The sequence below is a fragment of the Pseudoalteromonas sp. CO342X genome (assembly GCF_004208915.1).
GTDB lineage: Bacteria > Pseudomonadota > Gammaproteobacteria > Enterobacterales > Alteromonadaceae > Pseudoalteromonas > Pseudoalteromonas maricaloris.
The window spans coordinates 288,178-376,664 of record NZ_SGPH01000010.1 but is presented as its reverse complement, the minus strand read 5'-3'; the positions used below and the strand labels follow the sequence as shown (position 1 = coordinate 376,664).

Below are 88,487 nucleotides of genomic sequence, written 5' to 3'. Positions count from 1 at the left end.
GCGGACGCAGGAGGATTCGAACCTCCGACCGCCTGGTTCGTAGCCAGGTACTCTATCCAGCTGAGCTATGCGTCCGTACAAGACAACCATTAAAAATGGCGGAGAGGGAGGGATTCGAACCCTCGATAGGGCTACAAACCCTATACTCCCTTAGCAGGGGAGCGCCTTCGGCCACTCGGCCACCTCTCCGTCTTGTGGGGCGTATAATATAGGTTAGAAAAAATATGTCAAATACTTTTCTTGTAAAAAAGCACTGAATGGTGATAGATTGTGCAGTCTGCTTAGTTACTCGGCACTAACGCCAATTTTTACTCATTTTGTAGAGGGTTAGGATCGCTGCAGGTATTTCTTAATGCACGTTGTTGACGCAAAACTTCGTCCAAAAATGCTTCTTGATAACCAAGCTGCTGAAACTCAGCGATACAAGCCCGATAATATAAAATTCTCGCTTGCTCGTGCTCATCGACATTTTCAAACTCATAATTGCTCATCTTATTGGATTCCCTATTTGTTATTTTTAACGCAGCATTAGAACTTGAAAAAGACTAGTTAGGAAATTGGGATAATCTAGTTTCAAAAGAGAAACAACTTTTATGATGAGTAGGAGTTGGCAATAACTACATAATAAAACTAAGTATTTAAAAATACTGTGAGATTTATCTTACGCAAATAACAGAAAAGCGCCATAAGGCGCTTTTCTAGATATACTTTCAGATTACGTGAAAATACTTACTGTTCAGCTTGCACTTCAGGACGCATGTGTGGGAACAAGATAACGTCTTTAATAGTCGGTGAGTCTGTGAATAACATCACAAGGCGATCGATACCAATCCCCTCACCTGCTGTTGGTGGTAAACCATGCTCTAGCGCACGAATATAATCCGCATCGTAGTGCATTGCTTCATCGTCACCTGCATCTTTTTCTTCCACTTGGCGAGCAAAGCGCGCAGCTTGGTCTTCAGCGTCATTAAGCTCAGAGAAACCATTTGCAAGCTCACGGCCACCCACGAAGAACTCGAAACGGTCTGTGATAAATGGATTTTCATCGTTACGACGCGCCAGCGGAGACACTTCCCAAGGATATTCAGTGATGAACGTCGGTTGGATAAGTCTGTGCTCAGCGACTTCTTCGAAGATTTCACATAGGAACTTACCTGGGCCCCATACACAGTTTTCAGGGATCTTAACGTGAACTTTCTTAGCGTATGCTTTTAGTGCTTCAAAGTGGTTTTCTGGATCTTTAAAGATTTCAGCTTGTGCTTCAGCATCTGGGCCGTATCGTAAAATAGCATCAGCCATAGACAAACGCTGGAACGCACTACCAAAGTCATACTCAATCGTCTCTGTCACTTCGCCTTCAGCATTTTTCACAGTATTAACAACTGTAGTAGTGCCTAACACGTCTTGTGCCACGGTGCGTAACATGTCTTCAGTCAAGTTCATCAAATCATTGTAATCCGCGTATGCTTGATAGAACTCAATCATAGTGAACTCTGGATTATGACGCGTAGATAAACCTTCGTTACGGAAGTTACGGTTGATTTCGAACACACGATCAAAACCACCAACCACTAAACGCTTAAGATATAGCTCAGGCGCGATACGTAGATACATATCAATATCTAGTGCATTGTGATGCGTTACAAAAGGACGTGCAGACGCACCGCCCGGAATAACCTGTAGCATCGGCGTTTCCACTTCCATAAAGTCACGTTCAGCTAAGAAGCGGCGAATACCTTCAATCACTTTTGAACGAATACGGAATGTTTCACGCGTGTCCATGTTAGTGATCAAATCAACATAACGCTGACGGTATTTTGCTTCTTGGTCAGTCAGACCGTGGAACTTTTCTGGTAGTGGACGTAGCGACTTAGTCAGTAGTTCATACTCAACCATGTCGACGTATAAATCGCCTTTACCGGATTTATGAAGCGGACCTTTAACACCAACGATATCGCCGATATCTAATTGACCATACTTCTCTTTTAGGTCTTTTTGTACGTCTTTTGAAGCATAAGCCTGAATACGACCTTTCATGTCTTGCAACACTAAGAAAGGACCACGTTTCGCAAGCAAACGACCCGCAACAGAAACATGATGATCAAGTTCTACTAGCTCTTCCTTCGATTTATCACCAAACTTAGCTTGTAGATCTTGTGTGTAGTCTTCGCGGCGGAATGAGTTCGGGTGGCCATTCGCAGGGCAATTTTCCCGGATCGCATCTAGCTTGCCACGACGCTCAGCAATAAGTTTATTTTCGTCTTGATTGTGATCTGTCATTGTTTAGCTCTTAGTTTAGCTTGTGGATTAAAGGCCTGATTTCAGGCTTGCTTCGATAAATTTGTCTAAATCGCCGTCTAGTACGGCTTGGGTATTGCGATTTTCAATACCTGTACGCAAATCTTTAATACGTGAATCATCTAGCACGTATGAACGGATTTGGCTGCCCCAGCCGATGTCAGATTTTGCATCTTCTTGGGCTTGCTTTTCAGCGTTTTGCTTTTGCAGTTCAAGTTCAAACAATTTCGCCTTTAACTGCTTCATCGCTTGATCTTTGTTCTTGTGCTGCGAACGGTCATTCTGACACTGCACTACCGTATTGGTTGGTAAGTGCGTAATACGTACCGCTGATTCTGTACGGTTAACGTGCTGACCACCTGCGCCCGATGCACGATATACATCGATACGAAGATCTGCAGGATTAATATCGATTTCGATATTGTCGTCAATTTCTGGGTAAACGAATACAGAAGCAAACGAAGTATGACGACGGCCGCCTGAATCAAAAGGACTCTTACGTACTAAGCGGTGTACGCCCGTTTCTGTACGAAGCCAACCATAAGCATATTCGCCCGTGACTTTAACTGTTGCGCCCTTAATACCAGCAACATCGCCATCGGTCGCTTCAACGATTTCGGCTTTAAAACCTTTCGCCTCAGCCCAGCGCAAATACATACGCAGCAACATATTACACCAGTCTTGGGCTTCAGTACCGCCAGAACCTGACTGTAAGTCGATGTACGCATCGTTGGCATCTTGCTCGCCTGAGAACATACGACGAAACTCTAGCTTTTCCAGCTGCTCAACAAGGCCGTTGACCTCTTGCTCTGCTTCAGTGAAAGTTTCTTCATCTTCGGCTTCTACGGCAAGCTCAACCAGACCTTCTGCATCATCGGCACCAGACACGAGATTATCGATGGTTTCAACAATCACTTCTAAATTCGATTTTTCTTTGCCCAGTGCTTGGGCTCTTTCCGGCTCATTCCATACAGCGGGATCTTCTAATTCGGCATTAACTTCTTCTAAACGCTCTTGCTTTAGAGCGTAGTCAAAGATACCCCCTAAGAAGCTCTGTACGTTCGCGAATTTCCTTGATTTGGTTAATCACAGGATTCACTTCAAACATTTACCATTACTCCAGAACTAAATTTGTCGGTTTGTGAATTCACACAAACAGGTCTGACAACGGGTCAGACCATAGATTTAAGCGACCAATAGTATCAAATAATAACCGCGCTTAGCATCCCTTAAAGTAAGAATTTTGGGAGTTTTTTAACAAACTCAGTACGCACATCTCTATAAATTCGGTTGCGCCTGAAGTTCACGCACAATGAGCTGCAAATTATATTTACCACGAAACTCATTAATATCTAATTGATAGGCAAACAAAGCATGGGTTGCCTGGAGATTTGGCCAAGCCCGAACGTCAACGTTAAATGCTATCGCATCAACCAATCGACCTGAACGATGCTTAAGCACAAGTTTTAGATGTTTGTCGCCAACAATACGTTGCTGCACTAACTCAAATACATCCTGAAATACCGGCTCACTAAATTGCTGCCCCCACGGACCTGCCTGCTGTAGTTCAAAAGCAAAATCCATGGTGAAGCAATCGCCCGGCAGTTCACCGTCCGTCAAGAGAATGCTTTGCTTTGCTTCTTCGCTCAGCGTCGCACTGACGTTTTGTTCGAATACCTGTTTAAACCGCGCAAATTCAGACTCTAAAATGGTCAGTCCTGCTGCCATCGCATGGCCACCGAATTTTACAATTAACTCTGGATGCTGGGTATTGATTGACTCCAGCAGGTCGCGCATGTGTAGACCTTCAATAGAACGACATGAGCCCTTTATCTCGCCGTTGTCGCCTTGTGCAAAGATAATGCACGGACGGTGATATTTTTCTTTTAAGCGTCCCGCCAGAATACCTATCACACCTTGATGCCAATCATCTTGATACAAACACAAGGCATCTGGTACTTCTTGGCTTTTAAGTACCAAACGCTCCAATACCGCTTGCGCCTCTTGCTGCATACTTTGCTCAATCTCGCGTCGTTCTATATTTAGACTATCGAGCTCAGACGCAATACGGCGAGCTTGGTTAATGTCTTTCGATAACAAGCAAGCAATACCTAAACTCATATCGTCAAGACGCCCGGCGGCATTGAGTCTTGGCGCTAACGCAAAGCCAAAATCACTGGCACTTAATCTAGCATTATTACGGTTAGAAACCTCGATAAGCGCTTGGATCCCTGGTCGCGTCTGACCGCTGCGGATCCGGGCGAGCCCTTGATGTACCAAAGTGCGGTTATTCGCGTCCAGAGCCACAACGTCAGCCACGGTTCCTAGGGCAACAATATCTAATAATGTCGCCAAATTTGGCATCGCGACATTTTGTTCCACAAAATAGTTTTGCGTCCGTAAGTAATGCCGCAGCGCTATCAGCAGATAAAAGGCAACCCCAACGCCCGCGATAGATTTTGAAGGGAAATCGCAGTCAAGACGATTTGGATTAACAATGGCATCGGCAATCGGCAACTCATCACCTTGTAAATGGTGATCGGTAACAATCACTTTAATACCCGCCTGCTTCACGATTTCGACACCGCGAATACAGGAAATACCGTTATCTACGGTGATCACCAAATCAGGTTTTATAGCAACGATTTGCTCGGCCAATGCTGGACTTAGGCCGTACCCCAAGCTAAATCTATCCGGCACGAGGTAATCCACACGCTGAAAACCAAACTGAGGCAACCCCTCCATTAACACGGCGGTGCTCGTTGCACCATCGGCGTCAAAGTCACCAACAATCAACACTTGTTGTTGCAAAGAAAGTGCTTCAGCCAGAATTTGGCTTGCAAGCTCGATGTCTTTAAATAATTTAAAATCGTGTAAGGTTGCGGCGCTATTATCGAGCTCAACGACCGATTTAACCCCTCTGGCAGCATAAAGCTGTTTGATCACGGGATGTAGTGAAGCCGGTAAATGGCTGTCATCAACCCGCTCTCTTGGTTTAATTTCTGTATGCATACTTTTTCACAAAACAAAAAAGGCCAAAATGGCCTTTTATATTCTTTATCTTGCTATCTTATCGAGTTCTCAACGCGAACTCCATCGCTAAGCGTGAGTCATTATGACTTAGGGCTATTTGCATCTAGCATTTGTGCGATAGCTGCTGCAGGTTGATAACCTGGGATCATTGAACCATCTTCAAGAATGATCGCTGGTGTTCCTGAAATACCAAAGCTTTGCCCTAGTTGATAGTGCTCGGCTACTGGCGCTTGGCAGTTTTCAACTGGTTTCACTTCACCACCAGCTTTCGCCTCAGTAAGTGCAGCAGCGGCATCTTTTGCACACCATACATTTTTCAAATCTTCATAGCCTGAACCACGCAAACCACCACGTGGGAAAGCTAGGTATTTCACGGTAATACCAGCTGCCAAGTAATCTTCTAGTTCACGGTGAAGTTTGCGGCAGTAGCCACAAGTAATGTCTGTGAATACCGTGATTTGATGCTTTTCATTTTCCGCTTTGTAGACGATCATTGAGTCTTCGTATTCAGCAATACCTTTTTGGCGCACATCACTCAACGCGTCTTCGGTGATATTACGGCGGTTATCAAGATCAATCATAGTGCCCTGAATTAGGTATTTACCATCGGCACTTGAATACAGTACCCCTTTATCTGTGATCACTGTTTTTAAGCCCGCAAGCGGACTATCTTTGATTTGCTTAACCGTTATACCTAATCCGCTAAATTGCGTTGTAATTGGGTCTACTTGTGCTGTTGGTGCGACAGGACCCTCAACTTGCTCAGCGAAAGCGCCAAAGCTCAATGCCAGTGAAGCGGCAACTATTAGTTTTTTCATTATGTTCTCTCTAAACCTGTTATTTGAGGGGTTCACGCGCCCCTTTGTGCTACTCACTAAGACCGGAGTAACCATAAATAATTCCCAAGCAACAAAAATTAAGCTCTTGGGTGATGCTGCTGGTGCAATGTTTTTAAACGTTCACTGGCAACATGTGTATAAATTTGAGTCGTCGACAAGTCGCTATGGCCAAGCATCATTTGCACAACTCGCAAGTCAGCGCCATGATTCAATAAATGTGTTGCAAAAGCATGACGTAGCGTATGTGGCGATAACGGCGACTTAACGTCTGCCAAAATAGCATAGTGTTTTATGCGATGCCAAAAAGTTTGTCGCGTCATACCTATGCCTCGCTTGGATGGAAAGACAAAATCGGTAGCATGCTTGATCATTAAGCCCCGCCCTTTTTTGAGAAATTGTTCGATCCAATGCAATGCTTCTTCACCCATAGGCACTAAGCGCTCCTTGCCTCCCTTACCACGAACAAGTACAACAGCTTGTCTCATGTTGACTTGCTCCATTCTTAGCCCGACTAACTCAGTCACGCGCAACCCCGTGGCATACAAGAGCTCGAGCATTGCTTTATCTCTCAGCCCCATCGGGTCGTCACAATCAGGAGCATTTAACAAGGCCTCAACTTCTTGCTCTGACAAGGTTTTTGGCAGCGATGGTGTTGTTTTAGGTTGCGCAATAGTATCCAGTGGAGACTGCGCGATTTGTTTTTCTCGCAACCAATATAAATAAAATCTCTTTAATGCACTGATGGCTCGCGCGTTACTCTTTGCTTTTAAGCCCTTGTCTATTCTGTGTGCCAAATAAGCCTCGACGTCTTGGCTTGTGATTGCCAGTAAAGAAGACACCGAGGTTTCTGCTTTTATAAATAAGAGAAACTTTTCAAGGTCACTGCGATAGGCTGCAATGGTATTTTCACTGAGCCCTTGCTCCAAAAATAGCGCATCTAAAAAGGCTTCTATATATTGCGGATCGGACAGTGTATGGGTAGTTGCTTGGTGTTCGCTCACAGAGTACCTGTATTAATTATTAACGTCATGATGTAGACTTGCGACCTATAATACCAGTCAAATTGAAAGTGATAAATACAATGCAAATTGGGTTATTTTACGGCTCGACAACATGTTACACAGAAATGGCCGCAGAAAAGATTCAAGAAATCATCGGCAAAGACACAATTACCTTATTTAATATTAAGGACGAGCCGCTAAAACAAGCAGAGCAGTTTGACTTCCTCATTTTTGGTATCTCAACATGGGACTTCGGCGAACTTCAGGAAGACTGGGAGTCTCACTGGGACGATATCGACAGCGTTGATCTGAGCAACAAAGTGATAGCGCTATTCGGCATGGGTGACCAACAAGGTTATGGTGAATGGTTTCAAGATGCACTAGGCATGCTACATGAAAAAATTGCCCCTCAAGGCGTCACCTTTTTAGGTTACTGGCCAAATTCAGACGACTATGAATTTGAAGCGTCAAAAGCACTGACCGAAGATAAAAGTCAGTTTGTTGGCCTGGCACTAGATGAAGACAGTCAATACGACAAAAGCGACGAGCGTATCGCGACTTGGATAGAGCAAATCATGACGGAATACGCCGAATTAGATATTTAGCGCAGTAAGCGTTAGCACTTATTAATGTAACTCAAGGCCGTGTTATTACTTATAAAACTGGCTCAATGCGGCCTCAATTTGAGATAGCTTGTACGGCTTATGGATCACATTATCAAAAACTTCATTTTGAGCTTGAGTTAAGAAAATATCAGCGGTTATCGCCAAGATCGGTAACCTTGAATTTTCTTGTTTGATTAAATGTGCGGCCTCTGTTCCACTCATACCCGGAAGATTCACATCCATAAAAATGATGTCAAAGTGTTTTTCTTTTGCCACTTCAAAATAGGCTTCAGCAGATTCGAAAATATCATAGCTACAACTAAGTTTGTCGAGTATCGCAGTGATCAGTAGCTGATTAAGCGGATTGTCTTCTATCACACCAATTTGATGATAGAAAATGGCGATGTGCTCTGTTTTTGGTGGCAAAGCAACTTTGACTCCACTTTCGCTTTTGCACGGAATAATAAACACCACCTCAGTCCCCTCGCCCTCTTGGCTGGAAACGCTGATCCGCCCCCCCATAATATCAATAAGTGCTTTAGTCACACATAGACTTAACCCAATCCCTAAGTTTCCTCTACCCTCAAACATGCTAAAGCGGTCAAAAAGATTACTTTGCTCAAGCGCCGAAAGGCCTTTACCACTGTCTTTTACAATAAACTGTATTTCATTACCAATGACATATGCTCTGAGCACCACTTCTTGCCCAGCCTCGCTGCTCTGAATTGCAGTGTCGAGTAAAGTCTCTATAACGCGCGACACTTTATCCTTATCGAGCATCAAAGCCTCACCTTTATAGACACCAGCAATAGAGTGCGTAATAGTAATATCGTGTTGTTTTGCCTCAGTAGCAAAGCGAGCAACTGACTGCTTGAGAAGATCGGATAATGAACAAAGAATGGGTTCAAACTGAACTTTTTCACCTTCAATAAGCTCAAGCTCTAATACGGAATCAATGACAGTAAGCAGTTTACTTCCCCCCGTTTCTATATTTTGCAGGTAGCTTGTCGTAGATTCAGAAAACCCTTCAGCTTCAGCTGAGTTGAGTACCACATCATTAAAACCAATGATGGCATTAAGTTGGGTGTGCAGTTCATGGCTGATATCAGATAAAAAACTGTCTTTGGAATCATTGAGCAGTTTAAGTACGTTTACTTCTCTGCGCAGTTCAAGTTGCCGAATTACCTGACGACCCAAGGTGGCGAGTGTTTTCCTTTGCAAATCGGTGAGTTTTTTGGGCTTATCACTGATAGCACAAATAGTGCCTACCTTATAACCGCCTGAGCTAATCAGCGGTGCACCGGAGTAATGGCGGATTTTCGGGCCGCCAGTAACCAGTGGATTGTCAAAAAAGCGCTCATCTTCTAGGGCGTCTTGCACCTCAAATACATCTTCTTGCAAAATAGCATGAGAACAAAAGGAGATATCTCGATGGGTTTCATCCACATCCAGCCCCACTTTGGACTTAAACCATTGGCGATTTGTGTCTATCAAGCTAATAAGCGCAATAGGCGTTTCACAGATCTCTGACACCAGCTGCGTAATTTCATCAAGATTTGCTTCTGCAGCTGTATCCAATACCTTATATTCGCGCAGCGCTTTGAGACGATTTTCTTCGTTATTTGGGATCTCGGCTTTTTTCATGAACACCTACACAAGCGAATTAAACCAGCTAAGTACACGTAAATCAGACTGCACTTTTGACACGATGATTCTGACCATTTCTCAGCTAAAGTGTAGAAGATAAATCACGATACGAGCAAAAAATATCCATCACATTTTTAGGTAAAACTCATGACATAAAGAAACAAAATCATTCGTATATTGGTTATCTACATCGTATATCACCAACGATTGCTCATGACTTGGTTGTGCTATGCTTTGTTTGCCTATCAGTAGCAATCTGCGAGAGTAAGATTTACTCGGGGTGGTTTTAATCGCACAGCTTGAAACAAGAAACCAATTTCGCGCTTTGGCAAGCTGACAAAAGAGCAAACTCTCTTGATAGGGTAAAATTACTGCAAGTTGCCCAGCATCCGTCGTAAACTTTTCGAAGGCATCAAGCAACGCATCAAAACTTAGGCTGTCCGTGTGTCTCGCTCTATTTCTCGCTTGATTTTCTCCTTTCAAACTCGCGTTGAAGTAAGGTGGGTTTGATACCATGAGGTCAAAGCGCAGCTCGCTATCAAACTCTTGTATTGCACAGCGATGTAGCTCAATATCAGGCCACGGGCTGTGCTTGATATTAAACTCTGCATCCTTTAACGCATCGTCATCAAGCTCAACCGCATGGACTGTGCTCATTGGACTTCGCTGTTTACACATCAATGCGATAAGCCCAGTTCCCGTTCCGACATCAACAACCCGGTTGACTTTAGCGAGAGGAACCCACGCGCCAAGCAAAATACCATCCGTCGAAACCTTCATTGCCGCATGATGCTGGGTCACCGAAAACTGTTTAAATGCAAACTGAGACATCCTATACCTTTGAGAAAATGCAATAGCAACGTATAATTCCGCTATTGTCCTTTATTTGTGATGCAATATGCAATTTACTGAATTTGATTTAGACAGCAAGCTGATTAGTGCGATTAAAAAAATGGGTTTCGATACTCCCACCAGCATTCAACAGATGGCTATTCCTGAAGCGCTAATTGGCCGAGATATTCTCGCCAGCGCACCAACCGGTACGGGTAAAACCGCTGCATTCTTGATCCCTGCGATTCAGTATTTGCTTGATTTCCCTCGTAAAGAGCCAGGCTTTGCCCGCGTACTTATCATGACGCCAACGCGTGAACTTGCCTATCAAATACACGAGCAATGTGAACTCCTTGCCGCAGGTGTTAACCTTAAAATAGGCGTGGTAACTGGCGGTATTAATTACGGTAGCCACAAAGAAATCTTCGAAAAGAACAATGATATCCTCATCGCAACCCCAGGTCGTTTGATGGAATATCTTGAAACCGAGAACTTCCACGCAGAAAACGTTGAGCTACTGATCTTAGATGAAGCGGATCGCATGCTAGACATGGGCTTTCGAAAAGAAATGCTACGTATTTGCTCTGAAGCGGTTAACCGTCGTCAGTGCTTTTTGTTCTCCGCGACCCTTGAGGGCGAAAGCGTTGAGAAGTTTGCTGAACGTATATTACAAGACCCAGCACTACTTGAAGCCACGCCATCACGTAAAGAAAAAGGTAAAATCCATCAGTGGGTTCATCTTGCTGATAACTACGAGCACAAAGTCAATTTGCTCGCACAACTACTAGATGACGAAGAAGTAACCAAAGCGGTTATCTTCGTAAAAACGCGTGAACGCCTAGAAACACTCGTTGGCGAGCTATTTGCTAAAGGCATTAAAACCACTTGGCTGCGTGGTGAAATGCCACAAGACAAACGCATGGCTGCAATGGCAAGTTTTCACAGTGGTAAGACGAATATCTTAGTGGCAACAGATGTTGCAGCCCGTGGTATCGACGTTGCAGATATCAGCCACGTATTTAACTTTGATATGCCGCGCACCGCAGATATTTATGTACACCGCATCGGTCGTACAGGCCGCGCTGGTAAAAAAGGCACCGCGGTTTCCTTGGTTGAAGCCCACGATGTTGAAATTTTAGGCAAGGTTGAACGTTACACCGACCAAAAACTTAAGCGCCGTGTAATTAAAGGTTTAGAACCTAAACATAAAGAAGCAAAAGCACCGAAGAAGAAAAAAGATCCGGTGAAAATCAAGGCGAAAAAGAAAGCCGCCAAGGTTAAAAAGAAAAAGTAACCCAAAAAACCAGCGTCATTACGCTGGTTTTTTTATGTTAATTTGGGAAAGTGCTAATCTGGATAAGCCTTAACTTGCTATGTTAGATTTGATTGGTAGAACTTAGTTAAATCTAACGGTCGTATATGCGCCAATAGCGAGCAATGGAAACATCGCATTAAGTGTTTACTTCACTTCCTCAGCTTGGATGTTAATAGTGATGGGTGTGACTTATTTTCCCTTATTTTTTGTCTCAGAACATCAAAACGCCAATATTTAGAATCGACTACTTACGCTCGGTTGCTTAGACATAATATCGACAGTTTCAATAATCTTACTTATAACCACGTCAGGCGCATCGCCTGGAATGTTATGAGTAGCGCCTTTAACAACAATATGTTCTGAATTGCGAGAAAGCTGAGCGATACTTTTTTGCATTTCAGCCCACTTATCTCCGACGCTGTAGAAGCGAGGTGCCGTTTTGTAGGCTTCTCTGTCATGACTCATTATCACCATTTTTAGATTACCAAAGTCATAATTGAAATCTTCTAAGGGTGTGAAGAAGCCGCCTTCGTTTCGGTAAGCTGACATCACTTGCGCGTATCGAAAACTGGAATAGTACTGGTCTAGTCGTTGCGCCAACGAAGAGTCATATTTCTTAAAGAGATTCTTGATATCTGATATCCCCAGAATCGGACCAGCGTAATGCCAAATTTGCACATGTGTCGCGATGGGAGAGAAGGTTCCGCGTAATATTTCATGTTGATTCTCGTGCGCTGAATCTAACAATATTAGCGCAGCCAAATTACTGTTGGTTATTGCGGCAGTGTGTCTTGCGATAATTCCGCCGTATGACCGCGCAACTATAATGACCGAGTTGTCACCGGCAACATGTTGAATAAGAGACGCTTGAAGTTGAGCCTTTTGTTTCGTCGTAAAATCAGTTGGAATGTCGTCACTGCCACCATGACCTAATCGGTCGTAATAACATGACGTGAATGTCTGTGGTAGTTGCTCAGAAATTGATGACCAAACCTGTTCCGAGTCATCGCCATAACCAGACTCAAAAAAACATAGGGATTTCCGCTGCCTTTACAGACATACCTCACTTGTTTGCCTTCAAATGAGAAATAGTCGCCTGAAAGAGGAATTGGCTGATGAACAAAAAACGCAATAGTACGCAATAATATATAAATACTAAATATTATTAACATCGCTAAAGTTAGCTTGCTCAAGAAAAAACGTTGATAAATCGAAGACATATTTATCCCCTAATGTATTTACGCACAGTGTCTGAAAGTATTTATAACGCGCGAGTTAGCGAGCGTCCTGATTGATGCGTTTGTTAGCTTGTGCTGCACGAATAAAATCAAGATCACTAGTGATAACTCCAATACCCGATGCGACTACATCAGAGTAGGATTGGGTAATCGATTCATGTCGAGACCAAAGATAAACATCCGAACCATAACTCTGTAATCTTGATGCGAGGCGTTCAGGATAGCCCCAAAAAAACTTTGTCATCGAGGGTGGTATAAAAAGAATGGTGTTCCTACAGGACTCAGGAACCAGTCCAGCCCATCCAACTAAAAGATAATTTATTCCGCAACTCTTTACGCTACCAACGCTTGCTAACCGTAAAGACGAATCCTTGTTTCGAAACCAATCCATACCTTTTGAAGAGGTAATTACAATATGGTTAGATTTTTTTCCAGCTAGATACTCATATAGAGTTTCGAATGAACGTATGTCGTTATCCTTTAGGTTTAGCCAAAACTCATGCTTTGGATACCGTTCGTAAAACGCCTCTAACTTGGAAATCCTAAAACCTTTTCCTCTAAATGGGAAAGTCGCACCATCATCAAACGTATATCCATATCCTGCATCAAGATTTTTCAACTGCTCAAACGATGTTTTATGTACTGGCCCAGACCCGTTTGTAGCACAATCTAACGTCCAGTCATGAAAAACAACCAGTTGGTCATCACGCGTTCTGTGAACATTTAAATGAATTACGTTAGCCCCTGCTGCAACGGAAGAAGCCACAGCTTCTAGTGTGTTCTCAACTGAATTGGTGTTTGATGCTTCTATTGAAAGGGAGGTACAGCCAGTTTTTTTTAATTTTTCATAGTTAACTGCACTTCCGCCTCCTCGATAGGCCACGATCTCGCCATGTCGCTGAAGGTCAGGAACGAACATATATGCGTTAACAACTCCTAGTGTGATTATGCAAGACAGTGCGATCAAAAACGTCTTAACTATTTTTATAAACATTTATTACCTGATTCCTTGATAGATAGATAGATGGTCGATGAAAGCTAACATTTTAGTATTTATGCAACACGCAGTTTGTGTTGCATAATCGCATGTTGGACTGAGCCGCTACCTGCTCGGTATGGCAGAGTTGGTGTTGTTTATACTATGACTTACTTAAAAAAAATAGACTTTTTGGAGGCACTCACTTTCCTAGTTAGTGTAATCATATGTAAGCTTTCCCTGCATTGCTCAGCGCTTATTATGTATTCATTACACCTAAATTTGGCTTAATAAGCAATTATATTTTTTACGCATGCAGAGGCCGCTAGCCAGAGCAATTAAGCAGGTTAACTACTTGATTTTACAAAGCAGTCATAATCAAACATACCCTCCTTGGCTAATATCAAAGCGCATCCATGCGCTTCTCGTTCATTCTTTTGAAACGACGCGATCGAGCGAACCAAGAAAACGTCGCCCCAGCATCACACTTAATCCTCAAACCCTAAGCCGGTATATAATACCAATTGCACTAAGTCTCCAATCAATTTGAAGGGTGAAATACCATATTAGCGTCGTTAAAAATTTCTCATTTAGAACAACTAAATAGCAAAATTTTTGCCTAGCTACTAAAGCTATTTCTCCGCTTCAAATTGCTCATTTACCTAATACAATTGGTATCGCAACCGCCTTGTAAGGCACATCCCTATGCCAGACAAGACTTGGCCGACATCCTGTCGGCACATTGTATATCAGCTTATGCTTTTCGGGTGTGATGGAGGGGGGATTAGTTTTGACTGCGAGCTCTAGTTTTTCTCTCAAAGCAGCAAATTTGCCTGCAAGCACCAAACAAAACTATCAGCACCGTTTTCCTCCCTAATCACACCCGAAAGTAAATTGCCAATGAGTCATTTCAACGCATGGATGCGTGAAAAGCTGTGACAGGGCCAAGGATGGCCCTTACACGGCGGTGACGTTCATATTGGCAATTTGCTTGAGGAGTCAGTGTGATGTTGGGAGTGCCCTTTCTTTTGCATACTTCTCTTTGGGAATCAAAGAAAAGTATGTCGTAGCCCATGGATGGGCGTCGAAACTAGTCAGGAGGACATATTAGCCTTACCCTCCTTGGCTAATATCAAAGCGCATCCATGCGCTTCTCGTTCATTCTTTTGAAACGACGCAAAAGAACGAACCAAGAAAACGTCGCCCCAGCATCACACCACTACAACAAATCAAATACCGGCTCTATCGCAACTAGACTGAAGTTATCCAAATCCAAGCGGTGCTGTATTCCTAGCGGCAAAACCCACTGTGGATCGGTATGGCCAAAGTCAAGCCGAGTTATTACGGGTAAACTGTCACAGCCAAACTCATCACGTACAACCGATAAAATCACTTCATCAAGCGCAGCCATCTCGCGCTCGCTGTAGTCCCGTGCGCGGCCAATCATTAAGCCGGATATTTTTTCAAACACGCCCATTACGCCATAGTTACGTAACCAAAAGCGAATATAGTCTTGACTGGGTTTGTCCTCAGAGGTTTATAAAAATAGCAATTTGTCTTGCCAAAATGACGGCGATGGCCAGTATTCTGTGCCTTTTAGCATCTCCATCACTTCAAAACAGCCACCAAATAGCCGCCCTTCCACTTGCCCAGTACCTTGCAATACTTTTGGACCATTTGTCGCAATAGCGGGATGCAGCTTACCGACGTTTTCTGGTATTGCCCACTCAGGATAACCATGAGAATAAGCTTTGAATATTGGATAATGGACTTCACCTAGCAGCGCCTGCGCTAAATAGGCTTGATACTCAGCACTAGCGTTGTGATACTGGGAGAAACCGGCCATGACCGATGGGCCGTTAAAGGTGACTAATCCCCATTGGTTCAGCAATGTGGTGAGCGTCGAAAAGTCAGAATAGCCCATCATAAACTTAGGGTTATTCAAGATAACGGATTTATCTAAATAAGGCAGGATCCGCGCGGAATCTGAACCACCAATGGAAGAAATTATCCCGGCGATATTCGGGTCGGCAAAGGCATTATTAATATCTTTTGCACGTAATTGTGGCTGTGAAAAAAGCACGTCTGCGGCCGTTCGAGCCGACGGCATTTCAACAATATAAAAACCAAGCGAACGCAGGTTTGCTAACCCTTGCTCAAAGATGTGAGGAAATGTACCTGGGCCACCCCAGCTAGGTGATACAATCGCAAGGGTATCACCTCGGTTTAGTTTTTTAGGCTTGCGTAATTGCACCGTCTATCTTGCCTTAATGGAATATTCATCAGCAACTAGATATATCCCATTAAGACAACAGAATCAAACGCTTATTCGAATCGTTCAACGCGAAACGGAGCTAAATCAACAGAGGTAGGTTTGCCTGTCATGAGTTCAGTAATAAGCGTGCCAGTAATGGCCGACATTAAAATCCCCGTCCTAAAGTGTCCACACGCATTAATATAACCTTCCACTCCATCAACGGGGCCCAAAATTGGCAGCTCATCCGGTGTACCAGGTCTAAGTCCTGCCCAACAACGTTTAATACTCGACTCTTTTAGCACCGGCAAGCACTTCATAGCACCTTGTGACAACTCAGTGATTTTATCTAGACTATTGGTGGTGTCGAAGCCTTTTTCCTCCGTTGATGAGCCAATTAAAATCTCGCCGTTGTCCTTTTGTGCAATGTAGCAATCACTGGTACTGATACAACCATTTAATACTTTAGGCATGCGCTCAGACAACACTATTTGACCTTTAACCGGGTAAACTGGCATGTGTTTACCTGTTGCCTGATGGTAAATGTCATCCGCCCAGGCGCCAGCGGCATTAATTAGAGTATCGCAATGCAGACTTTGATCTTGCGTCCTCACGCCTATCACCTTATTGCCTTCACGCAGTACCTCTAGCACTTCGGTATTCAGAAATAACTCAACACCATTTTGGCGCGCGCCTTCGGTATACGCATCTACTAATCGGTATGGGTTTACCTGATGGTCGCAAATAAAATCTATTGCACCAATCGCATCAGGAGTGATGTAAGGCTCCTCTGCACGTAATTGCTGTTGGTCTAGCCAACGGATCTGCGAAGACAAATTAGGGATCCCAGACACTATGCTATCTGCATATATTTCATCATCGCGATTGTACATAATGAATTTAAGACCGGTACGTTCAAACTTAAAGTCGACATCATGTCTGGCCAGCATTTCTTCATGCAGTGCTGGATATAACTCGTTTGACTTGAGCGCAAGTTCAAAAAAGCATTCTGGTAATTGATGCGGCCGCAATGTTTGTGCAGCTTCGGTATCGCCTTCACTTTGGAGCTTCGACAAGGTTTTGAAAAATATCACACCACAGCCAAGTCCAACCGACTCACCAATTGCCCATAATCCACCCGCAGATGCACGAGACGCGTTACCCGGTTTTTTTAAATCCACTAACGCGATTTTTAGGTTGGTATCGCGGCTTAAAAAATAGGCACAGGCAGCACCAATTACACCGCCACCAGCGATAATGACATCATACTGCTTCATGGTTTTTCTCCAGTAAAGTAAATGGAATTGGGTCAAGTGGGAATCTTGGTCTTATCACACCGAGTGTATCTAAGTGCCCTGCAGCGTGCAGTCGGTCTAGTGCATAGCTAGAGCACATTTTTCCTTGGCAGTCTCCCATGCCAATACGGGTTCTCATTTTCACGCTAGACAAATCTTTCGCACCTTGTTGCAACGCTAAATCGAGTTGCTGGCGCTTTACTTGTTCGCAGCGACACACCACGGTATCTGCCTGGGTTAGCTCAAGTAGTCCCTCTCGGCGCGCCGAGAAGCGATCAAATCCGGCTCTAAACTTCTGTGCTTGCTTACGCTTAGTTTTGAGCTTGCGCATTCGCGTGTGGAAGGCCGTTTCGCTTAAACAGGCTTGTTCATAGGCAAGCATGGTTGCGGCCATTTTCCCTTCAATGATAGCCGCTTCGGCACCTAGCAAACCATTGGTGTCACCACAGACAAAAATTGAATTTAAGCTACTGCGTAAATTGTCATCTAATAAAGGCACATAACCATTCGTGGTGGTGTACTGATGAGAAACTCCAAGTAGCATGGCAAGCTGGGTGCGGGCAACAAAACCATAGCCGACCCCTAGACTATCCACGGCTAAATGCTGTGCTTTTGACAAGTCCGCATGCCAGTGCTCATCGTAAGGCGCTACGGTAACACTGGAGAGTTTTTCTTGGCCTTCTGCTTTCACAATGCCATAGCCATACTTGAACGGAATATTATGCTTTTTGAGATACGCCAACATACTCAATCCCGAAAGCGTAAGCTTAGGTTTATTAAGCAGCGCCACGGTCTCTTTCGCCAGTTCACTAAAGCGACTCGCTTCATATACGCCAACTACTTGTGCACCGGATTTATGTAACTGGCAAGCAACCAGTGGCAATAATGGTCCAGTTCCGACTAACGCCACTTTTTTCCCTGGTCGAACTAACCCACTTTTAAGCTGAAGTTGCATCCCACCCATTAACATCACACCAGGTAACTGCCATCCTTCAAATGGCACACTGCGCTCATGACAACCAGTTGACAGAACCAACTTGGTGTAATCTATTTGTGTTAACTGATTTTGTGTTTGCAACAGCAAACCGCTTTCGCCTTCAGGCCCAAGCACTTTGGTTTGTAGTTGTAGTGTTATATCTTGTTTATGATGTTCGTAGCGTACCTTTAGTGCAGCCATCGCTCGTTTAAGATTTTCATCTAAATGAGGAAGCTTACTTGCTTGTCGAAGTGGCCCGCGATAGATCACCCCACCAATTTTTGGTGCTTCATCCACTAAGGTGCAAGTAATGCCATATTTAGCCAGCTCAGCTGCACAGCTAACGCCTGCAGGTCCTGCACCGACAATAACGATTTTTTCTTTTTGACAACTAGACATCACACTATACCCCGACCTGCTTGAAACGATTTTGTTTGGTTTCAACCTGCATATTGGGTTGTACTAAGGTTTGGCAAGCCTTTTGTTTATGTTGTTTGTTTATTGTTACCTGACAACAGTGACAAACCCCCATACCACAATAAGCACCAGATACGGCCTCTCGATCGCTTTCCATAATTTGCTTGTAGTTTGCCGCAAGCAAAACAGACAACACGGTTTCACCATCGCATGCGTTAACCGCAATGTCGTCGATTTGAATTTGGAACTGTAACCCCTCAGGGTCTGTAATATCTTGGGTTCTGGATAATTCAGACATGAAAAAATGCTCCTTCAATAAAGTCGCACAAAGCCTACTATCCAAATATTAAAAATAAACATTTTATTTACTTTATTCACTTTAATTTGATCCAAATTAACTTTTAAGCACTCTCGCGCTAATTCTGTTCAATTCGGTGCAAATGCTGCACTCACCTCACTAAAGCAGTGCAATGTGAACATATTTACAGACCAACAAAAACCACATCTTATTGATATTAAATAATTTTAATTTATGGCACAGTTTTTCCTTATCAACTAACACGACAAAGAAAGGAGCGTAATTATGTACACTTTATATCAAACGATGTACTTACTTTGGCATTTGGATGTGAGTATCTGGCCTGTGCACGATACAGCAACAAACCCAACAGATGTTAAGGAGAAGGCACAATGACACTTGGCAAACTAGATACTGCGGTACACGCAGTAATGAACGATATGCTCACCCCATCACAAGCTGCAAAAGCCTATCATGTGTCGCAGCGAGCACTTTACGAAGCACTGCGACGCTCCCAAGAAAAACAGCAAACTCGATGGCAAAAATTAATGCATGAAAAGGCAAGGCTTGAGCAAAGTCTGGCTCGGATAAATAAGGAACTGCATGAACAATTTGTCTAATAGCGCTATGCAGCTTCGCATTATTCAGGCGCCTAGCTTGAAATACAATCGCTTAGATTGTCAGCTTTGGGTAAAACAACTCAGCGCACTGACGCAAGCCTGTATTAATCTTGGCGCCTCTATCGGCTTTTTGCCCTCATCCTCTAGCAGAGCAATACAAAACTACTGGTGGCAGGTATTCGATGCTGTGATCAAGTCGCAAAAGACGCTTATTATCGCTGAACTTAATGGCGTAATGGCAGGTTGTGTGCAACTCTCACCAGCAACAAAAGATAATGCTCAGCACCGGGCAGAAGTGGAAAAACTATTAGTGCATCCAAACAGCCGACGCAAAGGCGTGGCAACAAAGCTGATGCAAGCCATAGAGCAAGAATCTACACGGCAGCAGATATCGTTACTCGTCCTTGACACACAATCGGATTCGGACGCAGAAATCCTATATCAGAGTTTGGGTTTTAAAGTTGCTGGGCAAATCCCTCATTTTGTCAGTGATGAGCGCGGTGACTTCCATGCCACCACATACTATTACAAACTGCTTGCACCGACCTTGCGCAATCGTATTGAGAACCTAGCTCAAGCGCATTATGCCAATGAATATTAGCAAACCAGTCTAATCAAGCGACTCGCTACGACTTTCATTCAGGCGATAAAAAAACAGCTTACCGGTGTGCTGCGGTGTAGTTACAGCCTCTAAGATTGGCGCAGCGCCTTGTGGTATGCTCATCACATTGGGATTATTGATAGTAAGACCATCGCGCAGCTTAGTATCTATTGCCCCAGGACACAATACCGTTATTTTGTAGCCATCTTTGTGAAGACCTTTAGATAAGGTCACCACGCCCGCTTTCGCCGCACAATAAGACGTCCAATCTTTGTAACTGTTAAATGCCGCCGTCGACGCCACATTGATCAAATGTACCGCTTTGTTTGCTTTAATTGCAGCACGAGAAATTAAATAAGTACCGATTAGATTTACTTCGATGTCACGGATCCAAAGATTTGGGTCTGAGTCTGCCACTAAACTTGAGTAAAGCGTTCCTGCCGCATTGATTACACAGTCATAAGATTTGTCGTCAAAAAAACGCTCAACTCCAGCTGGTTTAGAGACATCAAGCTGCGCGCGTGATGGTGCTTCTACTTCGTGTCCTAAGCGCTTCAATTCATCGCTTAAATAAGCGGCAAGACCACCCTGTCCGCCCGTTATTAACACTTTCATTTCTGTGGCTCTGGGATTGGATGATTGTCGCTTTGCTCTATTAGCTTTTTATACTGATCGTAGATTTTTTGCTTTAAGTTACTAGAGCTAACGCCAGCACCATAAGGAAAGTAAAATACCTGAACTCCAAGCTCTTTCAGATAATCATATTTTCCCTTCCAATCATCGCCAATCACGAACACATCAATATTTAGATTTTTCACCGTTTCACGATGATCTAAAGTACGTTGTGGAATAGCAAGATCTGGATCTCTTAACCCTTCGATAATCGCTAAACGCTCTTCAAATGGCACTGCCGGTGGCTTTTTATAAGAACAAACAAGTTCATCGGTACTTACACCAACGATCAACGTGTCCCCTAAACCTCGGCCATAACTAATCATTTTTAAATGATTACTGTGAAATAGATCAAATGTTCCTGAGACATAAACAATTTTATTTTTCATAAATTGCTATTTCCCTCCAGCTAAATCAATAAAAGTTCCTGTAACAAAGCTTGCTTCGTTACTTAAAAGCCAAGCGATGGCATTGGCAACCTCAATCGCGGTTCCACCTCGCTTCAGCGGTAAAAAATCGGCTAGGCGATCAACTCGGTTTGGTTCGCCACCGTCGCCGTGGATATCGGTATAAATGCAGCCCGGTCTCACGCAGTTCACGCGGATCTGCTCAGCGGCTAATTCCAGAGATAAGCCTCTAGTGAAGCTGTCTATTGCACCTTTTGCAGCCGCATAGTCAACATATTCATTGGCCCCACCTAAATAAGAAGCTGCCGACGATACATTCACTATTGCGCACTGTGCTGGATTGGCACTTAAACGCATGTGTTTAATTGCTTCGCGAGCACAAATGAAATACGGCGTAACATTATTAGTAAGCATATTGTTGATACGCGCTGCAGTCATGTGTTCAACTCGAGTCTGCACGTTCAGCACGCCCGCGTTGTTGACCAGATGCGTAACTATGCCAATATCGGTCTTTATCTTGTCAAACATTGCCTCTACGGATTTTTCATCTGTGACATCTGCTTGTAACAAATACGCTATACCATTATTACTTAGGATGGTATCAGCAACCGTTTCTGCGGCTTGCACATTCTGCTTGTAATTTATAACAACGGTAAATCCTTGTTGTCCCAGCAGTTGAGCCGTTGCCGCACCAATCCCACGGCTCGCACCGGTGATAAGTACCACTTTTTGCATCTATTATTCCTTAAATTGGGCCAACAGCTACTGATAGTTCAGTACTTCTACACCCATGTCTTCTTTGACGTGTTCTATCACCATATAGGTATGATTTGTACCAACTCCAGGTATTTCAACAATTTGACCTAATACCTCACGATATTGACGCATATCCTGGACTCGGATTTTAACTAAATAATCAAAGCCACCAGCTACCATATCACAAGAAACGACGTTGGGAATTTTTACAATATGCTGTTTAAACACCTCAAATACCGCTTCGGTCGAGCTTTTTAAGGTAATTTCCACATGCGCAACCAAATGCTGGCCAAGTTTTGCGGCATTTAATCTTGCCGTATACCCTTCGATATACCCCTCCGACTCGAGTTTTTTTACTCGATCGAGACACGGACTCGGACTCAAGTTTACCTCTTTCGCCAAGTTTACATTAGAGATCCGACCATTGCGCTGGAGCGCGTCTAAGATTGCTAAATCGATGCGATCTAATACCCGAGTTTTAATGGAAGTCGTCATATCAGCATAAAATTTTGTGAGGGTTTGAGATTACCCGCAAATTTACCGTATTCCTTAAAAATAAAACAGCATATTCTGCTGTCTTTTCGATAGAATGCCCGCGAAATTAACGATAAAGGGCAAAGCGGCTTATTTCAGTCTTTAACGCGGCTTTGTTCGAACATTTAGATAATGCATTCTGGCTAAAATTTGAACCCCCAAATGGGTGTGTTATGGTTAGCAATGTGACTGCATCATTTTGTCGTAATTGAGGCTTCCTATACAAATTAAACTACACTTTCAACCTTTGGTTGCTTAGTTTGGCATCAGTTCAGATGTAGTTTTGTAATCTGCACATTAAGGTGTGTGATTCCATAGGCAGGCGCGAATTACATGTATTTTTGACTCCAATTTTTGAGGGTTGCTTATGCTTTATAACGGCGATTTGACAACTAACTGTCCTATCCGACAAAAGATCCGTGATTTTTACCGCATCGATGAGAACGCAGTAATTGATCATATTTTACCTTTAGCTGAGGTAGGCGTTACAGCTCGAAGCCGAGCATGGGAACGTGCACGTCAAATGGTATTAAACATTCGTAGAGATCAAGATGGTCAAAACGGTGTAGACGCGCTTTTAAATGAATTCTCTCTTTCTACCGAAGAAGGCGTGGTACTGATGTGTTTGGCCGAAGCTTTACTTCGTGTACCAGACAAAGCAACACAAGAAAGCCTGATCCGCGATAAGCTCGCAAAAGGCGACTGGAGTTCACACTTAGGCAGCAGCGACTCATTATTTGTTAACGCTTCAAGCTGGGGTCTACTCGTTACCGGTAAAATGGTTAACTATTCAGACAAGAATAAAGAAGAACAATTTGGCGTGCTAAAACGTACAATTGGTCGTCTTGGTGAGCCAGTTATCCGTAAATCCGTTAACTATGCAATGAAGATCATGGGTAAGCAGTTTGTAATGGGTGAAACCATTCAAGATGCTATCGATCGCGCCGCTGATAAAGAACAAAAAGGTTATGTATATTCGTACGACATGCTAGGTGAAGGCGCACGTACGATGAAAGATGCAGATCGTTACTTCCAAAGCTATATGACCGCTATCCACGCGATCGGTAAAGCAGCGAAAGGCCGTGGCCCAATTAAGAGCCCAGGTATTTCAGTGAAGCTTTCTGCTATCCACCCGCGCTACGAATTCACACATCGTGACCGCGTGATGGACGAGCTTGTACCTAAGCTAAAAGAACTTGCGATTGCTGCGAAAGAATACGATATCGGTTTCACGGTTGATGCGGAAGAAGCGGATCGTTTAGATATCTCACTAGATGTCATCGAAGCGGTATTCTCAGACGACGCACTTGGCGACTGGAATGGTTTTGGTCTTGCAGTACAAGCATATCAAAAACGTGCCATTTTCGTTGTGGAATGGGTAGCTGAACTTGCTCGCCGCGTAGGCCGTAAACTGATGGTGCGTCTAGTTAAAGGTGCTTACTGGGATACAGAAATCAAAACCACTCAACAAGATGGTCTTGAGCACTTCCCTGTGTTCACTCGTAAAGCAACGACTGACGTTTCTTATAAAGCGTGTGCTATTAAGCTACTTGAAGCACGTGATGCACTTTTCCCACAGTTTGCAACGCATAATGCTTACACCGCAGCAACTATCCTAGAAGTTGCCAAAGGCGACAACAAAGGGTTCGAATTCCAACGTTTACACGGAATGGGTGAATCACTTTACGACCAAATCGTTGAAAACGAAGGAATTCAGTGTCGTGTGTATGCACCAGTTGGTCAGCACGAAGACCTACTTGCTTATCTGGTACGCCGTCTACTTGAAAACGGTGCAAACTCATCATTCGTAAACGCAATTGTTGATACCACTAAGCCTGTTGAGTCACTACTCCCAGATCCTGTAGAAACACTGCAAGGCCTACGTAACCGTTACAATACGCAGATTAAGCTACCTATCGAGCTTTATGGCGATGAGCGTCCAAACTCAAAAGGTAAAGACCTTACGGACATCAACGATTTAACACCGTTTAAAGAAAACCTAGACAACTGGTTTACCGAACACCTAATCGATGAAAGCCAAGTACCAGAAGGTCACCTTGCTGTTCGTAACCCTGCGAACCACAAACAAGTGATTGGATCTGTGCCTTTACACGATGAAGCACACATGCAAAGCGTGCTTGCCAATGCTGATGCGGCTTTTGAAAGTTGGTCTCAAACCTCTGTTGAAGAGCGTGCAAACTTACTACGCCGCACTGCTGACATCCTTGAGCGTCACCATGATGAACTTGTTGCTATCTGTATTAAAGAAGCAGGTAAAGTAACCCAAGACAGCATCGATGAAGTACGTGAAGCCGTGGACTTCTGTCGCTACTATGCAGCGCGTGCAGAAGAGCTTTCTAAAGATGAGCGTTTTGAAGCTCGTGGCGTGATTTTATGTATCAGCCCGTGGAACTTCCCGCTTGCGATCTTCTTAGGTCAGGTAGCTGCTGCTATCGTGACGGGTAATACCGTTATTGCAAAGCCTGCTGAACAAACCAGCATGATTGCACTGCGTTGTATTGAATTAATGCATACCGTTGGTTTACCAGAGCACGTAGTACAACCGGTTATCGCACGCGGTAGCGAAGTGGGTAAACACATCGTGCCTGACGAGCGTATCCAAGCGGTTATGTTCACAGGTTCAACCGAGACAGGTACGCTTATCTCACAAATTCTTGCTGAGCGTAACGATATTCAGGTTCCTCTGATCGCAGAAACTGGTGGTCAAAACTGTATGATCGTTGACTCAACAGCATTACCAGAGCAAGTGGTTGACGATGTTATTTCATCAGGTTTCCAAAGTGCCGGTCAACGCTGTTCAGCACTTCGTGTGTTGTTCTTACAAGAAGATGTTGCTGACGGTATCATTGAAATGATCCAAGGTGCGCTTAAAGAGCTACATATCGGCGACCCATCGCTACTATCTACAGACGTAGGCCCGGTAATCGACGAAAAAGCGCTGACCACTTTGACTAAGCATGTTGATTACATGAAGTCGAACGGTAAGCTCCTATTCGAAGCAAAGATCCCTGATAACAGCGAGAACGGCGCTTACTTCTTCGCGCCTCGTCTATATGAGATTTCCGATCTATCCGTGCTTAAGCGTGAAGTATTCGGTCCGGTAGTTCACGTTGTACGCTTCAAAGCAGATCAACTTGATAATGTGATCGATCAAATCAATGGTACAGGCTACGGTCTAACAATGGGCGTTCATTCACGCATTGAAGAGCGCTGCGAATACCTAGCTAAGATGTCGCGTGCGGGTAACGTATACGTGAACCGTAACATGATTGGTGCGATCGTTGGTGTTCAACCATTTGGTGGTCGTGGCCTATCTGGTACAGGTCCAAAAGCAGGTGGTCCAAACTACCTACTTCGCCTTGTGAAAGAAAAAGCGTCACCAGACAACGTACAAATGACAGATCTGACGCCTGATGAGCTAGAGATCCACCACTTCCCAGGTGCCGTTGAGCAAGTTGAAAAACTGATGCAAAACTCTAAGCGTGATGAGAAGATCTGGCGTCGTACTGCGCTTAATGACCGTGTTTCGGCAGTGCGTCAGCTACTTGCAAAAGTGGCAACAGTAGACATCATTGATGAGCTGGCAGATGATTTGTCATTAACGCTTTCTGATGCACGTGCTCAGCTAAACCGCTTAGAAAAGCGTATGCGTACTTACACAACGCTACCGGGACCTACTGGTGAATCGAACACGCTGCACTTAGAAGCGCGTGGTTGTGTAGTGGTATATGCCGATAAGAGTACGTCGTTCAACTTCTGGGCGATTTCAATTATCACAGCACTTGCTGCCGGTAACACAGTGATCACAGTAGCCTCTGACTTGTTTTATGAAGAAGCATTGGCATTTAGAGATAAGTTCATCTCAACTGGCGTTGCTGAAGGCGTATTCCAAGTAGCGAAGCAAAACCAGCTACAAGCGATTTTGGCACACCCTCACCTTGCAGGTGCTGTTGTGGCTGCGCGCTCTTCACGCCTTGGTTACTTCTCACAGCAACTTGCAGAGCGCAAAGGTGCTATCCTGCCGGTGATCAGTGCAGAGTACTACGATACGCTTATCAATCGTCTAGTGACTGAGAAAACCATCAGTATCGATACCACAGCTTCTGGTGGTAACACTTCACTGATGACGCTTGTTGAAGACGAAGAGTAAAAGAATATAAGTCGCTATGTTAGCCATAACGATTTTATCGACCAAAGCCAGCGCAAGCTGGCTTTAATTTTTTACGCAGCGCTTGATGTCCTTAATCCCACAATAACATTAACAATGTCCATTAAATAAACATCTTCAACCAAAGCAATCACATCATTCCATTTAGGGTTGTATTCGTTATTCTCCCAGCGCCTTAATGTTCGCTCCTCTATACCATAGCTTGCGGCTGATTCAGCTTGAGTAAAACCGCGACTTTTACGTGCAAATCTAAGTATGGCAGCACCAAGCGGCGCGCGTTCAGAAACTAAAGGTTGGCTCATTAACATCACACTCATTCCTTAAAAAATTGCGCAAATATATGACATTTAGAAAAATCACTTATTTACGCACTCACTGACTAAATGCATTCACTGCGTAATTTAATGAAGATGATAGATCCATTTTTTACGCATTTCAACGAAAAAATGGATCTTTTTTGCGTCAAAAATGATTTTACTTCGCAAAAAATAGCCCATATAATGACGCACACATATCATTATTTAAGAGGCAACGCATGGAACAAAGTCTCATGAGCCTAGCGGAACGCGTAGAATATGCGATCAAGCCAGACAGTATTAGAGCTTTTGCGTTAAAAATTGATGTATCTGAAGGGACGCTGCGCAGAATATTAAAAGGGGAAGACCCAAAACTCAGTGTCATTGAACGCATTGCTAAACAAGCCAACGTAGATTTGATGTGGCTCGTTACCGGGATCCCACTTGATTGCAAAACCGAATCACCAATCATCCAGCAAAGTATTACCTTGGAAGACTTCAATGAGGACTTTGTTGTTGTGCCTGGCTACCATGTCTCTGTCAGTACGGGTTATGGTGCATTTAACCAAAGTGCCGAGGTTGCACGTTATCTTGCATTCAGAAAAAAGTGGATTGAATTTAAAAATCTAGATAAGTCACAGCTGGTCGTGGTGTTTGCCAAAGGCGACTCTATGGAGCCCACTATTCACAATAACAATACAATTTTAGTGGATTTATCGGATAAAAAATTAAGCGAAGGCCTGATCTATGTTGTCCGCCTTGGTGAAGAGCTTTATGCCAAGCGCTTACAACAAAACTTTGATGGCTCAGTACGCTTGATTAGTGATAATAAAGAATACCGGGAACAAGTTGTGATGCCGAATGAATTGGAACAGCTGGAAATTCTCGGTAAAGTGGTATGGATTGGTAAAGATCTAATTTAATAAGACGATGCTAAATCTTGAATACTTATTCTCATTTTTAATCGCCAGCACGTTAATTGCCGTGGCACCGGGCCCATCCAATGCGTTTTTAATGGCGCAGACCTTTACTAATGGCCGCGTAGCTGGCATGCAAAGCGCATTAGGCTTTGCGCTAGGAGGAGTGATCCACACACTCTCTGCCGTTGTTGGCTTATCGGCACTCCTAAAAGCCTCAGAGACCGCCTATACCACAGTGCAATACCTCGGCGCAGCTTACTTAGCTTATCTAGGTGTAATGACTATCAAAGAGACGCTTGGGAAGGGGCAGATAGCTTGCGAGGAAAAACCACACGTGAGCACTAAAAAGCCTAAAAACGTGATGTTCCAAGCAATGATGACGGAAGTCTTAAATCCCAAAGTCGCCCTGTTTTTTATTGCATTTATTCCTCAGTTTGTCGATAGTAGCTTGGCGACTTCGACAACGATGCAACTGGCCATGTTTGGCTTACTGTATCCTATTTTAGCTTTTCCCATCGACTGCATGTATATCTACGGTGGTGATAAAATCGCTGGCTATTTTAGGCAGCATCCCGCAGCGCCTGTGTGGATTGATCGTATTTCAGGCTTAATTTTTATCGCATTGGCAGTCAACTTATTACTCTAAACAGTTACGCAAAATAGGAGCAGTACACATGCAAAAACGCTCACAGCCACTGCCAGCTAAAAAGCATATTGCTTTAGTTGCACACGATGGCATGAAACCAGCCCTACTTGAGTGGTGTCAGACCCACTTAGATAGCCTAAAACAGCACAAGCTTTACGCCACGGGCACAACGGGTAACCTAATAGAAAAGCATACTGGTTTAGAAGTAACAAAGCTATTTAGTGGCCCAATGGGTGGCGACCAACAAATTGGTGCCAAAATCGCGGAGCAAGATGTTCATGTCTTGATTTTCTTTTGGGATCCGCTTGCGTCACAGCCTCACGATCCGGATGTAAAAGCACTGTTGAGACTGGCTGCTGTTTGGAATATTCCCGTTGCCTGTAATGAAGCAACGGCAGATTTACTGATGGCGTGCGATAAAATGAGCCAGCCAATCGCAAGACATTTACCTGATTATGAGCAGTACCTTGCTAGTCGCTTAGATTGATAAAATAGACGAGTATGGAAGCGGTTTGTGACCGCTTCTCTGATTTTGACTTCGATTACTTAAATATTTTATCCGCCCACTTAGTCAAGCCTGCAGTAACACTACCAAAGTTATCCCCGTTCACCATTTCAATATCACCAATTTGCTGTGCAAGCGTTGCCTTGAGTAACGGTGATTGCGCGCTACCGCCAGTCAGATAAATTACATCGGGCTTTGACCCCGCTTGATGTATGGCTTCTTTCGCAAGCATGCCCATCTGCTCTAAGTTCGACATGATCGACTCGGCAAAATCTTGCTGCGTAAATTCAGAGGTTAACTGTGGCTCAATAAAACCAAGATCGGCATTAAATTTTGCTTGCTCAGAGAGTGCTATCTTTCCAAGCTCACCTTCACGAACCACTTGATGGGTAAGTTTGTTCTGTTGAATGTGAAGTAAACGCGCCAGCTTTTGCGGCTCGGCGACATCTCGCAACATGCTTTGCAATTCTCGCGCTAATTTATCGCTGTAGAAGTCTAGTTGAGACTGAATATCATTGATTTTACATGCCTGCCAATACAGTTGACTAGGCATCGGCAAACCTGAACTCATGTTAGAGCCTAGACCACACAACGGCATTAATTGGTGATAAGCAAGTGCAATATCTAAATCGTTACCACCGATACGTTTACCCGTATGCGCTAAAAAGTCTTGCTGGCGCTGTGTATTATTGCGATAGCTTGGCCCCATTCGGACAAACGAACAATCGCTAGTACCACCGCCGATATCAACGACCAGCACAAGTTTATCTTGCTGAAGACGACTTTCATACTCAATCCCCGCTGCGAGCGGTTCGAAGAGAAAATCCACTTCCTTAAATCCTGCTCTTTTTGCAGCGGTAGTAAGAATATTAACCGCCTGTTGATTACTTTCTTCTCCACCGACGGACTGAAAATTAACAGGTCGACCAATCACAGTGTCGGTAATGGACTGTTGCAGCTGCGACTCGGCACGGCGCTTAATCTCAACCATCATCGCCGCAGCAATATCTTCAAAGAAGGCGATTTGTTGAGATTTAAGCCCAACCGCCCCAAAGAAGGACTTAGGTGATTTAACAAAAAAACCTTCTTCGGGAAATTCAATATACTCAGAAATTGCCGCTTGACCAAAAAACACGCCCGCTTCATGTGCTTCTAAATCGAGATCGCGCTTAGCTTGCTGCGCTACCGTTAGAAGCCCTTGGCGAGACTGCGTATAGACTGGATCTGGTTTACTCAGATGACGGTTAACAAATGCAGGAATTAACGCATTGTGCATCGCATACATAGTCGAAGGCAGGTAATATTTATCTTGCTCGAGACGCAGTAAGTCCACTTCACCATTTTGCATAACGCCTATCGCACAATTAGAACTTCCGTAATCAAACCCGACTTTCATTCTCTACCTCAAACTGCTGAAAAGTCGCGAAGTGTATCATGGTTGTCGTTATTGTCAGATGAATTTATCTAGGTTCCCACATCCTTAATAGGCTTATTGCGAAAAGCATAGCGGAATAAGCCTGTTGGATCTCCGTCTCCACCATTTTGCATGACACACTAGGCATTGCACAATGAGAGCTTCCGTAATCAAACCCGACTTTCATTCTCTACCTCAAACTGCTGAAAAGTGGCGAAGTGTATTATGGTTGTCGTTATTGCCAGATGAATTTATCTAGGTTCCAACATCCTTAATTGGTTTGTTGTGGAAAGCATAGCGCACACTGTCAGATTGCTTGGCTTGATACATAGCGGAATCTGCCTGTTGGATCCCAATCTCGATGTCGAGGTTACTAAATAGACTGACGCCGATACTAATCCGACAACTTAGCTTATTGCCTTCAAAGAGATATGGTTTATCTACCTTGTTGATTATTTGCTGGCAGATCCCAACCACATGAGATTCGGCTTGAGGCTGTTGCGGAGATAAGTGAGTGATTAAAATCACAAACTCATCGCCTCCCCAACGGATCACCACATCATCTTGGCGTACGCTAGCACACAAACGCTGGGCAACCGCCTTAAGTAGCTGGTCCCCCACATGGTGGCCATGCAAGTCATTTACTTTTTTAAAATCGTCAAGGTCCAAAAACAAGATTGCGCTGTAACTACCAAGCTGTTGACCTATACGGAGTTGCTCCGTCAATCCATGCTGGAGAACATGACGATTCGGTAATTCGGTTAACTGGTCATGATAGGCCAACTTCTCAGCTTCTAGATACTCCAACTTACGATCATTGATATCCCGAGATAACACGATAAAACGTGTTTCAGCATGATTATCGCTTGCAGTGACAACCTTACGGGCAATAGAGACCTCAAACCAACGCTCACCAACCGGTGTAGACAAGTGAATATGGCTACCATGTGAATAGCCGTTAACTTTTGCTTCCTGTAATGCCTGCATCACTATTTTAGCGGCTTGCTCTGGCATCACTTCAGTCACCGTATGGCCAATCAATTGTTCTGCAGGCGCGACTAACAACTCAGGGCGAAGTATTCTGGCGTCCCAGTGCCGCCCCTCTTCATCCAGTTCAAACATCAAATCCGGCATCGCACTTAATGTCGACGCCAATTCCTCATAGCTCGGTTGCGCCAAAGCTTGAGTGCGGGCCATACGTCGGTCCTTAACCATGAGGCGTTGCAACATCCTGTTCCATAATTCTATAAACTTGAACTTTGCAATTTGAAACATGCCAATGAACACTGCTCATCTACGGCTATCGTTATAAAAATAATATACCAATTTTATGAATAATGACTAATTAACCTGAGCTGCGCATAATTAATGCCTTTCTAGCAGCCAGTTTTAGCGCTAACTGCGTTGAATTCACTTCCAATAGCCAGCTATTGGTGCGTAAATTCGCCTTGTTTTCCCTAAAACTCTCTGGCTAGACAAGGAAAAAACTAAGTTGTTCTTTAGAAACAATGAGTTTGAACATTCCTTATCCAAACCTCAGGTTAATTACCGACTGCATCATAAAAAATATTTTCAAGTCATTGGCTTCGAAGGAGAAAAGCAATTGACGAATTGATAATAATTCCTATAATCGACACGGCAGCGCTTTCCATGATGGAAGGTCACAAGATATATAAGGATGACTATGTCTTTTTTCAAAAAAGCCCTTGGCGCAGTCGGTATCGGTGCAGCAAAAGTAGATACCATCTTAGAAACCCATCACGCCTCCCCTGGCGAAGAAATTTCTGGAACGGTTAAAATCATCGGTGGCAAAGTTGCTCAGGAGATCAACAAAATAGATCTTAACGTAATGTGCAACTACACAGTTGAAAGAGAAGACAGTGAAGGTGAAACAACGACCATCACTAAAAACCACACCCTTGCTAAATTTCAAATCAACGAACGATTTACTATCGAACCCGGTGACGAAAAACACATTCCATTCGCGCTTGACCTCGCTGAAGAAACCCCGCTTACTGTTGGACAATCCAAAACTTGGATCGCTACCAACCTTGATATTGATATGGCGCTCGACAAGTCAGATAGGGACTATTTACATATCGTACCTACCGAGCTACAACAAGCGGCTATCGATGCGATGGAAGCGCTTGGCTTTAAACTCTATGAATCAGACTGTGAAGGTATTGATGAAGTATCATTCTCACGCCTGCCATTCGTACAAGAACTAGAGTTTAAAACGATCACAGGTGACTTCCATGGTCGCTTTGATGAGGTAGAAGTGGTTTTCTTTAATCGTGGTGAGCAACTCGAAATCATCTTTGAGATTGATCGCAAAGCGCGAGGCTTTAAAGGCTTCTTTGCGGAGGCGCTAGACCTTGATGAGTCAAAAGCCAGATTGTTGATAGATGAAGCAGATTTAGAAGACCTAGAAGATGCTATCTATGACATTCTAGAGGCGAATTGCTAAGGTATATTAACCTTATAGTATTGATAGATTTATATTGATGCTTTGGTGATCGTTGCATTCATACGAATGCAACTTCTATATGAACAAACTCTATTATTATCCCAGTCCACCTAACGCTATGGTTTATGTTAATACAAATGTTAAGGTGTATAGGTAATAACTTTCTAGACTGATTTATTGTTACAATTTAAGCCCCTTTAACATGCCGATCACGGCACGTTTGAGTTGACTTAAACTCAATAAAACAGCACATTAAAACGAATGGTCAAGGTAGATTAGGTGACAATGAATGTCCAACTTTAGAATTTGGAAACTGGTTAGCCTACTGTGTGTTTTGAGCCTAATGCTGGGCTGCGAATCGAAAGAAGAACGTATCCAGCAAACCATTACACATACACTTCAAGAAGCTTCAACAGCGATAAATACGCTGGGAACCGCCCTTGATAAAAAGCAGGTGAGAAATGCCAACCTTTTGACTGAGTATGGCAAAGTACTTGGTCAGCAAAAACCTCAGCTCAGTGAAATTGCGCAAATTATTTCCCAAGACGCAACAAGCAGTGGCACCTTATATCAGAGTTTATTGACTCGTTATCAGTCCCTCAAGTCCCCCGCTCCAAGTATGAACAGCGATGATATTATCAACCAAGCGCTCTTGTTAAAAGAAGCAGCTTCCATCAGTTTGTTCAATGATGCGCTGACAGATCCAATCAATGTTTTAGCCGATATGTCAGATGGAAAGCTAGCGCGAGTTGGCGCAATCAGTCAGCAAGCGGAACAAACGGCAAACGGTCAGACCGGTGTTGGCAATCAGCTTGTTGGTAATGCCAACTATGGCGAATGGCAGACCAACTCAAACGGCACTAGCTTTTGGATGTGGTACGGCATGTATCGCATGCTTGGCGATATTGTTGGTGATGTTGAATATGGTCGCTGGAGTAAACACCGTAAATACAGTTACTACAGTGACTATGGTCGTCATAGATACACCAGTTATAAAAGCTACAAACGCCAAACTGAACTCGCCAAGCGTACTCAACAATCGTATCAACGCCAAGGCAAACAGTTTACCAGTCCCTATGCCAAGAAAAAGTCTGGCGCGTCAGGGTTAAGTCGAAGTAGCAATACCCCATCAGCAGTAACTCGAAGCAGCTACTCTCGAACCTCAAGCTACGGCTCAGTTCGCAATAGCTCAAGTAGAACCTCCCGTGGCGTAAGCCGGGGCAAATAGCGCATATATAGCGGAGTTAACACATGTACCAATTTAACGGATTAACAGCTTGGACTTTTCAAGCATTGCTAATAGATATGGCGGTGATCGTCGCGTTGTTTGTTAGCTTAAAATACATCAAAGGTTGGGTATCTAACCTTCACGCAAACGATGAAATCACAGAAAAAGACAACTTTGCATTTGGCCTCAGTTTTGCTGGTGGTTTAGCAGGTTTGGCCATCGTAATTTCAGGTATTTCAAGTGGTGCTTTTGCCAGTTCTTTGGCTCAAGAAGCGCTACAAATGGCGGGCTATGGTATCGTTGGTATCATCCTTATCAAACTCGGCCACTTTTTCCAAGACAAAGTCGCGCTACGCAAGGTGAACCTTCATGACGAAATCGTTAAAGGTAATGTCACCTCAGCACTGATTGATTTTGGCCATGTGGTGAGCGTTGCCATTGTGATCCGCTCAGCTTTGCTTTGGGTACTCACAGAGGGCTGGTACGGTTTACCGATTGTGGTTGCTGCCTTCATTATTGGTAATATTTGTATGTTGCTTGTGAGCCAATACCGAGTACAACTATTTAAGCGCACCAACAAAAGTGGCGACTGTTTACAGCAAGCAATCAAAGACAACAATATCGCGGTCGGGATCCGCTACGCGGGCTTTTTAATCGGCTCAGCACTAGCACTGACTGCAGCGTCCGGTTTAGCGCCGTATGTAGCGGACAACATTAACTCAAGCCTACTGTACTGGAGTATTGCGGCACTGGGTAGCATTGTGCTTTTCATCGTCTTACATCTCGTCATGATAAAAATTATTCTTGCGGGTAAAGATATTTCCGATGAAGTGAACAGACAAAAGAATGTTGGTGTTGCTGCAATCTCAGCCGCGCTTTCTTTTGCGATTGGTACGACTATGGCTAGTTTGTTAGGTGCATAACCCTTGAGCGCATCTGCACCACAAACTTCAGCAAGAGTGACCGGCAACTGGTCGTTGTTCGGTCACGACACCTTACTTATTGGCGTCATGGCTATTTTGGCCGGTTGCGGCCTAATCTACGAATATTTACTCTCCCATTATGCTGGTCGCGTTTTAGGCTCTGTAGAAAGCGCGATTTATGCCATGATTGGCACTATGATCGTGGCCATGGGCATTGGCGCATTTTTAGCACGCTGGTTCAAAGATCCTTTTACCGCGTTTGCATGGCTTGAAAGCCTAATCGCGCTACTCGGCATGAGCAGTATTTTGGTGATCGCCAGTGTTATTGCACTTACCTATACCCTGCCCCATACACTTTCTAGCCTTTACAGCCTGCCTCCCGATAGTGTCTTAGATGGCATGCCATTTGCGCAATTACAAGCATTTGCCCGATTTTTACCTTATGTTTTCGGCCTCATCCTAGGCATTTTAATTGGCATGGAAATTCCACTGATTGCTAGGATCCGTCAACAAGTGTATGGCCGCTTCCTTGAAAATAACGCAGGTACCATTTACGGTGCAGATTATATCGGTGCTGGTGTTGGTGCTGCTATTTGGGTCACGATTATGCTTGCGCTGCCAATAATGCAAGCAGCCGCGTGGACTGCGCTATTTAATATTGTTGCAGGACTTATCTTCCTATGGCGTTACCATGCTCATGTCCGCTTCGCTAAGCTGCTGTTTGCTTGCCACTTTGTTCTACTTGGTATCTTTTTTGTCATCCTGAGCCATGGCTCTCTTTGGATGAAAGACCTCAGCAACGTGCTTTACAAAGACAAGGTGATCTATTCAGAGTCAACGAAGTATCAACATGTTGTCATCACTGAGCGATTGAGCCGCGCACAACCGATGCCAATTAACGATTTATTCTTAAATGGTCGATTACAGTTTTCATCTGTGGATGAACAGATCTATCACACTATGCTCGTTTATCCTGCTATGCTGGCATCCAACCGTCGCGAAAAGGTGTTAATCATTGGCGGCGGAGATGGTCTAGCACTTCGAGATGTACTGGAGTGGCCTGTTGAAAATGCAACCTTAATTGATTTGGATGGGCAACTGCTCTCACTATTTGGACTACAAGGGCAACCCTACCCTGCTAGACCACATATCACCAGTCAATTAACTCATTTAAATGGCGACGCCTTAAACGACCCAAGAGCAACGGTTATCGTTGCAGATGCATTTTTAGAAGTAGAAAAAATGCTTGACCAAGGTAGGCAATTTGACACTATCATTATCGACTTACCCGACCCTAATCACCCTGATTTGAATAAGCTATATAGCGACTACTTTTATAATCATGTGCGTCAATTGCTGGCACCCGATGGTGCACTCGCTATTCAGTCAACGTCTCCCTATCACGCCAAAAAAGCGTTTATTAGTATAGCCAAAACGGTAAAACATGCCGGGTTTACGCATGTTGAGCAATACCAACAGAATATTCCCTCATTTGGCCAGTGGGGATGGACAATCGCAACGAGAACAGGACAACCAGCAAGTGCTAGGATCCGGGCAGTCGAGTCTTTACCAGTCCCAAGTAACTGGATAAACAAAGAGTATTTACTCGCGACTTTCGCCTTCCCAAATCGCTTTTTTGATGGAGCAAAAGATATTGAAGTCAACCAGTTAGGAACAGGGAGACTATACGATTATTATCGCCAAGCATGGCAAACAGAAGATGAGTTGTATAAAAATTAGCGCACGGCCATTGACATATTATGTCTTACGTGCAACTCTTAACTCAGACATAATATGTCAAAACAAAAAAGGTAAATGAAGATGGAATTAAATGAACTATCAATCAAATTAGCATCATTTGAAACAGAAGGTGCTAACTTCGAATCTTTCTTAATCGCCAATGAAGGCGAGCAAGATGTATTGCAAGTGATTGTTGACGGAAATGACGAATTACCAATTTTTGTGACTCAGACTGAAGAACAACTTGTATGCATTAGTTACCTATTTAAAGAGAATGAGGTAAAGCCTGAGTTGCTAAACGAGTTAAATGAAGCACTATTAAAACTGAATGTGCCGATCCCGCTGAGTGCGTTTGCTAAAATTGATGAGCAGTATGCGATATTTGGTGCTCTAGCCGTTTCCTCCTCAATTGATGAGATCACGCACGAACTGGTCACCCTAGCGGACAATGCAATCGAAGCATTAGATGCAGTGACTGTGTATTTGAATGAATAATATTGGAGTTGTGAAATGAGTATTTTAAAGAAATTATTTACTGCTGTTCGTGGTGGCGCTAGAGAAGTTGGTGAGTCAATTGTTGATGCAAATGGCATTCGTATTTTTGAGCAAGAAATTGCTGACGCACAAAACGCATTAGCTAAAGCAAAAAAAAGCTTAACAGAAGTAATGGCGAAAGAGATGCAGACAAAACGCAAATTAGCTGCACTTGACGAAAGCATTATCGAGCATGAAAACTATGCTGGACAAGCGCTCGAAAAAGGTAACGAAGCTTTAGCGGTAGAAATCGCAGAGAAAATCGGTGAATTTGAAGTTGAGCGCGCAGAGCATCAGCAAGTGCTAGACGGCTTTAGTAAACATGTGATCCTGTTAAAACAGCAGATCAAAGAAGCTGAAAAAACGATTAAAGAAAACCAACGCCAGCTGACAATGGTAAAAACCACAGACAGCGTTCAAAAAGCAACCATGGCAGTAAACAGCACGCTAAATACCAATGCGTCATCTATGGTAAATGCACGTCAGTCGCTTGAGCGTATCAAGCAACGTCAGCAAGATAGGCAAGATCAACTGGCTGCGGCAAAAGAGCTTGAAGCCGCTGCAACGGGTGCAGATCTAAAAGCCAAAATGGCAGAAGCGGGAATTGGCTCTACGCAAAAGAGTAATGATATTCTTGAACGTATTAGAGCTAAACAAAGCAACTAATATTTGCTGATTAGAAAAAGGAGGCCTCGCCTCCTTTTTACCCTTTTTGATTATGTAGGTGTACTATGTTTGGCTTTTTTAAATCAAAAAAAACTCCTGAGCGACAACTTACTCATGCAAAAGATCTGCAAGTTGGGGACATGCTCACCATCATCGATTCGTTCGCTTACCCAAGCTGGCTCAAGGGACAAACCCTAAAAGTGGTTGGCGTACAAACTTACCAATTTGAACGCAGCGCTGCATATGAATTTGTTCTCGAAAGTGATTCAGGTAACATTACTTTTTTGCAAGTTGAACAAAGTGACGGTGAGGAATACGCGAATTTCTCTATCAAAATCCAAAGAGAAGACGTCGACGCTATTTTTACGCTTGATGAATTTGCGCGTATTTTCGATGAAGAAGCACTGACCCACATCGACACCCACGCTACTCCAGAGATTTTCGAGCGATTTTTAGGTAAAAGCTATCAACAAAGTGAAGCGCCCTACGTTTGCTATTTTTACGATAGCGATTATCGCGGCCGCGCTTTGCCACGCTATCAAGATGAAAGTGGCGAAGTATGTGAAGTTATCGAGTTACTTAGTCCTGACGAAAAGTTCGCTATCAATATCGAGATCTGGGATGGAGGGGAAACTGACGTGTCACTAACCATGTGTCGCCCACTGAGCGATATTGTCGACCTATTTCCTGGAGCGAACTCGTGACCACAAGAGAAGACAAGTGGAAACGTCAAGAAGTGGCATTGAGGGCCACACAAATGGCCTTCGATTTAACCACGGAAGTACAAAAAAGTATTAAAAAACAGGCAATAGACGAAGAGCTAACGCCATCCGATATGATCAGAAAGATCCTTGATTTAGAAGTTAAATCGAAGAAAACTCGGCAACGCTTATCCTTCAATCTAACCGATGAAGAAATCGCACTACTGGCGGAACGTTTTGGCGTTGACCCCCACGACAAACGGGCCGTAAAGCAACAGGTCGCCAATATGCTACTCAGTCGCTACTCAGATAAAAGAAACAAGTAAGCAGTAATACCAATCCATTAATTCTCCAACTATTTTAAATAGTTAAAGCTACAACCTAAGAGGGAACGATGACAGAAGCAGAGATTAAGAAAAGTATTGATAAACATAGTGTGAAACCACTTATTTTCGTAGTCATCATGATGTTACTAATAGCATTATTGAATAACTGCTTATTGGAAGATGATCCACTATCTCCAAACCTACTCATTTTCGGAGCATTAGCTGCTGGCATACACATCTTCAAAAATGTTCTTTGTGACGTCCTTGTCACAAAATCAGCACAGAATGGTTCTAAATAACCTGAGATGCGGATAATTAATGCCTTTCTAGCAGCTAGTTTTAGCGCTAACTGCGTTGAATTCACTTCCAATAGCCAGCTATTGGTGCGTAAATTCGCCTTGCCTACAGGATGTAGGTACCTTAGCGAGAGCAGGACGCGGAAGCGGTGTTTTCCCTAAAACTCTCTGGCTAGACAAGGAAAAACTAAGTTGTGCTTTAGCAACAATGAGTTGGAACATTCCTTATCCAAACCTCAGGTTAAATAACCTGAGCTTAAATAACATCATTTCTCTCTAGCAGCCACTTTAACAATTGTAGCGTCGGTTAATCACGCTTGGGCAAATAAAGATAGCTGCTAGAGCTTCATCGCTTTGAGAACATCACTCTACCGCGAGCAGCTCAACTTCAAACACCAATAACGAACCCGGTTCGATTTTACCTGCAGCACGGTCACCATAGCCTAAGTCTGGACCAATCCAAAAGCGGTATTTATCCCCTTCGCTCATCAACTGCACACCTTCGGTCCAACCCGGGATCACTTGATTAAGTCCAAAGCTGATGGGTTGGTCACGCAGTACCGAACTGTCGAATACGGAGCCATCAAGTAAAGTGCCGTGATAATGCACTTTAACTTTGCTCGTTGCATTTGGCTGTTTGCCACCGTCAGTTTGAGTGATTATTTCGTACTGAAGACCTGAGTCAGTTTTATGGACCTCTGTGCGCTTTTCGTTTTCTTTCAAAAAGTCAGCCGCTTGAATTCGATTAAACTGCGCAAGCTGCTTTTGCTTTTGGCCACCTCGAAAAAACACCACCGCAATCACCAGTGCAACAATAACGAGGATAATATTAGTTGTCGTCATGGTTTTCTTCTCCTTTGTCATCATCGCCGTTTACGACTTTTGCAATACGCTCCAGTTTCGCCATTGCAACTGCATTGATACTGTTTTCAGGATAGCCCTCTTCACTTAGCTCCCCTGCTGGTCTATCCATTAACAAGCTAAGCGCTTCATCTACCGTAGCAACGGCATAGACATGGAATAAGCCTTTTTCAACAGCTGCAATCACTTCATCATCTAACACTAAGTTGACCTTGTTAGATTCAGGGACGATCACCCCTTGCTTACCTGTGAGGCCTCGCATTTTACAGAGTTTAAAGAAACCTTCGATTTTTTCGTTTACACCACCAATGGCTTGTACTTCACCGTGTTGGTTAATTGAGCCAGTGAGCGCTAATGATTGATCCACGGGGAGTTGCGTCACCGCCGATAGCAGCGCACAAAGTTCTGCAAGTGATGCGCTATCACCGTCAATAAAACCATAATTTTGTTCAATGGCGATATTTGCACTGAGTGTCAGGCTAAAGTCTTGCGCATACTTATTACCTAGGTAACCCGTAAGCAGCATCACGCCTTTTGAGTGAATTGACTTACCTAAATCTACCTCACGTTCAACGTCAATCACCCCGTCAGCACCCGCGTATACCGTAGAGGTAATACGCGCAGGAGTACCAAATGCGGTGTCACCAATATGCAGGACCGTCAGGCCGTTTACCTTACCAATTGCGGTGCCTTCAGTTGCAATCAAAGTATGCCCTTCTTGAATATCGCTGAGCATGTTTTCACTCAACTGCCCAGTCCGATATTCTTTTCCAGCTATCGCTTCATCGATGTGATTAGCGGCTATTTGGTTTACGCCATCTTGCTTGGCATAAAAACTGGCTTCTGCCACCAGCTCCAAAACATCAGCAAAGCGCGCCGAAAGCTTACTGTGGTGCTCCGCTTGGCGATAGCTAAATTTAAGCATACGCGCCAGCGCCGCTGAGCTAAGCTCAATCTTCAAGGTATCATTACAGTATTCCATCACCTTAGTGATAAATTGATACTGCATTTTGTCCGAGCTTGGTAAATAGTAATCAAAATCGGCCAGCACTCTAAATAGTTCTGCAAACTCTTCATCGTACTCACCTATGGTGTAATATAGATCTCTCGAACCCAAAAGAATAATTTTGACATCCAATGGAATTAACTGCGGCTTTAAGGTAAAGCTGCTGCCCACCGAATTGTCTTGATACGGTAGGTCATTTTTAATTTGGTGGGTTTTTAACGACAGTTTAAGGCCATCCCACACTTGCGCGTTAGCCATGACCTTTTCAGCATCCATGATCAGATAACCGCCATTGGCGCGGTGCAATGCACCGGCTTGAATAGAGCGATAGCTGGTGATCAAATTACCTTGAGAGGTTGCATATTCCACCTTACCAAAAATATTACCAAAGGTCGGATTTGGCTCATACACCACAGGCGCAGGGTCGTCCTCTTTAAACTCAACCAGAATATTGGGCGCAAAAAAGTCCGTGAGCATTCCCTTTGAGTCAAAGTCATCTTTGTTTTCGTCGCTGTTGCTACTATCGTCGTCTAGCCAATCTAATACCGCATCGACAATTTCAACCTTCAGATCTTTAAGATAACGCAGCACGCCAATGTGTGCGGCATACTTATGCTCAAGTGCTTTTAATAGCGGTTTGGTCGCCACTTCGATGGTAGTTTTTTTAAGATTACGTAAGCGCTCAGAAGATTCACGCTTCCATCTTGGCAGCTCAATAAGTGATTCGATTAGGGCATCTTCTAATGTTTCTATTGCGGTTAAAAAGTGTGCCTGAACATGCTCGTCCAGAGCCGAAAACTCCGTATCACTGAGCTGCTTACCATCGACCACAGGAGCAAAGCCAACAGTCCCCGTATCTTCTATCAGTGCAACGCTCATACTCATAGCTTGCTGCTCAACAGCGGTGATCGCAGCATCGTATTTTTGTTCGAATTCTTTATCTAGCGACTTTTTCTTGCGTTGATAACCCGGATTGTCAAAAGCTGCAGGAAAAGTATCTAAGATCTCATCGATAAAGGCGTCAATATCAGCCTCAAGCTGCTTACTTTCACCCGCCTGCATAAATAGCGCGATAGGCTCGCGGTGGTCGTCGTAGTTGTTGACGTACAACCATTCTTTAGGCGTTGGCTTAGTTTTACTGTGTGCCTCAAGCTTGTCTTTTACCATGGTAAAACGACCCAGCGCCGCTTCTCCCATGACATACACATTATAACCAGGAAGCTCCATTCCCAAGGCAAAGTCTAGCGCGGTTTGAGCGCGCTGCTGGCCAATAAACGGTAGTGCTTCTGGATAAGGGTTTTGGATACAATTTTCTATGTGAGTCAACGAAACTGATGGCGCGAGCTGACTCGCAGGCAGTGCTTTTTCACACGACAATTTAGATTTGGTCATTCTAACTTCTTTGTATTATTCGCATACGTTAGTCTACTCAGCTTGGTGCTTCCAAGCTGAGCGCCCACACTTTAGGGCGCTAATGCTTTTCTAGTATATTCCCCATGCCCGCACTCGCTGCAAGCTGGGATCTTGATGGCATAATAAACATCTAATTTATAGCCACAATTCTTACACACTAATTGTCCCAAAGCTATCCATTCACCTTCTTTATAAATGCCTTGGTGTTCAAAATCTTTTAAAAGTGCGGACCACTCAAGTTGAGTTCTATCTTCTAATTGGGATATTTCGAATAAGATGTTGGCTTTGAGCTCACTCCAAGCCGCTTCATCATAGAAGGATTTGTTTTCGAGAAGATGTTCCAAGTCACGTTTTAGATAGTAACTATAATCATCATAGGTTTGTTTGGTGTAGTCTTTCAGTGCGCTCTGCGCTTCCCAGAATCGCTTAGATAAATCGTCAATTTCATGTTCTTTGACGTCTTTGAGCCAATCGGAAAACTGATCCAGCCATTTTTGATAATCCGCCATTGCTACACTCCTGTTTCGCCAATAGATTAAGTGTAGACCAGATATACCATTCATTGTATTAGGGTTTGCTGAACTTGGTGCTCAGCAAACCCATTTGACTTCAGATTATGAAGCCAAAAGTAATTGCTATTAACTTAGAAACGATACTTCACGCCAACAGTTGCTGTTGTACCAAGGCCTTTAATATTGTAGCCACCGTACGTATAGGCTTGTGCGCGAGCCGGGTAGTAGTCTGAGTTAAATAAGTTCTCAATACCAACAAAAGCTTGCCAACTTTGGTCGAATCGATATTGACCACTAAAGTTAACCACGTTGTAGCTGTCAATTGGACCTTGATCGCCAACATAGTTGCCTTTATCGTTCCGCTCAAAACGTTTACGGTCGCCCACATGTAACCAGCTTAACGTCATCGATAGCGCATCAACTGGCTGCCAGTTTAGGTTTGCCGTAAGCTTTGGTGGGCTAATTTGTCTAGAGCCAAGATAAGTATCGGCTTCGGTATCTTTACCCTCGACATAGCTATATGTCGCAATGAGTTTTAGCGTGTCGTTGATCTTGTAATCGACAAGTGCCTCATAGCCCCATATTTTTTGTGGTGCTCGAACAGGCTCATAAACTCCGGTTACTTCATTGAATTTATTCGTTGTACCAAACTCAGACGTACTTCTATATGCCGCAAATTCAAATCGTAACGTCTCAAATTGAGAGTTAAAACCGATTTCGTAGTTATCAACAATCGATGCTTCTGTTTGAATTTGACCTATGTCTTCTACCGTTGCACTGCGCAGCAGACGGCCAATATCGGAGATATCAGAGCCCTGCGAGTAACTGGCGAATGGGCTGAACTTTTCATTCGCGTTATATTTAATACCCACATTGTAAGTTGTGGCATCATAGTCAATGGTGTCGCCTTTCACGTTAAGTGGCACAGAGCACTGATCCGCTGAACGGCAAAGTTTTAGTGTTTGGTAATCAGCTACCGCAAGATCAATGCTTTCTTGTCTCACTCCCGCTTTTAACACTAGGTCATCCGCAACAATCCACTTGGTCTGTAGGTAACCTGCGATGCTTTCCATGTCCATTTCTGGCACCCAAATACGACCATCGACAAGTGGCTGTGAGGTCACATCATTCAACGCATCGATACCATAAATGAAGGTAGCTTGGACATTGTCAAAATCAACCAAGGTATTAAATGTCGCACGCGCGCCCTTTTTTTCAGAGCGGATGATAGATTGACCGCCAGTGTATCCTTCATCAGGGTTTGCTAAGCTTGGAGAGAAGAAGAACACGTTCTCAATGTCTTGCATATACGCATCAAGCGTCATTTGTGTATCAGCAAAAACTTCTATGTCGGTGTATTTCAAAGTAATGTTTTCATTACCTTCTGGCCCTTGAGGCTTACCTTGTTTTTGCTGAGCTGGTGGCACGTGAATAGCGTAAGATTTTTCACCTAAATTAATGTTACCAAACACATCACCTAGGTCCGTTTTTTGCTGTGAACTGTAAAAGTTATAGCTAAATTGCAGTTGCTTGTCTTCGTCAAAGTCATAGCCAAGCTTAGTAAAGTAGTTTTCTGTCACGGTATCCGACAGACCATACTGTAAACCCAGAATATCGCCTTCGGCATCACGCTGAACACCGTTTTCTTCATAGCTTGCCGTGACTAAATAACTAAATTGGTCAACGCGGCCATTAATCGCGCCCGCAATTCGAGCACCGGCGCTCTCTGCAAGCTTTACTGCACTAAAGCGGCTAGATAGACTAATTTCACCTTCTGGTTTGCCATCGCTTTTGGCCTGCTTGGTGATGTAGTTAATGATCCCGCCTGAAGCACCATTACCATAAATTGAGGTTGCCCCTTTGATCACTTCTATACGGGCGATGGCACTTGGATCGAGTGTTTTTACACCCAAAGAACCATTTCGTAGTGGTGTAGATTGAGGTACACCGTCAATCATCACCAGAGGCGCACGTCCACGCAATGATTGCCCTGTATTACTTGAACTACCCGTATCCGGAGCAAGACCAGGAACAATTTGAGATAACAAACTTTGTAGTTCTGGATTTACTTTTAAATGATCTTCGATTTGTTTTTGATTAATAATCGTAATAGAGGCAGGCACTTCATCGATGCTTTCAAACACACGACTGCCCGAGACCACGATATGCTCCATATCTGCAGCTTGAAGATCTTTAACATTGGTATCGTCTGCAATGGCTGCTGCGCTAACAGCCAACGCTACCATACTGAGAGTAGTTTTTAACATGGTTATCCTTGCTGGATTTAGAATAATAATGATGTAAAAAGCGGCAATATAATATTGCCAAACCTCAGTAAAAACAAGGTAAATGTGAATAATTTGCATTACCCTTTACTGAGAAATTATCCTACTCTGCACCACTTTTTGCAATTATATCTACATAACAGTAACTTAGAGTGAAGTTAATTACCTCTTCCTGCGATGGCGTTGTAACCAAAAATACAAGCCGGATACCGTGAGAAAGGTCGGAGCTAAGGCAAGTATTAACCAGACAAATTGCACGATGGGTCCTGCAAAATCACCAATATGAAACTTGTACTTAAAGTTCCAAACTTGCGTAGCGACTCCCGCTTTTGACGCATCATATTGCGCTACTACCTCACTATTATAAGGGTTTACCCAAACCCAGCTATAGGCATGACTTTCGCCTGGATTTTGAACTCTGAAAGCGATGCTGTCGGACGCTTTGTCAGGCATATAAATACGGAACAGCTGACTGTCTGGGAAGGTGGTTTTTGCGCGTGTTGTAGCGCTATTTAAATCATAGGGTAAGCCGTGAAAATTAACCGTAATAGTGGGCGGTTTTGGTCTTGCTTCGACCTCGTCAAAGCTCAACCACTCAACCACAGCCTTAGTTTGCGGCTGCCAGTTAAACGCCATACCACTAAAGGCAATGAGCAGTATAGGTAAAAGCAAATATACCCCCAATACGGTGTGTAACTGATAAAGCAGGATCCTTAGCTTAGCTTTTGGTTTTATCACTAGCCGTTTCAAGCGATTTTTAGGCTTTACCCAAAGATAAAAACCCAACACTAACTCAATAATGAGTACAAGTGCACAAATAGATACCCAATCTCTAAGCGGCTTTTTGTTGTCAGCACCTTCAAACAACAACCAACGGTGTAGCGCCATCGTAAAGCCATATATCGTAGAATAATACTCGTAGCGATGAAGGATCTCGCTACTGTAGGGGTTAACGCTAACATAATCACCGCTAGACAACTTCAGTTGCCATGCCAAATCCGGTTGCTGCTCAGGCATAAACAGTGAAACTTTTTCAGCGGTTGTAGATTCAACTGAGATGACTATTTGCTCTACCCCAAGAGGCTCAGACTGTGGCTCAACTCGCCACAACTGAGGCTGAGTAAGATATTGAATATCTTTGGCATATATAAGCAGTGCCCCAGTTAAGCTTAAGCAAATAATAAACGCACCAGATACTAGCGCCATTACTAGGTGAGCACGGCGTAACCACAATTTTATCAAGGGAATTCTCAAACTTCTTTCGATATTTAGCAATAGTAAGTGATAATAACTCTTACTTGCAACAGCACAAAACTTCCCCTTTTACCGCTGCTGATCTTCGCGTCGTTTATCTTCACTTCGACACCACCTTTAGTCCGCGGCAATCGACTAAAATAATTCCACTTTAGGTGCTGTGATTGCTGGCCAATTTCGGGTATGCTATCGAGCAATTTTCTATTAATTTTGCCAGATGTTTGGAAACCTAGATGCAAGAGCAATATAACCCGCAAGATATCGAAGCCAAAGTACAGTCGTACTGGGAAGAAAACAATACCTTCAAAGTTGTCGAAGACGAAAGTAAAGAGAAGTACTACTGTCTCTCAATGTTCCCATATCCAAGTGGTCGCCTCCACATGGGTCACGTACGTAACTACACCATTGGTGATGTGGTTTCTCGTTTCCAACGCCTACAAGGCAAAAACGTTATGCAACCTATGGGTTGGGATGCGTTTGGTCTTCCAGCTGAAAACGCGGCGATTAAAAATAATACCGCACCGGCTAAATGGACCTACGAAAATATCGACTACATGCGCAACCAGCTTAAGTTACTTGGTTTTGGTTACGACTGGGATCGTGAAATCGCAACTTGTCACCCAGAATATTATAAGTGGGAGCAGTGGTTCTTCACTAAGCTTTACGAAAAAGGCTTAGTATACAAAAAGATGTCAACGGTAAACTGGGATCCAGTTGACCAAACGGTACTCGCAAATGAGCAAGTTATTGACGGCCGTGGTTGGCGTTCAGGTGCCATTGTAGAGCAAAAAGAAATTCCACAATGGTTCATTAAGATCACCGATTATGCACAAGAGTTATTGGATGACTTAGACAAGCTTGACCACTGGCCTGAGCAAGTTAAAACCATGCAGCGTAACTGGATTGGTCGCTCAGAAGGCGTTGAAATCGACTTTAAACGTGCCGACAACGACGAAAGCTTCACCGTATACACTACCCGCCCTGATACCTTTATGGGCGTGACTTATGTGGCAGTTGCGGCAGGTCACCCAATCGCTCAAGAAGCGGCGAAAAACAGCGATGCGATCTCTCGTTTTGTTGAAGAGTGCAAGAACACCAAAGTTGCCGAAGCGGATATGGCAACAATGGAGAAAAAGGGCATCGCAACTGGCTTTACGGCTATCCACCCACTCACAGGGCAAGAAGTGCCAATTTGGGTAGCTAACTTTGTACTGATGGATTACGGCTCAGGTGCCGTGATGGCAGTACCGGGTCACGACCAACGTGATTATGAGTTTGCAACCGCTTATGGTCTTGAGATCAAACAAGTTATTCAGCCTCTAGCCGGCGCAGAAGTAGAAGCCAATCTGGCTGAAGCAGCATTTACCGAAAAAGGTACGCTTATCAACTCTGGCGAGTTCGATGGCCTAGACTTTGAAGGCGCATTTAACGCCATCGCAACTAAACTAGAATCACTTGGCGTAGGTAAACGCAAAGTAAACTTCCGTCTTCGCGATTGGGGTGTGAGCCGCCAGCGTTACTGGGGTTCGCCAATCCCAATGTTGAACAAAGAAGATGGTTCTGAGCTTGCGGCACCTGAAGACATGCTTCCTGTTCGTCTACCTGAAGACGTAGTCATGAATGGGGTAACTTCACCGATTAAAGCAGATCCTGAATGGGCAAAAGCAACAATAAACGGTGAAGCAGTATTCCACGAAACCGATACATTCGACACCTTTATGGAATCATCTTGGTACTATGCACGTTACTGTAGCCCACGCTACGATGAAGGTATGCTTGAACCAGGTGCTGCAAACTACTGGCTACCAGTAAACCAATATATTGGTGGTATTGAGCACGCTATCTTGCACTTGTTGTACTCGCGCTTCTTCCACAAGTTGCTGCGTGATTTCGGTTTAGTGAATTCTGATGAGCCATTTGAGCGTCTACTATGTCAAGGCATGGTACTTGCGGACACTTACTACCGCAAAGACGAGAAAGGCGGCGACATTTGGATCGCACCAACTGACGTATTAACTGAGACTGACGACAAAGGCCGCATCACTAAAGCGTGGCATAAAGAAGACGGCGAGCCGGTATTCTCTGCAGGCATGAGCAAAATGTCTAAGTCGAAGAACAATGGTATTGACCCGCAAACGGTTATCAAGCAATACGGCGCTGACACAGTTCGCTTATTCATGATGTTTACGGCTCCACCAGAACAAACGCTTGAATGGTCTGACTCAGGCGTTGAAGGTGCGCACCGTTTCCTTCGTCGTATTTGGAAATACGCAGTTGACGTAAAGCAAGCAGGTACTGCCGAGCTTGATTTAAGCAAACTAAATGCAGCGCAAAAGACGCTACGTCGCGACATCCACAAAGCCATTGCAAAGGTGACAGACGATATCGAACGTCGTCAAACGTTCAACACGGCAATTGCGGCGGTGATGGAGCTTTCAAATAAGCTTATCAAAGCACCACTGAGCGATGAGCAAGACATTGCACTAGCCAACGAAGCACTAGAAGCCATGGTGATCATGCTTGCGCCTATCACACCGCACATGTGTCACGAACTATGGGCTGAGCTTGGCAAAGCTGGCGATATCCTTGATGCGGCATGGCCTGTTATCGACCAAAGCGCACTAGTTGAAGATGAAAAGCTTATCGTTGTACAAGTCAACGGCAAGCTGCGCTCTAAAATCACCGTGGCGGCAGATGCAACGCAAGAACAAGTTGAAGCGATTGCATTTAGCGAAGAAAACGTCACTAAGTTTACTGACGGCAAGACCATCCGTAAGGTGATCTATGTTCCTGGTAAGCTACTTAATGTGGTTGCAAACTAAGATGCGTAGCCTATTTTGGCACACCAGCAAGCTAGCAGTTTTGCTAGCTTGCTTCTTCGTGGCGAGCTGCGGTTTTCACCTCAAGCAAGCCTCTTACCTTCCTGACGATCTAAAAGAAATCACCTTAAGCGGTGACGACAAGCGTTCAGCCTTGTTTGAACAGCTACAGTCCGATCTTCAGCGCGCTCAGGTATCCCTTACACCAAAAAATACCAAACAAGCTGCTGAGTTGTACTTGTACAATGACTCACTTGAACGTCAAACACTCAGTTTGTTCAAAAATGGTCAGGTTGCTCAGTATGAACTGGCGTATCGCGTGTCGTACCGATTGAGTCGTCCGGGCCAAGAACCCGTTAAACAAATGTTCGAGCTGTATCGTAACTATCAGGACGACCCAGACAATGCGCTAGCAAAGGCAAAAGAGCTTGAGCTGATCCTGACCGAGATGCGTCGTCTTGCAAGCCAACGTATTATTCGAGAGTTGTCGCAACTGTAATGCGCTGTTATGCCAATCAACTCTCCAATTACCTAAGTAAAGGGCTTGCACCTTTTTATCTGGTCTTTGGTGAAGAACCCTTTCAGCAAGGCGAATGTGCACTTGCCATACGAACCGCAGCCAAGCAGCAAGGCTGTGACGAAGTCATTAAATTTGCTCTACTTCCGGGATTTGACTGGCAAGAGCTCAGTGCGCAGTACAACAGTATGTCTTTGTTCAGTGCGCGTACGCTCATTGAGTTCGACTTTAACGAGCAAAAAGTCCCTACCCAAGGTGTCGCGGTTTTAAAGTCTTTGGCCGCACAGGTCAATCCAGATGTCGTTGTTATTTTTAAAGGGCTGGGCGCAGGTCAAGACATTCAACGAACCGCTTGGTTCAAGGCATTAGAGCCTAAAGGCCTGTTTGTCCCTTGCTATGCGTTAACGGGCCGTCATCTTGAGCGTTGGTTTGATGATGAATGTAAGCGGCTGAAGCTGTCTGTGTCACCACAAGGCAAGCGCGCCCTCCTCGTCGCCACAGAAGGCAACTTGCTTGCAACGCATCAGGAGCTCGAAAAGCTCTCCTTACTATTTGGTAAAAACCCTGTTGATGAACAGCAATTGCTGAGCGGCTTATTAAATCAATCTAAGTTCGATATTTTTGATTTAAATACCGGATTGCTAAGTGGTAACCCTAAACAAATCATCAAAGTATTGAACAAGCTCGCCAGCGATAATGTAGAGCCCGCGAGTATTCTCTGGACCTTGCAAAACCAAGCACGCACCCTGCTGGGTGTTAAAACCTTGTGGCAAACCGGCACTACGCTTGCAGATGCCTATAAAAAGCATAATGTCTGGAAAAATCAGCAAACCATCACGCAGCAAGCGTTAGACAGATTAACGCTAGAGCAGATGAAACAGTTGCTCTGTATGATGGCAGACTTTGATACCGCATATAAAGAAGCAAGGCTCACTGCGCCATATCAAGCTCTAGCACACATCGCGCTGGCCTTTGCCACCCCCATCGCAATGCCGTTACCAATTAGCCAGAGTGAGCATGTATGATTGCTTTGTTTGGTGGTACTTTCGATCCTCCGCATTTAGGCCATTTAAATATGGCGATGCGCTGCGTCGACGAGCTAAGTCTGGCTGAGTTAAAATTTTTACCTTGTGCCATACCGGTTCATAAACAAAAGCCCAGTATCAGTGACGAGCATCGCCTAGCGATGCTTGCAAATTTGCTATCAGGGCAACAAAAACTGGTTATTGATAGACGTGAGCTTGACCGACAAGAACCCTCTTACAGCCTGCTAACACTGCAAGAGCTGCGTAACGAATATCAGGACCAGCCGATTTTGTTTTTAATGGGTATGGACTCGTTTAATAGCCTGCACACTTGGTATCAATGGCAAGAAATCACAAAGCTGTGTCATCTGGTGGTGTATCAACGCCCAAATGAACATTGCTCACCAGATGCTAAAGTCTCGGCTTATTTAGCCAAAGCACGCACAAATAGCTCAAATAAACTCCAAACCAGCAAGGCTGGACACTGCTATTTCCTTCACGGTGAGCAAAAAGACATTGCATCGAGTACAATAAGAGCTGCAATTGCACAGCATGACAAAGAATATTTGGAACATTGGCTGCCTGCTTCTGTCATAGATTATATAAATAGCCATGGCTTGTATGCTGATTAACCCCATAAAGCATGTTAAAATCGCCGATTATTTGAAATACAGAGACAAAAACTTGGATTCAAAACAGTTATTAGATTTCGCGCTAGACAAAGTAGATGATATGAAAGCGCGTGATATTGTTAAGCTCGACGTTCGCGAAACTTCTTCAATCACCGATTACTTAGTGATCTGTACTGGCACTTCAAAACGCCATGTACAATCGATTGCCGATCATGTCGCAAAAGAAGCACGTCATGCTGGAGAAACACCAATTGGCCAAGAAGGTCAAGACGTTGGTGAGTGGGTATTGGTTGATTTGGGTGACGTTGTTGTTCACGTAATGCAAGACCAAACCCGTGATTTTTATGACCTAGAAAAGCTGTGGGGCTAATGTGAAGATCCAACTCATTGCAGTAGGTACCAAAATGCCGAAGTGGGTTGAAACTGGCTTCACCGAATATCAAAGACGCTTCCCCAAAGATATGCCACTGGAGTTAATTGAAATTAGCGCTGGCAAACGGGGGAAAAACGCAGATATTAAACGCATTTTGCAACAAGAAGGTGAAAAAACCTTAGCCGCTATTCCAAAAGGCAATCGGATCGTAACCTTAGAAGTGACTGGCAAGCCATGGGATACACACCAACTTGCGAGCAATATGGAAAAGTGGCAGTTGGACGGTCGCGATGTTAGCTTACTGATTGGCGGCCCTGAAGGGCTTGCACCAGAATGTATTGCTGCGGCTGAACAAAAATGGTCATTATCAAACTTAACCCTACCCCACCCTTTGGTGCGTATAGTGGTTGCCGAGAGCTTGTATCGCGGCTGGAGTTTAAATAACAATCACCCTTACCACAGAGAATAATAATGATAAAAAAACGGCCGACGATTAGGGATCATTCTGCCGAGGCTAACCTCTTTGCGAGACGGGCCTTTGTCGGCTTTGTTTTTGTCGTTATTATTGTTGGGATCTTGTTTCACAATGTCTATAAGCTTCAGGTGACCGAGCACGAGACCTATCGCACCCGCTCCAACGATAACCGTATAAAAGTCATTCCTGTCGCCCCTAACCGTGGTCTGATTTACGACCGCAATGGTGTCTTGCTCGCCGAAAACCGCCCTGTTTACAACCTTGAAGTGATCCCAGAAGATGTCGAAGATCTCGAAGCATCATTAGCTTCTGTACGTCAACTCATCGAAATTTCTGAGCAAGAAGTAGAAGATTTCAAAAAGGAAATCAAGCATAACCGCCGCTTCAAAAGCCAAGTATTAAAAGGTGGTCTGAACGAAGAAGAAGTGGCGATCCTTTCGGTTAACCAACACCGTTTGCCAGGCTTTAGCGTTGAAGCTCGATTGTCCCGTTATTATCCTTATGGCGATACCCTCACACACGCCCTTGGCTATGTCGCAAAGCTCAACAAAGAGGAACTCTTTGACTTAGAGCTAGAAGGCAAAGACACGAACTATCGTGCCACCCATGATATCGGTAAGCTCGGTGTTGAGAAGTTTTATGAAGAACAGCTGCACGGCATTGTTGGCTCTCGCCGCGTCGAGGTGAATAATCGCGGCCGTATCATTCGCACATTAAGCATGGAAACGCCGCAACCAGGTAAAGACTTGGTACTAACGCTTGATATCGGCTTGCAACAAATCGTCCAACATGTACTAAAAGACACCCGAGGCGCGATCATCGTTATGGATCCACGAGATGGCGGAATTTTAGCGCTCTATTCTAACCCAAGTTACGACCCGAATCTGTTCGTTCACGGGATCAGCGGCAAAGACTACCGAGCCTTGCTCAACCCAGACAGACCACTTATCAACCGTGCAACTCAAGGCCGTTATGCACCAGCTTCCACAGTGAAACCCCATCTCGCTGTGCTTGCACTGGAAGAAGGTGTTGTCACCGAAACAACCAAAATTTGGGATCCCGGCTTTTTTCAAATTCCCAATGTAAAACATAAATGGCGTGACTGGCGTCCTTGGGGCCATGAGCATGTTGATGTATATAAGGCTATTGAGCAGTCTTGCGACACCTATTTTTATGAAGCTGCATATAAACTCGGCATAACTAAAATTAGCGACTTTATGAACCAGTTTGGCTTTGGTGAGCTTTCGGGTATCGATATTCATGAAGAAACCTCCGCCATTTTGCCATCCGTTGAATGGAAAAGAGAACGTTTTAAAGAGTCGTGGTACCCGGGAGATACGATTTCTGTTGGGATAGGGCAAGGTTACTGGACTGCCACTCCAATGCAAATAGCGAACTCGCTGAGCATTTTGGTCAATAAAGGCATACACCGCCAGCCTCACTTAGTACAAATTTCTAAGCAAGACACTGAAGTAGAACAATTATTTACGGAAGAAAAACCGCCTGTTGTGTTGAAAAACCCTTATCACTGGGATATCGCATTAAAAGCCATGCACAACACAGTAAAAATAGGTACCGCGAAAAGTGCATTTAAGGGCGTGACCTATGATCACGCTGGTAAAACAGGTACCGCGCAAGTTATCAGTATTGCTCAAGGCGAAAGGTACAATGCCGAGAAGCTGAAAGAAAAACACAGAGACAATGGTATCTACGTGGGTTTTGCACCTTTTGATGACCCTCAAATTGTTATCACTGTGGTTGTAGAAAACCAAGGTGGTGGTAGTGCTATCGCAGCGCCAATGGCACGCCAAGTGATGGATTATTACTTTTCAGCCTACCCGCTTGAGAAGGAGCAACAGCAATGAGCCCGCTGAATAAGCCACGTTCGCTATTCGAAAAAGTCCACATCGACCTACCATTATTTGCAGCCTTGATCACTATGATGATTGGTAGCCTTGCGATTGTTTATAGTGCTAGTGGACAAGATATGGGCATGATGATGCGCCACGGCACACGCATGTTTGGTGCGTTAGTTGCCATGCTATTTATGGCGCAGTTTTCCCCCAATACACTTAAGCGTGTGGCTATTCCGGTTTACCTCTTAGGTCTTGGCATGCTCGTCGCAGTGCTGTTTTTTGGAGTCAGTAGTAAAGGGGCTCAGCGCTGGCTTGATTTAGGCATTACCCGCTTTCAACCTTCTGAAATAATGAAGCTAGCAGTGCCCATGACGGTCGCTTGGTTTATTGGCCGCTCTCACTTACCTCCTAGTATTTTGAATTTAACAATCGGCTTTGCGATTGTATTAGTGCCAACCATTCTGATCAAAGAGCAGCCCGACTTGGGTACTTCTATCTTAATCGCCAGCTCTGGTATTTTTGCGCTCTTTTTAGCTGGGTTAAGTTGGCGTTTAATCGGCTCTGGTTTGTTACTCGCGGTACCCGGAGGCTATGCGTTTTGGCATTACGGAATGCATGCCTATCAAAAGCAACGTGTTCTGACCTTTTTAGATCCAGAAAGCGACCCGCTGGGTTCTGGTTACCATATTATCCAATCGAAAATTGCGATTGGCTCCGGTGGCGTTGAGGGCAAAGGCTGGCTGCACGGAACACAATCTCAATTAGAATTTTTACCCGAGCGCCATACCGACTTTATCTTCTCGGTGTTGAGCGAAGAATTTGGCTTGTTGGGTGTCACTATTTTACTCAGCTTGTATCTTTTTATAATTGGTCGCGGATTGTATATCGCAGTGCAAGCACAAGACGCTTTCAGTAAGCTGCTTGCAGGAGCACTGACATTAACCTTCTTCGTCTATGTCTTTGTAAATATCGGAATGGTTTCTGGTCTCTTGCCAGTAGTCGGTGTACCTCTGCCCCTAATTAGCTATGGTGGCACATCGATGGTGACCTTAATGGCCGGTTTTGGCATTATTATGGCAATCGCAACAGATAAGAGGATGTTGTTAAAATAATGACAGTTCGTATTACCCTAATTTCAAAACTGGTTTTAGTATTTGCCCTGTTAAGCGTGCTCAGCGCTTGTGGAAATCGCTATCATATTCGCCATGATAAAGCGCCACTACGCGAGCCTACCGAACTGGAAATGCAGGATGCCATTGTCACCAACGAGAAAAAGAGCGTGAGTGCCAATCGCCCCTACACTGTTCTTGGAAAACGTTACACACCAATCTCAGACGAACATGGGTATCAACAACAAGGTACTGCTTCGTGGTACGGCCGTAAATTCCATGGCTACCACACCTCCAATGGTGAAATTTTTAATATGTTCGATATGACAGCGGCACATAAAACGCTGCCACTTCCTAGCTTTGCCAAAGTAACAAACTTAGACAACGGACGCTCTGCTATCGTTAGAATTAACGACCGAGGTCCATTCCACGACGATAGATTAATCGACCTGTCTTACGCTGCAGCCTATAAGCTAGGCTATCACCTTCAGGGTACAGCGCGCGTTAAGGTCGAAGCTATTACTCTATCGCGCGAGTCTCCAAGGCTAACCTATGTACAAGTTGCTGCTGGCAGTAAACTTGAGAACATACAGTTATTAGCAGGTCAGTTAAAACAAGAACTGGGGTTAGGTACACCCATCACGTTTGAAAACAACCTGTACAAGCTTAGAGTCGGCCCAATTACCGACGACAATCAAGCACAATCTTTACTAAAAACCTTACAACAAGGTCAATTTAGTCGTGCTTTCTTGCTTTACAGTGAGCAGGAACTTTAGAATAACCGCAATGAATGCCGATAAACAAAAAAGCGAGCATAATGACTTCTATCAAACCAAAAATCGTTAAAAAAGTCCTTGGACTGGTATGCACTTTCTCTATTATGAGTGCCAGTGCACAAATTATTCCTTCGCCGCCGCAGATTAATGCGAAAGGCTATTTCCTTGTTGATTTCACAACTGGAAAGGTGATTGCAGAAGGTGAAGCCGATACTAAGCTAGCGCCAGCAAGTTTAACCAAAATGATGACCAGTTATGTTATTGGTACTGAAATCGCGGCAGGTAACATTAGTCCATCTGATCAGGTCACCATTAGCGAAAAAGCGTGGGCTAAGAACTTTCCAGGTTCATCGGTGATGTTTATCGAAGTGGGTAAGCAGGTCAGTGTTGATGACTTAAACCATGGGATCATTATTCAATCAGGTAATGATGCTTGTGTTGCAATGGCCGAGCACATTGCTGGTAGTGAAAGTGCGTTTGCCGATCTGATGAATGCACATGCTGAAAAGCTAGGCATGACGAATAGTCACTTTATCAATAGCCATGGCCTAGACACCGATGAGCATTACACCACTCCAAGAGACATGGCAACTCTAGGTGCCGCGCTTATTCGTGATGTACCTGATGAATACGCTTTATATAAGAAAAAGTCTTTTTCATACAACGGCATAAAGCAGTATAACCGTAACTCACTACTTTGGGATGCAAGCCTTGAAGTGGACGGCATTAAAACCGGCCACACCTCGGATGCCGGCTACAGCCTTGTTACTTCAGCGATTAAAGATGATATGCGTCTTGTTGCGGTAGTCATGGGCACAGAAAGTGAGCGTGCACGTAAAGTTGAAAGCAAAAAATTGCTTAACTACGGCTTTCGTTTCTTTGAAACCATCACTCCTTACCAAGCTGGTGACGCTTTTGCCGATCAGCGCGTATGGATGGGTAACAAAGAAACCGTATCGCTTGGCATTATGGAAGACACGCCAATCACTATTCCACGTGGTCAAAGTAAGAACTTAAAGGCTAACTTTGAGCTAGATAAGACGCTCGAAGCACCGCTAGCAAAAGGCACTAAAGTTGGTACTTTGTTCCTACAACTTGAGGGTGAAGATGTAGCACAATACCCACTGGTTACGCTTGAAGAGATCCAAGAAGGTGGATTCTTTAGCAAGATCTACGACTACCTACGTTTACAGATCTCGCAATAACCCCATTTTATGTAAGTGAACGCCTCATCATGAGGCGTTTTTTTTTGCGTCAAAAATGATAGAATGCGGCCAATAAATGACGACCATGGCAACTCAAGGCTTGAAAGAGCCGCTAAGTAACCAAATAAAGGCGTCAGCAAGTAGTTCGTTGTGAGGATACCGTCGTGGTAAAACCAGTTAAAAATACTAAGTTTGATGAATACTTAGAATTTCCTTGCCCATTTACATTCAAGATTATGGGCCTAGCAAATGTCAATTTGACGGATCAGATCCTAGCTAAACTGCAGGTTATTGCACCGGGTGATTATGCACCAAAGGTTAAACCAAGCAGCAAAGGCACCTATGAAGCCGTATCTCTTGTCGTTACTGTAACCAGCAAAGAGCATATCGAGCAGATTTATACCGAGATCGGTGGCATCGAAGACGTCCGTTACATCCTGTAGTTGTTAAGGACCCCTAGTTATGGAATCTCGTAAGTTAATTGTGCGCCAACTCGGCCTTTGTAGTTACGAGCCAATTTGGCACAAAATGCAATCTTTTACCGATGAGCGTGATGACACCACTGCGGATGAAATCTGGCTGGTGGAACATGAGCCTGTTTTTACACAAGGTCAAGCCGGTAAAGAAGAGCATGTCTTGGCGCCAGGCGACATTCCCGTCGTAAAAGTGGATCGCGGTGGTCAAGTTACCTACCACGGTCCTGGGCAACAAATGCTTTATGTACTGCTCAACTTACGACGATTGAAAATAGGGGTACGTGAACTTGTCACTTGGCTAGAGGAAAGCATTATCGACTCCCTAAAAGAATATGGGATAGAGGCTTATGCTAAAGCCGATGCACCAGGTGTATACGTCAACGATAGCAAGATAGCATCTCTTGGACTTAGAGTCCGCCGTGGCTGCTCGTTTCATGGTCTCGCACTCAACGTTAATATGGACCTTGGTCCATTTTTACGAATAAACCCTTGTGGTTATGCGGGCATGAATATGGTGCAAAGTAGCGAAATTAATGGACCTCAAACCGTCGCTGATGCGGGGGCTGGTCTGGTAAAACACATGCTAAAACGCATTAATGCTGAGCATGTCGAATACACTGAAGGGTTTGAAAACGTATGAGTAAACCAGTCAAAATGGAGCCAGGGGTAAAGCTCCGCGATGCTGAAAAAATGGCATTGATCCCAGTTAAAGTCATGCCAACAGAACGCGAAGAAATGCTGAGAAAGCCTGAGTGGTTAAAGATCCGTTTGCCAAAATCAAGTGAACGTATCGATGGCATTAAACAAGCAATGCGAAAGCACGGCTTGCACTCTGTTTGTGAAGAAGCGTCTTGCCCTAACCTTTCTGAGTGCTTTAATCACGGTACAGCAACCTTTATGATTTTAGGTGCAATTTGTACTCGCCGCTGTCCATTCTGCGATGTGGCCCACGGTCGTCCATTAAAACCTGACGCCCAAGAGCCGGAAAAGCTTGCACTTACCATCAAAGACATGAAGTTGAGCTACGTTGTTATTACCTCTGTTGACCGTGATGATTTGCGCGACGGTGGTGCGCAGCACTTTGCTGACTGTATTCGTGAGATCCGTAAGCACAACCCAGGTATTACAATCGAAATTCTTGTGCCTGATTTCCGTGGTCGTATGGATAGAGCTTTAGAGATCTTAAGTGAAACACCACCAGATGTATTCAACCACAACCTTGAAACTGCACCAAGACTTTACAAGCTAGCGCGTCCAGGCGCCGATTATAAGTGGTCGCTCGAATTACTACGCCGCTTTAAAGAAGCGCATCCAGAAGTAAGAACTAAATCAGGCCTGATGGTTGGACTAGGCGAAGAAATCTCTGAAATTGAAGAAGTCTTAAGAGACTTGCGCGAGCATAACGTAGATATGCTTACCGTAGGCCAATATCTGCAACCTTCAAAGCACCACTTGCCAGTCAAGCGCTACGTGCCACCGGTTGAGTTTGATGGGCTAAAAGAGTATGCCGACGAAATAGGCTTTAGCCACGCAGCTTGCGGACCATTTGTACGCTCTAGCTACCATGCAGATCAGCAAGCCGCCGGTAAAGAAGTAAAATAACTTCTGCTACGAACTTAAGTTCAAGTAACACGGATATTGCTCCTAGTCGTCAGCAGGAGCAATACCCATACAATTTCCAACTTCCCCTCTACGCATTCATGTAAATTCAATGTAAAATAGCCAAAATTCCCTTAATTTACACCCTTGTATAGCCAGAGCGTTTTAGTGGTAACAAGGCTTTAATTATCCCCAGCTCAGGTTACTTAGAATAATAATATGGAATACGGACCAATCAGCTTTTACGCTATTTTTATTGCCGTTGTGGTACTTGGAGGCAGCTTAGGCGGGCTCTTACAAGCGATGCGTTCAACGTCGTCATATAAGTTTCGCAAACCTAAGTTTAAGAGTGCGAATAGCGCCGCCCCAGAGTATTGGGACTTAGGTGGATTCGGTGTCATTCTAGCCGGTGTGATCTCAGCATTTATGGCAATCGGTGTGCTCACCATGGCGGGCGCTGCTGACTTCAGCCCAGTCAGTAAGTATGCATTTAAATCATATCAAAATGGGGAGCACGACTCCCACCATCAAAACAATGACGAGATACTCATTCCCGTGGCGATGTTCTCATCTGCACATAACGATAACGCCGTTGAGATCAACCGTATCATCAAAGTGGTCGTTGAGCACAATTTGAAGCGGGAAAACGATTCAATTACCGGTTCTGATAAAGCATTTTGGACTTGGATTAAAATCTTTTCATTCTCTATTTTAAGCGGTTTTGGTGGTGTAGGACTCGTTTCTAGCGCCTACAAGCGCTACGTTGGCGAAGATGAATTCAATGACATCCAACAAAAGGTTAAAGAAGAGTATGAAATAGCACGTAAGAATACCGTAGAAATCGCACTCCAACGCGCTAGGGAATTGATTGCAAACACACAATACGATGAAGCAATTAAGGTTTGTGATGACATTCTTACCAACATTCATCCAAACCATGCAAGAGCAATTGGCATAAAAGCCAGAGCACTCAGCCGAGATGGTAAGCTCGCAGAAGCCATCAAGCTGCTAGAAAGCGCACTTTCCATCTCAGATATGAGTGAGTCCGTCAGAGCTCGTATGCATTGGAATATAGCCTGTTACCAGACTCGTATAGATTTTAGCGAAGGCTTACCTGAGGAGCTAGATTGTATGGTCCGGACGCTGGGTGAAATCCGCAGCCATTTGGAGCGTGCAATTGCGCTTGATGAGCATTTAAGATTGAAGCTACCTGACGGTGAGAGTGACCTTATTGTACTAAAGTCGCTCAGTTCGAGAGGTCAAGATTGGTTTGACAATTTAGTACGAGCGCAATAGACTCTTAGGTAAGTTAGCTTGATACGGTGCATTTTCATGAGAGATGAAGACTTTATATAAAAGTTAAAGGTACAAGCACAAACTCACTGGATGAAAATACCAGTGAGTAGAATAAGCCGCATATTGATATGCGGCTTATTTGTTTTTAACGCATAAATTTTATGCGCGAATTGGTATTAGCAGCAAAACGGTTTCATTTCCTCGCTATTCGTTATATCTTGCCTCACCAGATAATAATAATCAGGGGCAAAACGTGCTTAAGAATAAAACTTTGGGCAGCATGCTGATTGTAGCAGGTACTACAATTGGCGCGGGTATGCTCGCCCTCCCTATTGCATCAGCAGGACTCGGCTTTTCTACCGCTATCGCATTATTAGCAATCACATGGTTGTTAATGACCTATACCGCTTTGCTTATGTTGGAAGTACATCAATACGCAGATCAAGACGCAACGCTAAATACACTGGCGAAAAACTTGCTCGGTAAAACGGGCCAATATGTCGCTAACTTTTCTATGGTATTTTTATTCTATGCACTGTGCGCAGCTTATATCGCGGGAGGTGGTGCACAACTTCAAAGCAAACTGGTTAGTGTACTAGGTGATGGGATCACTCCCCAACTCGGTTCAGTATTGCTTGCTGTTATCATAGCAACCATAGTGACATTAGGCACAAGTACCGTCGATAAGCTTAACCAGTTACTATTTACCATTAAAGTTATCGTGCTCGCGAGTTTGTTTTTTATCCTGACTCCTTATGTTCATGGCCAACATCTTATCGATATGCCAGTGGAGCAAGGGCTTGTTATTGCGGCAATTCCTGTAATTTTCACTTCATTTGGGTTTCATGGATCAATCCCATCAATCGTTAAGTACGTGGGCGTAGATATCCGCCAATTACGTAAAGTAATGATGTTTGGTGCTTCCCTCCCGCTTATCATCTATGTATTTTGGCAACTACTAAGCCAAGGTGTTATGGGTCAAGAGAGCTTAATGGCAAGTGAGGGACTGCCGGGTTTTGTCACCAGTATTTCGTCTATCGCACACAACGACAACGTACAATTATTTGTGACGGTTTTTGCAGATCTTGCTCTCGCAACTTCATTCTTAGGTGTTAGTCTCGGCTTATTTGACTTTTTTGCAGATGCCTTTAAAAAGCAAGATACTAAGAAAGACCGTGTAAAAACGGCATTCATTACCTTTTTACCACCGCTTGGCTTTGCCCTCTTTTATCCAAAGGGCTTTATTATGGCACTGGGATATGCAGCGATTGCGCTCGTGGTGTTAGCAGTATTTCTACCAGTTGCTATGGTATGGAAGCAGAGAAAAGTTAGAGGTAATGATGGATATCAGGTTAAAGGTGGTACGCTTGGACTAGGACTTGCCGCCATTTTTGGTGTGATGATCATCACCTCTCAGCTAATGCAAATGGCTGGCCTTATTCCTAGTTTAGGGTAAGCAAAACAGCTGCAAATTAACCTGAACCTTGGATAAGGCATTAATTATCCGAGGTTTAGGTTAACTAGTCGTTTCTGCTAATCTATTTTCCCTAGCCAATCTCGCTTCTTTTCTATCTTGCATTAGTTTCCAAAAGGTAAAGACTGGCACAAATGCTAAACACAGAGTAGCCACATTAACCATAGGAATAATTGTAGGGTACAGGTAAGTTGAATAGGACAGATCCATAAAATGTCTGTCGACAAGTCTAAAAAACTGTAATAGCGGTGCTGGAATAATGATTATTTGGGCAAGAATACTTTGCCATAGATACATCTTATCTTTAACAGCCCAGTAAGCAATAATTGCCATGAAGACAATGTCTGAAAGGGCCCAATAGATATACCGATAAACTTTATCAGGATCAGCAGCCCTAATATAATCAGAATTCAGAATTCCCAAGACATAAAACAACGCAATTAGAGTTGCATATCTTAACGCTTTTATATCACGAACTGCGAGACATAAAATAACCGCGATAAAAGATACCCAAACGCTATGCTCAAAAAAGAAGAGCCTAACAGGCTCCCACGCGGACCACATAATTAATTACTTTGTTACACTTGGCTTTTTTTCAGCTTCATCATCGCCGCCAGAGCCGTTATCACCTGGTAATCTATAATTTTTAATGTTCATCATTTTATCCTTATCGAGAGTTTGTAGAGCAGCTAGAACTTTAGCGAATTCCCTGTAATTTGGCAATAAACTGTAATTAATTTTGCCTCACCTCAATAGGGTCTGACTCTTTAGGTTTACCCTGTAAAATCGAGATTTCAACACGCCTATTGCGGCGTCTATCAGCATCACTGTCATTGGGAACAAGCGGTCTGGTGTCTGCGTGACCAACCACGACCATTCTGTTCTTATCAAAACCACGAACGCGCTCCATCACAGTCGCAACAGCGACCGCTCTCGTCGCCGATAAATCCCAGTTATTGGAGTAAAGTTCGTTAGTGACTCTAAAATCGTCTGTGTGACCCGAGACAGTAATTTCACCGGGTACATCTTTGAGTAGTTCTGCAATTTCGGCAATCACTGGTTCAAATTTAGGTTGTAAAAACGCACTACCTGCGGGGAAAGAACCATTCTCTTGGATACGAATAATGATTTGCTGCCCTAGAGACTCAAGCTCAATCGCACCATCCATTATTTGCTTTTCTAGCTGCTGCGCAATCTTTTTAACAAGCTCATTAACTTGTTCTTGATCTGCGGATGCGATTGCTTGCGTTGACGCCATTTCTTGAGCTGTACTGGCTGACTCACCACCACGCTTATTGCCCCGCTGCTCTTGCCGACCACCCGCAGACGATTCATCACCGGCCTGAAACTCAAGCATCTGTTGCGTCATTTCTACGGTTTGCTGTTGGATAGTTTCAATTGGTGTTGGCTCTGGCTTACCAGGAGTAAATTCCATCGCGATAACACTGGTACCTTTTGGGATATCCTTTACTTCTATTTTGTTTTGCACACCAAAAGCAAACTTCATCGACCCGGCAATTTGCTTAAACTTCAGCACGTCCATTTCAGAAAATGCCAGTAGCAGTACAAAGAAGCACATCAGTAATGACATCAGATCAGCAAATGTCCCCATCCAGGCGGGAAGACCTGGAGGAGGACATTTACATTCTTTCTCATCTGACATGGTTATTCCTCAGCCTCAGCGCCACGTTTAGATTCAGGCAAATAATTTTTCAAAATGCCTTCAATAACTTTCGGGTTTTGGCCATCCTGAATGCCTAAGACAGCATCTAAGATGAGCCGCTGATTTCGCTCTTCTTCATCTTTACGAAGCTCAAGCTTAACCTGAATAGGGATCGCAACCACGTTAGCTAAAAACGCACCATACAAAGTTGTTAAAAGTGCAACAGCCATGGCTGGCCCGATTGCTTTTGGGTCGTCCATGTTAGACAACATAGCTACCAAGCCGATGAGTGTTCCGATCATCCCCATCGCAGGCGCAATATCCGCGAGGGATTTAAATAAACCCGCGCCTAGTTCATGTCTTGAAGACGTTAGGGAAATGTCTTTTTGCAGTGTGGCACGTACAACATCAGCGTCATGGCCATCGACTAACATATCAACGCCTTTACGCATAAACTGGTTGGGAATTTCGGCTTCTTCTAACGCTAAGAAACCACCTTTACGCGCAGAATCAGCAAGCTCAACGGCTTTTTCAATCAGCTCTTCAGGGGTTTCAATTTTAAACATGAAGGCCTTGCCGGCCACTTTACCAATGCCGAAAAATTGTCCAAGCGTAAAGTTAGACAATACGATAAAAATTGAACCACCAAATACGATAACGACGGAAGGCGTGTTATAGAACATAGCGATCTGGCCATCACTACTCAGTACCATCGACATTACAATCAAACCTATGGCACCCAGGATCCCTATTACCGTTGCTAAATCCACATGTCCTCCGGGGGAAGTTATTTGTGATAAATCACGCAGTTATTATTGTTTGAGTTATCGGCAAGTTTCTCTACAACTTAACACTATTATATTAAAAAGTGTTTAAAATGCGAGTTTATAGCAGATCTTGTAATGCCGATACTCCGTCAGATCAAAAAGTCTCTGGTTTTTTTGACCTTGGCGCGCAATCCCCCTAAAATTGCCACACTTTTACTTTACGGGTCAGTGTGACATATGGCAGTAAAAAAACCTGATAATTTGAGCTTTGAAGAGGCCATGCAAGAGTTGGAACAAATCGTTGCAGACATGGAAAACGGTAGCTTACCTCTGGATCAAGCACTTAAACAATTTGAGCGTGGGATAAAGCTCGCAAAAGCTTCAAACCAAAAACTTCAGCAAGCTGAGCAGCAGGTCGCTATTTTAATGGGCGAAGATGAGCAAGCGCAATTACAGCCATTTGAAAACGAAGCCTAATGTCAGCAAAATTACAAGAAAAACTCCTGTCTGCAAAGACTCGTGTAGAAACCACCGTTTTACACTATTTTGATAATGTGATTGATACTGAAGAAAATATCAAAGCCGCAACGCGCTACAGTATAGAAAATGGTGGTAAACGCTTGCGACCGTTTTTGGTGTACTGCACTGGTGAATTGTTTGGTGCGGCTCCAGAAGACTTAGACAAGGCCGCTGCAGCAATAGAGTGCGTGCATAGCTATTCGTTGGTGCACGATGATTTACCCGCGATGGATGATGATGAACTTAGGCGCGGCCGTCCAACCTGCCATATTCAATTCGATGAAGCGGCAGCTATCTTAGCTGGCGATGCCTTACAAACTCTGGCGTTTGAGCTGTTAAGTGAGCATCAATTCGCAGTAAGCCACCATGCGCAAATAAAAATGATTTCCGCGCTAGCTAAGGCATCGGGTCTACAAGGCATGGTTGGTGGCCAAGCACTTGATATAGCTGCTACTAATCGTTCAATTTCCATAGACGAACTTGAACGTATTCATAAGCTAAAAACAGGTGCACTGCTAAGCTGTGCTGTGGAGCTTGGGATCTTATGCGGCAACCCAGAGCTAGTTACCGAGCAAGCATGTAATGCAATACGCACTTATGGTCGTGCAATAGGCCTTGCATTCCAAGTCAGAGATGACATTCTTGATGTAGAAGGTGACACGGCAGTGCTTGGTAAGCCACAAGGCTCTGACATAGAACATAATAAGTCTACCTACCCTGCACTGTTAGGCTTAGAGCAAGCAAAAGAAAAAGCCGAACAGTTGATAGATGAAGCATTGGATGCGCTTACGAAAATAGATGGTGACACAGAAATACTTGCAGATTTAGCGAAATACATCATAGATCGAGAATATTAAGCTGACGTATAAAATAACTACGCCAAGCTAAGAAAATATTCACAAGTACTTTGTAAATACTGGCTAACATAATATTATGACCAGTTGGTGACGAATTTTAATAATTATGAAGTGAGCTGCGCGGGTAAGTACTCAGCAAAGACTCACTAGGACTCTGATAAATACCATGAAACTTGATAGTAGCAAGTATCCTTTACTCGCGTTAATTGACGACCCAAGTCAACTTCGTCAATTACCCCAGCATAAGTTATCTGTGTTAAGTGATGAATTACGAGAGTATTTGCTAAACTCAGTCTCTCAAAGCAGCGGTCACTTAGCTTCAGGTCTTGGCACGGTCGAACTGACCGTTGCATTGCATTACGTCTACAACACACCACAGGATAGATTGGTGTGGGACGTAGGCCATCAGGCTTACCCCCATAAGATCCTAACGGGCCGCCGTGACCAGATGCATACAATTCGCCAGAAAGATGGGCTACACCCTTTCCCATATCGAGAGGAAAGCCAATACGATACCTTTAGTGTTGGTCACTCAAGCACCTCAATTTCTGCAGCGCTCGCAATGGCTATTGCCGCTGAAAGAGAAGCAATTGGCCGTAAAACTGTTGCTATTATTGGTGATGGCGCAATGACTGCTGGTATGGCGTTTGAAGCCATGAACCACGCGGGAGATGTTAATCCGGACATGCTCGTGATCTTGAACGACAATGAAATGTCTATCTCAGAAAACGTTGGCGCACTTACAAACCATTTCGCTAAGATCCTCTCTGGTAGCTTCTATACCAATATTCGTGAAGGCAGTAAAAAGCTGTTAGCTGGTGTACCGCCAGTTAAAGAACTTGCTGGCCGAATGGAAGAACACTTAAAAGGGATGATAATCCCAGGTACTTTCTTTGAAGAGCTTGGCTTTAACTATATTGGCCCAATCGATGGACATGATGTTGGCACCCTAGTTGATACGCTGCGTAATATGCGTAACCTTAAGGGGCCACAGTTATTGCATGTTAAAACGCAAAAAGGGAAAGGCTATAAGCCTGCAGAGGCGGATCCTATTGGCTATCATGGCGTACCAAAGTTTGATCCAACCGTGCACAGCTTACCCAAATCAAAACCCAGTGCACCGACCTTTTCAAAAGTATTTGGTGACTGGCTCTGTGATATGGCCGCACAAGATAACAAGCTGATGGCTATAACACCTGCAATGCGTGAAGGCTCTGGCATGGTGCGCTTCTCTAAAGAGTACCCAGCTCAGTATTTTGACGTTGCGATTGCTGAGCAACATGCTGTTACGCTTGGTGCAGGCTTTGCCTGTGAGGGCTTGAATCCTATTGTTGCTATTTATTCAAGCTTTTTACAACGTGCTTATGACCAATTAATTCATGATGTTGCACTACAAAATCTGCCGGTACTTTTTGCGATTGACCGCGCAGGTGTCGTTGGTGCCGATGGTGAAACACACCAAGGGGCTTATGATCTAAGCTTTTTGCGCTGCATTCCTAATATGGTGATAATGGCACCAAGCGACCTCAATGAGTGTCGCCAAATGCTCTATACCGGTCACCGCCTAGATAGGCCAGCTGCGGTAAGATACCCTAGGGGCAGTGCGGGAAGCGCAGAGATTAGTGCAGAAATGAGCGAACTGGAAATTGGTAAGGGCAAGGTAGTAAGAGAAGGTGAAAAGCTGGCTATTTTAAGCTTTGGTACATTGCTTGAAAACGCTCAAGCCGTTGCCGCAGAGCTAAATGCTACACTAGTTGATATGCGCTTTGTAAAACCTTTAGATACCGCACTTATCGAAGAGCTAGTGGTAACTCACGAGCGCTTTGTAACACTTGAAGACAACGCAATTGCTGGTGGTGCAGGTTCAGCTGTGAGCGAATATTTTTTAGCCCAAGGCCATCTAAAGCCAATCAAACTACTCGGCCTACCTGATGAGTTTATTAAACATGGTTCGCAATCCGAGATCCACGCCGAACTGGGTTTAAGCAGCGAAGGAATAAGTCAGCAAATTAAGGCTTGGCTAAATCCACAGTCTTGACTTTGAGCAGTTCTAAAAAGGCTTCCATTTGGAAGCCTTTTTTATGCTCTGCCTCTCGTCCTGCAATACGTTGACAGTTTAAGAGTGTGGATGAGCTTTACCTCATCCACACTCTTACTTCCGCAAGTCCATTACTTTGCAAAAGTTGTAGCTGAGACTCTATGTTCGCGCTTTGCTCAAATTCGAATGCATCCAATTGATCGTCAAAGATGATTGTCGCAGCACCATCACCGCCACGTTGTTTGACCTGATGTAATGCGATATCAGCGAGATTCACAGATGATTCCCAACCAATGACCTTACCGCCTAGTAGTGGCAATGGATAATATGACCACCCCATCGACACCGTCAGTTTAGTCGTTTTACCGTTCGGTAAGCGGTAATCCGTTTCAGCAATCGCCTTACATAAGTCACTGACATACTCTTCGATATAGTCTCTGCTAAAGTCACGTAGTAGTAATAGGAATTCATCACCACTCCAACGGACAACATAATCAGAACCTTGTGTCCGTGTATTGAGTAACGTCGCTAATTGCTGCAAACAACTATCACCGCCAATTGGACCATAAGAATCATTAATTTTGCTAAAATCATCAATGTTCATGATCATCAATACCAAACTCTTATTTTGAGCCTGTAATGACTGTGCATTACGCTGATAATGCTCGACATCTTTTGGTAACTGATCAAAGAGGAAGCGACGACTACGTAGCCCCGTCAATTCATCTGAGTGACTTACAAGTTTAAGCTGAGTATTGACCTGATTAAGCTTTTCGTTGGCTTTTCTGAGCTCTGTCGTACGCTCTGCTATCAACGCTTCTAGCGCGGCTTGCTTTCTTCTTTCTTGTGCTCTAAATACCCAGAAAATGAGATAGAACATAAAGATAAACGCACAAGTGATAAACAGCCTAAAGTAAATCGTCTCATCGAAACGGCGCGGTAACGTAATGGATAAGTTAAGCACCTTCGCCTGCTCCCAATCTTGCCCTTGACGCTTAACTTCTAAAACAAAGGTGAAGTTGCCTGGTGGTAAATTGGTATAAATTGCTTCGCGGCGTGACTGAGCATCACGCCATTGCGTATCGTGCCCTTCTAGCTTGTATCTAAATTCAATGCTATGCGGCGCATAAAAATCGATTGCAGTATAATTAATGGTTAAATCACGCTCAGATGTATCAAGCTGGATCACTTGATTTAATGATTCTGTACTAAATACTCTATCGTGGGTAGACAATGACTCTAGCTTTGGCAATAAGTCCCCACCACCAAAAAGCTGGACATTTTTAGGGATTTCAACAACGCCTTGTAAGCTGGGGTAAAAAATAGCTGACTCGGTTTCAACCACGGCATCATGCCCAAGTCCTGAACAACATTGGCTTGGTCTGCCATCAAGCTGCCTATCAAATGGGCTTATTACTTGTTCAACTTGCAAACTCTCTATAACGTGACCGAATTGCGCAACGGGCATGCGATATACCCCTTTCATTGTGCTCACCCAGATGAGCTGATTGCTCTTGTCATAATGCAGCGAAAATATCGATCCGTAAGGCAATCCATTTGAAGCATCAAGCTGGTACCAATCACCGTCTGAGGTACGATAGAATAACCCATCGTTGAGAGAACCAACTAAAGTCGTCACGGTATCCAAATGCAAAATACTGGTGATATAAGCGGTATCCAACGACGTTTGAGAACCAATTTTTTCGATCCCCTTATCATTGTAACGATAAGCCCCTTTATTTGTACCAATGAAGCCGTATCTAGGGAAGTCTTCAACAAAAGTGACGAATTGGCTACCGAGAAAGGCATTATAGGCGAACGGCGTTATCCCCTTGTAATCAAGACGATACAAGCCCCTGCCAGTACCAAACCACATCCCCCCACGATTTGAAGGGCTGAGAGAAAATACCGGATTTTGCCTGAGCTCACGCTCACTTAACTTTTGCAGTGTGCCATCTTCATAGATAAGCGCGCCACGGTCAGTACCAAGGATGAGCTTTTCACCGATAAACTCTAAGTCGTGTATTACAGAGCGATTTAACTGAGCACTTGTGAGCACGGGTTGATAACTATCATTTAACCCGATAATACCAAGACCTTCTCTGCTAGCTACCCACAATTGGCCATTGGGGCCTTGAGTGATTGCTGAGATAGCTTGATTTGTCCGCTGGCCGATATGATGACGCTCAACCTTACCTGAGTGAGCTAGCCAAAGTCCCTCATTTAAACTAGCGAGCCAGATATTATTATCGTTATCCATAAAAATATCGGCAAACCAGATGCTCTGATCTAATTGAATGGGCTCAACAGCTTGCCAAATACCATTATTTTGTCGGTATAACAATCGCCCATAAGTGGAAACCCACAGGCCACCTTCTTTATCGTTAAGAAACTTATATACCGCATTGTTACCCACTTCTTGGTAACGACGTAGTACTTCATCTATATCCAGAAAATAGGCGCCCAGCTCTGATGCTAAGAACAACTTACCATCGACCCAAGCTAAGTCATGTATGATGGTTTGCGCTAACTGTTCCGGTAATGACACTTTGCTTGCCAATTCAAGCCGAACCCCATCGCCAGTGCGATTGTTTGATTCGCTGATTTTAAGTAAGTGACGTTCATTTACCAACCAAATGCCATCTGGCACCAGCGCCATTTTAGTCACGGAACCTACAATTTGATTGATTTGGGTAACATCTAACGTACTTTGTTCGATGTTATTAGCGGCTAACGTCAGCTTTTTCGCAGAAACATAATACAGACCATTCGCAGCAATCCAGATCCCGCCATCTTCATCTTGCAAGATATCCCGTACAGGCCCCTGCAGATCGAAACGTCGAGCTTCTAAGGTTTTGGGGTTGAGTCTTAACAATCCTCGACGCGTGCCAACCCAGAGCATGCCAAATCGATCCACCACCAATTTATTAATGGCATTGCTATTTAAAAATTCGGTATTTTGGGTATTGAAGTTTTGGAATTGATGACCATCAAACCGACTTAGGCCAAACTGAGTTCCGAGCCAAATGTAGCCCTGATTGTCTTGAACGACACTCTTAACGCTTTGTGACGGTAATCCACTTTGGATATTCCACTGTTTAACTACGTAATCATCTATCGCCGCAAAACTCGTAATTGGTAGCAGCAAAGTGAAAATGAAAAACAATAGCCTTGTCATCTCGATTCCATCACATCAGCACAGTTAGACTAAAATGCCAGTTTTAAACAAAGCTTGCACGCAAATCAATGAAAAAATGCCAGCTAATACATCATCTAGCATAATCCCAGAGCCACCGTGCAAACGTTTATCGAGCCATCTTATCGGACCCGGTTTCAAAATATCGAAAAAGCGAAACAAAATAAAGCCAACGATTAATGACTGCCAGCTAAGTGCCGCCCCTATCATGGTAATATAAAAGCCTGCCACTTCATCCCAGACAATGGCTGGATGGTCATGAACATTAACATCGTCCGCTGTTTTACCACACACCCAAATCCCAAATAATGTCATGACAATCGCAACCAGACATTGCAGCCAAATTGGTGCACCTTGGGTTGCAAAAATAAACGGTAATGCGGCGAAGGTACCAAAAGTACCTGGTGCTTTTTTCGCTAAACCAAGACCAAACCCGAGTGCAAAGAATTGATGCGGCTTCTTTAAATTAAATACATACTGCTTAGCCAAACCAACTCCTAGCTAAAATGCTCAAAACCAAGCCCTGCGAGCTGGTAAGGTTGATCTTTTTTGAGCAATTGAATTTCGCCATTATTAGCCGTAATTTGGCCAATGCAAACTGGCTCAACACCATATTGCTTCAATCTGGTTTCCACGGCATTTTTGTTATTATCATTGACCGTGAAGAGTAATTCGTAGTCATCACCAAAACCGAGCGCGAGCCTCATGCGTGCATCTTCATCAAGACTTGAGCGCAGCGCATCAGACTGTGGGACTTTATCGGCATTTATCTTAGCGCCAACTAACGAGCTACGTAAAATATGCTTAAGATCCGCAAGTAGACCGTCTGAGATATCGATTGCTGAGGTAGCAAGCCCTCTAAGCACTTGACCAGCTGCAACCCGTGGCGCTGGGTAGTGAAACTTTTCAAGCGCCGCTTTGTAATGTTTTGGCTCAAGCGTCCAGCCCTGCTTTCGCGCTTCAATAGCAAGCCCTGCGTCACCAAGTGGACCTGTTACATAAATCCAATCACCCACTCGCGCTCCTGAGCGCTTGAGTGCTTTACCAGTTGGTACAATACCTTTTGCACATACAGTGATAGTCAATGGACCTTGCGTTGTATCGCCACCTATTACTTGTACGTTATAGTACTCGGCGATTTCATGCATGCCTTCGGTGAAGGCCTCTAACCACTCTAAGTCAGCGTTGGGTATGGTTAAACCAAGTGATACCCAAGTAGGTTCCGCGCCCATAGCAGCTAAGTCGCTAAGGTTTACCGCAATCACACGATGGCCAAGCGCCCGTGGTGGAATATCTTCAAAAAAGTGCACACCCGAAACTAGCGTATCCGTTGTTACCGCAAGCTGATTGCCAGCAGGAACTGAAACCAAGGCGCAGTCATCACCGATCCCAAGCTCTACATCTCGGCGAATAATGCCACGGCCTTTAAAGTAGTGATTGATTAGCTCAAATTCTTTCATACACAAAAAAGCCGGCCAAGGCCGGCTATTCCTATAGTAAAGCTTATTTGCGAATAAACTTAACCGCTTTGTCTAGTACACCGTTAACGAATTTGTGGCTCTCTTCAGCGCCAAACATTTTCGCTAACTCAATACCTTCGTTGATAGCCACTTTGTATGGCACATCTTCACGGAATTTAAGCTCATAAGCACTAACACGTAACACGGCAAGCTCAACCATATCCAATTCTTCAAGTGGACGAGCTAAATGCGGACGAATTGCTTCGTCTAGCTGCTTTTGGTTAACAACAACACCACGCGCTAAGTCTTTGAAGTATTCTACATCGACTTTAGTTACGTCGTTTTCGATCAGCATTTGCTGTTCGATATCGGCAATTGGGTTACCACTTAGCTGCCAAGAATAAATAGCTTGTAAAGCAAGTACACGTGCTTTGCGTCTAGCTGCTGGTTTCACTGAGATTCCTCTTAAATTTGCTCTAGCACGTTCACCATTTCTAGAGCTCCAAGGGCGGCTTCTCCCCCTTTGTTGCCCATTTTAGTGCCCGCGCGCTCGATAGCTTGCTCAATGCTTTCGGTAGTAAGTACACCAAAAGCAACAGGGATGTCATAATCTAATGAAACGCTAGCTAAGCCTTTGTTAGACTCGTTAGCAACTAAATCGAAGTGTGGCGTACCACCACGAATAATCACACCTAGCGCAATAATCGCGTCGTGCTCTTTTTTCATCGCAACGCGTTTTGCTGCTAGTGGTAGTTCAACCGCTCCCGGTACATATACAACTGTGATATCTTCATCGCTAACACCACCGGTACGCTTTAATTCATCTACAGCGCCTTCAAGTAAGCTGCTACCGATAAAATCGTTAAAACGTGAAATGACAATGGCAAATTTTTTGCCAGGAGCGTATTTATTACCTTCGATTACTTTCATTAGATGTTCCTAATCTGTATGAGCAATTGCCAAATTGAGGCGCATGATAGCACAGTAATGTGGCAATCGCCTACTATCTGAATATAGGCGATTGCGATCAATTTGGCATTTTGGAATTATTTTGGTTCGACGTATTCAACCACTTCTAAGTGGAAACCAGACAGCGCATGATATTTTTTAGGTAGACTCATTAGGCGCATTTTCTGAATGCCTAAATCAGCCAAAATTTGCGACCCCACACCTACGGTGCGCGAAGTACCTTGGAATTTACGGTAGTTCACCTGTTCACCCGCATCTTCCGCAGCAAATGCCTTAACCAACGCTTCCATCTCTTCGCTGCGTTCTTGCTTACCAAGAATGACTAATACGCCTTCGTTGTCAGCAATGTGCTTCATGGCACTTTGCAGTGTCCAGCTTCTATCCGCGCTGCGATCTGAATGAAGAATGTCGTTAAACGTGCTTTGCAAATGCACACGTACTAAATTGGCTTCTTCCGATTTGATCTCGCCTTTTACCATCGCATAGTGAAGTTGATTATCAATGGTGTCTTTGTACGTCACTAGGTTAAACTCACCAAACTCAGTAGGCAGTTTACACTCTGCTACTTTTTCGATAGTGGTTTCGTTTAAGTTACGATACTCAATTAAATCAGCAATGGTGCCGATTTTAATATCGTGTTCTTTTGCAAATACTTCTAGTTGTGGGCGACGTGCCATAGTGCCGTCTGGATTTAGAATTTCAACAATCACAGATGCAGGTTCCAATCCCGCCAAACGTGCTAAATCACATCCAGCTTCAGTATGACCTGCACGCGTTAAAACGCCGCCTGGTTGCGCCATAATTGGGAAGATATGACCAGGTTGCACAATATCTTCAGGCACTGCACCTTTGGCAACTGCAGCTTGCACTGTACGAGCACGATCTGCCGCTGAAATCCCCGTCGTTACGCCTTTCGCAGCTTCAATAGACAAAGTAAAGTTGGTAGAGAACTGAGCGCCATTGGTTTTCACCATTAGTGGCAAGTTCAGCTGCTCACAGCGCTCCTGTGTCATGGTCAAACAGATTAACCCGCGACCATATGTTGCCATGAAATTAATTGCATCTGGTGTAATGTGCTCTGCTGCAATGATCAGATCACCTTCATTTTCTCGGTCTTCATCGTCCATCAAAATAACCATTTTACCGGCTTTAATGTCCGCGATGATTTCCTCAGCACTATTTAAACTCATAGTTTTCCCATTTTTACTTTGTCTGTGGCTACTTTATAAAGCCAGCTTTCGCCAATAGACTGGTTGTGAGAGTGGACTCGCTGGCAGCGCTTGGCTCACCCTGAATTAGTCTTTCGAGGTAGCGGGCGATTTGGTCAACCTCTAGGTTTAATTTTGACCCGACTTGAAAACCTGCAATCGTCGTTTCTTGCGCCGTGTGTGGCACTATGGTCAATTTAAAGCGGTTTTGTTCCACGGCATTGACCGTCAAACTGATACCATCAATAGCAACCGAACCTTTATACGGAATATACTTCATTAGCGATGACGGCGCGGCTAACCAATAGTCAGTCGCTCTGGCATTAGCGGTTATCTCAACCACTTCAGCAATACCATCCACATGGCCTGACACCAAATGACCGCCTAGACGTGAAATCGGCTGCAGCGCCTTTTCAAGATTGACCTTTTGGCCTTGTTTGTACTCGGCAAAACGCGTCAAACTTAAGGTTTCGTTAGAAACATCGGCTTTGAAGCCATCATGAAACTTCTCAGTTACAGTCAGGCAAACCCCGTTCGTGGCAATACTATCACCCAAGTTTACATCGCTCATATCAAGAGATGTCGTGGTCACACGAACAATTAAATCGCCGCCCTTGAGCTGCAATTGAGTTAATGTTCCTGTTGCTTCGATAATACCTGTAAACATTTTACTTCTCTTTAGTCGCGATAAGTTTGAGATCAGGCCCCACTTGGCAAACGTCGCCAAACACTAACTCTGGTATTTGCGACATGGCACTCAGTGGCGTGGTGTTAAACAGCCCTTTTCCAGCACCAATTATTTTCGGTGCCAAATAGACGATATATTCATCGATTAGCCCTTGTTCATGCATTACCCCCGCAAGGGTGGCACCGGCTTCTAGCCAAACATAATTACAGTGCTTTTCAGCCAGCTTGTTGAGCACGGCTTTTAGGTCGAGCTTACCGTTGATTTCAGGCACGACAATTTGCTCTACGAAATGAGGCCATTGCGCTGAATTATCAATAGTACGGCGAAAAATAATCACCGGAGATGTAATTTTAAATAGCGCAAGATCTGGTGTCAGACGATTTTGTGAGTCAATAATCGCACGTATCGGCTGGCGTAGCTCAGATTGAGGATAATCGATGTCTTGCAAAGACTCCTCACGAACATTGAGTCTGGCGTTGTCTACCATAACCGTATCCGCTCCGGTCAAGACCACACAGCTCTGCGCGCGGTGGCGCTGTACGTCTAAGCGCGCTTCCGCTGAGGTAATCCACTTGCTCTGGCCATTGTTTAGTGCGGTTTTACCATCAACAGAAGCGGCAAGCTTACAAGTCACGAACGGCAACCCATACTCCATTCGCTTCAAGAATCCGGTATTCAGTGCCCTTGCTTGTGGCTCTAGCAAACCAAAAGCCGTTGCAATTCCTGCGGCTTCTAACATTGCCAATCCACGCCCTGCAACTTGTGGGTTGGGATCAACCATGGCAGCAACCACTCTGCTGACGCCTGCATCAATCAGACCTTTTGCGCACGGCGGCGTTCTGCCATAGTGACTACACGGCTCAAGCGTTACATAGGCAGTTGCACCAGCGGCTTTAGCTCCAGCTTGCTTAAGCGCATGCACTTCAGCATGGCCTTCACCTGCTTTTAAGTGCGCGCCTTCGCCGACGATTTCACCGTCTTTTACGATCACACAGCCGACGTTTGGATTGGGTGTTGTGGTGTATTTACCGCGCTTTGCAAGCGTGATGGCGCGGCTCATGTAATCAAGGTCTTGCGCTGTGAACTGGCTCAATCCCCCAACCTCGCAATTTCTTCACCAAACTCACGAATATCTTCGAAAGAGCGATATACCGAAGCAAATCGCACATAAGCCACTTTATCGAGCTTTTTGAGGGCTTCCATAATACATTCGCCAATCATGTCGCTTGGTACTTCGCGTTCACCAGTACCACGAATTTGAGATTTAATCTGGTGTACTACTTCTTCAATTTGTTCAGTGCTGACGGGACGTTTTTCCAGCGCTCGGTGCATGCCATTGAGTAACTTATCCTCATTGAAAGGCTCCCTGGTACCATCTTGCTTTATCACGCGCGGCATTAAGAGCTCTGCGCCCTCGAAGGTAGTAAAGCGTTCGTGGCATAAAATACACTCACGACGGCGACGGACTTGGTGGCCGGAAGCAACCAAACGTGAATCTATCACTTTGGTATCTTTGGCTGTACAGAATGGACAATGCATAGACGCTCTCGTTGACTCAAAAACAAAAAAGGCCGCTTGAATGCGGCCTTAATCATAACAAAAAACTGCTTTTTTGTGAGCGAAATTATGCGTAAACAGGTAATTTAGCGCAAATTGCTTTTACTTTTTCTTTCACTTGTGCCTGTACAGACTCATCATTGATGTTGTCTAGTACGTCACAGATCCAGCCAGCAAGCTCTTTCGACTCAGCTTCTTTAAAGCCACGGCGAGTGATCGCAGGAGAACCGATACGAAGACCAGAAGTAACGAACGGTGAACGTGGATCGTTTGGTACAGAGTTTTTGTTTACTGTGATGTTTGCACGGCCAAGCGCTGCATCCGCGTCTTTACCTGTGATGTCTTTATCAATCAGATCAAGTAGGAACAGGTGGTTTTCAGTTTTGCCAGAAACCACTTTATAACCACGCTCCTGAAGTACCGCAACCATAGCTTGTGCATTTTTAACCACTTGCTCTTGGTATGACTTGAACTCTGGCTGTAGTGCTTCTTTGAACGCAACCGCTTTTGCAGCGATAACGTGACATAGAGGACCACCTTGACCGCCAGGGAATACCGCAGAGTTTAGCTTTTTGTAGATTTCTTCATCATCACAAGCAGAGATGATAAGACCACCACGAGGACCCGCTAGCGTTTTGTGCGTTGTTGTTGTTACAACGTGTGCATGAGGCACTGGGCTTGGGTAGATACCAGCGGCAACAAGACCTGCAACGTGCGCCATATCAACAAGTAGGTAAGCGCCTACTTTGTCAGCGATTTCGCGGAACTTCGCCCAGTCAACGATCCCTGAGTATGCAGAGAAACCGCCGATGATCATTTTTGGCTTGTGCTCAAGTGCTAACGCTTCAACTTGCGCGTAATCGATTTCACCAGTTTCTTCGTTTAGACCGTACTGGATAGCATTGTACGTTTTACCAGAGAAGTTTACGTGTGAACCGTGCGTTAAGTGACCACCGTGAGCAAGGCTCATACCTAGCACAGTGTCATGTGGCTGAAGTAACGCTTGGAATACCGCCGCGTTTGCTTGTGAGCCTGCGTGAGGCTGAACGTTTGCGTAAGTCGAACCAAATAGCGCATTGGCGCGGTCAATCGCAAGTTGCTCAACCACGTCTACGTGCTCACAACCGCCGTAGTAACGCTTACCTGGGTAACCTTCAGCATACTTGTTTGTTAGCTGAGAACCCTGCGCTTCAAGTACACGTGGGCTACAGTAGTTCTCAGAAGCGATAAGCTCGATGTGCTCTTCTTGACGTGAAGTTTCTGCTTCAATCGCTGCAAATAGTTCTGGGTCAAAATCTGCAATATTCATGTTACGTTCTAACATGGTTTCTCCTAGGTAAACGTAAGGGTATTTTTAAAGACAATCTAGCATCACAAGATAACCAGTTTGCCTATGAAATCAGCATGGGCATATTTAAGCAGGGATTGAATTTATTTCACACCCCTATCGCGATGATATTTTTTTATTTAAACATTAATATTTTAAATAAGACAACCTAAGTTGCATTTGAAAAGCTAATATAGTCTTGAAATTGACCTTATCTGAGTGGGCGTTCTACCCACTCAGACAGGCTCTCTGATTTAGTTGAGTTTTGCTAACATTGCCGCCTTCAAAGCATCATAATCTGCACTAAGCGGCTCTGCCAAACATGGTTTTTGCAATGCATCGACCAACGGTTTTGGCATATCAAGCTGCTGATTTAAAACACCTTCTACAGATTCTTTAAACTTCGCAGGATGCGCAGTGGCAAGGAAAATTCCGGTTTCATCCGTTTGAGAGTCCAGCGCTAATCCTTCGTAGGCTATCGCAGTGTGTGGCTCAGCCAAGTAACCTTTGTCATGTAATTCTTGCATTACCACCTGAGTCCGTGCTTCCGATACCGAACGTGAATAAAAGTCATGTTTGTTAAAATCCCCTCTTTCTAACATGATTTCAACACGAGGCCAGTTATTAGGTTTACTCACGTCCATCGCATTAGAGAGTGACTCTAAAGTGTCGTTTGGTTGCCACTCACCCGAGGCAATGTAACGAGGCACAGTATCATTTTGGTTTGTCGTGGCACTTAACTTGGCAATAGGTAATCCAACCGCCGCTGCAATCATTGCTGCACAGACATTACCGAAGTTACCACTTGGCACTGAAACATGCACTTTATCACGCTGCGATTTAGGTAATTGCGCTAGCGCTTCAAAGTAATAACACACTTGTGCCACTAAACGACTGATGTTGATGGAGTTTGCCGAATTAAGACCAAGCTTTTGCTTTACTTCGTCATCAAGGAATGCAGACTTTACCATCGCTTGGCAGTCATCAAAGCTGCCATCTACAGCATAACAATGAATGTTTTTCCCAAGTGTTGTAAACAGCTTTTGTTGGGCAAGCGAAATTTTGCCATGAGGATAAAGGATCACCACATCGACATTTTCTTTTTCGTAAAATGCATGGGCAACGGCGGCGCCCGTGTCACCACTTGTTGCGGTGAGGATAGTCACGCGCTCACCTTGATTAAACATGCTAATGCATTCCGCCATAAAGCGGCCGCCAAAGTCCTTAAACGCCAGTGTTGGTCCATGAAAAAGCTCTAAACAATGCTGATTTTTAGCAACTTCGACTAACTTAGCTGGGAAATTAAAGGCGCGTTTTACCATCGCATCGAGCGTATCTCGTGGTAGTTCATCGCCAATAAGGTGATGTAGTACCTTGGCACTACGCTCAGCAAAAGGTAATTCAAGTAGTGCATCAACATCCGCAATACGCTCAAATGTAGGAGGAAAAAAAACCCCTTGGTTACGACCTAAACCAATTTTTACCGCTTCAACAAATGAAACAACCTGATGTTCGTCTTTTAAATTCACTAATTTCATTACTTTTGATCCTTTAATTCTCTTGTGCCTTGCGCATCTAATCGGCAAATATGGCTAAAACCCGCTTCATTAATGTAATTTTGTTGCAACCATTGCTGCACTGCATTTGCCTGTTGCTCAGACTTACAAATAGCAAATAGTGTGGGCCCTGCCCCTGAAATACTCACCAGCTCGGCACCTAAAGCTGGTAGCGCGTCTTTTGCCTCACTAAAGCCAGCAATGAGTGGCGCTCTCGCTTCCTCGGCAATACTGTCTTTCATCATCGACAGTGCTTTATCAAATTGACCTGACTGCATCAATAAACAAAAGCCCGACAGTCGCTGGGCAAATTCCACCGTATGATGCAAAGAAAATTGCTGCGGTAGTGCTTGTCTTGCTTTCGCTGTATTCAATGCAAAGCCAGGATATGCAATAACATAAAACCAGCTTTCATCATGCGCAACGCTGATTGCTTTACTTGGAATGCAGTCCGCAGTCAGTTGTAGTCCACCAAGGTAGCATGGCGTGATGTTGTCGTAGTGACGACCACCACTGACCTTTGCTTCAAAGTCGGCCATCAATTCAATGAGCGCCTCTTGGCTTAATTGCGTATTGGCAAAATCATTGAGTGCAGCAAAAGCGGCAACCACAGAGCATGCACTTGAGCCTAAACCTGAACCAACAGGAAGGCCTTTATACAAAGTCATGGCAACCGCCGGCATGTTGGGTGCCACATGCTGTTTGAAGTGCTGTAAACACTGAAACGCCAAGTTGTCTTTAGGATCGGCGGAGAGCTTTTCGGCATATGGACCAATACAGTTGAACGTATCACGCTCTGCGGCTTCAACGCTGACCTGATCACCCAGTAAACTGCCATCAATAGGCTGGAGCGCGGCGCCAAGGGCATCAAAGCCAACACAAAAATTACCCATTGACGCTGGTGCATAAAACGTTTTCATAACTCCTACCTCGACAGCGTTTTTAGGATATCAGCAAATACGCCTGCAGAGGTTACCTCTGCGCCCGCGCCATAACCTCTGATCACAAAAGGCTTTGGTTGATAATATTGGCTCAAAATAGCCAGTGCGTTTTCACCATCGCGAATATCGTACAGAGCATGTTCTTTTTCTACCGCTTCAATGCCAACGCGGCATTTACCGTCAACAATTGAACCGACATAGCGTAGCACTTGGCCTTGTGCTTTGGCCGCCGCAATACGCGCTGCGAAAGCATCATCTAATTGCGGTAATTGCGCCATAAATTCATCAACACTGGCGCCCTCAGCAAACCCTTCAGGTAATACAGATTCAACTTCAATATCACTGAGCTCCAACGGCAGTCCCGATTCACGGGCAATGATAAGCAGCTTACGCGCGACATCCGTACCAGATAAGTCATCGCGCGGATCTGGCTCTGTAAAACCACTCTGTTTAGCTTTCTCTGTCGCTTCCGATAGCGATAAACCATCCGACAATACGCCAAAGATATACGAAAGCGAGCCAGACAAAATACCACTAAATGACAGCAATTCATCTCCTGCGCCAAACAGCAGTTTAAGGTTGTCTAATACAGGGAGTCCGGCGCCAACGTTAGTTTCGTATAGAAAGTGACGACGCTTAGCTAGTGCAGCCTGTTGTAGTGACTGATAATACTCATAGCTGCCGGTATTGGCTTTTTTATTAGCCGCAACGACATGAAAGCCCGCATTAAGAAAGTCTAAATAGCCATCGGCAACGAATTGAGCCGCACTACAATCGACAATCACAGGGTTAATCAAATGATTTTGTCTAACAAACTGGCTCACCTGTTGTAAATCAAAGCCCGACTCCGCTTTCTCAAGCGCCAGCTCCCAGTTATCAAACGGTACGCCTTCTGGGTCTAAGTAACACTTACTTGAGTTTGCAATGCCATAGAGATTCAAACGGATATTGCGTTTTTCAAGCCATACTTGCTGCTTATGAAACTGCTTCATTAATTCTTGACCCACTAGACCGCAGCCAATCAAGAAAACATCGATGGATGGCACGTGCGTGAAGAAGTTTTCGTGACACACTTTTACTGCATCTTGGCAAAGTTCACCGTCAACCACCGCCGAAATAGAACTCTCCGTTGAGTCCTGCGCGATGGCAACAATATTCACCTGAGCCTGCGCAAGTGACGCAAAGAATTTGGCCGCAAGACCTTTGTGCGCTTTCATGTTGTCGCCAACCAAAGTAACGATAGCAAGATTACGTTGCACTTCAATTGGGTCGATTAAACCTGCTTGCGTTTCAAGCTCAAATGCCTGCTCAAGCGCAGCCAGCGCAAGTGTTAAGTCTTGCTCATGGACACAGAAACTGATGCTGAATTCACAAGAAGATTGCGTAATAAGTACGATGGATACGTTATCTGCTGCCAGTGCAGAAAAGACCCGAGCAGCCATGCCAACCTTGCCTTTCATTCCAGGTCCTGCCACGGTCAGCATAGCCAGTTTATCAAGACTCGAAAGCGCTTTTACTGGAGCCTCGCCACCGCCTTGAGCACAAATCAGTGAACCTGGCACTTCTGGGTCATGAGTATTTTTAATTTCACAAGGCACATCTGCTTTGGCGCAAGGTAAGATTGTTTTTGGGTGCAGCACTTTAGCGCCAAAATAAGATAGCTCCATGGCTTCTTTATAAGATAGCACGTCGACCTTAGTCGCTTTCTTTATCAGGCGAGGATCTGCACTGTAGACGCCATCAACGTCAGTCCAGATTTGGCAGATTTCGGCTTCAAGACACGCAGCAGCGACAGCCGCAGAGTAGTCAGAACCATTGCGACCAAGTGTTGTCAGCTCGCCCGCTTCATTGCTTCCTGTGAAGCCCGCCATGATATAAAAACGCGACGCTTGGGCACGCACCAACTCTGCAAAACATAATTTACTTAGCTTAAGGTCAACCTCGGCATCAAGATACCCGCCCTGCGTTTTTACACACGCGTCAGCACTAAGCGCTACTGAATCTGATTGCAGCATAGTGTCCATCAGCGCAACGCTAATGCGTTCACCAAAACTAATAACATAGGCTCTTGCTTGATCTGGGCAATGTCCCAGTAACTTGGCTCCATCTAATTTATTCTTAAGTAATTCAAAGTCAGGCCAGCCTACAACACCACCGTACACCGCTTGTACTTCATCGTATAAGCCTTGGCTGCGGGAAGTAAATGACTGCCACTGGGAGTCAAACGCTTCTCCTCGTCCAGCCAAATCAGCAAGCTCAACGAGCTGATCTGTCATGCCACCGGGAGCCGACAGCACGATAAGCGCTTGTTGTTGGCCATGGTCTTTAACTAGCTCGCTGACTCTTTGTAAACAGGCAAAATCTTTGAGGGAAGACCCTCCAAACTTTAGTACTCGCATCATTTTTCCTCATTCCAAAAACAAAAAAGGCCTGTGTTCTTAGTGAACACAGGCCTTTTTCAAACTCGCACTGACCTATGCCACTATCCCGTTAGGATGGTGGTTGTAATAATGGTCGTAGTGATAATATTCGTTTTCATAATTTTAGAGTGCCTGAAGTTTAGCCGCGCTGTCAATACGAAAGAGCAAAATAGATTATGCAAATTTCTAATAGTGACATTTGTAATTTGCATAGATAAGTTATCGGATCCCAAACTGGTGCAGTAATCCTAATAACTGCTCTGCTTTAACCGGTTTTTCTAAAAACCCTAACGCCCCCAAATTTGCTACTCTTTCTTTCATCTTGGCCTGAACATCTGCCGAAATAACCACTACGAAACATTCAATTCGGTGTGCTTTTATTGCCTCTAACACAGCAATCCCATCAAGTATTGGCATGGTTAAATCCAGGCACAATAAATCTATTTGCTGGGTTTTCAGTAAATCAATCGCCTGCTGGCCATTCTGTGCTTGGTGCAAGGTCAGGTCTAATTTGCTCTGTAAGTTTTTAATGACTTGTTTACGGGCGACAGCCGAATCATCGCAAACTAAGACGGAATAACTCATAAAGTGGTCAGTCTTGTACTATCGTTAATAAAACGGTCACTGGATATCGCTATCTTATAACACATTAAACTTTCCTAGGTAAGGCGCTAAAAAGCATAATTAATGAAGATAATTATTTATTTTTAACCATTTATTGGCTAACTTTAAAAACAGATTATACAAAGGCGATGAACTTACCGTAGGAGCTCAGCTTAATTCATGCTGCAAAAAAGCCTCTCAAAAAAATTGCTCACCAATGTGCTGTCGGTTTACTTCCTTCTAACCTTTGTCGTCACATGTGGTCAAATCGTTGCTGAATACGTCAATACCAAAGACTATATTCGCAATGAACTTACCATGCTGCAAAAAACCTTTAGCCGCAGTTTGACCCGTGCCATTTGGGAACTCAATACGAAGCAGACCGTTACTACCGCTGAGGGGCTACTTGCGATCCCCATGATCGAAGGAATTATTGTACGTGATGACAGCGGTGAGATTATTTCACAGCTTGGCCGCTCACTAGATATCCACGAGCTGTATAGCCAACAGCTTGTTCAAGAAGAAGCAATAATCGAAGATACGCCCTCTGGTTTATTTGGTTATACATTTCCGTTGATTTTTGAATTTTCGGGACGTGCAACACAAGTCGGTGATGTAACATTGTTTTCTAGCCGAGAAGTCGTCTTTAGTCGCATTATGATTTCTATCTACTTTTTGATAGGTAATGCGATGATCAAGACGACTTTCTTGATTATTCTATTTTTAATTGCCTTCAGAAAGCTACTTACCGAGCCATTAAGCGACCTCACCGAGCAAATTGAAGACTTTGAGGTCGACAACGTTGATGGCCATAAAATAGATATCGGCGCAAAAGAGCGCAATGAACTAAAGATCATGGAAGAGGCATTCAATAAGCTAATTGATAAGGTCTCTGAATATCGTAAAAAACTCGACCAAACTCAAAAAGAGCTGCTGATCAGCAATGAAAAGCTCGACCAACATAATATTCAGTTGGAACAAGAAGTCGCACGTAAAACTTCAAACCTGAGCCAAGCGATGATGGATCTTCAGCAACAAAAATATGAATTAGAAAAACAGAAGTTAACGCTCACAGAAGAGATTGATTTAAGAAAACAAACAGAAGAAGAATTACTAACGAAACAAAAAGAACTTGAGAAATACGTAGATGAGCTGAATATGGCTCAAGAGCGCCTAGTGGGCTCTGAAAAAATGGCGGCACTTGGTGGTCTCGTTGCCGGTATTACGCACGATATTAATACCCCCGTTGGTATCGGCGTGACAGCAACGTCGTTCTTGCAGGAACGTTTAGATCAGCTTGAGGCGGCGTACAACGGAAAAACCTTATCACCAAAAGCGTTAGAAGAATTCATTAGCGAAGCAAAGCAAAGTGCTAGCCTACTTACCACCAATTTAGACCGTGCATCGGAGCTTGTCGCAAGCTTTAAACAAATTGCAGTCGATCAGGCCAGTGAAGCGGTTCGTACTATTAACCTGAAGCAATACCTTGGTGAAGTGATCCGCTCATTACATCCAAAATTGAAGAAAACTCATCATCAAGTGAATGTTGAATGCCCTGAAGACATGACGCTAAATTTACCAGCTGGGGCAATTAGCCAAATATTCACTAACCTTATCATGAACTCTTTGATCCATGGTTTTGAAAATCAAGACCAAGGACAAATAGATATTAAGATTAAAGAAGACAATGGTATGGTAAATATCGTCTACAAAGACAACGGCAAGGGCGTAAGTAAAGCCCAACTAGACCGGTTGTTTGATCCCTTCTTTACGACCAAACGCGATCAAGGTGGCAGTGGGCTTGGTACCCATATTACCCTAAACCTCGTAAAACAAACTTTGAATGGGGATATCGAAGTAAATAGTGAAGAAGGCAAAGGCCTCACCTACTACATCAGCTTCCCAAAAGACTTACAAAAACCAATGGCGATGTTTAGTTAACCAAGTTTAGAACACGACAACCGTCCAATACGCCATACTGCAAAGTGGCGTATTGACGCAAGATATCTCCCCCATCATCAAACATCATCTAGTGGAATACAAGCTGTGACCTTTTTGCTATGATGACCGCAATTTTATTCCAGACGGGCATATTTCTATGTGGTTCAGTAACTTAATCTGCTACAAATTCAAACAAGATGTAACTTACGCACAAGAAGATTTCGAAAAAGCACTCGAGCAGGATATTTTTCGTCCTTGTGGTAGCCAAGACATAACCACTTTTGGCTGGACAAAAGCTTTTGGCAAACATGGCCAAATGCTTTCTCATTTTTCTCAAGACAGTATCTTGGTTTGTGCTAAGCGTGAAGAAAAAGTGCTTCCTGCAGCCGTAGTCAATGAAATGGTCGCCGAAAAAATTGAGCAAATAGAGCAACAAGAAAATCGTCCAGTAAAGAAAAAAGAAAAAGACGATATTAAAGAAAATATCCTAGCCACTTTATTGCCTCAAGCGTTCAAAAAATCGAGCCTGCAATTTGCTTTTATCGACCAAAAATCAGGTTGGGTGATTGTAAATAGTGCCAGCTTCAATAAAGCGGAAGAACTACTTGCACTACTGCGTAAGTCTCTGGGCACGCTTCCTGTTGTACCTGCGTTTGCAAACTATGATTTAGACTTACAGCTAACACACTGGCTCACCGAGTTTAGTGCACCTGAAGGCTTTGCAATAGGCACCGACGCTGAGTTGCAAGAGCCAGACGACAACGGTGCTCAAGTCAAGTTAAAACAACATGACCTTTCATCAGACGAAATCAAAACGCACCTAGAAAACGGTAAACGTGTGACTAAACTCGCGTTAGATTGGCGTGAGCGCGTGAAGTTCGTTTTACAAAACGATGGCACATTAAAACGTTTAAGCTATGCAGAAGCACTTAAAGACCAAAATGCGGATATCCCTAAAGAAGATCTAGCCGTTAAACTTGATGCTGACTTCATTTTGGTATCGGAAGAAATCAAAGAGTTGTTAGAAGATCTAACCAAAGGTCTTGGTGACGACGAAGGCCTAGAGTCTTAATTTTAGAGTCAATTACCTAGGGCCTGTTGACCTTTGGGTACGAAAAATTGATAGCGGATATGGCTATCAATTTTTCTTTATCCAGCTCAATACGCTATCTTCACAAGGTCGCTTTGCGCCAATAACGAGCGGACTGCACGCACTCAAGTGCGAGCGTATAGTTACTGGCTCGCCACTTTATTTGCACTAACCAACGCATTTGTCGCGCTTTATTTACTCTTCAATGGCATGATAGCAATTCGGCTTTGGCAGTAACGCTTTGCTAACCTGAATTTCAGGTATCGAAGACAATTTACGCCAGTAGCCCGATACCCGAAAACGGTAACTCGTACAATTAAACGGAGTTTGACGCGCGTGAATGTAAAAAGCATTTCATTGGCTTTAATAGTAGTGATAATTTGGGGGCTTAACTTTTCGGTCATTAAATTTGGCCTAGCAGAGTTGCCTCCTATTTTATTCTCAGGCTTGCGTTTTTTGGTAGTCGCGATCCCTGCAGTATTCTTCATTCCTTTTCCTAAAACGTCGGTATGGAACGTATTCGGTGTTGGGCTGTTTTTAGGTGTGCTTAAGTTTAGCTTGCTGTTTATTGCGATGGAGTCAAACGCATCAGCCGGCATTGCTTCTTTGCTGCTACAAGCCCAAGTCATTTTCACGGTTTTGCTAAGTGTTTTGTTGTTAAAGGAAACCATGGATCGCTTTCAAGTGGTGGGGATTAGCATCGCAACGTTTGGCTTTAGTTTGTTTTTTATCAACTCCTCTGGGTCAACGACAATATTGGGCGCGGTGCTCATTCTATTAGCGGCATTATTTTGGTCGTTTTCAAATCTTATTATGAAGCGCCTGCAAGACGTTAATTTACTCCACTTTATTGTCTGGGTAAGCCTAGTGCCGCCATTGCCACTTTTTACACTATCTTATTTTATTGAAACTGATGCCCCATTGACCTTACTACTAAACACCACAACACAGTCTTGGCTATCCATTGCCTATGTGGGTTATATCTCGACGCTGATTGCATTCGCAGTATGGGGTTGGCTACTTAAAAATTACAAGGCCGCGGCAGTGACGCCTTTTGCTTTATTAATCCCTATTGTTGGCATTGTAGGTTCAGCGTTATTACTCAATGAGCAATTGATGCTAATGGAAGCCGTTGGGGGTGGTTTTATTTTATGTGGCTTAACGATTTCAGTTACAGGTGCTCGGATAAGCAGAATAGTTCGAAAGCCTCAAACTGAGGCTATACCCTAAACGATAAAGACCTCACCAGAGGTCTTTATA

The 88,487-nt window shown here is 44.2% G+C and carries 79 protein-coding genes, 2 tRNA genes and 2 pseudogenes; 38 read left to right on the top strand and 45 right to left on the bottom strand.

What is annotated here, in order from left to right; genetic code table 11:
* Position 1: 1 nt before the first annotated feature.
* The 8 genes from EXT47_RS03710 to xerD form a co-directional block, all read right to left on the bottom strand.
* A tRNA-Arg gene (locus EXT47_RS03710) sits at positions 2–75 on the bottom strand.
* A 21-nt stretch (positions 76–96) separates the two neighbouring features.
* Positions 97–189, bottom strand: a tRNA-Ser gene (locus EXT47_RS03705).
* A gap of 119 nt (positions 190–308) precedes the next feature.
* On the bottom strand, positions 309–491 hold the full coding sequence (locus tag EXT47_RS03700; RefSeq protein WP_039493602.1) for a hypothetical protein: 183 nt from the start codon (positions 489–491) through the stop codon (positions 309–311).
* A 238-nt stretch (positions 492–729) separates the two neighbouring features.
* Positions 730–2,280 (bottom strand): lysine--tRNA ligase, encoded by a 1,551-nt coding sequence (gene lysS, locus EXT47_RS03695; protein WP_039493603.1) that lies wholly within the window; start codon positions 2,278–2,280, stop codon positions 730–732.
* A 27-nt stretch (positions 2,281–2,307) separates the two neighbouring features.
* A protein-coding gene (gene prfB / locus EXT47_RS03690) for a peptide chain release factor 2 (protein ID WP_099030198.1) occupies positions 2,308–3,406 on the bottom strand; the annotation gives its coding sequence in 2 pieces (ribosomal slippage) (positions 2,308–3,330 and positions 3,332–3,406; 1,098 coding nt in all).
* A 170-nt stretch (positions 3,407–3,576) separates the two neighbouring features.
* A complete protein-coding gene (gene recJ, locus EXT47_RS03685; RefSeq protein WP_130125907.1) occupies positions 3,577–5,310 on the bottom strand; it encodes a single-stranded-DNA-specific exonuclease RecJ in 1,734 nt (577 codons plus the stop codon).
* Positions 5,311–5,411: 101 nt separating this feature from the next.
* Positions 5,412–6,149, bottom strand: coding sequence for a bifunctional protein-disulfide isomerase/oxidoreductase DsbC (gene dsbC, locus EXT47_RS03680; RefSeq protein ID WP_010375978.1), 738 nt, complete (start codon positions 6,147–6,149; stop codon positions 5,412–5,414).
* A gap of 98 nt (positions 6,150–6,247) precedes the next feature.
* On the bottom strand, positions 6,248–7,171 hold the full coding sequence (gene xerD, locus EXT47_RS03675; protein ID WP_039493607.1) for a site-specific tyrosine recombinase XerD: 924 nt from the start codon (positions 7,169–7,171) through the stop codon (positions 6,248–6,250).
* An 80-nt stretch (positions 7,172–7,251) separates the two neighbouring features.
* On the opposite strand from xerD, the gene fldB reads away from it, so the two are divergent.
* On the top strand, positions 7,252–7,776 hold the full coding sequence (gene fldB / locus EXT47_RS03670) for a flavodoxin FldB (RefSeq protein WP_039493609.1): 525 nt from the start codon (positions 7,252–7,254) through the stop codon (positions 7,774–7,776).
* Between the two features lie 45 nt (positions 7,777–7,821).
* On the opposite strand, the gene EXT47_RS03665 is transcribed toward fldB, so the two are convergent.
* Both EXT47_RS03665 and EXT47_RS03660 read right to left on the bottom strand, forming a co-directional pair.
* Positions 7,822–9,420, bottom strand: a complete 1,599-nt coding sequence (locus EXT47_RS03665) for a response regulator (RefSeq protein ID WP_130125906.1) — start codon at positions 9,418–9,420, stop codon at positions 7,822–7,824.
* 129 nt (positions 9,421–9,549) lie between these two features.
* A complete protein-coding gene (locus EXT47_RS03660; protein WP_039493613.1) occupies positions 9,550–10,254 on the bottom strand; it encodes a tRNA1(Val) (adenine(37)-N6)-methyltransferase in 705 nt (234 codons plus the stop codon).
* Between the two features lie 67 nt (positions 10,255–10,321).
* Here EXT47_RS03660 and srmB point away from each other — a divergent pair, with 67 nt between their 5' ends.
* On the top strand, positions 10,322–11,548 hold the full coding sequence (srmB, locus tag EXT47_RS03655; protein WP_010606189.1) for an ATP-dependent RNA helicase SrmB: 1,227 nt from the start codon (positions 10,322–10,324) through the stop codon (positions 11,546–11,548).
* A 255-nt stretch (positions 11,549–11,803) separates the two neighbouring features.
* Here the strand turns inward: srmB and EXT47_RS03650 are convergent.
* The 6 genes and pseudogenes from EXT47_RS03650 to EXT47_RS03625 form a co-directional block, all read right to left on the bottom strand.
* Positions 11,804–12,574 (bottom strand): annotated as a pseudogene (locus EXT47_RS03650) (alpha/beta hydrolase); the annotation flags it as partial.
* 270 nt (positions 12,575–12,844) lie between these two features.
* Positions 12,845–13,801, bottom strand: a complete 957-nt coding sequence (locus EXT47_RS03645) for a glycerophosphodiester phosphodiesterase family protein (RefSeq protein ID WP_130125905.1) — start codon at positions 13,799–13,801, stop codon at positions 12,845–12,847.
* 1,201 nt (positions 13,802–15,002) lie between these two features.
* A pseudogene (locus EXT47_RS03640) lies at positions 15,003–16,037 on the bottom strand (S66 peptidase family protein).
* A 71-nt stretch (positions 16,038–16,108) separates the two neighbouring features.
* Positions 16,109–17,314, bottom strand: a complete 1,206-nt coding sequence (locus tag EXT47_RS03635) for an FAD-binding oxidoreductase (protein WP_130125904.1) — start codon at positions 17,312–17,314, stop codon at positions 16,109–16,111.
* Positions 17,301–18,707 carry an NAD(P)/FAD-dependent oxidoreductase gene (locus tag EXT47_RS03630; protein WP_130125903.1) on the bottom strand — a complete coding sequence of 469 codons (1,407 nt, stop codon included), beginning with the start codon at positions 18,705–18,707 and terminating at the stop codon, positions 17,301–17,303. The genes EXT47_RS03635 and EXT47_RS03630 overlap by 14 nt, the downstream gene beginning before the upstream one ends.
* A 4-nt stretch (positions 18,708–18,711) precedes the next feature.
* The gene (locus EXT47_RS03625) at positions 18,712–19,023 is read right to left on the bottom strand and encodes a 2Fe-2S iron-sulfur cluster-binding protein (protein WP_010371949.1); all 312 of its coding nucleotides are present in this window, start codon (positions 19,021–19,023) and stop codon (positions 18,712–18,714) included.
* A gap of 392 nt (positions 19,024–19,415) precedes the next feature.
* Here EXT47_RS03625 and EXT47_RS03620 point away from each other — a divergent pair, with 392 nt between their 5' ends.
* Together EXT47_RS03620 and EXT47_RS03615 are read left to right on the top strand one after the other, a co-directional pair.
* On the top strand, positions 19,416–19,643 hold the full coding sequence (locus tag EXT47_RS03620) for a helix-turn-helix domain-containing protein (protein WP_039493629.1): 228 nt from the start codon (positions 19,416–19,418) through the stop codon (positions 19,641–19,643).
* Positions 19,627–20,244, top strand: coding sequence for a GNAT family N-acetyltransferase (locus tag EXT47_RS03615; RefSeq protein ID WP_045990716.1), 618 nt, complete (start codon positions 19,627–19,629; stop codon positions 20,242–20,244). Before EXT47_RS03620 ends, EXT47_RS03615 begins: the two co-directional genes overlap by 17 nt.
* A 9-nt stretch (positions 20,245–20,253) precedes the next feature.
* Here EXT47_RS03615 and EXT47_RS03610 read toward each other — a convergent pair whose 3' ends face one another.
* The 4 genes from EXT47_RS03610 to EXT47_RS03595 are packed head-to-tail and all read right to left on the bottom strand — an operon-like array spanning position 20,254 to position 22,574.
* Entirely contained in the window at positions 20,254–20,859 is a 606-nt protein-coding gene (locus EXT47_RS03610; RefSeq protein ID WP_130125902.1) for an SDR family oxidoreductase, read from the bottom strand.
* Positions 20,856–21,305, bottom strand: coding sequence for an adenylyltransferase/cytidyltransferase family protein (locus EXT47_RS03605; protein WP_010371961.1), 450 nt, complete (start codon positions 21,303–21,305; stop codon positions 20,856–20,858). The genes EXT47_RS03610 and EXT47_RS03605 overlap by 4 nt, the downstream gene beginning before the upstream one ends.
* A 6-nt stretch (positions 21,306–21,311) precedes the next feature.
* Positions 21,312–22,058, bottom strand: a complete 747-nt coding sequence (locus EXT47_RS03600; RefSeq protein ID WP_130125901.1) for an SDR family oxidoreductase — start codon at positions 22,056–22,058, stop codon at positions 21,312–21,314.
* A 27-nt stretch (positions 22,059–22,085) separates the two neighbouring features.
* Positions 22,086–22,574, bottom strand: a complete 489-nt coding sequence (locus EXT47_RS03595; RefSeq protein WP_010371968.1) for a winged helix-turn-helix transcriptional regulator — start codon at positions 22,572–22,574, stop codon at positions 22,086–22,088.
* Between the two features lie 406 nt (positions 22,575–22,980).
* Between EXT47_RS03595 and putA the strand changes: the two genes are divergently transcribed.
* A complete protein-coding gene (putA, locus tag EXT47_RS03590; RefSeq protein ID WP_130125900.1) occupies positions 22,981–26,784 on the top strand; it encodes a bifunctional proline dehydrogenase/L-glutamate gamma-semialdehyde dehydrogenase PutA in 3,804 nt (1,267 codons plus the stop codon).
* Between the two features lie 71 nt (positions 26,785–26,855).
* Here the strand turns inward: putA and EXT47_RS03585 are convergent, their stop codons facing one another.
* On the bottom strand, positions 26,856–27,110 hold the full coding sequence (locus EXT47_RS03585; RefSeq protein WP_045990720.1) for a helix-turn-helix transcriptional regulator: 255 nt from the start codon (positions 27,108–27,110) through the stop codon (positions 26,856–26,858).
* A 227-nt stretch (positions 27,111–27,337) separates the two neighbouring features.
* On the opposite strand from EXT47_RS03585, the gene EXT47_RS03580 reads away from it, so the two are divergent.
* Genes EXT47_RS03580 through EXT47_RS03570 form a run of 3 tightly spaced genes read left to right on the top strand, consistent with a single transcriptional unit; the run spans position 27,338 to position 29,151 of the window.
* Positions 27,338–28,021, top strand: a complete 684-nt coding sequence (locus tag EXT47_RS03580) for a S24 family peptidase (RefSeq protein WP_010371973.1) — start codon at positions 27,338–27,340, stop codon at positions 28,019–28,021.
* Between the two features lie 7 nt (positions 28,022–28,028).
* Complete coding sequence (locus EXT47_RS03575) at positions 28,029–28,664, top strand: LysE family translocator (protein ID WP_130125899.1); 636 nt, start codon at positions 28,029–28,031, stop codon at positions 28,662–28,664.
* A gap of 28 nt (positions 28,665–28,692) precedes the next feature.
* Complete coding sequence (locus EXT47_RS03570; RefSeq protein ID WP_010371978.1) at positions 28,693–29,151, top strand: methylglyoxal synthase; 459 nt, start codon at positions 28,693–28,695, stop codon at positions 29,149–29,151.
* A gap of 55 nt (positions 29,152–29,206) precedes the next feature.
* Here the strand turns inward: EXT47_RS03570 and yegD are convergent, their stop codons facing one another.
* Both yegD and EXT47_RS03560 read right to left on the bottom strand, forming a co-directional pair.
* A complete protein-coding gene (gene yegD, locus EXT47_RS03565; RefSeq protein WP_130125898.1) occupies positions 29,207–30,565 on the bottom strand; it encodes a molecular chaperone in 1,359 nt (452 codons plus the stop codon).
* A gap of 273 nt (positions 30,566–30,838) precedes the next feature.
* Positions 30,839–31,780 (bottom strand): sensor domain-containing diguanylate cyclase, encoded by a 942-nt coding sequence (locus tag EXT47_RS03560; RefSeq protein ID WP_240701585.1) that lies wholly within the window; start codon positions 31,778–31,780, stop codon positions 30,839–30,841.
* Positions 31,781–32,267: 487 nt separating this feature from the next.
* Between EXT47_RS03560 and EXT47_RS03555 the strand changes: the two genes are divergently transcribed.
* From EXT47_RS03555 to EXT47_RS03515, 9 genes are all read left to right on the top strand, one after another.
* Entirely contained in the window at positions 32,268–33,050 is a 783-nt protein-coding gene (locus EXT47_RS03555) for a sporulation protein (protein ID WP_130125896.1), read from the top strand.
* 289 nt (positions 33,051–33,339) lie between these two features.
* Complete coding sequence (locus tag EXT47_RS03550; protein ID WP_130125895.1) at positions 33,340–34,278, top strand: CHAD domain-containing protein; 939 nt, start codon at positions 33,340–33,342, stop codon at positions 34,276–34,278.
* Positions 34,279–34,301: 23 nt separating this feature from the next.
* Positions 34,302–35,201: a DUF350 domain-containing protein gene (locus tag EXT47_RS03545; protein ID WP_039493655.1), complete on the top strand. Its 900-nt coding sequence runs from the start codon at positions 34,302–34,304 to the stop codon at positions 35,199–35,201.
* Between the two features lie 3 nt (positions 35,202–35,204).
* On the top strand, positions 35,205–36,941 hold the full coding sequence (locus tag EXT47_RS03540) for a polyamine aminopropyltransferase (RefSeq protein ID WP_130125894.1): 1,737 nt from the start codon (positions 35,205–35,207) through the stop codon (positions 36,939–36,941).
* A gap of 81 nt (positions 36,942–37,022) precedes the next feature.
* Entirely contained in the window at positions 37,023–37,436 is a 414-nt protein-coding gene (locus EXT47_RS03535; protein WP_010371994.1) for a DUF2170 family protein, read from the top strand.
* Positions 37,437–37,451: 15 nt separating this feature from the next.
* A complete protein-coding gene (locus EXT47_RS03530) occupies positions 37,452–38,141 on the top strand; it encodes a PspA/IM30 family protein (RefSeq protein WP_010371996.1) in 690 nt (229 codons plus the stop codon).
* 65 nt (positions 38,142–38,206) lie between these two features.
* Positions 38,207–38,845, top strand: a complete 639-nt coding sequence (locus tag EXT47_RS03525; RefSeq protein ID WP_130125893.1) for a DUF4178 domain-containing protein — start codon at positions 38,207–38,209, stop codon at positions 38,843–38,845.
* A complete protein-coding gene (locus EXT47_RS03520; RefSeq protein ID WP_130125892.1) occupies positions 38,842–39,168 on the top strand; it encodes a hypothetical protein in 327 nt (108 codons plus the stop codon). The genes EXT47_RS03525 and EXT47_RS03520 overlap by 4 nt, the downstream gene beginning before the upstream one ends.
* A 68-nt stretch (positions 39,169–39,236) precedes the next feature.
* Positions 39,237–39,467: a hypothetical protein gene (locus tag EXT47_RS03515; protein WP_130125891.1), complete on the top strand. Its 231-nt coding sequence runs from the start codon at positions 39,237–39,239 to the stop codon at positions 39,465–39,467.
* A 360-nt stretch (positions 39,468–39,827) separates the two neighbouring features.
* Here the strand turns inward: EXT47_RS03515 and EXT47_RS03510 are convergent, their stop codons facing one another.
* From EXT47_RS03510 to EXT47_RS03490, 5 genes are all read right to left on the bottom strand, one after another.
* On the bottom strand, positions 39,828–40,307 hold the full coding sequence (locus tag EXT47_RS03510) for an FKBP-type peptidyl-prolyl cis-trans isomerase (protein ID WP_010606161.1): 480 nt from the start codon (positions 40,305–40,307) through the stop codon (positions 39,828–39,830).
* Entirely contained in the window at positions 40,294–42,723 is a 2,430-nt protein-coding gene (locus tag EXT47_RS03505; protein WP_130125890.1) for a Lon protease family protein, read from the bottom strand. The genes EXT47_RS03510 and EXT47_RS03505 overlap by 14 nt, the downstream gene beginning before the upstream one ends.
* Before the next feature lie 71 nt (positions 42,724–42,794).
* Complete coding sequence (locus EXT47_RS03500; protein ID WP_017216346.1) at positions 42,795–43,253, bottom strand: hypothetical protein; 459 nt, start codon at positions 43,251–43,253, stop codon at positions 42,795–42,797.
* A gap of 134 nt (positions 43,254–43,387) precedes the next feature.
* Positions 43,388–45,523 (bottom strand): TonB-dependent receptor, encoded by a 2,136-nt coding sequence (locus EXT47_RS03495; protein ID WP_130125889.1) that lies wholly within the window; start codon positions 45,521–45,523, stop codon positions 43,388–43,390.
* Between the two features lie 180 nt (positions 45,524–45,703).
* Entirely contained in the window at positions 45,704–46,780 is a 1,077-nt protein-coding gene (locus tag EXT47_RS03490) for a PepSY-associated TM helix domain-containing protein (protein WP_165383790.1), read from the bottom strand.
* 248 nt (positions 46,781–47,028) lie between these two features.
* Between EXT47_RS03490 and leuS the strand changes: the two genes are divergently transcribed.
* The 15 genes from leuS to EXT47_RS03415 all read left to right on the top strand — a co-directional run bounded on the left by leuS (position 47,029) and on the right by EXT47_RS03415 (position 62,409).
* Entirely contained in the window at positions 47,029–49,617 is a 2,589-nt protein-coding gene (gene leuS, locus EXT47_RS03485) for a leucine--tRNA ligase (RefSeq protein ID WP_045988933.1), read from the top strand.
* Complete coding sequence (gene lptE, locus EXT47_RS03480) at positions 49,601–50,113, top strand: LPS assembly lipoprotein LptE (protein WP_010606155.1); 513 nt, start codon at positions 49,601–49,603, stop codon at positions 50,111–50,113. Before leuS ends, lptE begins: the two co-directional genes overlap by 17 nt.
* Positions 50,113–51,156 (top strand): DNA polymerase III subunit delta, encoded by a 1,044-nt coding sequence (gene holA / locus EXT47_RS03475; RefSeq protein WP_130125888.1) that lies wholly within the window; start codon positions 50,113–50,115, stop codon positions 51,154–51,156. Before lptE ends, holA begins: the two co-directional genes overlap by 1 nt.
* Positions 51,153–51,788: a nicotinate-nucleotide adenylyltransferase gene (nadD, locus tag EXT47_RS03470; protein ID WP_039493674.1), complete on the top strand. Its 636-nt coding sequence runs from the start codon at positions 51,153–51,155 to the stop codon at positions 51,786–51,788. Before holA ends, nadD begins: the two co-directional genes overlap by 4 nt.
* A gap of 52 nt (positions 51,789–51,840) precedes the next feature.
* Entirely contained in the window at positions 51,841–52,158 is a 318-nt protein-coding gene (gene rsfS, locus EXT47_RS03465; RefSeq protein ID WP_130125910.1) for a ribosome silencing factor, read from the top strand.
* A 1-nt stretch (position 52,159) separates the two neighbouring features.
* Positions 52,160–52,630 (top strand): 23S rRNA (pseudouridine(1915)-N(3))-methyltransferase RlmH, encoded by a 471-nt coding sequence (rlmH, locus tag EXT47_RS03460; protein ID WP_010372039.1) that lies wholly within the window; start codon positions 52,160–52,162, stop codon positions 52,628–52,630.
* Between the two features lie 2 nt (positions 52,631–52,632).
* Complete coding sequence (gene mrdA, locus EXT47_RS03455) at positions 52,633–54,501, top strand: penicillin-binding protein 2 (RefSeq protein WP_130125887.1); 1,869 nt, start codon at positions 52,633–52,635, stop codon at positions 54,499–54,501.
* A complete protein-coding gene (gene rodA / locus EXT47_RS03450) occupies positions 54,498–55,604 on the top strand; it encodes a rod shape-determining protein RodA (RefSeq protein ID WP_039493680.1) in 1,107 nt (368 codons plus the stop codon). Before mrdA ends, rodA begins: the two co-directional genes overlap by 4 nt.
* Entirely contained in the window at positions 55,604–56,377 is a 774-nt protein-coding gene (locus tag EXT47_RS03445) for a septal ring lytic transglycosylase RlpA family protein (protein ID WP_130125886.1), read from the top strand. The genes rodA and EXT47_RS03445 overlap by 1 nt, the downstream gene beginning before the upstream one ends.
* Before the next feature lie 41 nt (positions 56,378–56,418).
* A complete protein-coding gene (locus EXT47_RS03440) occupies positions 56,419–57,582 on the top strand; it encodes a serine hydrolase (protein WP_039493684.1) in 1,164 nt (387 codons plus the stop codon).
* A 164-nt stretch (positions 57,583–57,746) separates the two neighbouring features.
* Positions 57,747–58,025 carry a DUF493 family protein YbeD gene (gene ybeD / locus EXT47_RS03435; protein WP_010606146.1) on the top strand — a complete coding sequence of 93 codons (279 nt, stop codon included), beginning with the start codon at positions 57,747–57,749 and terminating at the stop codon, positions 58,023–58,025.
* Between the two features lie 19 nt (positions 58,026–58,044).
* The gene (lipB, locus tag EXT47_RS03430; RefSeq protein WP_010372061.1) at positions 58,045–58,698 is read left to right on the top strand and encodes a lipoyl(octanoyl) transferase LipB; all 654 of its coding nucleotides are present in this window, start codon (positions 58,045–58,047) and stop codon (positions 58,696–58,698) included.
* Positions 58,695–59,660: a lipoyl synthase gene (lipA, locus tag EXT47_RS03425; RefSeq protein ID WP_017216358.1), complete on the top strand. Its 966-nt coding sequence runs from the start codon at positions 58,695–58,697 to the stop codon at positions 59,658–59,660. The genes lipB and lipA overlap by 4 nt, the downstream gene beginning before the upstream one ends.
* A gap of 216 nt (positions 59,661–59,876) precedes the next feature.
* On the top strand, positions 59,877–60,953 hold the full coding sequence (locus tag EXT47_RS03420) for a lipopolysaccharide assembly protein LapB (protein ID WP_010372068.1): 1,077 nt from the start codon (positions 59,877–59,879) through the stop codon (positions 60,951–60,953).
* A 253-nt stretch (positions 60,954–61,206) separates the two neighbouring features.
* Positions 61,207–62,409: an aromatic amino acid transport family protein gene (locus EXT47_RS03415; protein ID WP_188249488.1), complete on the top strand. Its 1,203-nt coding sequence runs from the start codon at positions 61,207–61,209 to the stop codon at positions 62,407–62,409.
* Positions 62,410–62,469: 60 nt separating this feature from the next.
* On the opposite strand, the gene EXT47_RS03410 is transcribed toward EXT47_RS03415, so the two are convergent.
* From EXT47_RS03410 to pomA, 3 genes are all read right to left on the bottom strand, one after another.
* Complete coding sequence (locus tag EXT47_RS03410; protein WP_130125885.1) at positions 62,470–62,991, bottom strand: hypothetical protein; 522 nt, start codon at positions 62,989–62,991, stop codon at positions 62,470–62,472.
* Between the two features lie 169 nt (positions 62,992–63,160).
* On the bottom strand, positions 63,161–64,090 hold the full coding sequence (locus tag EXT47_RS03405; protein ID WP_017216362.1) for a flagellar motor protein MotB: 930 nt from the start codon (positions 64,088–64,090) through the stop codon (positions 63,161–63,163).
* Between the two features lie 2 nt (positions 64,091–64,092).
* Complete coding sequence (pomA, locus tag EXT47_RS03400) at positions 64,093–64,860, bottom strand: flagellar motor protein PomA (protein ID WP_017216363.1); 768 nt, start codon at positions 64,858–64,860, stop codon at positions 64,093–64,095.
* 234 nt (positions 64,861–65,094) lie between these two features.
* On the opposite strand from pomA, the gene xseB reads away from it, so the two are divergent.
* The 3 genes from xseB to dxs all read left to right on the top strand — a co-directional run bounded on the left by xseB (position 65,095) and on the right by dxs (position 68,271).
* Positions 65,095–65,334: an exodeoxyribonuclease VII small subunit gene (xseB, locus tag EXT47_RS03395; protein WP_010372081.1), complete on the top strand. Its 240-nt coding sequence runs from the start codon at positions 65,095–65,097 to the stop codon at positions 65,332–65,334.
* Entirely contained in the window at positions 65,334–66,233 is a 900-nt protein-coding gene (gene ispA, locus EXT47_RS03390; RefSeq protein WP_039493690.1) for a (2E,6E)-farnesyl diphosphate synthase, read from the top strand. Before xseB ends, ispA begins: the two co-directional genes overlap by 1 nt.
* A gap of 166 nt (positions 66,234–66,399) precedes the next feature.
* Positions 66,400–68,271 carry a 1-deoxy-D-xylulose-5-phosphate synthase gene (gene dxs / locus EXT47_RS03385; RefSeq protein ID WP_130125884.1) on the top strand — a complete coding sequence of 624 codons (1,872 nt, stop codon included), beginning with the start codon at positions 66,400–66,402 and terminating at the stop codon, positions 68,269–68,271.
* Positions 68,272–68,368: 97 nt separating this feature from the next.
* Here dxs and EXT47_RS03380 read toward each other — a convergent pair whose 3' ends face one another.
* From EXT47_RS03380 to EXT47_RS03315, 14 genes are all read right to left on the bottom strand, one after another.
* Entirely contained in the window at positions 68,369–71,449 is a 3,081-nt protein-coding gene (locus EXT47_RS03380; RefSeq protein WP_130125883.1) for a ligand-binding sensor domain-containing diguanylate cyclase, read from the bottom strand.
* A gap of 24 nt (positions 71,450–71,473) precedes the next feature.
* Positions 71,474–71,956 carry a phosphatidylglycerophosphatase A gene (locus EXT47_RS03375; protein WP_010606135.1) on the bottom strand — a complete coding sequence of 161 codons (483 nt, stop codon included), beginning with the start codon at positions 71,954–71,956 and terminating at the stop codon, positions 71,474–71,476.
* Positions 71,957–71,964: 8 nt separating this feature from the next.
* Positions 71,965–72,927, bottom strand: coding sequence for a thiamine-phosphate kinase (thiL, locus tag EXT47_RS03370; RefSeq protein WP_039493693.1), 963 nt, complete (start codon positions 72,925–72,927; stop codon positions 71,965–71,967).
* A gap of 43 nt (positions 72,928–72,970) precedes the next feature.
* A complete protein-coding gene (nusB, locus tag EXT47_RS03365) occupies positions 72,971–73,381 on the bottom strand; it encodes a transcription antitermination factor NusB (RefSeq protein ID WP_010372094.1) in 411 nt (136 codons plus the stop codon).
* Positions 73,382–73,392: 11 nt separating this feature from the next.
* Complete coding sequence (ribE, locus tag EXT47_RS03360; protein WP_010372096.1) at positions 73,393–73,857, bottom strand: 6,7-dimethyl-8-ribityllumazine synthase; 465 nt, start codon at positions 73,855–73,857, stop codon at positions 73,393–73,395.
* Between the two features lie 116 nt (positions 73,858–73,973).
* Entirely contained in the window at positions 73,974–75,086 is a 1,113-nt protein-coding gene (ribBA, locus tag EXT47_RS03355; protein ID WP_010606133.1) for a bifunctional 3,4-dihydroxy-2-butanone-4-phosphate synthase/GTP cyclohydrolase II, read from the bottom strand.
* A gap of 28 nt (positions 75,087–75,114) precedes the next feature.
* Positions 75,115–75,771: a riboflavin synthase gene (locus EXT47_RS03350; protein ID WP_010606132.1), complete on the bottom strand. Its 657-nt coding sequence runs from the start codon at positions 75,769–75,771 to the stop codon at positions 75,115–75,117.
* Between the two features lies 1 nt (position 75,772).
* Positions 75,773–76,885 carry a bifunctional diaminohydroxyphosphoribosylaminopyrimidine deaminase/5-amino-6-(5-phosphoribosylamino)uracil reductase RibD gene (ribD, locus tag EXT47_RS03345; RefSeq protein ID WP_130125882.1) on the bottom strand — a complete coding sequence of 371 codons (1,113 nt, stop codon included), beginning with the start codon at positions 76,883–76,885 and terminating at the stop codon, positions 75,773–75,775.
* Positions 76,882–77,331 carry a transcriptional regulator NrdR gene (nrdR, locus tag EXT47_RS03340; protein WP_010372109.1) on the bottom strand — a complete coding sequence of 150 codons (450 nt, stop codon included), beginning with the start codon at positions 77,329–77,331 and terminating at the stop codon, positions 76,882–76,884. The genes ribD and nrdR overlap by 4 nt, the downstream gene beginning before the upstream one ends.
* An 85-nt stretch (positions 77,332–77,416) precedes the next feature.
* Complete coding sequence (gene glyA / locus EXT47_RS03335) at positions 77,417–78,673, bottom strand: serine hydroxymethyltransferase (protein ID WP_010372111.1); 1,257 nt, start codon at positions 78,671–78,673, stop codon at positions 77,417–77,419.
* 257 nt (positions 78,674–78,930) lie between these two features.
* The gene (gene thrC, locus EXT47_RS03330; RefSeq protein WP_130125881.1) at positions 78,931–80,214 is read right to left on the bottom strand and encodes a threonine synthase; all 1,284 of its coding nucleotides are present in this window, start codon (positions 80,212–80,214) and stop codon (positions 78,931–78,933) included.
* Complete coding sequence (gene thrB / locus EXT47_RS03325) at positions 80,214–81,152, bottom strand: homoserine kinase (protein ID WP_039493701.1); 939 nt, start codon at positions 81,150–81,152, stop codon at positions 80,214–80,216. The genes thrC and thrB overlap by 1 nt, the downstream gene beginning before the upstream one ends.
* A 5-nt stretch (positions 81,153–81,157) precedes the next feature.
* Positions 81,158–83,572, bottom strand: coding sequence for a bifunctional aspartate kinase/homoserine dehydrogenase I (gene thrA, locus EXT47_RS03320; RefSeq protein ID WP_039493704.1), 2,415 nt, complete (start codon positions 83,570–83,572; stop codon positions 81,158–81,160).
* Between the two features lie 240 nt (positions 83,573–83,812).
* The gene (locus EXT47_RS03315; protein ID WP_010372125.1) at positions 83,813–84,178 is read right to left on the bottom strand and encodes a response regulator; all 366 of its coding nucleotides are present in this window, start codon (positions 84,176–84,178) and stop codon (positions 83,813–83,815) included.
* 198 nt (positions 84,179–84,376) lie between these two features.
* Between EXT47_RS03315 and EXT47_RS03310 the strand changes: the two genes are divergently transcribed.
* The 3 genes from EXT47_RS03310 (at position 84,377) to EXT47_RS03300 (ending at position 88,457) form a co-directional block, all read left to right on the top strand.
* Positions 84,377–86,137 (top strand): sensor histidine kinase, encoded by a 1,761-nt coding sequence (locus EXT47_RS03310; protein WP_010372128.1) that lies wholly within the window; start codon positions 84,377–84,379, stop codon positions 86,135–86,137.
* Positions 86,138–86,294: 157 nt separating this feature from the next.
* Positions 86,295–87,209 (top strand): recombination-associated protein RdgC, encoded by a 915-nt coding sequence (rdgC, locus tag EXT47_RS03305; protein ID WP_130125880.1) that lies wholly within the window; start codon positions 86,295–86,297, stop codon positions 87,207–87,209.
* A gap of 375 nt (positions 87,210–87,584) precedes the next feature.
* On the top strand, positions 87,585–88,457 hold the full coding sequence (locus EXT47_RS03300) for an EamA family transporter (protein WP_240701584.1): 873 nt from the start codon (positions 87,585–87,587) through the stop codon (positions 88,455–88,457).
* The last annotated feature ends 30 nt before the right edge of the window (positions 88,458–88,487 follow it).

Coding starts and splice junctions, on each gene's coding strand:
- EXT47_RS03700 (WP_039493602.1), bottom strand. CDS start 491: ATGAGCAATTATGAGTTTGAAAATGTCGATGAGCACGAGCAAGCGAGA.
- lysS (WP_039493603.1), bottom strand. CDS start 2,280: ATGACAGATCACAATCAAGACGAAAATAAACTTATTGCTGAGCGTCGT.
- recJ (WP_130125907.1), bottom strand. CDS start 5,310: ATGCATACAGAAATTAAACCAAGAGAGCGGGTTGATGACAGCCATTTA.
- dsbC (WP_010375978.1), bottom strand. CDS start 6,149: ATGAAAAAACTAATAGTTGCCGCTTCACTGGCATTGAGCTTTGGCGCT.
- fldB (WP_039493609.1), top strand. CDS start 7,252: ATGCAAATTGGGTTATTTTACGGCTCGACAACATGTTACACAGAAATG.
- EXT47_RS03665 (WP_130125906.1), bottom strand. CDS start 9,420: ATGAAAAAAGCCGAGATCCCAAATAACGAAGAAAATCGTCTCAAAGCG.
- EXT47_RS03660 (WP_039493613.1), bottom strand. CDS start 10,254: ATGTCTCAGTTTGCATTTAAACAGTTTTCGGTGACCCAGCATCATGCG.
- srmB (WP_010606189.1), top strand. CDS start 10,322: ATGCAATTTACTGAATTTGATTTAGACAGCAAGCTGATTAGTGCGATT.
- EXT47_RS03645 (WP_130125905.1), bottom strand. CDS start 13,801: ATGTTTATAAAAATAGTTAAGACGTTTTTGATCGCACTGTCTTGCATA.
- EXT47_RS03635 (WP_130125904.1), bottom strand. CDS start 17,314: ATGAAGCAGTATGATGTCATTATCGCTGGTGGCGGTGTAATTGGTGCT.
- EXT47_RS03630 (WP_130125903.1), bottom strand. CDS start 18,707: ATGTCTAGTTGTCAAAAAGAAAAAATCGTTATTGTCGGTGCAGGACCT.
- EXT47_RS03625 (WP_010371949.1), bottom strand. CDS start 19,023: ATGTCTGAATTATCCAGAACCCAAGATATTACAGACCCTGAGGGGTTA.
- EXT47_RS03620 (WP_039493629.1), top strand. CDS start 19,416: ATGACACTTGGCAAACTAGATACTGCGGTACACGCAGTAATGAACGAT.
- EXT47_RS03615 (WP_045990716.1), top strand. CDS start 19,627: ATGAACAATTTGTCTAATAGCGCTATGCAGCTTCGCATTATTCAGGCG.
- EXT47_RS03610 (WP_130125902.1), bottom strand. CDS start 20,859: ATGAAAGTGTTAATAACGGGCGGACAGGGTGGTCTTGCCGCTTATTTA.
- EXT47_RS03605 (WP_010371961.1), bottom strand. CDS start 21,305: ATGAAAAATAAAATTGTTTATGTCTCAGGAACATTTGATCTATTTCAC.
- EXT47_RS03600 (WP_130125901.1), bottom strand. CDS start 22,058: ATGCAAAAAGTGGTACTTATCACCGGTGCGAGCCGTGGGATTGGTGCG.
- EXT47_RS03595 (WP_010371968.1), bottom strand. CDS start 22,574: ATGACGACTTCCATTAAAACTCGGGTATTAGATCGCATCGATTTAGCA.
- putA (WP_130125900.1), top strand. CDS start 22,981: ATGCTTTATAACGGCGATTTGACAACTAACTGTCCTATCCGACAAAAG.
- EXT47_RS03585 (WP_045990720.1), bottom strand. CDS start 27,110: ATGTTAATGAGCCAACCTTTAGTTTCTGAACGCGCGCCGCTTGGTGCT.
- EXT47_RS03580 (WP_010371973.1), top strand. CDS start 27,338: ATGGAACAAAGTCTCATGAGCCTAGCGGAACGCGTAGAATATGCGATC.
- EXT47_RS03575 (WP_130125899.1), top strand. CDS start 28,029: ATGCTAAATCTTGAATACTTATTCTCATTTTTAATCGCCAGCACGTTA.
- EXT47_RS03570 (WP_010371978.1), top strand. CDS start 28,693: ATGCAAAAACGCTCACAGCCACTGCCAGCTAAAAAGCATATTGCTTTA.
- yegD (WP_130125898.1), bottom strand. CDS start 30,565: ATGAAAGTCGGGTTTGATTACGGAAGTTCTAATTGTGCGATAGGCGTT.
- EXT47_RS03560 (WP_240701585.1), bottom strand. CDS start 31,780: ATGGCCCGCACTCAAGCTTTGGCGCAACCGAGCTATGAGGAATTGGCG.
- EXT47_RS03555 (WP_130125896.1), top strand. CDS start 32,268: ATGTCTTTTTTCAAAAAAGCCCTTGGCGCAGTCGGTATCGGTGCAGCA.
- EXT47_RS03550 (WP_130125895.1), top strand. CDS start 33,340: ATGTCCAACTTTAGAATTTGGAAACTGGTTAGCCTACTGTGTGTTTTG.
- EXT47_RS03545 (WP_039493655.1), top strand. CDS start 34,302: ATGTACCAATTTAACGGATTAACAGCTTGGACTTTTCAAGCATTGCTA.
- EXT47_RS03535 (WP_010371994.1), top strand. CDS start 37,023: ATGGAATTAAATGAACTATCAATCAAATTAGCATCATTTGAAACAGAA.
- EXT47_RS03530 (WP_010371996.1), top strand. CDS start 37,452: ATGAGTATTTTAAAGAAATTATTTACTGCTGTTCGTGGTGGCGCTAGA.
- EXT47_RS03525 (WP_130125893.1), top strand. CDS start 38,207: ATGTTTGGCTTTTTTAAATCAAAAAAAACTCCTGAGCGACAACTTACT.
- EXT47_RS03515 (WP_130125891.1), top strand. CDS start 39,237: ATGACAGAAGCAGAGATTAAGAAAAGTATTGATAAACATAGTGTGAAA.
- EXT47_RS03510 (WP_010606161.1), bottom strand. CDS start 40,307: ATGACGACAACTAATATTATCCTCGTTATTGTTGCACTGGTGATTGCG.
- EXT47_RS03505 (WP_130125890.1), bottom strand. CDS start 42,723: ATGACCAAATCTAAATTGTCGTGTGAAAAAGCACTGCCTGCGAGTCAG.
- EXT47_RS03500 (WP_017216346.1), bottom strand. CDS start 43,253: ATGGCGGATTATCAAAAATGGCTGGATCAGTTTTCCGATTGGCTCAAA.
- EXT47_RS03495 (WP_130125889.1), bottom strand. CDS start 45,523: ATGTTAAAAACTACTCTCAGTATGGTAGCGTTGGCTGTTAGCGCAGCA.
- leuS (WP_045988933.1), top strand. CDS start 47,029: ATGCAAGAGCAATATAACCCGCAAGATATCGAAGCCAAAGTACAGTCG.
- lptE (WP_010606155.1), top strand. CDS start 49,601: ATGTGGTTGCAAACTAAGATGCGTAGCCTATTTTGGCACACCAGCAAG.
- holA (WP_130125888.1), top strand. CDS start 50,113: ATGCGCTGTTATGCCAATCAACTCTCCAATTACCTAAGTAAAGGGCTT.
- nadD (WP_039493674.1), top strand. CDS start 51,153: ATGATTGCTTTGTTTGGTGGTACTTTCGATCCTCCGCATTTAGGCCAT.
- mrdA (WP_130125887.1), top strand. CDS start 52,633: ATGATAAAAAAACGGCCGACGATTAGGGATCATTCTGCCGAGGCTAAC.
- rodA (WP_039493680.1), top strand. CDS start 54,498: ATGAGCCCGCTGAATAAGCCACGTTCGCTATTCGAAAAAGTCCACATC.
- EXT47_RS03445 (WP_130125886.1), top strand. CDS start 55,604: ATGACAGTTCGTATTACCCTAATTTCAAAACTGGTTTTAGTATTTGCC.
- EXT47_RS03440 (WP_039493684.1), top strand. CDS start 56,419: ATGACTTCTATCAAACCAAAAATCGTTAAAAAAGTCCTTGGACTGGTA.
- lipB (WP_010372061.1), top strand. CDS start 58,045: ATGGAATCTCGTAAGTTAATTGTGCGCCAACTCGGCCTTTGTAGTTAC.
- lipA (WP_017216358.1), top strand. CDS start 58,695: ATGAGTAAACCAGTCAAAATGGAGCCAGGGGTAAAGCTCCGCGATGCT.
- EXT47_RS03420 (WP_010372068.1), top strand. CDS start 59,877: ATGGAATACGGACCAATCAGCTTTTACGCTATTTTTATTGCCGTTGTG.
- EXT47_RS03410 (WP_130125885.1), bottom strand. CDS start 62,991: ATGTGGTCCGCGTGGGAGCCTGTTAGGCTCTTCTTTTTTGAGCATAGC.
- EXT47_RS03405 (WP_017216362.1), bottom strand. CDS start 64,090: ATGTCAGATGAGAAAGAATGTAAATGTCCTCCTCCAGGTCTTCCCGCC.
- xseB (WP_010372081.1), top strand. CDS start 65,095: ATGGCAGTAAAAAAACCTGATAATTTGAGCTTTGAAGAGGCCATGCAA.
- ispA (WP_039493690.1), top strand. CDS start 65,334: ATGTCAGCAAAATTACAAGAAAAACTCCTGTCTGCAAAGACTCGTGTA.
- dxs (WP_130125884.1), top strand. CDS start 66,400: ATGAAACTTGATAGTAGCAAGTATCCTTTACTCGCGTTAATTGACGAC.
- EXT47_RS03380 (WP_130125883.1), bottom strand. CDS start 71,449: ATGACAAGGCTATTGTTTTTCATTTTCACTTTGCTGCTACCAATTACG.
- thiL (WP_039493693.1), bottom strand. CDS start 72,927: ATGAAAGAATTTGAGCTAATCAATCACTACTTTAAAGGCCGTGGCATT.
- ribE (WP_010372096.1), bottom strand. CDS start 73,857: ATGAAAGTAATCGAAGGTAATAAATACGCTCCTGGCAAAAAATTTGCC.
- ribBA (WP_010606133.1), bottom strand. CDS start 75,086: ATGAGTTTAAATAGTGCTGAGGAAATCATCGCGGACATTAAAGCCGGT.
- EXT47_RS03350 (WP_010606132.1), bottom strand. CDS start 75,771: ATGTTTACAGGTATTATCGAAGCAACAGGAACATTAACTCAATTGCAG.
- nrdR (WP_010372109.1), bottom strand. CDS start 77,331: ATGCATTGTCCATTCTGTACAGCCAAAGATACCAAAGTGATAGATTCA.
- glyA (WP_010372111.1), bottom strand. CDS start 78,673: ATGTTAGAACGTAACATGAATATTGCAGATTTTGACCCAGAACTATTT.
- thrC (WP_130125881.1), bottom strand. CDS start 80,214: ATGAAATTAGTGAATTTAAAAGACGAACATCAGGTTGTTTCATTTGTT.
- thrB (WP_039493701.1), bottom strand. CDS start 81,152: ATGAAAACGTTTTATGCACCAGCGTCAATGGGTAATTTTTGTGTTGGC.
- thrA (WP_039493704.1), bottom strand. CDS start 83,572: ATGCGAGTACTAAAGTTTGGAGGGTCTTCCCTCAAAGATTTTGCCTGT.
- EXT47_RS03315 (WP_010372125.1), bottom strand. CDS start 84,178: ATGAGTTATTCCGTCTTAGTTTGCGATGATTCGGCTGTCGCCCGTAAA.
- EXT47_RS03310 (WP_010372128.1), top strand. CDS start 84,377: ATGCTGCAAAAAAGCCTCTCAAAAAAATTGCTCACCAATGTGCTGTCG.
- rdgC (WP_130125880.1), top strand. CDS start 86,295: ATGTGGTTCAGTAACTTAATCTGCTACAAATTCAAACAAGATGTAACT.